Below are 115,343 nucleotides of genomic sequence, written 5' to 3' on the forward strand. Positions count from 1 at the left end.
GGATCTGGATGTAGCATTTCAGCATTTTGGAACACTTGCAGGTCCTGTGTCAGCCATCTTATTTGGTGTAGGTCTGCTTGTAGCGGGACTTTCCAGTTCTTCTGTCGGTACACTGTCAGGCGATATTATCATGCAGGGTTTTATTCAATACCGAATCCCGCTGTATGTACGCCGTCTGATTACCATCATTCCTCCTATTGCGATCATTGCATCCGGAGTAAACCCGACATCTGCGCTTGTGATGAGTCAAGTGGTCTTATCCTTTGGTATAGCCTTTGCTTTAATTCCGCTCATTTTGTTTACAAGTAAAAAACGAATTATGGGTGATTTAACGAATGCTCGCTGGGTAACAGGAATATCGTGGGTAATAGCGGCTCTTGTTGTCGCACTCAATCTGTTTTTAATTGTGGATACGTTTATGTAAAGGAAAGTCATGATCCTGTCTTTTTCTTTCTATTTATCTATGGTAGAATTTCCCTAGAGAGGACGTGAGCACATGTTTTTTTATCAGGATCAAGACATATCTATGAGGCTGCTTGAGCCAAGAGACGCCAGAAGTCTGTATGTACTCATCCATCGTTCCAGAGAGCACTTACGGGAATGGATGCTCTGGGTGGATTCAACGCAGACAGAGGAAGACAGCCTGGCGTTCATTCAAAGCGCCATGCAGCAAGCCTTGCAAAACAATGGCTTCCAAGCTGGTATATGGTTTCATGGGGAACTCGTCGGCATCATTGGCACCCATCAAATTCAATGGATCAACCGCACCGTTTCCATTGGTTATTGGCTCGGAGAAGGCTATCAAGGAAAGGGCATCATGACAAAAGCATGCCAAGCCGTCATTCACTATTTATTTGAAGAATGCCGCCTGCACCGCATTGAAATTAGAGCAGCTGTCGACAACATGAAAAGCAGACGCATCGCAGAGCGATTATCTTTTTCGCTTGAAGGCATTTTAAAGCAATGTGAATGGCTGGGCGACCGCTTTACGGATCATTGTGTCTATGCACTTTTGCAGCCTGAGTATATGCAGCAGAAAACACATTCGATGAACCAGCCCACGTAATTGTGTCGATTGCATGAACTATTTTACAAAGTGAAGCTTTGCAGTATCCGTTGTGACCGGCATCTGATAAAATAGAAGGAAAAATCGAGGTATGATGTATGTCTCTTATTATTTTATTTTACTTATGGATTGTCCCTTTATTATTTGGCATTTTCTTCTCATTCTTAACAAAGAAAGCCACATACAAACGCCGTTTTGTCCCATCTTACAGCATGATCGGACTCAGCATCGTTTTTCTAATTCTGGCACTTGTCTTTTCAGCCAGTCATTTTCTATTCATTTGCGGTATGTTCCTATTTGCCACAACACTTGTCGGCACAGGCATTCCATTATTCTTAGCCTTTACGAAAACACCATCATAAACAAAACCACCTTTTCTCGGATGGGGACTGACCCCATAAAGTGAGACAAATAAAAACACCTTTAAGTTGAAAATCGGGTATATCATATCTGAAAACAATTTGGAGGTGTTTTTTGTATGGGAACAAGAGTCAGTTACCCCGCAAGTGTAAAAGAAGAGGCGGTTCAGATGAAGTTGGCAGGAGTCTCAACAAAAGAAATCATGGACAAGCTAGGAATTAAGAATAAAACACAAGTGAAAACTTGGATGAAATGGTATCACAATGGTGAAACCCACCGGTTTCATCAACCTGTTGGAAAGCAGTATTCATACGGTAAAGGACCTGAATACCAAGATGAAAACGAGAGATTGAAAACAGAAAATCGCTATCTAAATCAACAAATAGACATATTAAAAAAGTACCGAGAATGGGAAAGGTGGTGGAAAAAGAAGCACTCGTGTCGATCTACGAAACGGTAAAAGATAAAGTGAGTGTCAGTGAATTCTGTCTGCTATTTGAAGTGGCTAAATCAACATTTTATCGTTGGAAAAAACAAGATCATCATCACTCAAAGCAACATGGGTTAATCAAGCTTATTTCAACACTTTGTAAGTTGCACAAGTATACGTATAGGTATCGTAAAATAACGGCTCTTCTACGCAAAGAAATGAAGATCAACCATAAGAGAGTACAACGAATGATGCAAACCTACGGTTTGCAGTGTCGTGTGAAAGTGAAAAAGCGTAAACAGACCGGTCAACCCTATTACATTGCAGAAAATCACTTAAAACGAGATTTTTCTGCGACAAAGCCACTTGAAAAACTGGTGACAGATATCACGTATTTGCCATTTGGGCAAAAAATGCTTTATCTATCCAGCATAAAAGATTTATATACAAGTGAGATTGTGGCTTATACGATTGGTGATAAACAGGATGTTTCTCTTGTTTTAGATACATTGAAGCAGTTAAAGACACTGCCTAAAGGCTGCGTACTTCATAGTGATCAAGGTTCGGTCTACACTTCTTATGCTTATCAAAAGGAGATAAAGGAAAAAGGCATTACCATGAGCATGTCCCGTAAGGGAATGCCCGCTGATAATGCCCCCATCGAATCCTTCCACTCAAGTTTAAAATCAGAAGGATTCTATCTCCACCACCTGACAAACACTACAACAGCCATTGTAGAAAAAACAGTCAGGGAGTATATTGATTATTATAACAATATCCGAATTCAATTGAAATTAAACAACCAGTCACCAAAAGAGTTTCGGCAACTGGCTGTTTCGTAAAGGTGTTTTGATCCCTGTCTCAAAAACGGGGGTCAGTCCCGATGGAAAGGTGGTTTCTTTTTACTGCTGAGGCATTCGATAGGTCATCGTGCCATTTTGATTTTCTTCAATCACCTTCACAATGTCTTGAAGGATTGCTGCTGCGCGTTCATTTGAGTCATACTTACCGAGAGTCTTTGCCCAAGATGTACTTCCCAAGATCATTCCTTCAATTTTTTTGCCGCTTACTGTGATTTCATGGACATGGATTAGACTTTGCTCGTTTTGTGTGAAAACCCATAGCATGGTTTATTCCCCTTTTTTGTTGTGATTAATTGGCTTTTAAGTGGTTATTGTAATAAGACTTTTAAGATACATTTATACCTAATAAAGTATCATAATCCTCTTATTTATTGAGATTAAGAACCAAATGTTCCTTAATCTTTATATCATTACCATAAACTTCAAAATAAGAAAAATCGAATGCTCGTATTTCAATATCAGCTAAAGAGTGTTGAATACCCTCATCTTCTTCTGTTTCTGGCATTGAATTCAAATCCCATTCAATCTGTAAACCTTTTTGAAATCCTATAAAGACACCTGATTCAAATTGAACCACTTGTCTTACACTATCTATTAATTTATCTGTTGACATTGCAATCAGATCTTTGTCTGGAAATAACTCAAAAAGAGAAGAATGAGTTGAGCCAAAGACATCAAATACATACCATTTATAATCCTGTTTCAATTCCTTTATACAAAATAGAATCTTAGCAAGCTGATCACCTAAGCAAGATAACTCATCATTAAAATATTCCATACCTCTTATTTTTAATAGAAATTCTGATTCTTTTACACCCATTCAAATCTCCTCCAAATTATTCTTTAAAACTCCATGACCCATCCTTAAATACCGCAGGATGAGAGTGAGGATTTGTGTGATCACCTCTACCATGATTCGTCCAATCTGTTCTTTGTATCGGCGTACCATCTTTTCCCCATTCGAGGGTTTGAATGTACCCCTCTTTACGCCCTTTCCTATAACCAATTTGAGTATGAGGAAACTGTGAATCTGGTTTATGGACTGTTCCATTGACTAGCTTCCCATTCTCGTATTTTGGCAGACTCGCATTTTTACCATTAACATCTTTTGGTATATACTGAGGCTTTTTAATGGAACCTAAACTACTTTTAACTCCTTTCGCCCCAAACGGCAAAAGCATCCCCAGCGCCGCATTCATACTCGCTTCCTGTTGTTCCTTCGAGATCTTATTTCCGAACATATCTCGACCCGTGATCGCTTCGCTGAAGCCGTTTGTGGCGGTGAGGCCATATAAGCCTTTTTGAGATGTTTTCAGGGCGTCAAAAGATTTTTGTGACATCTTGTAGATGTCGACTGCTCTGACTGCAGCTGATGTGGCTTGGGTGGCTTTATAGACAGCCTTTCCGCCTTTGAAAATGCGACCTGCCCAGCCGACGATTGGGATGTAGCCGGCTGCTGCCATGCCTCCTGCAGCGACTCGCTGGCCTGCGGTGAGTTCTTCACCTGTGATCGGGTCAACGCCTGTTGCGGCACGTTTTGCATCGTTTACGCCGGTCAGCTCGTTGACGATATTTCCGCCATAATCGAGTGCTTTTTCATACCAAGGACGGTTGGCAAGGGCTTCTTGTTCCTTTGCGATCTCACGAGCTTCTTGTTGTTCTTTTTTGATTTTGAGATATTCAGAAGTTTGCTTTTCAATATCGCTTTTTGCCTTGTAGATTTCACTATTTTGATACGCTTTCTTGTCAAAATTCATAGGCGAAATGGCTTTTCCGTCATTTGTGGCATTCATCATTTCAGCGTACAATGCCATTGTAGCCTGCTGCTCCGTCTCTGACAAAGCATATTCATCTTTTAGATTTTGATCAAGCTCTCTTAGGTCTTTCACTGTCTTTTTTCGCTCGTCTTCCGCATCTGCGATCTTTTCATCAAAGGTTTGGCTATCAAATACCTCCAAAGAAATGAGGTCATCAATGTCTTGAAAAATGGTTTTCAGTGCCTTTTTTTGATCTTTTACAATGCTTTTAGCGTTTTTGATACCCATATGTACAGCATTGTCTAAAAAGTGTTCTTCTACAAAAGTGTCGCCGCCAAAGCTCGTATCATCCAGTGTACCTGAAACCCCTTCATGAAAGGCTTTTTGCTTATCAATGAAGCTGATAAACATGTCCACATTTCCAGCCAGCTCTTTATAGAAACTTTTAATGTTATCGGCACCTTTCCCAGTGAAATCATCACCGAGGTTTGCCACGCCTTGTAGCGCCTTTTTTAAATCTACCATGTGTTCGCGGAGTGCCTGATAGTGTTTTGCCCTTGTATCCATGGCACTGGTTAGTGCTTTTGCATCAAGTATCTTGCCCAGAAGAAGCCACTCCCTCCATTATTGATCATAAAGTCTATTTTACCTTTCTCGACGAATTGGAAAAATAGGCTTTAAGTTACAAAAATATCTTTCGGATATTTTCATATGGAAGAAAACAAGTGACAATTGAAATGATTTTCTCTGTTCAATATAAAAAAGTCAGTCCCCCTTTTTAGAGGACCGACTACATTTGGTTTAGAAAAAGCGTTTTAGACTTTTCTTAAGTGGAGGAATATCCATCTCACCTTTTTCAAAGAATTTTTTCAACAAGTATTTACTAAATCCTGCTGCTTGTGTGTACGTAATTTTCCCAGGTAATGGCGGCTCATTGGTCACTGCAACATCAATGATCACAGGTTTATCTGCTTGAAGCGCTTGATCAAAGGCTGGTGCTAGTTCTTCATGTGATGATACTGAGATTCCTTGGCCGCCGCATGCTTCTGCAAATTTTGCAAAATCGATATCTTCTAGCTCTATACCGTAATTGATGTTTCCTTTTACCTGTTGTTCATATTCAATCATTCCAAGGTTGTTGTTGTTTAAGATGACGACAACGATCGGCAGTTTATATTTTACAGCTGTTACAAAGTCTTGCATGACCATTGTGAAGCCCCCGTCCCCACAGACAGCAATGGCTTGGCGGTTCGGTTCATTTAATTTAGCGGATATCGCCCCAGGTAAACCACAGCCCATTGTGGCCAGCCAGCTGGAGATAATGAAATCCTGTTTTTTCATTTCAAAATGACGCGCCATCCATACAGTCACATTACCGACATCAACTGAAAGAATGGCATCGTCTTCGACTGCTTCTTCTAGTCTAGCGATCACTTGCTGCGGTTTAAGTGGTGATGTGGCAACGGATTTTTCTTTATCCATTTCTTCTCGCCACTTCATCATATGCTCTGTACAAGCTTCAAGGAAACCTCGCTGTTCTTTATATTCAATATAGGAGGTTAGTTCGTGCAGACCGTTCTTACTGTCACTTACGATTCCCACTTCTACCGGATATCTTTTACCGATTTGATCCGGTTTGATATCCAATTGAATGGCAGGTGTGTCTTCCGGTAAGTAATCCCTATATGGAAAGGAGGTTCCTAGCATGATTAATAAATCACATTCTTCCATCGCTTCATATGCCGGCTTCGTACCAATCTGACCTAGATTCCCTAAAAAGTATGGATGCCTGTCTGGAACAACACCTTTTGCAGGAAGTGTAATGACGATTGGTGCAGCTGCCTTTTCTGCAAATGAAAGAAGCTCTTCTTTTGCTTTTCGTAATCCTTTCCCTGCTAAGATGACTGGCTTCTTCGCATTGTTAATGAGCTGAGCAGCCTTTAGCAATTGATCTTTCTTCGGCCGAACTTCTCCCTCTACATAAAGAGGAGATGTATAAATAGGTTTACGCTTAATTTTTTGAGAAAACAAATCATCTGATACAGTGAGAACGGCCACACCTTTATGGGTATAAGCTGCTTTGATGGCTTGATTCAATAAGTCAGGCAAAGCTTCTGCTGTTTGTACCTGCTGATTAAAGACAGCAACATCATCAAACATCCGCTCTAATTTGATTTCTTGAAAAGCATCTCTGCCTACTTCGGTTGATGCAACCTGCCCTGCAATCGCTAAAACAGGTGCACCGTCTGCTTTTGCATCGTATAGTCCATTTAATAAGTGGACAGCACCTGGACCAGCAATTGATAAACAAACACCGAGTTTACCAGTTAGTTTTGCATCAGCCGCTGCTGAAAGTGCTGCCACTTCTTCATGTCTTGTTTGGATAAATTGAATTCGGCTTGATTCATGCCTAAGTTCTTCGATCAATTCGTTTATGCTGTCGCCGGGCATTCCATAAATATGTTTCACGCCCCACTCTTCTAGCAGCGCTGTTACTTCTTTTCCTGCGGTTCTTTGCGGCATGTGAGAAAACTCCTTTTTTCTTTCTCCATACCACTGCCATGTGTTGATCAAACGTTTCAACTTGCTCTTGTTACTTTTTAAAATGATAAGGAAGGGTGGCGACCACAATATCCCGCTTCCATAATAAACGGAATCTTAATAAAAAAGCAGATTGATTGTGCAAAATGGCATGCCATCTTTTTTTCGGGATAAATTGAGGCACGAGCACCATCACTCTATATTGATGCGCATTTGCTTTCGCCTCAATCGTTTCAAGAAATTTATCAAGCGGGTGAATGAGACTTCGATAAGACGAATGCAAAATCACAAGACGCACATCACTATTCAGTTTTTCCCAATCTGCTTCAATCTTTTTGTCTCTCTCTTTATCAAAGGATACGTGAACTGCGATGACTTGCTCTGATAAGGATTTTGCATATTGAATAGATTGTTCAACGACACGTGTGACACCTGCTATTGGGACGATGACCACATTTCCTTTGATGTCGACAGGCTCGGTTTCATTCAATAAACGTAATTGTTCTCCAACAGACACATAATGTTTCTTAATAGAATGAAAAATAAATAGAACGATTGGCATGAAAACAAATACAGGCCATACAAGATGGAACTTGGTCAAAATGAGAATCATGAGAACTGTAAACGAAATCAGTGCTCCCACTATATTGATTGGCATTTTCGTTTTCCAGCCCTGTGGTTTTTCTCGAATCCACTTTACACACATACCTGTCTGAGACAAAGTAAATGGAATAAACACACCGACAGCATATAGCGGGATTAGGTGTTCCGTTTTCCCATCAAATAACCAAATGAGCAGCATGGAGGCTACACCTAAAAAGATAATGCCATTGGAATAACCAAGCCGATCTCCTCTTACGGTAAACATGCGCGGCATGTATTTATCTTTTGCTAAGTTGACAGCCAATAATGGAAAGGCTGAAAATCCTGTATTTGCCGCTAATATCAAAATTAACGCTGTAACAGCCTGAATGACATAATAAAAGAATGTCCGTCCAAATGTGTCTGATGCAATTTGTGACACAACCGTTTCTTCTGGTTTTGGTGAGATGCCAAAACCAAACGCAAGCAATGTCACACCGACAAATAGAACGGCCAGTAATCCCCCCATCATCAATAAAGTTCTTGCTGCATTTTGTGCAGCTGGTTTTTTAAAGGACGGAATCGTATTTGAAATAGCTTCAACTCCAGTCAAAGCAGAACAGCCAGATGAAAATGCTTTTAATAAAAGAAATAACGTAATGCCAGGTACGTGTGTACCAAATGCTGTATGCTCAGGTGCTGGCGGTACTTGCCCTGTTAATAGTTTAAAGCCGCCGACTCCAATTAAAATGAGCAGTGAAAATACAAATAGATAAACAGGATAAGCCAATATAGATGCCGATTCTGTCAATCCACGAAGGTTTAGCACCATAATCAATAAGACCAATACGATTGAAATCATGACATGATATGGATATAGTGCTGGAAAAGCCGATGTGATGGCATCGGTACCCGCTGAAATGCTCACTGCTACTGTTAAAATATAATCTACCAGCAATGATCCACCAGCGACCAGCCCTGGTTTTTCACCTAAGTTTCTGCTTGAGACGACATATGCCCCGCCGCCTTCTGAATAAGCATAAATAATCTGGCGGTAAGATAAAATTAACGCCATTAAAAGAATTAATACACAACCTGCAATCGGGAGAGAGTACCAAAACGCTGCCGCACTGACAACTGATAGAACAATCAAAATTTGTTCTGTACCGTATGCAACTGACGACAATGCGTCTGATGACAATAATGCCAAAGCTTTGATTTTTGATAGTTTTTGTTCTCCTGCTGCCTGTGATTTTAATGGTTTACCAATTAAAATACGCTTCAACAAACTGTACATGTGTTGCCCGCTCCTTTAGTGTCAAACGATTTCATTACAAAAGATGGATCGCCAAAAAGACACAGAGGCAATAGAATGCCCCTGTGCCTATTCTTTAGATCACAGGTTGGTCTTTGCTCTCTTTAACGCTTACGAGGTTAGCTGACGGATTCGGGCGCATGAGACTTTGCCCTACCTTAAAAGGATTCACCCCACGTGGTGTGTTATACCACAATTGGTTCCCCCGCTCATCGAAATGATTCAGCGATTGGTCTTTTATAAAAGAGATCATACTCCCGTTTGACACCAAAGTAAAGAGATTTTTTCAAGGTCTTTTGATCGTTTAAAACTCAGTCTTTTTACGGTTTTTTCGTACAAAATAGACCATCATCACAAGCACAAATAGGATGAGTGCAGCTATACATGCAAAGTAGATCCAAGACTCGCTGCTACTTTGTTTTTCACCAGTTTTCAGATCGCTCGATGTGCTGCTGACCGTTTGATGATTAGAGAACATGTCTTTGTTTTTACTCTCTATTGCAACTGTTGCGGTTTCCGTATTTGTTTGAAGGAAATGGATCACTTCATTTGACACATCAGCTTCAGCTGCATTCATTCCTGAAAAGACTGTCATGGTTTGTTCTTTATTCCAAACCGATGGCTGTGTCCATACAATTCGGGCAGTTGTTTCGTTGATCATGCCAAAGGTGGATACATCATATTGATCCTTATTTGTTGGAACGATCAGATCGTCTGCTTTTTCTTTTAAAAGGGTGAACGTTTGAATGCCTCCGAAGAAAATAAGAGAGTGATTTTCCAGTTGTTTATTTGTGACATTGGATGCTTTGATCAGGTGAGATTGAGCAGCTTCTGGCTGACTAAATGATTCCGTGAGCATGGCCATTTGATTGATTGTTTCACGCTTGATTTGATCTGGTATGATGATCAATGTTTTTCCCTGCTGTGCTTTTGAAGTGAAAGGAAGCGGCCATGCGGCTAAATCCGGCGTATCACTAGATGTTCCTTCTGGAATTTGAAGAGAACTGCTCTTGTCAATGAATATCCAGCCTTCTTCATCTGTGTGTCTGCATGATTCCATGTTTTTAAAACCACTTGTGACAAATTGCAAATCAATATATTCGTTTTTTTGGAGCACCTGTGAATCAACTGGAATAGAGACATGATAGAATCCATCCGCATCTTTGTTTCCTAGTTTTGTTAATGGTACATCATGTGGTTCGTCATTGATCATAACAGTTAACCGCTCTGCTTTGCTTGACGCAACAGATTTTTTAAATGATAGATTGAGCTTTGCGCCTGATTTTTGGTTGGCAATCAATGCCTTCGGATAATAGTAATGATCAGATGCTGGCTTTTTGGTTCCAACGGTGAGATCATTTCCACCAAAATCTTTTAAACGAATATGGTGAGATGGCTTAGACATTTTAGCTGTCACCTTTTGAAGAAGCAGGTCTGTGCCAGTGAGTTGACCTGTCAATTCTGGCTGAGTTAGAACATTGATTTTTTCAGCAATTGTCGCAGGCTTTTCAGCTGTTATAAATAAGATAGGCTGTTCTTTCTTCTTTGCTGTCAGGGTTCTCACCGCTAACGTGAGATGATTGCTTTCTGTTTTTATTCCCGCAGCTTGTTCAATTGATTTCATCCGTCCATCCCAGCTTCCTTTTGCTCCTACAGCAATCGTTGGGTGAGCCACTTGCTTGATGTCCTTTTCCTGGATGAGCTTGATGTCTCTTTGGCTATTTTTGTTTTTCAACGTACGGTATAGTTTGATGGCTGCTTCTAATTCGGCTGCACCCGGTGAATTGGGAAGCACAATATCAGTTTGCTCTTGCTGATCACCTGTTTGAATGAAAGGGAATGGGAAGCTGTCTAATGTGAGGTCTTTCGTTTGAATTCCTTTGAATGTAAGCTCACTTTCAGGATATACTTTTAGCCAATTGGCAGGTGTCTCTTGGTTGATACAAAGACCTTCTTTTAAGACACCATAAAAAGCGAGCTGAATTCGATGAGATCCTTTTTTCAATTGTGCGTTGTTCAATTTGATTTGAATCGACTTCTTTTGGTTTTCCCCTGATACAGGGATCGTTTTTTCAATCTCTCCATCAACCATGACAGTCAATGAGGATGGTGAGATGAGTAATGGTGAGGCCTCTATATTTAACGTCAATGTGCTTGATTCGACTTTTTCCTTATCTATTTGATAGGAAAATTCAGTGTGGCCTTCTTGTCCGTATAGCATCACTACATCTTCTGATAGGTGCTGCGTTTCTGTTTTATTTTCTGTTGAGGAGCGAATCCAATCATCTTTCACTTGTACTCGATTTGATTGCGCTACCGCTTGACCTGCCATGAAAAAAGGCTGGATCGCAAGGGATAATGCCCATATAAAAATCATCCATTTTACCGATTTCAATTTGTCACCCGCTTTTCTTTTGTTGTTGATTGTAACGCTCGGTTTTGTACCATTTCACTTCTTGTTTCAATAATCGGCTCTTTGCTTCTGCATATAAGGAGTACACGACAAGCGCAATCCACACTTGAGAATAGGTGAAGTACATGAGAACCACAATGAGAATGTTTTGTTTGGTCAGCTCTGTTTTCTCAATACTCAATGTCATCATTACTTCTGTTAGAAAGAGGAAGAAGGCCAATCCCCATAGAATCAGTGCCACAGTCCCAATAGATAGGTGAAGATCGACAAATATATTTACGATAAATATGCCATTGGAGAGCAATACGCCAAAGAAAAACAAGAAATACGTAAAGAAAAAGTAAAACAAATCGAAAATCATTCGTTTTCGTTTAAGCTTCATCCATTGCTTTAAAAATTTAAGCACTACATATTGATTGCCTCTAGCCCAGCGTGTTCGCTGCCGCCACCAGACCTTCCATGTCTCTGGCTCTTGTTCCCACGTGATCGCAGCAGGGAAGAATCGAATGACATATCCAAGGTTATATACACGGATCGTTAATTCGGTGTCCTCAGCCAGAGCATGCACATCCCAGCCGCCAAGCTCTTCTAAGATGTGCCGGCGGATCGCGAAGTTTGTGCCTGGTATTGTCGTAATGCCAAACCACTTCCACCTTCCGCCTTGCGCCATCCACTGGAAGCAGATGGTCTCTATATTAATGAATTTGGTGAGAAGGTTTTTGGCTGCATTGATCACCCTGAATTTCCCGACAACCGCGGCCACTTTTGGATCATTCAATAATCCAAGAACTAAATGATAGACGGCTTTTTTTTCTGGCATGTTATCTGCATCGTATACGCAAATCACCTCTCCAGTCGAAGCCTTCAATCCTTCATTTAGGGCAGTGGATTTCCCCTTTCCAGCAAATGGCGGCTTTGTTTCAATCATTTGGATATGCTCATATTGCTCACTGAATGTTTGCACAATCTCTCCTGTGCGATCAGAGGAATTGTCATTAATCACAATGATTTCAAGGAGATGTTTTGGATAGGATAGCTGGACCATAGCTTTTAGCGTTTGCCGAATGACCACCTCTTCATTATGAGCTGGAATGAGAATGCTGACGACCGGCAGCTCTTTCCCTTGTTTTATCCATGCAGGTAGCACTTTTTCGTAAGTGAGATAATGCTGAAAGCCTCCCTGCATTAGGAACATATGGTATAGGAGCATGACCCAAATCAGTATTAATGATAAATAAAATAAGATATCAGCCACCTGATTTTCTCTCCTTAAAAATACGTTTTTTCATTGTCAGCCTTAAATACAATGTGTAAAAAGCAAATGCCACAATAAAGAACAGCACCACCATTGTGAGTATTCGCAGCATATTTTCCATGCCGCTTCGTTTGACTGTTTTTGTTTCAGCTATATTGGATTGCTCTACTTGAATATGTCCATTCCCTGATGTGTTGATCTGTACATGGGCGGTTTGAACCGTCTGTTTTGTTTTCTTTAAATCCAGCCATTGACTAGAAGGGATTGCATCCATCTGTGTGACCAAATCCTGCAGTCCATCTATCCCCGCCTCCACCTCATAGGACAGCCCAATGGCGGCGGATTGGAGATGCTGCATGGATTGAATCGTCTGCTCAGTCATTACGCTTGAATCTTCTTGGTCAGTTGCTGTCTCTACAAGCTGTTCAGGATATAAGGTCATGCCATGGAGCATGGATGGTGTCGTCAAAAATGGCGGTGCACCTTTTGTTTTCCATGTATGGTCGGAAAGCTGCACCTGTCCAAATAGACTTGACACATGCCGGGAAATCACTTCATAGCCTTGTTGAGATATGGCATCATTCGGCACTTCAAATGCAAGCGGATATAGTCCTTGCTGCGTTAGAAGCTCAATACCCTTTGTGAGTTTCTCGGTTGTATAAATGATGTCTTGTTGCTGATTGGATTTGATATAAGTCTTGTAGTCTTTCTCATTCGGAAAATGGCTTTTACTCAGCTTCTTCTCGGCTTTCTGCGGCACATTTGAAGTAATAGGCTGATCGTACTTTGCATCCCAAAACTCAAAGCCCTGACCGGATTCCTCTGTTCGATACGTACGGCTAAACCCATGAAGAATCACGCTGGCTCCACTGCTTTGCAATTGTTTTAACACCTGCACAAGCTGAGGGCGATCATTCAGTGTCACTTCATCACCTGTAGCCGGATCAATCCATACAGGAGTCACCGAGATGAGAAAAGGAATATGCCGTTCGGACACGTATTGTCCAAGTTCCAGCAGCTTTTTCTCATCAGTGACTGGACTGATGCTCCCCAGCTGTAAGTACTTCGTCGTCATTTGATCAGAAGCCTGAAGGAGACTTTCAAGCACCTCTGCAAGAAGCTTGTTATGCTGAAGGATATCTAAGATGCCGATATATGCCGCACCTTCTTTTGTTTGAATTACAAATGGCAAATCTGCTTGATTTTTCTTCAAATAAAATTCACTTTGCAGAGCTGCTCCTTGAACCGTCAGAGCTGTGATTCCTCTGTCAAGGTGACGATATGTCTGATCATCAACACCTTTGATTTGACTGGTATGATCTTGTTTGTGAAAAGTAAGCTTGGAGAATGGGCGAAGCTGTTCCGCATTGTATCCAATTGCCATGAGATGTTTTGATTCGTTCATGATATGAATGGTTTGTTTTGGCAGGGTTCTCTTGACTTCCCCCATATAGATGACGTGTTGAAATTCATTCATCTTCTTTTGCGACAATTGTTCATCGGGTATGACCATCGTTCGTTCGGAAAAATGCCCCACAAGTACATCAAGCAACTGAACAGCTGGCGTTGCCTCACCTGATTGTGTTGAATAGATGATGAGGGTGCTAGGTTGTTTCTTAAGAGCATCGGCTGAGGCAATGTCTTTGACCGAAAGCAAAGAAAAAAGAGCGATTAACAAACAGCCTTTCATCAAACATTTAAAGTTCATTCATCATCATCTCGTTTTCTAGTTCTTCTAAAAATTGCTCTGGTGTACGATAGTCCGAGCTGCTTGTTAAATGACAGACATGAAATGTTAAGGTCACTTCACGCCCATTTAGTAAGACATGCGTTTGCAGTTTATCTTTTAGCTTTTCAAGGACGACAGAGACGTTTTCTTCAGGTGTGTGGGTGAGCAGCAGGCCTATTCGTTCTTCGGTTAATCGAAATTTCTTATCTGTTTCTCTCACACTCTCGCGAATCTTCATACTCAATTGTTGAAAAAGATGTTGCATTTCTTTTTCTCCATATAAGGATTTGAATTCCGCTGCGTAGTGCATATGAAGAAGGACAAAGACAAATGGCTGTTTGTATCGTTCTGCCCGTTTCATTTCCTCGGATAATTCCAGCCTCATCCGCTCGGCATTGTCAAATCCTGTTGTCGAATCAATCGCCACAAATTGTTTGATGGCCTGTTTTTGTTGTTCGATGGTGTGCCGCATCGTTTTGATACGCTCATTTAAGGTTCCTGCCGACATGGCGAAAAAGAGGAGTGCCACACCCCATATCACGACATCTTGCAATGTTTGATTAGAAAAGAGTGGGTTCGTGTGACCAAGCTCTGTAAAGAACATCCCGCTTCCTATAAAGAACAAAATAAGCAAGGTAAAAACCAATGCTGGTAAAATACCAAATAAAATGCCACTTCCTAACACGACGAATGTCAGTGCAATGATCATGAAGCTCTCCGCATCATGTACATTTAAGTAGCCCATAAATAAGATGAGTCCTGCAAACGTGAGGAGCAGAGTATAATACGTGCGATAGGTATCACTGAATAACCGATTCATTTAGAAGCTCCCTTTCTGCAATTAGAGGCAATAAATTATCAAATGAGTGTGTGTCTTTTTCGTTCATGTATCCTCCGTAATAAGGCTTGAGAGGATCTTGAATTTGTAATCCTTTCATTCGGTGATAGACATCTTTTGCAAAATCTTGCTCGTTCTGTTTGAGCGCATATAAGATGACCAGTGCATAGACTGAAGGCGATTCATACGTCACAGCTGGCTGCAATGTGCTCAGCTCATATCGTCCGTACAGTTTTCCTTCTTCTTGGAAATTCGTTTTCAACCATTTCATGATCGCAGAGGTATCAACCTGTGCGTATTCGGCATAGAACGCCGTATAAAGTTGGTCTATCAAATTGATTTCTTGATTAAATGAGTAGGCTTTTTTCTCTATGTCATAGGATGTCGGAAAGAATGCTTTTTGTCTCGGTGCGTTTTGAAGAATGGCCAATTGGCTGTTCAGCATTTGGTTCGTGAATATTTGGAGGGATACCAATTCTTTGATGGCTTTTGGGTCAATATATGAGAGTGTGATTGTGTGTGAAGTTTGCTTTGCCGATGCATCATAATAATCGGTCAATATGCCTTTCAACATGTTTTTGTCTTTTAACGCTTGTGCGATGTCTTTTGCTGTGGTTTGATACGCTGAATTCTGCCACAATTGATCTGCCTTTTGAAGTGCTGCCACTACACGTAAGTCATCGACTAAAGCATTGACTTTACTTGTTTGATTGGATTCGATTTTCCAGCTAAGGAGATCATGATCCAGTAAGAATTGAGTGTGCAGGACGTCTAGCTGCTGATCAAAAGAGGGTTGGTCTTTTTTTCGAACAAGATAATCCATCCAAAGTCCAAGTGATTCAGATAAATAGATGTGCTGCTTTGAAAAAGAGGTGCGAATCATGCCTTGATTTGTCATTAAATGGTGCGTGATAAAATATTCCCCTGGCAATACTGGTTGTGCAGATTCTGGATGAGCTGGCTCTCGCTGCAGCTTCCAGGTACATCCACCTAGTAGAATGACAATGAATATAATGATAGCCTTACGATGTATGGATATATCCATTCTTGCCCCCTTTCAACTCCCCATTCTCTAAGCATCTAATGATTTATTATAGAGCGTTTTTGTTTTAATTTAAATACATATTTTATAGCAAATTACGAGTCTTTTTGCATACATATTCCTATTTACAGAAAAATTTTATGCTAAACACTCAAAACCCCACGCGGTTTCGCATGGGGGATTTTACACAACTATTGATCTAATTTTAATTTCTTCAATTGTTCTGCTAGTGCGTTATTGATTGGTTCTTCCACTTTCTTTTGCTTCTTCATATATTTAGACACATCGTGCTTACTGGCTCGTTTTTGATTGGATTGTGATTTGCGTTTTTCGAAAACAGACAGTTTTTCTCTATGGCCGCACACACAAGCAAAGATTTTGCCATCGCCTTCTCCGCGCAGCTCAAGCTTTTTATGACAGTTCGGGCAGCGTGCATTTGTTTTCTTCGCCACATTTTTGCGGTGTCCGCATTCTCTATCCTGACAAACAAGCATGGTGCCGTTTTTCCCGTTCACTTTCAACATAAGTTTTCCGCAATCAGGACAATGAGTGCCTGTCATATTGTCATGCTTAAAGGTTTGGTTCGTCTGTTTGATTTCAGCTACGGCTTGTTTTGCATATGACTTCATTTCACTCATGAATTGAGAAGCTTTCAATTGGCCTTTCGCAATCTTAGAAAGCTTTTGTTCCCATTCCGCTGTTAATGCAGGTGACTTTAAGTCTTCAGGTACTAAAGAGAGCAACTGCTTCCCTTTCGATGTCATGAAGATGTCTTTGCCCTTTTTCTCGATTAAGAAGCTATTAAACAGTTTCTCAATGATATCGGCTCTTGTTGCCACTGTACCCAAGCCGCCCGTTTCACCAAGGGTTTTCACTAAGTCCTTTTCCTTATTCTGCATAAAGGCAGCCGGGTTCTCCATCGCAGATAACAGGGTCGCTTCATTAAAACGAGCAGGAGGTTTCGTTTCTCCTTTTGTTTCTTTCAGCGTTCTGACTTCAAAAGATTGACCTTCTGACAGTGCCGGCAGATGCTGATCTGCTTCGGCTGATTCCTCGTCTTCATAGGATTCATCATACACAGCTTTCCAGCCGGCTGATTGCACGGTTTTTCCTTTTGCCGTGAATGTTTCATCGCCTATCTTGGCAATCACCGTTGTTTCCTCGTATTCAAAAGGATTCATAAGTACAGCAAGGAATCGTTTGGCAATAAGATCATATAATTTACGCTCTTTATCACTTAATGCACCAGGATACAGCTCTTCCTCGGTTGGAATGATCGCATGGTGATCTGACACTTTTGCATCGTTGACGAAGCCTTTGTGCGCTTTCACACCTGATTGTAAAATACGGTTCACATGCTGTGCATACGGTCTGACATTCATCCCTTTTAGTCGATCTTTTAATGTAGGAACGATATCCGCTGAAATAAATCTTGAATCTGTACGCGGATATGTCACAAGCTTATGCTGCTCATACAGACGCTGAAGCGTAGACAGTGTTTCTTTCGCTGAAAAACCGTAGCGTTTATGCGCATCACGCTGCAATTCAGTCAGGTCGTACAGCCCTGGAGCAAAAGCTTTTTTCGCTGTTTTTTTCAATGCATCGATCACTGCTGGTTTTCCTTTACAGCCTGCCAAACGCTCTTTTATGACATTCTCTTGGAATGTGCGGTTTTGCTTTGTTTTGGCATCCTGCCACGTCAAGGTAAGTCCATCTACTTGTGCAGTCATTCCATAAAACGGCTTCGGCTGGAACTGCTGAATGTCTTCCTCTCGCCTTGCGATCATGGCAATCGTTGGTGTTTGCACACGTCCGCAGGATAACTGTGCATTAAACTTGGTTGTCAGCGCTCTTGTTGCGTTGATCCCTACAATCCAGTCTGCCTCTGCACGAGCCACCGCAGAGCGATACAGGTTGTCATATTCTCTGCCGTCTTTTAATCGTTTGAATCCTTCTTGGATGGCTTTGTCTGTGACAGATGAGATCCATAGTCGTTTCAGTGGCTTTTTCACATGCGCTTTTTCAAGAATCCACCTTGCGACAAGCTCCCCTTCACGTCCAGCATCTGTTGCGATGACAATGTCTTTGACATCTTTTCTCGCAAGCTGCGCTTTGACCGCTTGGAACTGTTTACCTGTCTTTTTCATCACGACAAGCTTGAGCGGCTCTGGAATAATTGGTAAATCCTCTAGACGCCAAGATTGAAATTCCTTTCCATAGCCTTCTGGATCAGCAAGTGTAACCAAATGACCAAGCGCCCACGTGACAATGTATTGATCTCCTTCTAAGAAACCATTTCCTTTTTTATGACACTTCAGTACACGTGCAAGGTCACGTCCTACTGAAGGTTTCTCTGCTAATACAACTGTTTTTGACACTAGATTTCACATCTCTTTCTTCTATCCATCCTTTTATTATAGCAGACGTGGAGATCCGGTTCTAATGGCTGAACATAAATGAGAAATGGAGCTGAAACACTAGTGTAAAGACAACACTTGAAATAGAAACATCTCTATACTGAAACGCATTCAGAAAGTCACACGAAATAAGAGCTTGTAGTGCCACTTAAGCATCGACCCGCCAAATTTTCAATCCATAATATGTTTTCCAACCATACAAAAAACACCTCTGTATTCAAAAAGGCGTTTTGGGGGCTGAAGTTTTTCGAGGCTTAAAGCTTAGCTCACAATCTTTGCAGTACAAGTAACTAACTATTCTTTCTCTGAACCCAGACAAGTAAATAAATATGATGACAAACAAAACAATTCCAAGTGTCTCTTTTATAAAAGGGATAAACACTATTCTTGTTATCAGATAAGAGATATAAAAAGAAATACCTAACATGAGAACTACCGAAACACAACCTGCACTTCTTACTCTCTTTCCCACACGATTACTATTACATCTAGGGCATCTTTTCCATTCCAAACAAACAACCTCCTTTCTGAATTTATGTAAATTTTATCATATAAACAATAATATTCCATTTTTATTTTTTAATGTTCAGAATATAGAAGGTGAAGAAAAAAGAACAAAAATATAGTATTTATGCCATAGCTCGTTTCATTGATATCAATTATTCTTTAAAATCCATCACAACAACAACTCTCCCATTTTTTAAGCATTCATTGAACATATTTTGAATTTTTCGTAGATTTCAGCATGTCCAGGCGGTCTTTCGTTTATATTAGAAGATGAGAAACTAGCTTTTATACAGGAGGATTTGTATATGCATACAAGTATTAGCCGTCTGAGACAGGCGGGTTTTATTGAGGGTATGTCTCTTTTAACCCTTCTTTTAATTGCCATGCCTCTAAAATATTTTGCGGATATTCCGATGGCAGTCACGATTGTAGGCTCTCTTCATGGCGCATTGTTTGTGATCTATATGCTTGTTTTGGCATATGTGACTTTTAAAGTTCGCTGGCATTTGAAATGGTCTATTGCTGGCTTTTTTGCGGCTTTTATTCCTTTCGGTAACTTCGCTTACGATAAGGTGCTTCGTCAATTTGATACAAAAGCTTAATCAAAAAGGGCTAAAACGATATTCGTTTTAGCCCTTAGTCTTCACGCTGAAGCGTCCTGATAAAGGAACGCTTTTTTATATTGATGCATATTTCACAATGGCTGCTTGACGCGTCATGTCGTGATATGCCACCCATAATTCATCACCAGGCAAGACGCTAGTGATTGGATCAATTGGCTGCTTCACCTCGTACAGCATGCCATTTCTCTCCACTTGAATGATTGCTAACGGCAGGTTGCCGATCACGCCAGCAAAGGAGACATTGGTTACTTTTGCACTTCCTTGTTTCTCTTGCAAGAGATCCATTTCTCTCTCTAACTCTTCTTTCTTTGTTTGGATCGTTATTTGAGTTCCTGATGTGATCTGCATATGATCAGGGATGAACTGGCTGACCGTTTTTGTGATGGACTCATCTCCGTTTGAAACCATCACATCAAGCTGAATAGGCTTTTGTTCATGGATGGCAATTGGATATTGCTTCACACGCTGGATCGTTCCTGTTAACGTCACATCTTTACCCGATCGATTCCGCACTTCATGACCATAGGCTGCCATTTTGAGCTGGCCGTTGATGTCGACGAGATCGGCTTTTTCTCCTGTTGTAAATTCAAAACCAGCGGCTTGAATCATTGGAATGATATACGTTTTCTGACCCAATTCAAATGTGAGTGATAAGACGGTGCCTCGTCCTACGGTTCCATAAGATTCTATTTTTCTTAAAACAGCGCCTTTGATGAACTTTGGCTGAATTGGCTGCGAGAAGTCAACTTCTTTTAAGAGCATTGCCCTTTTCTTCTTCGGATCATAGTGAACGACAATACGCTGGCCTGGCTGCGGTATCTGGGTGTAGGATACAACCGTTTTAACCGTCTTTTCTATGCGCTGCCCTTCATATTCAAATTGAAGCCGCATGCTGACAACAGGCTGTTCGTTGATGTAAGTGCCAGTTTCTTTAACAGACACAATATTGGCTTCTAATGTGACACTGTCCTTAATCTTGTTCTTTCTCACCCGTCTCAAAATTGGCGGCAGGAAGATCGCTAGCACAAATAATAATAGCGGGATCAAGATCCATATCGCCCAGTTAAGAATGAGCGGTCCGCCCTTCATTACATATTGCGTAAAGGTATCAACAGACGTTTGGTGGGCTGGACTGGCGTTTTCAATTGAGATGACCTTTTGCAAAGGAAATTCCTTTAGCTCTTTGCTTTTCGTCTCAAATGCACCCGTTAATTGCTTGTCAAATGAATAATAGAGCCAATCGCTCTTCACATTTTTATTGAAAGAGAGCCCTTCTCTTTGAAAAGATTCATATGAAAACGACTGCAAAAGCTTGCTGGCAGACGTCACCTTATTCGTACGATGGTTATACATATACCCCGTCAGTTTGCCTTTTGCCTCGTCCTTTGCTGTAGAGCCCGCAATGAGAACTTCTTCCTCATTGAGCTGGTACACGTACGTTTGATAAATCGGTTTTGGTGTTGGAACGACTTCTCCAATCCCTCCATCTGCTGTTACTTTCCTTGCTCTTTTTGGATATGCCGATTCTACGGCGACAGCAAAGTCCTCGGATGAGCCAATCGTTTTTTTCAGCTGCTGTTCCACTGTATCATCAATGAGACTAAACGGTTCATCCCCTTTGGATACATAGACCCCAAGCTGATGTTTTTGATTAGAAATCCCGCTGACATACGCCTTCTTGTCATTTTTCAAGGTGACTTCAAATATAGGAATAGGGGTTTGCCCTTTAAAGGAATTCATGACTGCATCAACGGAAACAGGTCTTGCTGGCAGCTTTAGCTGATTGAGCTTGTGTAAGTAAAACTGACCATTTTTCAGCTCACCGATAACCGCTTCTGCCCCTTCCGTTTCTCCTGTAAATACGAGCCTTCCATTCCATTGATATGTATTTGAACTTAAAAATGATGGCACCTGTACTCTCTTTTGAACGAGCTCTTTTCTCTCGCCATTTGGTGACAGCTTCTCGATCATCAGCTGCTCATCTTTATTTTTGAAGGCAAGTAAGAGGTTGTTTCCTTGAATGGATGGCCATATTTCGTTAAATGGGTCGCTTGATATGGTCCATCCCTTGATTCTTTTTGCTGAACGAGTGTCATACATTGCGTAATGAAGCTGCTGGTCTTTTGATACAGCACTCACCACTCGTTTTCCTTCATCAAATGTGAAGATTCGTTTGACGTCATTCTCTTTGATTTTCCCATCCGTCAAATCCTCTTGGTAATGATTCCACACCATGACACTGAGAATGATGGCTGGAAGAAAGAAGACCATATATCTCAAGAAAATTACTGGTATTCTTTTCACGTGACCGCTTCCTTTCATGAAGTTCCCTTATCTTATACGTCAGTTCAGCGAGAATGTTTCAAACGCTGGAAGAATCCCCTTTACATACCGCAAAATCCATATTTTACAGATTTGATGGTTTGCGATAAAATCCAATCAGATTCAAAAAAAGGAGTTCTCTGATTGGATAAGCTTTCGTCTTTCATTTTAGCTGCTTGGCTCCGTGTTCCACGATGGTTCAAACAATGGCTGCTCGTATCCATTACCATTTTCTTTTTTTATCTGTTTTTTGTAAAGGGGCTGACTCGTTGGCACACATTGCCGCCCGTCACCTTGGTCTCATGTATGATTGGTTCTTTCTTCATTTGGATGATGTGGTTAAAAGGTCAAAAAAACAAGTAAAAAGGAGAAAAACATGAAAGAATCCATCTTTTATTTTGCGGTCTCTTTTATTTTGCAATTTGTTTGGTTTGGGGTTGTGCATCCAGATAGAGGCGTGACACTGCTGGACATGTTCATCTTTTCTATTTTGTTTGCGGTGATGTTCTTTTTCATTCGGCGGATTTGGCGGTATCAGAAGAAAGGAAGCAGTGAGTGATCATGAAATATGCTCTATTCACTGCTGTTATCTGTGTGTTTATCATTCTATTTTTAATGTCGAATCCTTTTGAAGGGGACGCTATGCGGATTGTGTCCGCCTTGTCCCTACCTTTTTTCGGTATGATCGGTTTAGGTATTTTATTGTTTAAAACTTAAAAAGGCTGCCAAATAGATGGCAGCCTTTTCCTTACTCTTTTCATGCAAATAAATAATCAATGTTTAATCTCCGTCACGGAGTGTATGAATTAAGATTCGATCATATCAGTGTGTCATATGTGTTCCGAGTGAACCTACGTTTGAAAGTAAACGCCATGGAAGTTCTGGATAACAAGACAACGAAAGCCCTACCTCTCATTCGTCCTTACGGCTCCGAAGCCGTGCCAGTGTGAATTGTAAATCAAAACGTCTTTTTTCCATTCTTCCGCTTATATAGGGGGGCGGGAGCAGAAGGAAAAGAATAAGTTTGTTCGCTTTGACAGCGTCTCGTTCTTATCAAGTAGAAGCTCTATTGCTTCTCATTATGTCATAGAAAAAAGAAAGTTTACTTTCTTTATTTATTTGCTTATTTCAACACTTAATATCAAAATATAACACATTCCCCCTGCTTACGCAAGTGTTAAAGTGATAATTCTGCTGGTGTACGACTTCCCTCATTCATATAACGGATGGAGGTTGGGTCAATTTTCAGAATCACTAAGTTTGGATCATCTTTTCCTTTAAACCATTTCTCCATTTCCTCTGACCAAAGGCGGTCAATCAATTCTCGGTCATCTGTTAATGTAGCGGTGCCTGCAATTTCAGCATACGTATCACCAAATCCTTCGCCTGTATATCCAATGAGAATATGAACATTCGGGTTTTTTTTAATCTCATCTGCTTTATGTGTTTCTTTGCTCGTTGGTGTATATAGCGTCAGCCCGTCATGAAAAAAGGTCATGTAGCGTGTATGCGGCTGATCCTGTTCAACCGTCGCCAGCGTTCCGACCTTTTGCTCATCTAATAAGTTCAGTACCTTTTGCTCATCTAATAAGTTCAGTACCTTTTGCTTTAACTCTTCTTGTGACATGTATCTTCACTCCTTCAAATATCATCCGTACTGTTAGGTTTCCACGACAATCCATTCATTAAACAAAGAAATGTGTTTTTCATAAAAAGAGATCTTCTAGCTGATGATAAAGAAAACAGGATCAATGAAAGGGGAAGTTGAGCATGCATCATGAAACGATGTTTCATTTGGTTTCACTTGTCATTGCGGCAGCTGTTGTGGGGATTATCATCTGGTCTGTCACATCTGTGCAGAAAAATCGCAGGAAATACTAAAAACACCGCCCAACAAAAGCTGGGCGGCGGTGCTATTGATCATGTATTCATAAAGGAACCACCATTGACGTGAAGGGTCTGCCCTGTCATATAAGACGATTCATCAGAAGCAAGCAGCACATAGCAGCCGACATGCTCTACAGGCTGACCAGGTCTTCCCATTGGGGTTTCAGCCCCAAAGCTTTCCACACTGTCTTCATCAAATGTAGATGGAATGAGCGGTGTCCAAATTGGACCAGGTGCCACACCGTTCACCCGAATCCCATCTTTCACAAGCGACTGTGCCATAGAACGAGTAAAGCCGTTGATGGCCCCTTTCGTCGCTGTATAATCAATCAGCACTGCGTTGCCTCGATAAGGGTTGATAGATGTTGTATTAATGATCGAACTTCCCGGTTTTAAGTAATCAATCGCCTTTTTCGTCAAATAGAAATAAGAATAGAAGTTTGTTCTAAACGTTTGGTGAAGCTGTTCACTAGAAATATCTTGAATCCGTTCTTGCGGATGCTGTTCAGCCGCATTATTCACTAAAATATCTAATTGACCAAACGCTTCAACCGTTTTCTCTACCGCTTCCTCGCAAAAGGCTTCGTCCCCGACATCTCCTGCAATCGTTAAGCATTTGACACCTTCCTGCTCGATGCGCTTTTTCGTGTCCTCTGCATCCTCATGTTCATTTAAGTACACAATGGCGACATGTGCTCCTTCTTTGGCATATGCGACAGAAACGGCACGTCCAATTCCGCTGTCTCCACCTGTAATCAGTGCGACTTTTCCTTTTAGCTTGCCAGACCCTTGATACGACTCATCCTCAAAGATCGGCGCAGGATTCATTTCTCTTTCACTGCCTGGCTGCCGATCCTGTGTTTGGCGCGGAATGCCGTTTGTTAAGTATTCACGTAAATCCATGTGTAAGCTCCTCCTTGATTTGCGGATGTATCCTTTCATTACCACTTCACTTGTTCTTCAAACATCACGATGCCGTACAGATGCGTTTTTGAAAAACAGGTTGTCATGTTTCGAAATGGGAAAATTCGGTTACATGATCATCAAAAAGGAGCGTTTTCATATGCTGTCAACTCTCTCAAAAACCTTTAGCAGACCAAAAGGCTGGCTTGGAAGCATTGCAGGCTTCATTATGGCAACTGAAAATAAAGCATTGAATCAGTGGGCGATCCGTCACTTAGAGCTTGCTGATGGGGAACACCTGTTAGAAATTGGCTATGGCCCGGGTTACAGTATCAAACATATGCTAAGGCATTATGATGATCTTCACATTGATGGACTGGATGCCTCTTCCACCATGCAGGAGCAGGCGAAGACCCGCATTAAGAAACGATTAAAAGACGAACAGATCCGGCTGTATGTCGGGAAAATTGAAAACTCACGTTTGTCGGCAGAGCAGTACGACAAAGTGCTTTCTGTTAACAATTACACGATTTGGGATGACCCAAAGACTGGATTACTCAATCTTTATCATACCTTGAAACCTGACGGGAAAATCGTGATTGTGATGCAGCCAAGAGAAAAGGGAGCGGGCGCCAGCCGGACAACAGAAATGGGTGAAGAGATCCTGCATCATTTGGAGTTTGCTGGATTTGACCAATTTTCTATTGAGTACGAGGAAATTCGTCCTACCCTCGCTGTCTGTGTCACAGCAAAAAAGCCGAGAAGCGAATAAGCTCTCGGCCTTTTTCCTACCATTTTGCCTCTTTGACAAATTGGTAGAACAGCTGATTTAATTTCTGCTCAATGTCTTCCTTTGTTCCGTGTCCATAAAGCGCTGTGCTTTCTTCGCTTTCGATGATGGATGAACTGATCAGACTAAACATTTCAGACCCTTCTTTGCCAAGCTCTAGCGGCGCGAGCATCATGAGCATTCTTGACATGAACTGCTCTTTGCCATCCATGCTTTTGATCTCGTATGCCTCATCAAGATCATAGATATGAAAGATCGGCTTCTTGATGAACTCATGCTTTAAGTGAAAAAGAGCGAACTCGGTCCCCGGAATGCCTAGACCTCCTTGCTGTTCACGTTCAAGTAAGCCGGCCGCCACGTCGTCCGCACGGTCTACATATCCTTGGCTTTCAAGCTGACGCATCAGCTCTCGGATGGTTTCCTCATGCTGATTCATCGTGTTCTTTTTTTCAATTGTAAAATGGGACAAGATGCTGCGAATGACAGACATATAATTCGTTATCTGCTCTGCCAGCCCCATCATATCCACTGGTTCCTCCACCGATTCTTTCACAGATTCCTGCGCTCTTTTTTTCTCAATGATATACGGAATCTTGCGTTTAATATGAGACTTGACACGCATGGCGTCATCCTCGTTTAAGAGCGGACTGACCATAATGTAATCAATATGCTCATATGGGATCGGAACCGTTGATACAATCATGTCATAGCTCGCCGCGTCGATTTCCTTTAGTTCCATCAAGGAAGATAGATCGAATTTAGCGATCTCTGGCAATTCTTTTTTCAATCGTGATGCGAGCATTTTGGACGAACCGATTCCGCTTGAGCAAACGACCAATGCATGAATCTTCGTTTCTTCTTTTTTAATTTCAAGAACCGAGCCAAAGTGAAGCACGATAAAGGCAATTTCATCTTCTGGAAATTCAATCTCGGGAAAGAAGCGCTCAACCCCTTCTTCAATCGCCATGAACAGCAAAAAGTAGTCTTTTTTAATTTGTTGTTTGAGCGGATTATAAATCCGCATCTTCTCCTTTAATCGGTTCATGGCAGGTTCAAGATGAGACACGAGTCCCTCATACAATGAATCATTTTCATTTAAATGGTAGCCTGTTTTATGAGAAATAAAATCGATGAGTTTTTTCGTTCTCAGCGCAATATCCAGTTCAATCTCATCAATGCGATATTCTGCCTTAAAGCTTCGGTTTGCACTACGTAGATGGATGGTCATATATCCGACCTCTGCTTCAGGAATCTCGACATTAAACATGCGTTCTAGTGCTCTTGCGATTCGCAGTGAGGATTCAAATTCCTTCGTCCGCTTTAATTCAAGCAATTCTTCCTCTTCCATCCGAATGGTTTCGCCGATTTGAATGCGTTCGATGGCATAGGTTAAGTGAACGACGAGCGCAATATAAGCACTATCAGACAATGAGAGCGACAGTCGGTTTTTCAAATGAAAGAGTAGCCTTTCTACCTTGAGCAGCTGTCCCCTGCTGACCACTCCAAACACTTTTTCAGTCGCTTTCGTTCGATGTTTAATATTCATTTCAATCGTTTCTAAAAATAATTGAATGTCGAGCCGGTCGACAATGAGATTGCCGACAATTTTTCGTTTTGCTTCCTCCGGTCCTTTTAATTCAATGCCGTACCCGCGCTTTCGAATGAGCAGTAAACCATACGGAGCAATCCAGTCCGTCAGTTCATCTAAATCGTAGCTGATGGTCGCATTTGTGACCTGCAAGTCGGCTGCAAGTGTATATAATTTCACCGGTTCCTTTGCTTCAAGCAGTGCACACAGGATTAAGAGCTTCCGTTCATCAGAACTATATTCAATTTGATCTTCATTTGAAATGTGAGCCAGAAGCCGCTGCTTGTCTTCCTGTTCACCGACTGCCTTCAGGCCCTTCCCCGGCTGTTTATCAAGTGATAGGTTGTAACTTTTTAAAATCGGTTTAATGGATTTAAGTTCTCTATGAATGGTTCTTGTACTCACCTGAACAGAATCGGCGATCTCACGAATGGTGACATAACGATTTTGCTGAATCATATATTTGATGACTTTTTGTTCTCGTGCCGTTATGTACATGAAATGCCTCCTTCTGCTTACTAGGTCTATTGTCACAATTTAATATAAAACGCTTTCACTAAACGATGCAATCTGAAGTTGTTCTAAATTTGGCAAACGGTCTGTGACAAAATGAAAGACCTTCTCCACATCATACGTTTTTCCAAAATGACGGTCCATACTCCTTTTGATGAAATTGAACCTTTTGTTCTTGAAAAGGCAGTGAACCCCCGGCTTTTAAAGAATAAGTCGGATTGTATACGGAAGAGCCAAAGCAATAATCGATTGTGCCTTCTTCCGGACGGAACAGGACGGTTCGCATCGTCCCAAACAGCTCTTCATAATTGTGCACAGTCAGACCAGCGGGATATTCCGTCTGGAACAATTTAGCAAGAGACTCGCTTGATCGCTTTTCTTCCAAAGCCTGAATCAACAGATTGTATCTGACAACAGAGTGATGTTTGGTTAAACCTTTTGCCGTTTGATCAGCTACCGGATGATTCGTTGCTGCAATATATCCATGCTCCGGTTTTCTCACCATCTTTTGCCCATCAATCATTTCGATCACAGCCGCGTCTCCTTGCCGATCGGCGAGCATGAGGTGAACATTTGAGGCGACAGGCATTTCCTGTATCAAGCTGGCGGCTTCCTCAACCGTTTCACAGGAATCCAGAACAGCTCGAATCACGTGATATACTTGCAAGCCAGCAACGGCTGGTGGCTTTAAACCTGGTTCATTGCCAATAGGCGGTCCGCATGCAGAAAAGGTCACAGACAGACCATGCTCATTCATTCCATCAGATCTGCCAAATAAGATTAATGATGATCCTGTATGAACCGCCAAACCTTTCACATGTGTAGACACAAGGCGCATATCATCAAACAGCGGGGAAAAATCATAGTTGCGCAGCATCACTGTTTGTTGATTGTCCGTCTTGTTTCCCTGCCTCACACAATGCGAACATCCAGGCTGAAGATGTGATGAAAAGAAAAAGGTCAAATGACTTTCATTGATTTGCAGTTCCTCACAAAATCCAGCGAGCTCTTCCTCTAACTGAGGAAGATATGGGCGCAGCAGCTGCTTCGTTTCATTCACAGCCTCTTTTGCCACAGGTTCGGTTTGAAGGTAGTGTTTCTTGAGATAAGGATGCTCCTGAAGCCAGACAGCCTGCTGCTTTCCTACCTCATAAGCTGTTCCTTTCATTTCATGAAAATACGCGCTCATCTCCTGCATGCATCCACCTCTTTTATCTTCGTTTCTCTTATCATATCGAAACAGGCATTTATTTTAAAGGATGAAAAAAACTGCAATCCTATGGATCACAGCTGTTTAGCGGATTGTTGACACAAGGCTTCTGCCATGGCTTGATACCCTTTATGGTTCGGATGAAATTGATCCAACGATAAGTAATCTCTTTCATGGCCTTCAAACGCGCGGTAAACATCTACTACTTCTACATGCGGACTTGATGCGAGCAACCGAAGGTGTTGATTGTATTGCTGAAGCCACCGCTCCGCTATCGGAATGTCAGGAAAAGGATTATATAAATTCATGAGATACACGCAGTATGACTGATGCTGCCCTTTTTTGATCTGAGCGATTTCTTGAATCATCTTGCTAAAATTCGTCTGGCAATGCATAGACGCTTGCAGCAGTGTCTTTTCATCTCCACCTTCTTCATACTGCAAAACAGCTTGAACAAGATCATTCCCGCAGCCTGTAATCGTGATGATGTCAGCTTTTGCAATAGCACGTCTTACATCAGACTGCTTGAAAAGCTGCAGGATGTCTTCCGTTGTTAACCCTGATTTCGCAAAAACGGACAGCTTAACCGGCGTATGCAGCTTTTTTTCAAGCATCACCGCATACCGCTCAGCAAAACCTCCGCCAAATAAACGAGCCCCCACCCCAACCGTTAAGGAATCTCCAATCGCAACATAGGATCGTCCCACTCTTATCCCTCACTCTCTCCTGCCTTCTCTTATATATACGAAAAATCAGAACAGATGCTTGTAGCAGATGGCTTATGGGTATCCACCTTTTTTTCAAAGGCATAGGATGAGTGCATTTACAAACACTTTACTTGCGATATTGACCCATTTTTTGTTCAATGGGAGTAGGCTTTTTTGCTTAAACGACTGTTCCAACGCCTTTCAGAAAAATTTACAAACTTTTTATCTTGATTTCAAGACTTTATACCTTGACTTCAAACTATATTGTGATTACAATGAAAATATCAGTTTTTATGTAACTGTGCTTGTTACATCTTTTTCATAGCATTCCAATATGAATAAAGATGCCACATATTCAGCGTATTCTTGGGATACGCTAAAAAATACCCGAAACAGAAAGGATTGAATGAATCATGGCAAAAGTTTTATACATCACTGCACATCCGCATGATGAAACAGTTTCTTACAGTATGGCGACTGCTAAAGCATTTATCGAATCTTATAAGGAAGCAAATCCAAGTGACGAGGTTGTACATATTGATTTGTACAAAGAACATATCCCTCACATTGATGCAGATGTATTCTCTGGATGGGGCAAGCTTCAATCTGGTGCTGGCTTCGATACACTTTCAGCTGAAGAGCAAGCGAAAGTTGCTCGCCTAAACGAATTAAGCGATCAATTCGTTTCTGCTGACAAATATGTATTTGTTTCACCACTTTGGAACTTCTCATTCCCACCAGTTTTGAAAGCATACATCGACTCTGTTGCTGTAGCTGGTAAAACATTCAAATACACTGAGCAAGGTCCTGTTGGATTACTAACAGACAAAAAAGCACTACACATCCAAGCACGTGGCGGATACTACTCTGAAGGTCCTGCTGCTGAGCTTGAAGCAGGTCACCGTTACCTTGGTACAATTGCAAGCTTCTTCGGAATTCCTTCTTTCGAAGGTCTTATTGTTGAAGGTCACAATGCTGAGCCTGATAAAGCAGAGCAAATTAAAGCAGATGCAATCGAACGTGCAAAAGCTTTAGGAAAAACATTCTAATCCATCATATAAAAAAATCCAATGATCTTTACGGTCATTGGATTTTTATTGTTCAGTTGAAAAACCTAATTCTTTCGAAATGCCGCTGGCGGCTTTTTTGACCTGCTCAATTAAGTAAGGAAGCCGTTCCTTTTGATAACCCGCTTCAAATCCTGCAATGCTAATCCCTGCTGCCACTTCCCCGTGATGATTGAAAATCGGCGCTCCGATAGCTGCTGTATAGTTTTCAAGTTCTGAATAGCTTAACGTATAGCCTCGCTTATTCGATTCCTCTAGCATACTTCGCAGGACATCTTTATCCGTAATGGTCCCAATTCCGATTTTGCCAAGCTCAATGGAGTCAATATAAGCCAGTCTCTCTTTCTCTGGTAAAAAGGAAAGGATGCTTCTTGCACAGGCTCCCGCATATAATGGAGATCGCCTGCCGACTGCGGTATAAAGCCGGACAGGCTGCGTTCCTTCGATTTTTTCAACGTAAATGGCTTCATCTCCTTCACGAATAATGAGCTGTACGGCTTCCCCTACCTCATCACGCAAACTTTCCATAAAAGGCCTTGCAATTTTCCGAATATCAAGGCGATCGGCTACAAGCTGGCCGTATTCAAGAAACATCAATCCCAATCGGTAAACACCTGAAGCCTGCTTTTCTAATAGCCCCATATCGGCTAATGAGCTTGCCATGCGGTGTACAGATGTTTTCGGCATCTTGGACAGCTCAATCATGTCATTTAACGTTAATTGTTCGTGTGTGATAAAAAGCCGCAAAATCTCCATTGATTTCACAACGGTTTTATTTGTGTTTTGCATGTTCCTCACCTTTTCTAAAATGAAAATGTTTCCAGCTTTAATCGTGTGGTTAGTTCTTTCATGTCTGCCTCTTGACTAAATAAGGCCTGCTCTGCTTCCTGACGGTCGATTTGTTGAAAAGTCAGATTCGCCCCAGGCATCGCCTGTGCAATGAGCGGCAAATCGACTGTTGCCACCTCACCAATACGCGGATATCCGCCTGTTGTTTGTCGATCTGCCAGCAAAATAATCGGCTGGCCGTCAGGAGGGATTTGAATAGAGCCGAAGGCAACAGCTTCTGAAATTAATTCCAGCTTTTGTTTTAAGCGAATGGGTTCCCCCTTCAATCTGCATCCCATGCGGTCTGATTGGGGCGTGACCTGATAAGGCCGCTCAAAAAAAGCCTGCTGCGATTCTTTCTGAAAATCACATAGATGTCTGCCGGCAAGCACCCGAATCACTGGGGATTTCCGCAGCGGTAAAAAATGAGCATGGTTGACTGTCCAATCTGGCGCGCTGTATGCCCCGCGTGTCACTTTGCTTTTTAGCATTTGAAATAGGCTACTGGCTAGAGGTGATGGCTCTCCAACAGGCAAAACGTCGCCTTTTTCTAGCGGACGACCTTCTAGCCCGCCTATCCTCGCTCTCACATAGGTGCTTTTGCTCTGCATGACTGGCTCCACGTCAAATCCACCTGCTGCGGCGAGGTAGGAACGGCATCCCCTCTTACAAGGTCCAAAGGTGATCGTACTTCCTGCCCGAATGAAGAGCGGTTTCCATAGAGGGGCTTGTTCCCCATCAATATCAATCTCCACGTCAGCACCAGTCACTGCAACCAGCTGATCCTTCTGACTTGTAAACACAGGACCCGGTCCCATCAAAGTTATTTCCAGTACGGCTTCGTTTTCTTGATTCCCAGTGAGGATGTTGGCGATTCGCAGTGAGAGCGGGTCCATGCCGCCGCTCGTTAACACGCCATACTTCTGGTAGCCTTTTCTCCCTTTATCTTGAATGGTGGTGAACATTCCTGGCTTGACGACATGAATACTCAACGTTCTGCCTCCTTCATGCTGAAAAATTCCTTTTCAGACATTTGGACAAATCTAACCTCATCCCCTGCCTTCAATAGACTTGGACTCTCATCATCTGGCCGAAACAATGGCAGCGGGGTTTGTCCAATGAGCTGCCAGCCTCCTGGTGTGGAAATTGGGTAAACGCCTGTCTGCTTCCCCGCAATGCCCACAGACCCTTTTGGAATCGACATTCTTGGTGTTTCTCTGCGCGGGGCTGCAATTTTTTCAGAAAGCCCGCCTAAAAACGGAAACCCCGGGGCAAATCCAATCATATAGACAAGATACGTCCCGGCTGTGTGAATTCGCACGACTTCTTCAGGCGTTAAATCGTTGATACAGGCAACCTCTTCTAAATCAGGACCCAGCTCTCCTCCATAGCATACAGGAATATCGACGGTGCGGCGATTTGACTGAATCCCTTCCTGCCATTTGTCTTCAAGCAGTTTTTCAATATAGGCTTGGACCCATTCATACGGAGACATATCACGTTGTTGAAGCTGAGCAGATTGATACACCGTATACGGCTCATAAAATACGGTCACGTTTGTAAAGGCCTGAACAGCTTCAACATATCCGTCGAATGGATGCTGTTCAATACATGAGAACAGCTGCTTCACACGCTCATGTATGTCTTCACGTATGTCGGCCCCTGCTTGGATGACAATCGCTGCATCTCCTAGCGGGTGAAAAGTGATCGAATCTTTTATCGTTGAAAATGCCACTTTTATGACACCTCTCTTTCTACAGGACACCGAGCTTTTGATCTCTTACATCTGTGATAAACATATGACCGGGTGCATGGGTGATCGCAATGTCTGGCTTTGTGTGCATGACAATGGCTTGCGGCGTCACACCGCATGCCCAAAACACCGGGACTTCTCCTTCTTTGATCACAGATGGTTCTCCAAAGTCTGGTTGATCTACATGTTCAATGCCAATCACAGCTGGATCACCTATATGGATAGGACCGCCATGTACCGATGGGAATCTAGACGTCACCTGAACACTTCTTGTGACTTGATGCGCTGGGATCGGCCTCATACTGACAACCATCGGACCATGGAATACACCTGCCCTTTCACATGGAATGTTCGTTTGATACATTGGTACATTATGACCGTCTTCAATATGGCGGACAGGAATGTCATTCAGCATCAGTGCATGCTCAAACGTAAAGCTGCATCCGATGAGAAAGCCCACCATATCATCCTCCCAATAGGAAGAAATATCTGTTACCTCTTCTTGAAGAACCCCTTTTTTGTAAACACGATATTTAGGGAAATCCGTTCGAATATCCGCATCAGGTGCTGAACGCCTTGGCACTGGATCACCTGGGTCGAGCACATCAAGCAAAGGGCACGAAGCCGGATTCCGCTGACAAAATAAAAGAAAATCGAAGGCCAGCTCTTTTTTGACGATCATTAAGTTGGCTTGCGCAAATCCCTCAGCAAAGCCAGCCGTTGGTTCTGTGATCTTCTGCTTACGAATCAATTCCCTTATTTGTGACGGCTTATAGGTTTGATATGCTTTCATGTGATCAGCTCCATAGTTTCGGAATTTCATTCATGATGGTATATCCGCCCATAATCGCCATGATGATGACCACAAATGCACCAGCTGCTGTCAAAAAGAATGGATGACGATAATCACCGACAATCTCTTTTTTATAGGCTGCAATCAGCAATGTTCCTAGTGCAAGCGGCAAGATCAATGCATTGATCGCCCCAACCAAAATCAATATGTTCACAGGTCTTCCAATCGTGATAAAACAAATGGTCGAGAGCACAATGAATCCAACGATAATACCTCGTTGATTTTTCTCGATTTTTGGTGAGAAGGTTTTAAAGAAGGAAACGGAGGTGTATGCTGCTCCAATGACTGAGGTAATGGCAGCAGCCCACATAATAATCCCGAACATTTTATATCCGATATTCCCAGATGCTAATTGAAAAACAGAAGCAGGCGGGTTCGATGGATCAATTTGCAAGCCTTTTGCAACCACTCCTAATGTGGCCAAAAAGAGTGCTACACGCATAACCGACGTGATGAGGACACCGAATATGGAGCTTTTCGTCACTTGCGGCAAGGATTCCTTCCCCTTGATGCCAGCATCCAGCAGGCGATGACCGCCAGCAAAGACGATATAGCCGCCAACCGTTCCCCCTACAAGTGTCACAATGGATAAAATATCAATTTTCTCTGGGACGAACGTTCTCACTGCTGCTTCTCCAACAGGCGGCGCTGTTGAAATCGCCACATACAGCATGAGACCAATCATGACAAACCCGGCGATCTGCGTAAAACGATCCATCGCTTTTCCAGCTTCTTTGATGACAAAAATAAGAATGGCAATAACAGCACTGACCCCTGCGCCAATCCGTGGATCGACACCGAAAATCACCTGAAAACCTAGCCCAGCACCGGCGATATTTCCAATATTAAAGGCAAGCCCGCCGATGACGATCAAAAAGGCTAGCACATAACCGAGGCCGGGCAGCACCATATTCGCAATGTCCTGTCCTCGTTTTTCCGAGACGGCAATGATACGCCATACATTCGTTTGTGCAAAAATGTCTAACACAATGGAGATCAAAATGACAAATCCAAAGCTGGCTGCAAGCTGCTGTGTGAACACCGTTGTTTGTGTTAAAAATCCCGGTCCGATGGCGGACGTAGCCATTAAAAAGGCTGCGCCCATCAGCATAGAACGGTTCCCCTTTGATGACTGTATGTTTTTGACTTTTTCTCTTTTCATGTTGTTTCCCCCTTTGTTGACGAATTATTGAAAGGCTTTAAGTTGAATGTTGGCTTCTTTTAGCTTCGCTGTAATGGTTTTTGCAAATTGAAGTGCATGACTGCCGTCTCCGTGAATGCAAACCGTATCTGCTTTGAGCTGAATATCTTCCCCTTGAACTGTACGAACCTTTCCTTCTATGACCATACGAATAACCTGCTGCACCGCCATGTCATCTTCTTCAATCAGTGCATGAGGCTTTCGGCGCGATGTCAGTGTTCCATCTGGTTGATATGTTCGATCAGAAAAAACTTCATGTGCCACTTGAAGGCCGATTCTTTCCCCTGCTGACGCAAGTTCACTGCCTGACAGCGCAAATAACACAAGATTCGGATTTACATCATATACAGCCTTCGCAATATATTCAGATAATTCAGTATTTTCGGCCGCCATGTTGTAGAGGGCACCGTGTGGTTTGACGTGCTGCATCGTGCCGCCTTCTGCTTTTAGAAAGGCTGATAGCGCACCAATTTGATAGATGACGAGATCATAGGCTTCGTCTGGCGAGATGGCCATTGGACGTCTGCCAAAGCCGGCTAAATCCTGCAAGCCTGGATGCGCACCGATTTGAACCCCTTTATCCAGCGCCATTCTGACCGTCTTTCTCATGACCGTTGGATCTCCCGCATGAAAACCGCAAGCAATGTTGGCTGAGGTGACATATTCAAGAATTTGTTCATCTGAACCGATTGTGTATGGACCAAAGCTTTCTCCCAAATCACAATTGATATCCACTTGATACATAGGAACCCTCCTTATCGTTCCGAAAAACGGAATCAAAAGTCCGAATATTCGAATTTATATTGATTATATCAGCTTTGGACACACTTCACATTAAATTGTCAGAAAACATAACCATAGAACTAGGAGAAAACAAAAAGGCGAGAGGGAATGTCCTCTCGCTTTTTTCTAATGGTTATGAAGATGTTTGATGAAATGCATCCATTTCATCCTTCTCCTCTATTTAGACAGCACCCAATGTTGTATAGCTTTTGCTACACCGTGCTCGGTATGAGGAGCGGTAATCCAATCAGCGGCTTCTTTCACGACTTCTTGTGCATTCCCCATCGCAATGCCTAATCCGGCTTCTTGAATCATGGCCATATCATTTAGGCTGTCGCCAAGTGACATGACGTTATCCATTGTACAGCCAATTCGTTCTGCTACTTTCGCAAGAGCCGCAGCTTTGTTAATACCTGCCGCATTGACTTCGATATTGGTTGGACTTGAATTTGTAATCTCTAGATGCTCATTTGTTTTCAATGTATTGAGTACTTCCTCACGAACGTCATCGTCATGAATATCAAAGCCGAATTTCAACCATTCGTGGTCATGAATGCGTTCTGGAAATTCACCTCTCCACACCTTATCCACAGTGGAAGCCCAGTAATCGGTTTCGTACCTGTTTTTTAAATCCCACATCATTTGAACGTGATCGGGATGCAGCAGTTCTCGTTCAATCAGCTGGAAATTCGAATCCCAAATTTCACTTCCGTTGGCTGTCACAAGATAGGAAGAAAGCTGAAGCGGCTCGACCAGCTCTCGGCATGTCATCAGCGTACGCCCTGTGCTAATCACCACATGAACCCCTTTTGCTTCTGCTTCTTTAATGGCTTGTTTATTTTCCTCAGGAATGACGTGCTCACTGTTTAACAGCGTGCCATCCATATCAATGGCAATCAATCGGATGTCTTTCTTATCAGCTTGTGTTGACAAATTGAGTACCCCACTTTGTATCATTTTTTGAATCTACCTTTATTTTAATATAAAGACGAAGATGGCACAAAGGAACGAGTTTGATCCCATAGAAAAAAGACCCTGTCACAGGTCTTTTCATATCTTCTTAGCGTTCACACGCAATGCCGTCTTTATCGCGGTCAAGGTGTTTATTTTTTAGGTAAAGCGCTTTTGATGCATAAGGCTTGTACCTTGTTTTTCCACCTTTGTTTTTCGTATTTTTGCTGATCGCCACTCCGCCTTTATAAACCTTGTTGAGCGCTTTGCAGTTTTTGTACTTGACTGTCTTTGCATCCGCTGTGTGCGTGTCGACTTGTGTAAAGCTAAGTAAAAGACCTAAAGACAAGACAGCCACCATGATTTTTTTCAACATACAGATTTCCCCCTATTTTTTCTCATTTTACATTTTTATCATATGACACCACATTTTGTTTTTCAAGACGATTGATCTAAAAATATTGATTTTTTTGGAATAAAACAAACCTTATTTCCTATGTGGTAAAATTGGTGGGAAACCTTTCCGGTTTTGACACGTATATGAAGAAAGGAGCTTTTCACATGAAAATGAAATATACCATTCTATATGTACATGATGTTGAAGCGAGTATTCATTTCTACCATCATGTACTTGGTTTCCCTATTAAATTAAGAGTTGAATCCTATGTTGAATTCGATACAGGAGAAGTGACCTTATCCATTAATTCACGCCAAGATGTGAAAGATGCCCTTGGGTTGCCCGTTCCAGATGCGAATAGCTCGTCTCAAACGTTTGAGATTGGCTTTGTTGTGGATGACGTGGATCAAACGATTGCATTCATGAAAGAAAAAGGGGTACCTGTCGTGAAAGAACCGGCAAAGAAACCATGGGGGCAAACGGTCGCTTATGTGTCTGATCCTGATGGTCATTTCATTGAAATATGTGATGCGATCTCCTAATACTCGATCGAAGGAGTGAAGCGTAATGAGAAAAAAAGCTTTTTATGCTGGTGTTGGCTCAATGATTGTCATTTGCAGTATGTCCTTCCTTCTACAGCACCACGAATGGATTGGGTGGGTCAGTGGAGGAATCTCTATTATTGGAATCGTTGTATCTGGTTTCTTAATGGGGGCATGGACAAATGGTGAAGAAACGCGAGCAGCCTATCACACTGAAACAAAAGAGCACCGCATGCGGCGTCTTGATACGGCTTTTCTTTTTATCATCTTTGCCCTTCCGCATATGGCTGCGGCGGTCTTATATGTTTTGATGTAAATCATGAATGTCATGAAAAGGAGATATCCATATGGCTATTTTTGTATTATTCATTGTATTCGGCTTTCCCATTATCTCTGGGCTGATTGGTACTTTCGGCACGTTGCTTTTGAAAAACGTTTGGATTCCTACTTTGATTGTACTGTTAGCGAGTGTGACCCTGATGTTCACTTATATTGGTGGAAATGAATCCTTTTTCATTTGGGTCATCATCTACACAGTCTGTGCGTTTCTCGCTGGATTGGTGACAAAGCAATTGAGAACTATTTCATAAATACAACACCATTTTATCTATAACCATCATAGGCTTCACCTTTCAAGGCTGTTGAGAGAATCTCGACAGTCTTTTCTGTAATTTGTGGCCGCTTTCTTTCGATTCTACATCCAGGTGCACATTATCTAAAAAGTTCTTTTCTTGTTCATGGTTTGTTCAAACTTCTTCTATAAAGTAGACAATAATAGGAGGTAGAAAACATCATGGCAAAAATGAATAAGAAAATGATTAGTCTCTGCACCGCAGCCATCAGCAGCTTATACATCACTGGTTATGCAGCTACCCATCACGCCCAAGCCGTTCAGACAACACAATCAAATACACAAGAAGACGCTTCTTCAAACAATACATCTAGCACATCAGCTACTCTTACAACTCAAACAGAAGATACCAGCTCAGAATCTGAGCTCCAAGACGGGACTTATTCAGGAACTGGATCAAATGAAATTGGATCTATTAGCGTATCCGTTACGATCAAGCAAGGAGCCATCACTGCTGTAGAAATTACTAGTGATAACACAAGATATGGGCAAAGCTCCATTTCATCATTACCTAATCAAGTGGTCATCAGACAAAGCGCTGATGTAGATACAGTAAGTGGTGCAACATTAAGTACACAGGATTTTGAAACAGCAGTAGCTCAGGCATTAGAGCAGGCCAAGGCTTAGAGAGGAGACTTCATCATGAAACAGTTAAAACGACAAAAACTGACGACTATTCAAAAGTCCATGCTAGCGATGGGAACTGTCATCGATATTCAAGTGGTTGCGTATGAAAAAGATAGACAAGCCGTTTTAGCAGATATGGACCGTGCCTTTTCACTTTTTTATGAAATCGAGCGTAAATTTAGCCGTTTCAGATCCGATTCTGAAGTGATGAATTTGTCAAATCAGCCCCGCCAAGAGGTATTTGTCAGTGAAATGCTCTTTGATTTGACAGCCTATGCGCTAGAGTTAGCTGAGTTAACAAATGGCAGGTATGATCCCACCATCGGAAAAGTAATGGAAGAAAAAGGATTCAATCGCATGTACATGACAGGACAAACCTATACGTCACACGTGCCAGATGCCTCCGTTCATTATCGTGACATCAAGTTAAACGAAGAGAATCGAACAATCTACTTGGAAAAGCCGCTCATTCTCGACTTCGGTTCCATTGCAAAAGGATTTGCGTGTGACCTGGCAGCAAAAGAGCTTGAAGCATGGGAAGGCTTTATGATGAATGCTGGGGGGGATGTATTGGTATCTGGTTTTAATGAATACCAAGAGGAATGGTCTATTGGCATTCGTCATCCCATTCAGAAGCAGACCAATATGATGGTCATTCAAACAACAAATTGTGCGATTTGTACATCAGGAAGCTATGAACGAATCAGCCGTGATGACCCTCATACGCACCATTTAATTCACCCTCAAACCAAGCTGTCTGAAAAAAGTTTATTAAGCTGTACGGTCATTGCACCACTTGGAATGCTTGCTGATAGTCTTTCAACAGCCGCCTTTATATTAGGCGAGAAAGAAGGTTATGCTTTTTTAACTGAAAATGAGTTGCCTGCCGTCATGATAAATAAACATGTCGATATCACCACAACACCGGAGATGAAGGAGGTTCAATCATGGAATTAAACCCATCACAAATAGCAAAAGCACCACCTGTCACAGATCAAAAGATCATCAAACAGTCGGCATCACCTCCATCTCGTCCACTAAAGGCTTACATTCGAACACCGAAACGCTATGCCATTGTTATGCTTCTGTTTTCCCTGTTGATTGGAAGTCTTCATACAGGATTTCTAAGTGGCATCACCACCGTTGCCACAACCATTGGAACAGCTATGCTTCTCGATACTTTGATTTCAAGATTGATTTGGAAAAATAAAAAGCAAACATTCCCTGATGGCGCTCTGCTGACAGGGCTGATCATTGGGCTTGTCCTCAGTCCAGCCACTTCATTTGCTATATCGGTTTTCACAGCCGCAGCAGCCATTTTATCTAAGCATTTCATCACTTATCAAAAGAAACCGATTTTGAATCCAGCCGCATTCGGTCTATGGCTCTCGGTCATTTTATTTTCTTCGAATCAAAGCTGGTGGGGCGGCATGTCTCTACTCCCTTGGTGGACCATATTACTTGTGGTAGCCGGCGGCTATTTGGTCACAAACCGCGTACAAAAATTCCCGCAAGTTTTCGCCTTTTTAGCAACATACGGTCTCATTCACCTTATATTTGGATTTATCGGCTTAGCGGATGCTTCATCTGCCTTTATTACGCCCTATCTGAACGCTGTCTTGTTTCTTGCATTCTTCATGCTGACTGATCCACCCACATCCCCAGCAAAGAATCGAGATCAAATCATCTTTGGCATTCTCTGTGCGGTTGTATCGTGTGTGGACTTCTATTTATTTAACAGCTTATCCTACTTACTCACAGGGCTGCTATGTGCAAATGCTTGGAAAGCTTGGCGTGCATTTCAAACACAACAAAAACGACAGGCGAAACGTGCAAAGACCGTATAAATTCTTGCTCACATAGCTAAAAAACGAACCCCCAATCGAAGGTTCGTTTTTTTTTTTTGTGCTCCATTAAAGCCGATAACGCGCAATATCCTGATTTAATCGCATACTCAACTCATTGAGTCTTTCTGCTGCCTTCGCCACATTGGAGATCGCTGTGACTTGTTCGTCTGTAGATGCTGTTATTTCTTCAATAGCGGCGGCATTTTCTTGAGAAATATTGACGACACCGTGCATCGCTTTTGTGATCAGATCGTTTTGCTCCAGCAATGCATTCAGCTCTTTTGTCATTGCATTCGTTTCAACGATGGTTTGTGAAATCGATGTAGAGATGGTATTAAATTCTTGTTCTGTTGCGTGAACAGCCTCATCTAACTCGGCAAAACGCTCCATTGTGCTCGACATGATGCCGGCTGTTGCCGTCGTTTCCTCTTTAATGTCCTGAATCATCTGCTGTATTTGGACTGCTGACTGTTTGGTCTGCTCAGCTAAATTCCGCACTTCACTCGCCACAACTGAGAAGCCTTTGCCATGCTCTCCTGCGCCTGTTCAAGCGTCAATTCTTTTTTCTCCACACGATCATTCAATTGTTCAAGTGTGGCCATCGCTCCACTGACGATGTGTTTTAAATCTGCTTTTCCCGAATCAATTAATACATTCTTCGCTAATAAATACCCTGTTGTGCCAACAAGTCCGCCTGTTAAAATGGTGATGACGATAATGGCCGACGTTAATTGAAAAAAGACACCTCTCGAAGAAAACACTTTCTTTCCCATGTTCTATTCCCCCTTACTTTCATATATCGTCAAACGGGGAAAAGTATTGAAAAAGTCATAAAAAACCCCTTTCACATGATGGAAAGGGATTTTCTAATTATAGAACTGTTTCCTTGAGAATAGATTGATAAAGTTCGTCTTTAGGCTGTAGTCCACATACTTCTTGGAGCACACCTTCAACGCCTTTTTCTTTCCTTAATGCCTGCAGACGAACAGCTTCTTCGTCTTCTGCAAAATCGTATGCCAAAGCTGCGGCAATGCCTTTGATTAAGTAGACAGGCTGTTTGATTTTTTTCGCTGGACCGATCAAGCGGTCATCTGCACCTAGCTTTCTAAGCGGAGAGCGTGCGACACGAGTCACTTCGTCGGAAATAAAAGCATTCTCAAATCGTTTGATGATTTTTTGAATATACGCATCATGCTCTTCCTGTTGAAAGCCATATGTGTCAATTAAATAGCTGCCCGTTTCATGAAGGGCCCCTTCGACAACTTGGCGAATCTCTGGTGTGTCGACAGCTTCTTTGATCGTCTGAACGCCCTGCTGATAACCGACGTATGCAGCTAGGGCATGTCCTGTGTTGACAGTGAAGAGCTTCCGCTCAATATATGGCGTCAAATCTTGTACAAAGGTTGCTCCGTCAATTTTAGGAACTTCTCCCACAAAACCAGTCTCATCAATGACCCACTCGAAAAATGGCTCAACTGACACTTTGAGAATGTCCTCATGATGCTGAATCGGAACAATTCGATCAACAGCAGCGTTTGGAAAACCCACTGTTTGCGATATCGCTTCTTGTTCATCTGATGTCAAATAGGAAAAAACAGCTTCTTTTAAATGAGAGCTGCCCCCAATCATGTTCTCACAGGCCACAATGTTGATGAGATGGTCAGGCTTTTTTTGTTTTAGCCCTTCAGCAATAGATGAAGCAATGATCTTCAATACAGCTGGTCCAACGGCTGTCGTAATCAAATTAGCTGTGGCAACAGCCTCTGTTAATGCCGCTGGGTTTTGCGAGGAATGGATTGCTGACACAGGACCTACCACTTCTTGTTTCTGCCCTGGTGCTGCGAGTTCAACCGTGTATTCTCCTCTTTCATTCAACTCGTTGATGACCGCTTCATTTACATCCGTAAACACAAGCTCAAAGCCTGATGCTTTTAACAAAGACCCAATAAATCCTCTGCCGATATTCCCTGCTCCAAAATGAAGTGCCTTCATGTTAGTTCACCTCGTTAAAGATGGCGATCAGTTCATCCTGATCCTTTGCATGAATGATGCGTTCTACATTTTCTTCTTCTGAACAGACAATCGCAATTTGAGAAAGAATATCGAGATGCTCATTGTTTTTCCCAGCGATGCCAAATACGACTTTCGCTACATTTCCTTCTCCATATTCAACGCCATCTGGAATTTGGATGATGGAAATCCCTGAATGCAGGACAGCCGCTTTGGCCTCTTCTGTGCCATGAGGAATCGCAATCCCGTTGCCCATAAATGTAGAAGAGATCTTTTCTCTTTCAAACATTTTGTCCACATAATCGCTCGTGACATAGCCGTTTGCCACTAGGACTTCTCCTGCTTTTTTAATGGCTTCCTCTTTAGAGCCTGCTTGTTCGTTTAGAAAAATATTGTCTTTTGAAAGAACTTGTTTCATGAATGATCACACACCTTTTTTAGAATAAAAAATCAGGAAAACAACCAAAACGGGGAGTTCAATTAGGAAAAATTGGACTCAACCCGTTTCGTCATGTTATTTTTTCAATTTCTCAATCAGCTCATCATATTTTGGGCTGTTTAAGAAATTATCAACTGAGATATGAACAGCTCCCGGCAGTTTTGCCTTGGCTCTGTCTGTTAAATCTTTATGGGTAAAGACCACATCGGCATCATCTGGGATGTTGCTGATGGATGTGTTTGTCACATCAATATCAAGCTCTGCCTTTTTTACTTTGTTCTTTAAAATGGAAGCGCCCATCGCACTTGAGCCCATTCCTGCATCACAGGCAAAGATGATTTTGTTCACGTCATCTGGATGGATATCATGCGGAGATGCTGCTTGCTCGTTCGCTTCCGCACCTTCCTTTTGCGCTGTGAGAGCTGCTGCTGCTGCACTTTTCTTTCCTTTCATGTCTTGCATCTTTTCGGTTGCTGCTGTTAAGTCTTCGTCAACTGCTTTTGATGTTTTCAAAATGACAGAAGCGACAAGGAAGGATACGATGGCTGCCACCACAACACCTGCTAAAACGGCAAGATGACCGCCTTTTGGTGACATAATCATAAGCGCAATAATACTGCCTGGTGATGGGACAGCCTTTAAACCTGCATTTAATAATGTGAAAGTCAGAACACCACTTGCCCCACCTGCAATGACAGCCAAAATGAGTTTTGGCTTCATTAGGATGTACGGGAAGTAAATTTCATGAATTCCCCCTAAGAATTGAATGATAATCGCACCTGGTGCAGACTGCTTCGCATTCCCTCGTCCAAAGAACATATACGCAAGAAGAACACCTAAACCCGGTCCAGGGTTTGTTTCAAGCAAGAACAGGATAGATTGACCCGTCTTCGCTGCTTGCTCCACCCCTAAAGGACCTAAAATACCTTGGTTAATCGCATTGTTTAAGAACAATACTTTCGCTGGTTCAATGAAGATACTTGCCAGCGGAAGTAAATGTGCATTGACAATGATATCTACACCTGCGGCAAGGGCTTTGTTAAGGCCTAATACCACTGGGCCAATTGCGTAGAATGCAATGGCAACAAGAATGGCACCAAGGATACCAGCCGTAAAGTTATTGATAAGCATTTCAAAGCCTGATTTGATTCGGTCTTTGAACAGCTGGTCGATTTTCTTAATCAGATAACCGCCAAGTGGTCCCATGATCATGGCACCTAAAAACATTGGAATATCCGAACCAACAATGACCCCAATCGTAGCGGTTGCACCAAGTACCCCGCCTCGATGGTCATAGACGAGTTTACCGCCTGTGTAACCGATTAATAGCGGCAGTAAGTAGTTAATCATTGGTCCAACGAGTGTCGCTAACTGTTCATTTGGAAGATAACCACTCGGAATGAACAGAGCTGTAATCAGTCCCCAAGCAATAAATGCACCAATATTCGGCATAATCATGCCGCTTAAATAGCTTCCAAAGCGCTGTACTTTTACGCGGAATCCGCTTTTTTCCTGCATCTGTGAAAACCCCTTTCTTCTTTCCCTTAGTTCAGGGATTTATAGGTCAAAAGATATAAGAACAAGTGTCAGTGAAGCCCTTATACCTATCGTAAAACGCTTTCACTTTCCCTTCAATTGAAACTAAATGTCACTTTGTCACATAGTGTGTGACAAAATTGAAAAATGATGTGAAATCATTGGAAGATCATAAATGATCATGAGTGAAAAGGGGAATCTGCCGTTGTTTTGGCACAAAATTCATTGGAATTTCACAAATTTCAAATGGTCTCTTCTTGTTTCCTCTTCTTAAATCGAATAGGCTTATATTGATCAAACCTATTCATTCAAGAAACGTCTGCGCAGACAGGACACAGAAAAAGTGAACCATCTTGCTATTTGTTTCGTTTACCTTTTAGAGTAGGCGGTACACTAGAAAGAGCGGTTTTTTCTGTGACTCACAGTTTACTGCCGCTTTCTTTCTGATACATGAGATATTTTCATAGGTAGAAAGGCGGTTATTCACATTGTTGACATATAGTAAGTGGCTTCTGGTACTGATCGTCATGCTCTCTTTTTTCATACCAAAGGAGGCATCGGCTCATGCATATGTGGTGAGCTCGAATCCTGCGGCGAATGAAGAGCTTGATCAGCAGCCTCCTTCCGTCTCTATCACCTTCAGTGAAGGAATCGAAAGCGGATTTCATGCCATTAAGGTGTTAAATGCAAAAGGGGATCGTGTGGATCAAGGAGATACGGTCATCAAAGATCAAAAGATCATGGAAGCGGCTTTAAAAAAGAATTTACCAAAAGGGATTTACACCATTCAGTGGAATGCGGTATCAGCCGATGGGCACTCTGTTTCTGGCATGATCCCGTTTAGTATTGGAAAAGCAGATGGCGGATTCGATCAATTGGATCAGGCGCAAGCGAATGAATCAATTGATTTGGCTTCGACCATCGACAAAGCCTTTCTGTATACATCGTTCAGCTTATTCCTCGGGACCATTTTGTTTGGACTCCTTTGGTTTAAAGCGGCGATAACAGACATATTAGCCAAACGAATGAAGCGGCTTCTGACCATTTCACTGATCATGATGGGCGGAGCACTTTTGTTCCAGCTGCCAATTCAAACAAGATCAGCAGCAGACGTGTCCTTTTTAGGGGCATTTCAACCATCGCTTTTAAAAGAAACCATTGCGTCGACTTCTGGTGGAAGTCTGTGGATGATGCTCATGGCGTCATTTGTTCTTCTGACGATCTGGACGATGGTGGCGATGAAAAAAGGAAACTTCACTTCCTTCCGGGTCTGGCTGTTTCCACTGCTCATTTTCACTGTGCTCCTTTGGCTGAAAGCGCAAATCGGTCATCCAGCCGCAACAGATAATAAAATACTGACAACGTCACTTGATTTCATCCATCTCGTTTCTGCATCCATTTGGGTCGGCGGTTTAACAGCGATTGTCCTTCTTTTGATGAAGAAGCTGCCAAATGAAGACCAGCCGCTCATACGTAGCACCCTGACAGCCTTTCATCCGTGGGCACTGCTCTCAGTTGGACTCATTGTGTTTTCAGGGTTCGTGAATGCGATCTTTATTTTGCAATCGTTTGATGCTCTCTTCCAATCAGCGTATGGACGTACTTTCTTAATCAAGCTTGGTTTATTTATCATCATGGGCCTTCTTGGACTTGTCCATTACCTAATGCTGAGATGGGAAAAGAAGCAGAAACGAAACATATCTTTACGAGCAGAATGGATGATTGGGGTCGCTATTTTGTTATTAACAGCCGTATTCACGAATATTCCAAGTCCTCCTCCGCCTGCGCCAGAGCCATTCTTTGGAGCCAATCAGGTCGAGCATCGTGACATTGTGTCCTTGAGCATTACCCCGAATGCCCCTGGAAAAAACACATTTGAGGTGGCATTTACGAAGAAGGATGGACAAACGATCACAGACATTCAATCAGTGACAGCCAAGATTCATAAAGTGGCCCTATTCGGTGATGAAACGCCGAATGAATTTCAGCTGAAACGATTAAAGAATGGCCATTTCTCTGCTGAAAATCTTTTATTAAATGAAAAGGGCACTTGGAAAATAGACATACATGCGTTAACTGGTTCTTTTGAGAACATCAATACCACATTTATTAGAAGAAACTAAAAAAGGAGTTCATCTTAAATGAAAAAATATGTGAAAGCTTTATTACCAATGCTTCTTGCTTCATTTTTACTGGCGATTCCTGTGAGTGCACACGTGACCGTCAAACCTGATACATCTGCGACAAACGCTTGGGAAACTTATACGTTAAAAGTGCCTTCTGAAAGCGACAGTCCGACAACAAAGGTTGTCATCACAATGCCTAAAGGCGTAGAATTCCAACAGTACGAGCCAGTACCCGGCTGGAAAACAACGACTGAAGAGAAAGATGGCAAGGTCACAAGAGTCACTTGGGAAGCAACAGGCGATGGTGTGCTTGCGGGGCAGTTCCAGCAATTCGTGTTTGTGGCAAAAAACCCTGAAAAAGCAGGCGAAGCCAAATGGGATGCGTATCAATATTATAAGGATGGAACGGTTGTGGAATGGACTGGCGATAAAGATGCTGATAAACCTCACTCCATCACAAACATTGTCGCATCTAATACCGTAACAGATGCACATGGTCAAGAAAAACCAAAAGAAGAACAGGCATCCGAGACTGCCTCTACTTCTTCCTCACCACTTGTTCTTGGTCTGTCCATTGCCGCTCTAGTCGTTGCCCTTATTGCACTTGGACTTGCTTTTAGAAAAAAATAAACGTTTTACATGAGCGATTGCTTTTTGAAGCCGTCGCTTTTTATTTTCCCAACCTATTATTTCCAATATAGGATTGAATAGGATTCAGGTGCATGCCATAATGAGACAGATGACCACTTAGGAGGCTATGAGATGAACCATCTAATCATATTTGCACATCCGCAGCAAAGTTTAAATCAAACTTTATTAGATCTTGTCGTGAGCACTCTTTTAAACAATGGTCATGATGTGACAGTTCGTGATGTGTATGCCATTGGTTTTCCGCCAGAGCTGACACTAGCAGAAAAGGCTGCCATGAAAAGCGGTGATGTGCCAATCGCCATTCAAACAGAGCAGAAGCTGATTCAGCAGGCGGATGTCCTGACGTTTATTTTCCCGATATGGTGGACGGGCTTTCCGGCTATGCTAAAGGGCTATGTGGAACGCGTTTTTTCAGAGGGCTTCGCTTATCAAATCAATGAACATGGAGCCATTGACAATCTTCTTCAGGACAAAAAAGCTGTCATTATCAATACGCACGATGCCCCAAGGACCTTTCTTGATTCAAATATGATCGCTGCCCCATCCCATCATATGACGACAGATACAGAGGTCTTCAATTTTATCGGAATTGAGCCAGTGGAACGGCTCTTATTCAGCAGCATGGAACAAGCATCTGCAGATGACATCCATGAAATTCTCAAGGAAACAAAAGAAACAGTGGATCAACTTTTCCCCCCTGCTGTTTGACATAAAAAAAGACTGCCGAGGTTTTCTCGGTCAGTCTTTTTCACGTGTTATTCGTCTAAACCAATGGATACGTATTTTGTTTCTAAATATGGCTCGATTCCTTCGATGCCGCCTTCCCGGCCAATTCCGCTCTCTTTCATACCGCCGAACGGTGCTTGAACAGCCGATGGCCCCCCATCATTCCAGCCAATAATCCCGTAATCAAGATTCTCTGAGATATAGAGCCCATTCCGGTAATTCTCTGTAAAGAAATAAGCCGCCAGTCCAAAAGGTGTATCGTTGGCTAATTGAATCGCCTCATCTAATGTTTGAAACGTCGTTATCGGCGCCACTGGACCAAACGTCTCTTCATGCATAATGTTCATGGAAGGATCGACATGCGTGAGAACCGTCGGCTGAACAAAATAATACGACTTCTCATCGTCAAAATGCGTTTTGCCGCCAACAAGGACTTTCGCCCCTTTATCCACCGCATCTTGAATTTGGTTGACAATTTTATCAAAGCCGCGCTTATTGATAATTGGACCGATTGATGTACCTTCTTCAAAGCCATTTCCGACTTTCAGCTTTTCTACTTCTTTGCTGAAGCCTTGCGCAAATGCTTCATGAATTTCTTCGTGTACGATTAAACGGTTGGCACAGACACAGGTCTGTCCTGCATTACGAAACTTAGATGCAACTGCCTGTTTCACAGCCAATTCAAGATTCGCATCCTTGTCCACGATGAGCGGGGCATGACCGCCAAGCTCCATCGATACGTGTTTGACTGTGCTGGCACTGTTTTTAATAAGATGCTTTCCGACTGGTGTTGAGCCTGTAAAGGTGATCTTGCGAATCAATGGACTATCTGTAAAGATTTCACCCACTTCTTTTCCATCTCCGACGACCCATTGAAGAGCATCCTCTGGAATTCCAGCTTCATGGCCTAATTTCACAAGCTCAATGGCCGTAAGCGGCGTGTCTTCAGCAGGTTTCACAATAAACGTACAGCCTGCCGCAAGCGCTGGAGCTGCCTTTCTCGTAATCATGGCCGCAGGGAAATTCCACGGTGTAATCGCAGCGACAGGACCAACTGGCTGCTTTGTAACGAAAAGACGTTTGTTTGTCGTATGAGACGGGATGGTTCTGCCGTAGATACGCTTTGCTTCCTCTGCGTACCATTCTATATATCCAGCTGCATAGACGATTTCTCCTAATGCTTCTTGATACGGCTTCCCGTTTTCTTCTGTGATGATTTTGGCAAGCCTTTCTTTATGTTCGATCATCAAATCAAACCACTTGCGAATGATGTTTGCACGTTCATGGGCTGACGTTTTTGCCCATGTTTTGAATGCTTTGTGTGAGCGAGAGATCGCGTCTTCGATCTGTTCTTTTGTATGCTGAGCAACTGAGGCAATTTCTTCTCCTGTTGCAGGATTATACACTTTGAGTTCGTTTGTCATGCGCTACCTTCTCCTTCGTTCTTGGATTCATTACATATAGTATATACCCAATAAGTGCCCAACCTAAAAGCAAAATCCATTCAGCTGGCCATGATAAGGAAGCCGGCATCCCCGGAAAATAAAATGAAAGAAAAAGAAAACTCAGTCCAATGGCTAAGACGCCAGTCGTCCGCCAATATCTAATGCGGTATGGACGCTCTAGTTCAGGTTCTTTTTTGCGGAGTTTCATAAAGGCGATGGACACAATTAAGTACCCGACAATAATGCCCACGCCGCCTGCATTCACAATCCAGACAAGGGCAGGACGGCCTAGTAGCGGAGCAAAAAAGGCCAATGCCCCTAAAAATAAAATGGCATTTGTCGGTGTTTTATACTTTGGGTGAATATACGCAAACCATTTGGAAATCATGCCTCTTTCCGCCATTGCGTATAAAATACGGCTTGCACCAATGATAAAAGCATTCCAGCTTGTCACAATCCCTGCTACCCCGCCAATCACAAGCACTGTCCCAAACGCCTGATGACCGAGAAGCTGTACCATGGCATCTGCTGTCGCCAATGAAGAAGCTTCAAGCTGACCTTTGGACATCCCAGCAGCTACACCAAAGACAATGAGCAGATAAAAAACAACCGCACTCACGATGGAGATAATTAAGATTCTCCCGATGATTTTCTTCGGTGCATTGATCTCTGCCGCCACTTGCGGAATGACATCAAATCCAACGAATAAAAAGGGAATCATCACTAAAACGGCCATAAGACCGCCAACCCCGCCTTGAAACATCGGCTCAAGGTTTGCAAAATCTCCATTGAATGTCGCGCCGCCTAAAAGGAGAAACCCTGTTAGGATAATCGCCACTGTGAACACCGACTGAAAAATGGCAGCTGGCTTTGCACCAATATAGTTTAGTGCTGTTAAAAATAACGCACCGAGAGATCCAATCAATACCCAAGTGAAATAGACGTCCCATCCGCCTATATTCCATAGAAAGCCAACATGCTGTGTTGGAATGACATAGTCAATGACTGTCGGAAGTGCGACAGCTTCAAACGTAATCACGGACACATAACCGAACAATACACCCCATGCGGAGACAAAAGCAGATTTCATCCCAAATGCCCGCTGGACAAAGACGAGCCCTCCGCCTGTCTCTGGAATTGCAGACGATAGCTCGGCATACGTGAGTCCAATAAAAATGACGAGAATGCCCCCTATGACGAAAGCGATCACGCTTCCTAAAAATCCAGCTGTTAAAATCCAATCTCCCGAAAGTACAACCCAGCCCCAGCCAAGCATTGCACCAATGGACAAAAACAGTACGTCTGACTGAGACATCGTTTTGGCCATTTCTTGTTTTTGCATACAACCATCCCCCTTTGTTGTTTAGCGTGCGTTGAAGGCGTCCTCGATAATCCCTAGTCCTTCATGCAGCAGTTCATCTGTGATGACAAGCGGCGTTAAAAAGCGAATAATATTCCCATTAATCCCTGCCGTTAATAAGAGTAGTCCGTGCTTGTTTGCATAGGCTGCAATCGCGGCGGCTCTTTTCTTATCTGGTGTACGCGTTGTTTGATCTTCCACCATTTCAATCGCTGCCATTGCCCCTAACCGGCGGACTTCCCCAATGAATGAGTACTTTGTTCTCCACTCATTCGCTTTGTCCTCAATGACTTGTCCAATGTGTTCAGATCGTTGATTCAATTGTTCTGTTTCAATAATATCAAGAACGGCTAATGCTGCCACACAGCCTAACGGACTTCCAGCATACGTTCCCCCTAGCTCCCCTGGGTCCGCTGCATCAAGCAATTCTTTTCTGCCAACGACACCGCTCAGTGGTAAGCCGGCTGCAAGTGATTTTGACACAGTGATTAAGTCTGGCACAACATCAAAGTGCTCAATTGCAAAGTATTTTCCTGTTCTCGCAAATCCTGTTTGAATCTCATCTGCGACAAATACGATCCCGTGCTGCTGACAGAATGAAGCGACGTGCTGTACAAAACGCTTCGATGGTACAATGAATCCGCCCTCCCCTTGGACTGGCTCCATCACCACACAAGCGACTGTTTCTGGTGCAACCGTTGCGATAAAGAATTGATTGAATTGATCAATGATGAAGTCGTCATAGGCTGCATCACTTAACCCTTCAGGTTTTTGATAGTAATAAGGATACGGTGCTTGATACACCTCTGATGCAAATGGTCCGAAACCAAATTTATAAGGCTTGACCTTGCTTGTCATGCTCATCGTCATATTCGTTCTGCCGTGGAAGCCTCTTGTAAACGAGACAACAGCCTGTCTTTTCGTATATTTACGTGCAATTTTCACCGCGTTTTCAACCGCTTCTGCACCTGAATTTAAGAAAATGGCTTTTTTGTCGTGGTCGCCTGGTGTGAGGTGGCATAGTTTTTCTGCCAATTCGATATAGGATTCGTACATCATGACGTTAAATCCTGGGTGAATCAGGCTGTCTGCCTGTGCCTTGACGGCTTCCACAACCTTTGGATGTGAGTGTCCTACATTTAACGTACCGATAGCGCCTGCAAAATCAATAAAACGATTGCCGTCGATATCGAAAAGCTCGGCGCCTTTCCCTTTTGCTGCAAGATGACGGTTGCCGTTACTTACGCCCCTTGCGACGTATTGATCTCTTTTTCCCTGCCATTCCTCTGTTGAAAAGCGATTTGTTGTCGTTTGACTCATTGTCATCCATCCCCTTTATGTCTTTTTTATTATTCTGAATATTTTTTGGTATGATAGAAAGTACCAATATCATTTTTTTGATGGTACCAGAGAGGATGAAATGACGACATGCTGACAATTCAACTAGATCAAACAGGAGAAAACGGATATATTTATCATCAAATCTATACAAAAATTAAAGATGAAATTTTAAATAGAAATCTTCAGCCTCACGATCAATTACCCTCTAAACGAGAGTTAGCCGATACATTAAAAGTCAGCGTTAATTCGGTGAATGGCGCATATCAGCAGCTGCTTGCCGAAGGATATTTATATTCGGTTGAGCGGAAAGGTTTTTTTGTGGAATCACTAGAAACGTTTCATGAATCAGGTCAGTTGAAACCCTCTTCCCTTCCAGCGGATTTAAAGGAAGAACCTATTGCGCGAGACGACTGGTATTCTTTTTCACATATTTCTGTTGATACAGCCAATTTTCCATTTAAAAGCTGGCTGAAAAGTGAACAAAAGGCGATTCATCTCCACCATGAAGCGTTTGGTGAGCTTCCGCATCCACAAGGCGTTTATGAGCTGCGGGAAACGATTGCCCGGCTGATTGGACTTGCGCGAGGGGTCAAATGCTATCCTGAACAGCTCATTTTAAGTGCAGGTACACAATCACTGATTCATTCGTTATCAAGCATTCTTCCGGCCGATCAAATATATGGATTAGAAAACCCCGGCTACCGCAGACTGTATCAAATGCTCAAAAACAATCACCACCGAATTGAAACGATTGGCATTGATCAAAAAGGTGTGCGGATGAGCGATATTCACCAAAAACAGCCGAATGTCTTAATCATTACCCCTTCACATCAGTTCCCAACAGGGGTGATCATGCCGATTTCCAGGCGGATTCAGCTGTTAAACTGGGCGGCTGATCAGCAAGACCGTTATATCATTGAGGATGATTATGATAGTGAATTTAAGTATGGCACAGACAGCATACCCGCGCTACAAAGTCTTGATCGATATGACAAAGTCATTTATATGGGGACTTTTTCGAAATCATTGCTGCCCGGCTTGCGGCTAAGCTACATGGTGCTGCCGCAGCATTTATTGAGACGCTATAAGGAAGAGCAGCACTTTTTCATTCAAACGGCCAACCTTTTTACACAATACACCCTTCTTCATTTTATAAAAGATGGGGCGTATCAGCGTCATATTAAGAGAATGAATGGATTATATGAAGAAAAAAGAAAGCAGCTCATCGGAGAGCTCGACACTGTCTTTGGTGACAACGTACAAATTATTGGGGAAAATGCAGGGCTACATTTTATCGCAGAGTTCCGCTCAGATCGAACGCAGCATGAGATTTTACAGCGTGCCAAAGAAAGAAAGCTGCAAATGTACGGGATGGACCGTTTTACTCTCGATGAGCATGTACCCGGTCATCAAGAAGGCTTTGTCCCGCTTGTCCTCGGCTTCTCTCATATGCGGCCAGAGGATATTGAGCCAGCGGTGAAACGCCTGTATGAGTCGATTTATGGGACATAAAACAGCCTATGTAGATGAATCCTGACACTCCTTTGATGGGGTATACCGATAAAGGAGTGTTACGATCACATTCTTTCATAAACGTAATAGTTAATGTGAATATTTTTCTCCAGCAATTTCACGAGCGTTTGAAGGCTTTTTAAGTTGGTTGGCAGTAACGCAATACCATCTCCCTGTTCAACGATTTTGATCATTCCTTCAAACGAATCTAACTCAAACAGGGTTCGATCACCTAGCATACGCGTGGCCACATGTCTTAATGGACAAAGCTGATCACGATTTACGACCAATGAAATATGATCATCGTATATATCTTTTGATTTTCCATATAAGTTCAATGCTATGCTCTTGACCTCTTTTAATTGATATTCCGCTTTTTCAATTTGATTAAAAGAAATGATTTGATCATAAATATCCTCTGTTAGCTTTTTGTTGATCGTACTCGATGAGGCAATGATAAAATCAGTGAATTGAATATCCTCTAGAACATGTTGCTCGTATAAGACGTTAAATAGAATTTCAGAGCATAAAATGTTCTTTTTCTTTGAAGTCAATTTTTGTTGAATGGCCTTCGTTTCTTTTATGACTTTTTGAGCGTATTGATAAAATAAATCCCCCTGTCCTGTTGAACTGATTCCATCATGATGCCTGATAAAAAATGTTGAGTCATATAAAGTTTCAAGCGATTTGATTCTTTGAGATATATTGGATTGAGCATACCCTAAAGCTTTAGCCGCTTGATTAATCGATTCTTTTTGATACACCTCTATGAAAATAATCAAATCATTTATATTCATCATGATCACCTATCACTTTTAGTGATAACAATAACACAAATAGGTATTATTCAGAAGATTTGAAGTCGCTTATGATGGCTATTGAAAGGGAGTGTTTCGATGCATGCCATGCAATATCATATTGATCTGCCTGCAGATTATGATATGAATATCATTAGAAGAAGAGTGATGGACAATGGATGGAAAACAGATGGATATAAGGATTTATTATTTAAGGCTTATTTGATCACTGAAAAAGACAAACATAGGAGTTTACACAATGGCTATTGCCCATTGTATATTTGGAAACAAGCTGAGGGCATGACTGATTTTGTGTTTAAGGGGTCTTTTGATCATATTTTACGTTCTTTTGGCTGGAAACAAATCCATATTGGTATCACGTATTCCGTCCATTTCACGCATGATTTTAATTGTAGCAAATACGTTCTTGAAGAATATGTGACGATTCATCCTACCGATTGCCTTGAAACCCTAGATATCTCTCATCTCTTTTCTCATTTTAACGACACTAAGGGAGAAGTCATCGTATATAACCCTGATAAATGGAAGCTCGTAAAATATTCTTTTTTGGACTCATTACCAGAGAATATAGACAAGAAGGTCCACACATATGAAATTGTCCATTTGTCTATCGATCATTCATTGGCATAACTCGTTTTGAACGAGGCGGATCAAAAATCCCCAAGGCGTTGTTACCTTGGGATTTTTCATTTGCTGATGCAAGACTCTCTTACCACCGCTCTTGGCCTACAGCTAAAACGGATGACAAGAGGCCTGGAAAAGCGGTATCAATGTTGTCCTTTCTGAGAGAATAGTAACGGTGCTTCCCGTCAATTCTCACTTTCACGATGCCTGCCTCTCTTAGCACTTTGAAGTGATGGGAAAGCGTGGATTTTGCAATGTTCATTTTATACGCACCGCAAGTCCTTTCACCCGCTTCTGCTAAGCAGCGGACAATTTCCAGCCGAACAGGGTCAGCCAATGCTTGCAGCACAGAAATGAGTCTCATGTTTTCTTGGGTTGGATGATTTGGATTATTCATACGATAAATGTATCGTATTTTGTTCTAACATACAATCTCGTTACTCGCCTATGACAAAGAAGACAAAGGGCTAAAATAAAGTTCATTTTAGCCCTTTGTCAACAATCGGATACATGTCATTGAGACATGTATTTTTTTAAGTTCATTTTCTTGTCATGTGCCATTGGTTTTGTTATCATAGCAAAAGTGACCACTCGGTTTCCATTGTGACCATATGGTTTTGCCGATTCGGAAAGGACTTATGAAGATGAACGAAAAGCAAGAAGAGATTTTGCGGGTATCGAAGAAATTATTTTCTCAAAAAGGCTATATGAGTGTCTCCATGCAGTCAATTGCTGATGCCTGTAAAATATCAAAAGCGTCTATTTATAAACTGTTTGATTCAAAGGAAGCTCTTCTATTGGAACTGATTAAATACAATCAGCGCAAAATGAGAGAGATTTCTCAGATCATTCATTCCGAAACGACGCTGTCCAAAAAGGAAAAATTCACAAAAAAGATTAAGCTTGAGCTTGAAGAGTTTAAAGAGAATCATAAATTTTTGAATATGCTGTCCTTTGAGGCATTTTCTCAGCATTCGCCCATCGTCATTAAGCATTTACGTGAAACACGTTCCATTATCATGCAGCGCCACAGAGACATTATTTTAAGCACATATGGTGAATCTGTTGCTCCTTATGTGTGGGATCTTGTGATTGTCCTCAACGGATTAATGAGAGAATTCATCTTGATGTTGGCGATTGAGCACAAGAACATCCAATTAGAAAATGCCGCCGAAATGATCATCGGTGTAATGGACCGTGTATCAATAAAGCCTTGCTCCATTGAGCCTGTATTAACAGATCAGCTGATGGACTCTTATTTGCTTTCCACACAGGAAGAATATGATGAAGAAAAGCTTATCATCTCGTACTTAACAAAGATGAAACAAGAGCTTCATACACTATCAAACGGAGAAGAAAAGGACGATCTCCTCTCTGCGTTTGAGCTGCTAAGTCAAGAGCTGTCAAAGGACCAACCGAGAAACTTTTTAATCCGCTCATTGCTTGATTATTTAGGCAAAAACAGCGTTTTATCACATAGCGTGTCACAGCTGAAAAGCATTATTTTATAGATAAAGAAGGGATAACATGAACCAATCAACAACATCGTATAATCGACCTGTGATTGTTGGGATTTTCCTCGTTGGGGCATTCGTCGCCATACTTAACCAAACACTGCTCATTCCAGCGATCCCGCATATCATGCAGGAATTCAATATTGATGTCAGCAAAGGTCAATGGCTCACAACAGCCTTTATGCTGACAAACGGGATTCTCATCCCCATTACGGCTTTCTTAATTGAGAAATTTTCAAGCCGTTCTTTAGTTTTAACGGCGCTTAGCATTTTTACAGCAGGTACAATCCTTGCTTCGTTCGCCACGAACTTCCCGGTGCTTCTTGCAGCACGTATTGTGCAGGCAGCCGGTGCAGGGATTTTATTGCCGCTCATGCAAACGATCTTTTTAACCATTTTCCCAAAAGAAAAACGCGGGCAGGCCATGGGTATGGTCGGACTTGTGATTTCATTCGCACCGGCGCTTGGACCAACACTGGGCGGCTGGATTATCGATTCCTTTAGCTGGAAGTTCTTATTCTATATTGTTCTTCCAATCGGTATCCTTGATCTCATTCTTGCTTTCTTCTTAATGAAAAATGTCACACAGCAAAGAGACACTCGTATCGATGTCTTATCGGTCATCCTGTCTTCCTTCGGATTTGGCGGGCTGCTGTACGGATTTTCTAGTGTCGGAACGTATGGCTGGACGAGTGCGACCGTTCTGATTTCACTCATTGTCGGCGCTGTGAGCTTGTTCTTCTTTATCCTGCGTCAGTCGAATTTGAAAAGACCGATGCTTGAGTTTGGCGTCTTTAAGTTTGCGATCTTCAGCTTAACGACTTTCCTCGGTATGCTTGTCTTTGCTTTACTGATTGGAACAGAGACGATTCTGCCGCTCTATACGCAGAATGTCAGAGGGTTATCTGCCCTTGATACAGGGCTGATCTTATTGCCAGGGGCTCTCTTTATGGGATTCCTATCACCGATTATCGGACGAATTTTTGATAAAGTCGGCGGTAAAGGGCTGGCTCTAGGTGGGTTTACGATATTAGCTGTCACTTCCCTGCCATTTATGATGCTGAGCCTTGATTCATCAATTGCCCTCATTACCGTGGCCTACACGCTTCGCTTAATTGGGGTTGGCATGATCATGATGCCGCTGACAACAGCCGGGATTAACTCTTTACCACCGCACCTGATTCCGCACGGGACAGCGATGAATAATACGATGAGACAAATGGGCGGCTCTATCGGGACGGCTGTGCTTGTCTCCATTATGAGCAGCTCTGCTGCAAATGCAGCATTATCCGATCCAATGAAGTCAGCCGTGCATGGCATGAATACATCATTTATCGTGTCTGGTGCTATTGCGGTCATTGGACTTGTCCTCTCGTTCTTCTTAAAAGAAAAACGTGAAAACAAAATGATGAAGCAGGAGCTATCTTCTTCCTCCTCTTCTTCATAAAGACAAAGAGCTCGGCATATCGCCGGCTTTTTTTTTCATATATACACTTAAATCGTCCTCTCCAAAAATACATTTGTTTTTACAGAGAAGAAAAACCTTGATAATTTAAAGAAAAGAGTTGATAATAGAAACTATTCAATTTGTGAGAAAATTTTTACTATAGGAGATGTATGCATTGAAGGTCGTTAAATTTGGTGGCAGTTCTCTTGCTTCTGGCAAGCAGCTGCAAAAGGTATTTGACATTGTCACAGCAGATCCAGCTCGAAAAGCAGTCGTTGTTTCCGCACCAGGAAAACGGCATTCAACGGATACGAAGGTCACCGATCTATTAATTAGCTGTGGTGAACAATATTTACGTTTGGGTGAAGCACATGATTTACAGGAAGCCGTCATCGAGCGGTATGCGTCGATTGCGGATGAGCTGGGGTTAGGTCATGATATTATTGATACCATCCGCCGCGATGTAGACGCCTTATTACAGGCTGATTCGGCTCATCCTGAACGTTATCTTGATGCGATTAAAGCAAGCGGTGAAGATAATAACGCAAAGCTGATTGCAGCGTATTTTCAGCATCAAGGTGTCGAAGCACACTATGTGAATCCGAAAGAAGCCGGTCTATTTGTAAGCGATGAACCTGGTCAAGCGCAAGTCCTTCCAGAATCGTATGATCATTTGTACAAATTAAGAGAACGCTCTGGCATCATTGTGTTTCCTGGATTTTTCGGTTTTAGTCTAGCGGGTGATATCGTCACTTTTTCCCGCAGTGGATCAGACATTACTGGTTCCATCTTGGCAAACGGACTGAAGGCAGATGTGTATGAAAACTTTACGGATGTGGATGCCGTCTACGCTGTCAATCCAACGATCGTTCATGAGCCAAAGGAAATTACAGAGCTGACGTATCGTGAAATGCGTGAACTGTCCTATGCGGGTTTTTCTGTATTTCATGATGAAGCACTCATTCCAGCCTTTCGGGCAGGCATTCCTGTTCAGATTAAAAACACCAATAACCCATCTGCAAAAGGCACGAAAATTGTGAATCAACGGGATCATACGAATGGCCCTGTTGTGGGAATCGCCTCAGACAAGGGATTTTGCAGCATTTATATCAGCAAGTATTTAATGAACCGAGAAGTCGGTTTTGGACGTAAGGTGCTGCAAACGTTAGAGGAATATGGACTTACTTATGAACACGTTCCTTCAGGCATTGATGATATGACCATTATCTTAAGACAGGATCAGCTTGAGGAGCAGCATATTGAACAAGAGCTTTTAGACCGCTTGAAGCTCGTGCTTGAAGCCGATGAAGTCGTTTTAGAACGCAATCTCTCCCTGATTATGGTCGTAGGAGAAGCGATGCGTCATAATGTTGGTACAACAGCAAGAGCGGCTCAAGCACTGTCAAAAGCGAAAGTGAATATTGAAATGATCAATCAAGGCTCTTCAGAGGTGAGCATGATGTTTGGCGTCAAAGCGGCTCAAGAAAAAGAAGCCGTTCAAGCCTTGTATGAGGAATTTTTCTCTATGTCGACTGTGCCTGTCTCCATTTAATTAGCAGACTGTCAGATCTCCGGATCGGCAGTCTTTTTGTTCTCGCGCGATTCGAACTGATTTGCGCATTAAAGTATATCTATTTCTCGTTTGATTTTGTATGATAGAAACAAATCAACTATTGTTCCGGCCTTTGATCGGAGCTACAAGGAGTCCTAATCCATGCCTCGTCAACAACTATTAAAACAGTTTCGCAATTTTCATGATGCTTCTACAAGTATTTTAAACATGATGAGCCAATTCATTGATGTGAATACACTGTTTATTGCTAAAAATGATCAAACCACCAATCAAATGGTGAAGGTGCTGAATCATGACGAGCAGCTTCTTGAAGAGGGAGAAACACTGCCTTACGAGAAGACATTTTGCAAGCTGGCGGTCGATCATCAGGATACACTCGTCATCCCTGATATTCGATTGGATAAGCGCTCTAAATACTTAGAGGTAACCAATCGGCTCCAAAGCGGCTCATTTATTGGGGTACCGATTGATTTTACAGATGGGACGAACTATGGAACAATCTGTGGACTTGATTTAAGACCGAAGCAGTTTACAGAGGAGCATGTTCATATGTTTGAAACGATGGCCTCTCTATTGAGTTATGTCCTGGAACTTGATCGAGCCAATCGGCAGATTCAGCAATTGTCTGTACCGATTGTTCCAGTTGTTGACGGTGTCGCCGTGCTTCCTCTTCTTGGAGATATCGAGGAAACACGTGCTCAGCATATTTTAGAGACCATTTTACAGGAAAGCTACAGGCTGTCGCTCTCTCATTTGGTCATTGATGTATCGGGAACAAAACGGCTAAATGAACAAAGCATTCAATATTTGGTCAGCTACGCACAAACGTTAAGACTTTTAGGCATTTCAGCTGTTTTAACCGGCATTAAGCAAGACCTTGCGCTTAGTGCGATTCAGTCGAATATTTCATTTAAAGACATCACCATTCGCAAAGATTTACCGCAGGCGCTTGCCCACATCGGCTTGACGTTTTCAAAAACAGAATGAATGATGATACACCAAAAAGGGCTAAACTCGGATTAGCCCTTTTTCTTCTTTTCAGCGTGATAGAAAACCCTTGAAACGAGCACTGGAGCGGAGCGAATTTGACATTCGTCAGCACCGAATACGAGGGTTTGTCTGGTTAAACCCGAGATTAGCCCTTTTCCTGTGGAAGCGGCAAACGGATGATAAATGTCGTTCCCTTATGTTTCTCACTTTTTAAATCAATATGTCCGTCATGCAAGTCCACAAGCTGCTTCACGATGGACAGGCCAAGTCCGTATTCTCCATAAGGCGTATTCGTTCTCGAAATATCCGCTTTATAAAAACGTTCCCATATGTGTTTGACTTCTTCTGGCGCAATGCCAATGCCCGTGTCTTCCACTTCAATGATCGTTTCCCCATCGCCTTGCTTCCCTCTTAAGAAAATAAGGCCGCCCTCTGTAAATTGAATGGCGTTCTTTGTGATATTCACTAAAATTTGAATGAGCCGGTCATAATCTGCATATACCTTTTGCTCAGGATCAACGTTTACAATCAGCTGATTGTTTTTCTCTTCTGCGATTCGGTTGAGCTGCTCTTTGATCACTTCAAACGTATCAATGAGTGGATAGTGAAATTTTTGAAGGGTAATTTGATTCGATCTAATTTTCTCATAATCCATATTTTCATTGACGAGGCGCAGCATTCGTTTTGTCTCGTCTGTAATTAATGCATAGCATTTCTCTTTCTCTTCTGCGGGCACACCATCCGCTGTGTTCAGCCATTCGACCAATCCTCGAATGGTGGTCAGCGGTGTTTTTAATTCGTGCGACACATCCGCGATAAATTGTCGTCTCCGTTTTTCGAGCCGGTCAATTTCCTCTCTTGATTGTTGAAGGCGTTTGGCCATCATATTGAAATCCTCACTAAGTGTACCGATTTCATCGAAGTGTTTGTTTTCAAGGTTGATGTTGTAATCGCCTTGCGCAATCTTCTCCGTTGCCTCTCTCAATTTTTTGATCCGGTTCACGTGAAATTTAGACAGAAACAGACTGAGAATAAAGGTAATCGTCAGTGCCACAAACACGATGATATACAGATAACGATTCATCTGAGCAATCAGTTCTTCCGCTCCTTGGATTGGGGCAATGAGAACGACCCCGCCCTTCAGCTTTCCGTCCTCCATGACAGGAAGTGCCACAAGGGAAGCTTCTTGATCAAGACGGCGTGAATCACTCCGCTTTACAATGATTTGCTCTCCTTTGGAAAGCTTGGCCCATAAATCTTTTGTCAGCAAAGCTTCATGCGGCGGCATCCCTTGCTGCTGAGACAAAACATCCCCATTCTCATCAAACACGAAAAAGCGAATTTGTCTTGTCGAGAGAATATCTTCAAATGGACGAAGACGGAAGTTCATCTCGGTTTTAGGAAGCTGTTTATAATTCTCCAAGATTTCATTCCCATACGAGCTCATTTCATCTACCCTGTTTTGATAGGCAATATCCTTCACAAAATGAGACAAAAGGGTGCTGATAATAATGATGGCAATGAGCAATAACCCAAGGTGACTAATCAGCAGCTGGTAAAAATATTTAATCTTCATCGAACTTATACCCTACACCCCATACTGTATACAAAAAGGGCTTAGGCCCGTCCCCAATTTTTTGGCGAAGCCGTTTAATATGAACGTCAACTGTTCGTTCATCTCCATAAAATTGATATCCCCAAATTTGTTCCAGCAATTGTTCCCGTGAAAACACTTGCCGAGGATGCTGAATAAAAAAGCACAGCAGATCGTATTCTTTTGGTGTCAAATTCTCAATCCGCTTCCCTTCGAGAAAAACTTCTCTCGTTTTCTTATCCAACTGAAAATGTGCGGTCACCAGTCGTTCATCCTCTTTTGCTTCTTCTTGAACGGATGTATGAGCAAAGCGCCTTTTCACCGCTTTGATTCTTGCCATTAAGGTCAGAGGACTAAAAGGTTTCGTCACATAATCATCTGCTCCAAGATCAAAGCCAAGTACCTGATCAGATTCGGTTTCCTTTGCTGTCAGCATGATAATGGGAACATCACTGATCTTGCGCACCTTTTGACAAATGGTAAGACCATCCATAGAAGGGAGCATGACATCTAGGATGAGCAGATCCCAATCCTCCTCTTGCTTAAACCGATTCAATCCTTCTAGTCCATCGTGGACGAATTCCACTTGAAATCCTTCTCGTTGAAAAAACATATCTGTCATTGTACAAACACTCTGGTTATCTTCAATCATTAATATTTTCATCATCAGCCTCCGCTGTTGCTTTTGTTTTTCTTTATGTAACCTTATTTTACATGTTCCTTCTTAAATCTCAATCGGATTGATACGATTTCATGAACTTATCATGCTTTGGTCATATTTTTTTCATACTTTTTGAAGGAGTTGAAATTTTGGGGAATCACATTGTTCTTTTTTAATATAGTAGAATGGAAAAATGAAGGAATTGTAGAGGATAGTCTAAGATGAGGACAGTGTCATTTACGTTCTTTGAGATGAAGAAGTCTCCCATGTAGTAAAAGAATGAAATGACACGCTTCCTGATCGTTATAAATGGTATATATAAAACAGTTTGGAACTGGACATGCATATCGAGGGCGGTGTGCCCTAAAGAAGCTATTTGTGATTTTCTATAAGGCACCCCATTTCGATGCGAATTTCCTTTTTCTTTATATCTTCATTTGAATAAGAGTTGACATTGAATCCAATCAGTTGAAAGCCATTTTTCAAATAAAACTGGATAGCTGGAAAATTGGATGATTGGGTTTCTAATACAATCATTCTAACTCTCAATTCACGAGCTCGTTTTTGTGCCATTTTAATGAGAGTGCTGCCAATACCTTTTCTTTTAAATTGTTTATCCACATATAAATCATGAATGAGTAATGTATTATTCCATTTCATGTATTGAATGACTATAATTCCAGTTTCTTCACCGTTCATCTCTGACACGTAAACCTCTGAACCCTCTTTATATGGATCAAAAATCTCCTCTTTTAGATTTTTTTTAACTGGAGCTTCAAATACTTCTTCTGTAAGGGAAATGTTCCAACCATTGTGACTGGTTTCCATATGAATTTCATAGTATTTTTCAGATGTATATTGATAATATACTTGTTTTCCTTTAGGATAATTTTTTTGATAGATACGACGAATAGTTAACATTTCATTCTCCCTTCATTTCAATGATTTAATTCTTTTAAACGTACTACTAAATTCGTCGATTTCCGATTTGATACCTTTAAAAATACACCTAAAAGATAAAATAGAATAGGGTCGTTTTTATATGTGATTGTTGTAGATCAAGATCAATTGTTCACCTGACGAAGAGAAGATCTTCTTTGACGTCATAGAGTGTATTCACTCTTATGAAGAATAAAGACATTTAAAAAGCTCATCTCCAAAGATGAGCTCAGGCTGTCGAGAAAATCTCGACAGCTTTAATTTTTTCCTTAAAGTTTCCATCCCCTCATTTTATAATAGAGAAAAGCATACTAAAGGAAGGTGTTTTTCTCATGTTCCACACTAGAAATTCTTCTCAGCACGAAGCCGAATTTGTATTGCTAGATCAACTGGTCGAAGAGGATCACCTGCTTCGTAAAATTGATCAGTACATTGATTTTTCATTTATCGCAGATAAAGTAAAACCGTATTATAGTGAGAATAAAGGTCGTCCTTCTCTTGACCCACTTATTTTGTTCAAAATGATGTTTATCGGATACCTGTATGGTATCCGCTCTGAAAGACAACTTGAAAAAGAAATTTCCTATAACATGGCGTATAGATGGTCTTTAGGTTTAAACCTCAATGCCCTCGTTCCCCATCACTCGACCATTAGCTGGAATCGTCGTACCCGTTTTAAAGATACAACGATTTTTCAATATCCAAGTCCACAATTCTCTTCAGCTGTTCGCCTCAGTTGCCCTTTAATCACACTTCTAACTTATCAATAAATAGATAGTGATTTTTTTATTTTCTCATAATCCATTTTTCACTTCTTAGCCAATAAATCCTTCGTCAGTAAAACTTCATGCGGTCGTCAGGCCTCCACTGTCTCTTTACGCAACTTAATTTTACATTTTAACCCTTGAATTTTAATTAAAACCAATTGATTTCATGAATTTTTATAAATTTATTTATCATTATAAAAATGGTATAAGAAACTGCCATTCTTAAAATAACCTTAAATTTATATTTTTTGGTGTTTTTAACCATTTTTTATATTAATATAAGTCTACAACTTATTAAGGAGTGTTTTATTTGAAAAGAAATAAAAATTTGTTAAGAACTTTAGTACCTATTTTACTAATACTAGTATTATCATTCTCTACTTTATTTGAACCTTATCAAAATAAAGCAAACGCATCATCAGATACAGAATTAGTTATTAAGATAGCAAAACTATATAAAGTAGATTCTAAAGATATTAAGAAACTTGAAGATAGTATGGAAATAATTGAAAACCCACTTTTTAAAAAATGGTTTAAAAAAGCTTATGAAGAACAAGAAAAAAATTCAAAGAAAAAAATCGCACAAATAAAAAAAGAAGGGGAAGTTGCTTATAAAAAATTATTATCTATATACAAAGATATTATTAAGTTAATTAAAGGTACTGTGAAAACAGTTGAAGGGTATAATAGATTAATTGATAACTTTGGAAAACGTATGGCTGAAATTAAGAAAGAAACTGATCAAAATTATATAGAAGTTATGAAAAGTGTAAATTCAGCAAATCGCATGACTAAACAATTGAATAAAGATATGACAGCGAATAACAGACTTATAGCTCAAGCTAACAAACAAATTATAAGTTCTATGACAAGCATTCATAATGGTCTCGATTCGGCTACAAATCAATTGAATATTGCTAATAAAGCTGCTGAAAAAGATATTAAGCAAATGCAGAAACATATCAATAGATTAAAGAATCCAAAACTCGATATTAACCCTAAATTAATTCAACTCCAAAATGTCAAAGCTAATATTTACACTTCTGAAATTCATTTATCCGCTTCTACAAGTGGGGTAGCTAATGCAGGTAAAATGTATAGTGGTTTAATGGAAAACTTTATCACAAATGTAGCCTACGTCGCTCCGGGAACTGGTGATATATTGGCCCTAAGTGAGATCTTATCTGGTAAAACACTAAACGGAACTTCCCTAACTAATACAGACATAGCTCTTAATTCTGCTGCAATTATCATGGGGCCGATGGGTCGTACAGGTAAAGTAGTAAATTCTGCACAGAGAAAATTGCTACAAAGTTCCAAAAAACCAAAATTCACATCAAAAAAAGAAAATTTAACTTGGTTAGAAAAAACAGGAAATAGATATACAGCTTATGAAGTTAAAGGGACTGTAACAGTCGCTAAAAAAGTGAAAAAAATTGATAGAAGAGTCTATAGAATGAATAATATTGACTGGAATTATAAGCCTAAAAAAGGACGCGGAAAAACAAACCTTGAACTTGCAAAAGGTGGCTACTCACCTTATGATAAAGATGGAAGTATGATTGAATTACATCACTCTATTCAAAAAGAACCTGGGGCAATGATTGAACTTTCTCAAAATAAACATACTAAATTTAAAAAGGAACTCCATGGCATCATTAAGACTGGCCAAAGTTTTCGAAATAACCCCATTTTAGAAAAACAATACAATAATTTCAAAAAGAATTATTGGAAATCTAGAGCCCAAGAGATTTTAAATAAATTATAGAAAGAGGAAACACAATGTTGGTTGAAGATATGATTCTAAATTACTTTAAAAAATATCAAGATGAAGATAGTGTAATTTATGGCAGTTTGACTGATGAGGAAGTCTCTTATATAGAAAGAGAATTAAATGTAAAGCTCCCTGAGAGTTACAAATGGTATATCAAACAATTTGGAACTGGCGGTATTTTAGGTATATGGATTGAAGGTGGATCGCCGGGCGAAATTGAAGAATCAACTGTTATTGAAACCACTCGCACTTTTCAAGAGCAAGGACTTCCTAATGGCTATGTGGTTATAGTCAATCACGGTCCTTATATGATGGTGCTTGACACAAACCAAATGAAAGATGGCGAGTGCCCAGTTCTTAATTGGTCCCCCTATGAAAAAAATACGATTTATGCCAAAGACCACTTCTTTGAATATCTTCTTTGCGAAATCATAGAAGGCATTGACTCATTTGCTGAATAATCATTAAATCTGGTCTTACCCCTGTCAAGTAGACAAATATAAAAAGCCTAAGCTGCCAGTGTGTGACGGTATTCTACCGGAGCACACTGGTTTAATTTTTTCTTGAATCAATCGTGATTATAGAATTGAATGTAATCTTCTATGCTTTTATGAAGCTCTTCTTCCGTTTGAGACGAAGAAAAGTAAGTGTCTCTGTTTTGAGATGGGAGAAAAATGATTCAATACAGGCATTATCCAGGCAGTTTCCCCTTTGGGAATGACTGCCCTTCAAACCTTACATTCTTTGGAATCGTGTTGAAATTGTTGTCCTTTTCTCGCCATAAAAAATCCCCTCCAAGTATAGTGATACAGCCAAGATATGTTCTTGGATTTTTCACACTGTCTACTTAGAGGGGACCATATCAAACGGGACTGACCCCATAAAGTGAGACAAATAAAAACACCTTTAAGTTGAAAATCGGGTATATCATACCTGAAAACAATTTGGAGGTGTTTTTTGTATGGGAACAAGAGTCAGTTACCCCGCAAGTGTAAAAGAAGAGGCGGTTCAGATGAAGTTGGCAGGAGTCTCAACAAAAGAAATCATGGACAAGCTAGGAATTAAGAATAAAACACAAGTGAAAACTTGGATGAAATGGTATCACAATGGTGAAACCCACCGGTTTCATCAACCTGTTGGAAAGCAGTATTCATACGGTAAAGGACCTGAATACCAAGATGAAAACGAGAGATTGAAAACAGAAAATCGCTATCTAAATCAACAAATAGACATATTAAAAAAGTACCGAGAATGGGAAAGGTGGTGGAAAAAGAAGCACTCGTGTCGATCTACGAAACGGTAAAAGATAAAGTGAGTGTCAGTGAATTCTGTCTGCTATTTGAAGTGGCTAAATCAACATTTTATCGTTGGAAAAAACAAGATCATCATCACTCAAAGCAACATGGGTTAATCAAGCTTATTTCAACACTTTGTAAGTTGCACAAGTATACGTATAGGTATCGTAAAATAACGGCTCTTCTACGCAAAGAAATGAAGATCAACCATAAGAGAGTACAACGAATGATGCAAACCTACGGTTTGCAGTGTCGTGTGAAAGTGAAAAAGCGTAAACAGACCGGTCAACCCTATTACATTGCAGAAAATCACTTAAAACGAGATTTTTCTGCGACCAAGCCACTTGAAAAACTGGTGACAGATATCACGTATTTGCCATTTGGGCAAAAAATGCTTTATCTATCCAGCATAAAAGATTTATATACAAGTGAGATTGTGGCTTATACGATTGGTGATAAACAGGATGTTTCTCTTGTTTTAGATACATTGAAGCAGTTAAAGACACTGCCTAAAGGCTGCGTACTTCATAGTGATCAAGGTTCGGTCTACACTTCTTATGCTTATCAAAAGGAGATAAAGGAAAAAGGCATTACCAGGAGCATGTCCCGTAAAGGGACGCCCGCTGATAATGCCTCCATCGAATCGTTTCATTCCTCACTAAAGTCTGAAACGTTCTATCTTAACAGGATTGATCGAACTACGAACACCATTGTAGAACGCACTGTCAAAGAATACATTTATTATTATAACAACATTCGTATTCAAACGAAACTAAACAACCAATCACCGATAAACTATCGGCAACTGGCTGTTTCGTAAAGGTGTTTTGATCCCTGTCTCAAAAACGGGGGTCAGTCCCCTTTTTTCTTTCTTACAACGACAAAAGATGCAAATAGAAGATTTCATTATCCTCTTCAATGACATGTAAAATCTGCCGTGCATAAGATGCGTCCGTGACACTGTTTAATTTTTGTATAATGTCTTCTGTCGATAGCGCATGTCCTGGTGCTCCCCGCGGGATATCGACCCGTTTGCTGATGGTCGTGCCATCAAATAAGGTGAGCTTCACAATCGTAAAGCGTCCTTTTGGCACTGCGTCTGGATGGGGTTCTGTCGTTTGATCATACACTCTATTTACCCGCTTCATCCATGCCCGCATCTCTGGTGAAATGGCTTTTTTCGTAAAGGCATCCAGTGATAAAGGTTGTCCAAACACCGCTAGTGCGATGACGTATTCGACACTAAATCGTCCTTCTTCACCCGTCAAAGGTGTCCTCTCAATTAGCGCTGCATCTCCGCCTGGCGGGAATATGACATCTACTTGTTTCACCTGCTCCAGTGAGAAAGTATGCTCTTTTAATAAGGATAGGATTGCATCGGCAGCATGATGCGCCGCTGAACAGAACGGATACACTTTGAACCATAGACCTGGCGAAACAATACGCCACGCCGCACCATAGCCCTCTAGCAAACGTCTTTCCGCTAGTTTCTGATCTCCATAGAGAGAAAAGAAGCCAAGCTCTCCATCCAGAACCGATTCACTCCCGCCAAAACCTGAACAAGCTAAATCCATGGACCATACGGCTGTTTTAGCGGCTAGGCCGGCTTGTAATGGCTTCATGTCAGTGCCAAATTGCTTGCGCATTCCTGCTGATTGCGCACCAGCAAAGCCGATCGCTTTCGCAAGCTCTTTCTGTGAAACTTGTTTCAAATGACCAATGGCACAGACTGCTGCAATGGCTCCGAGAGTCCCCGTATTGTGCCAGCCCCGCTCATAATGCGCCTTACCAATGGATTCCCCAAGCCTTGCCATCACTTCAACACCTGTGATGTAGGCACTTAAAAATCGGTCACCATATGCCTCCCCGTCTGTTAGCTGGGAAAGCAAGGCAGGGATGATGACCGCACTTGGATGTCCTCTCACATCTGAATGCACATCATCATAATCAAGGGCGTGAATCAGGTAGCCGTTTAGCATGGCTGCTGCTTGGCGGCTGACCTTCTTCCCTTGTCCAATGACGGGAATTTGAGCTGCTCCGCCTTCTTGTTCCACAAGTGCCATGAGCTTTTGAATTCCTTCATCCTCTTTCGCGGCAAGCGCTGCCGCCGCAGCATCTAATAGACCATTTCGAGCCATTTCTACCGCCCGCTGATCTTGAAGTGGATGAGCAGACAGTACAGACTCTGCCAATTGTTTGGTTAGTTCCATGATCGTGACTCCAATGCCCGAACTGCAAGCTCCGCAAAGAAAGCGGCGGCGACTGGAAGTGCGTCTTCATTTAACGTAAAGGCAGGGTGGTGCCACTCCTCTGTACCGCTTGTCCCCATCCATACAAAAAAGCCTGGAATGCGCTCCTGGTAAAGGGCAAAGTCTTCCCCGCCTGGTGACTGCTCTGCCTGAACGACTGTCAGATCAAGCGCACCAGCCGTTTCTTCTACAACCTTTGTCAGGCGTTCATCATTCATGACAGAAGGCAAATACGGATGCCATCTCACTTCTGCCTTTGCTCCAAACCCTTCGGCAATTCCACTGACGATTTGTTTCATGAGGTCTGGAATCATTGCTCTTACTTCCGGCTCAAACGTTCGCACGGTTCCTTCCATCTCGACACGATCAGGTATTACATTCCATGATGTGCCGCCTTGAATACGTGTGATACTGACAACCGCATGATGCAAAGAACTAATGCGGCGGCTGACAATTTGCTGAAGGGCGCTTGTGATCTGTCCGCTGATGGCAATCGGGTCGACCGTGTGATTTGGAATCCCCGCATGACCACCCGTTCCTTGAATATCAATTTCAAACCGATCGACACTCGCCATTAACGCCTTTTCTCTGATGCCAATGGTGCCGACTGGCAGATCGGGTTTATTGTGCATACCGAATATCGCATCCACCCCATCTAAAACGCCTGCCTCTATGACGTGTTTGGCCCCTTGAGCGACTTCCTCAGCCGGCTGGAACAAAATGCGGACCGTTCCCTTTATTTCGTGCTTACGTTCGTTTAATAAGACCGCCGCACCAAAAATCGAAGCCGTATGAAAATCGTGACCGCATGCATGCATTTTTCCGGGTATCTTTGAAGAAAATGGTTCGCCAGATGCTTCGTTAATCGGAAGTGCATCAATATCCGCTCTAAGGACAATCGTTGGCCCCTCTTGTTCTCCTTTGATGTCGCAGACAACCCCTGTTTGAAGGGCAGGGATATCGAGAACCGTCATTCCTTCTTCTTCTAACCAGCGGCGCAGTTTTTTGGTCGTTTCATATTCTTCAAATGACAATTCTGGATGTTCATGAAGCGATCGGCGAATGTTCATCAAACGTTTGTTTAAGTCTTTCTTTTCGATTGATTTCACTGCATTTTCACCCCTTTTAAGAATAAAAAGCAGCTTATGCTTCTTCAGCCGCTGCTTCTTTTTGGATAAATCGTTTTGTTCGTTCATTCTTCGTTTCATCAAATAGCTCTGTTGGTGTCCCCTGCTCGATAATATGACCATCAGCCATAAAAATCACATGGTCCGCCACTTCTCTTGCAAACGCCATTTCGTGTGTCACGATGATCATGGTCGTTTCTTGAATGGCAATGGATTTAATGACTTGAAGCACGCCTGAGACGAGCTCTGGATCTAGGGCTGACGTCGGTTCATCCAGCAAAATGGCATGTGGATCGACCGCTAACGCACGGGCAATCCCAATCCGCTGCTGCTGGCCGCCAGATAACGTGACTGGGTAGCTGTCAGCTTTTTGTTCTAGACCTACCTGCTTTAATAGCTCCATACCGATCTCATTTGCCTGCTGTTTCGTCATTTTCTTCGTCACAAGCAGTGACTCTGTAATGTTTTGAAGAGCTGTTTTATTTTTGAATAAATTATAGTTTTGGAACACCATAGCTGTTTGTTGACGCAGGTGATGCGCTTCTTTGCGTGTATATTTGGCCGCATTCAGCTTTGCATCGCCAATTTCAATCATACCTTCATCTGGCGTCTCTAATAAATTTAAGCAGCGCAGCAATGTTGATTTACCGGAGCCAGAAGGTCCGATAATGGCCACAACCTGCCCTTTTTGTACATCGAGATTGATTCCGTCTAACACAACAAGATCGCCGAATGATTTTTTCAAATTGGTGAGCTTGATCATGTCCACACCTCCTTAATTCCGGTAAGGTTTGCTGATTTTTCGTTCAAATAGGTCTTGCAGGGAGCTATAAATAATGGTCAGCACCCAATACACAATCCCAACCGCTAAATACGTTTCAAAGTATTTATAGTTGGCTGATGCAATCATCTTCCCTTGTGCAAACATTTCTGCCACCCCAATGGTAAAGGCAAGAGATGTTTCTTTTAAAAGACCGATAAAGGTATTCCCCGTCGCTGGAATCGCATTTCTGACTGCCTGCGGGAAAATAATTCGCACGTAAGACTGCCATCTTGTCATGCCGACAGATAAGCAGGCTTCAAGCTGCCCTTCATCCACAGAGTTAAGTGCCGCTCTGAAAATTTCTGCTAAGTACGCTGAGTTTTTAATACTTAATCCGATAATGACCGCTGTTAAGGCATCCATTGAGGTCATCGCAGGGAATAGCTGCGGAAGACCAAAATAAATGAGAAAGAGCTGAACCAAAGTTGGAACCGCTCTGAAGAAAGAAATATACAGCTTGGCAAATTGGTATAGGACAGGTATCCGGTTCTTTGTAATGAGCGCGAATACCACACCAATGATAATGGCAAATACCATGGAGACAATCGCCATGAAGATCGTTATCGGCAAGTATTGAATCAAGGTCGGAAAAACCGTCACCATATACTGCCAATCAATGTGATTCATGTCTGCTGTTCACCGCCGCTGTCTTTATTTTTTAATTGGCACTGTCACATCGTCTTTGAAATATTTCTCAGACAATTTCTTAAGTGTCCCGTCTTCTCTTAATTCTTTGATCACTTTATTGAATTCTTCTCTTAGCTTGTCATGCTTTTTATCTTTGGCAAATGGGTAGCCCACTTCTTCATAAACAATTGGATTGCCTACGATTTTCAGTGGAAGACCTGTTTTTTCAATTTGAGCCAATAATACACTGCGTCCGTTGACGTACGCATCTACACGGCCATTTGCCACTTCATTTAATACGCCGTCTTGTGTTTCATATGTTTTGATCTTGATTTTCTTGTCTGGGTCTTTGCTCTCTAGATTTTTGGCATGGTTTGAGCCAAGAACAGCCGCAACTGTTTTTCCTTTTAAGTCGTCAAGCCCTTTAATGTCATTGTTGTCTTTTTTCACGATGATTTGAGTTCCTGCGTACGCATACGTATCTGTAAAGTTGAACGTTTGTTTACGCTCATCTGTGATCGCTACTTGGTTTGATACTGTATCCAGCTTACCAGATGTCAGCTGTCCCATCAGTCCGCTGAATTCACTCAGCTGCCAGTCTAGTTTGTAGCCTAGCTTTTTCGCAATAGCTTCTGTGACTTCGACATCAAACCCTACTAGTTTGCCGTTTTCTTTATAAGCGAATGGATAGCTTTGGCCTGTAGCGCCTACTTTCAGTACTTTATCGTCTTTGCCTTCACTCTGCTTGCCCCCGCCGCAAGCTGCTAACACCGCCAGCATTGCCGCAAATAAAACAACGAGCCACTTTTTGTTTTTCATGTTCGTAAACCCTTCTTTCCTTTTATGGTTGTGTAATATCTGATCTTAATTGTTTTTTGAAATAAATGGTGATATGACCTTTGCCTAAATCCTTTTCACCTGCTTTGACGTAGCCTTTGCGCTGATACATATCCATAAGCCACGGATGCTTATCAGCTGTACCGAGAGACACATACGGTACCTTCAGTGTATCCCTCAGCACTTCGGTTTCAACCCACTCAAGTAAAGCAGAGCCTGTCCCTTTTTTCGCCGATGGTTCTGAGGCAAACCACCAAATGTGTGGAACGCCGAACGGTCCTGGCTGTTCACCCCAAGGCATACGGAGTGTTAATGTGGATAGAAGCTCTCCGTTTTCTTCTAACACATAGCAAAGGTTCTTTTGTACATTTTTCTGAACGAGAGCGAAATCTGCATGTGCTGCTTGGAACTGGATGCCGAGCTCACGAATCGGCTCGTAGGCTCTTATTGTCAGTTCAAGCAGCGCCTCTATATCTTCCTCAGTTGCCAGACGAAACGTGTATCCCAACGTTAGTCACCTCACCCTTATGTCGTGTAACGATTTTTTGGCTGTTTTAATCCGAGATTTTCTCGTAAGGTTTGTCCTGTGTATTCTGTTTTGAACAAGCCTCTTTCCTGAAGGATCGGAACGACGCGATCTACGAATACATCGAGTCCTTCTGGCAATAATGGCCGCATGACGTTAAAGCCATCTGCTGCTTCCTCAGTGAGCCATGTTTCCATTACATCTGCCAGCTGTTCAGGTGTTCCAATGAAAATATGATGACCGCGAGAGCCGGCAACAGATTGGTAGAGCTGGCGAATGGTCAGGTTGTCCTTTCTCGCCATATTCATGACAAGATCAAAACGGCTTTTCACCGCATTGGACATGCTTGGATCAATCTCTGGAAGCGGCCCGTCTAATGGGTACTGCGTCAGATCAATTCCACCTAAATAGTTTTGTAAAATACTAAGGCCAATCTCTGGAACAATCAGCTCTTGTAATTCTTCATACTTTGCTTTTGCTTCTTCCTCTGTATCGGCAATGATTGGGAAGATGCCCGGCATGATGCTGACATCCTCTCTAGCACGTCCAGCTGCCTCTACTTTCCCCTTCAAGCTTTGATAAAATTCCTTCGCTTTGGCAAGATCGTTTTGTGCCGTAAAAATGAGCTCAGCCGTTTTAGCTGCGAGCTTTTGACCATCTTCGGAAGATCCTGCTTGAATGATCACCGGCTGCCCTTGCGGCGTACGTGATACGTTGAGCGGCCCTCGAACAGAGAAGAACTCACCTTTGTGATGCAACTCATGGAGCTTACTAGGATCAAAGAATTCTCCCGTTTCTTGGTTTCTCACAAGTGCGCCTTCTTCCCAAGAATCCCAAAGACCTTTAACGACATCTACGAATTCCTCTGCCCGCTCATATCGTTTGTGATGCGCTAAATGCTCTTCTCCGCTAAAATTTTTCGCTGTTTCTTCAATAGAAGATGTGACCACATTCCATGCCGCTCTGCCGCTCGATAAATGATCGAGTGAAGCAAACTGTCTCGCAATATGGAATGGCTCACTGTATGTAGTCGATGCTGTTGCTGCTAAGCCGATTGTAGAGGTAGACTCTGCAATGGAAGAAAGCAGTGTGAGCGGTTCAAATCTTGTCAATACATTCGGATGAGAGGTATGATTAATGGATAAGCTGTCGGCTAAAAAGAGCAAATCCAGCTTTCCTTCCTCTGCCTTTTTCGCTAATTGTTTAAAGTAATCAAGGTTCATGGCTGCATCTGGTACTGCATTCGGATGTCTCCAAGAGGCGACATGATGCCCAGTTCCTGCGATGAATACGCCTAGCTTGAGCTTCCGTTTTGGCTGTGACACTTGTTCTTCATCCTTTCTATATCCTACTGTATCAAACTGAAACCATCAGAAGATACATTTTTCTGATTGAATTAATCGGTTTTATCCATAAAAAAAGGGCAAATGTTGTGAAAAATGAAAAATAATTATTACTATATGCCCTTTTCACATGATTGTCAACCGCCTTCTAAACCTCCAAAAAAAGGGATTTCACAGGGCGTTTACGGTGGGTCGATTTCAATATTTCCGATGAGCCGGTCTGTGTTGTGTGTCATCCATTGACTGCGCTCCAGCACGTTATGGGCAATCACCGAATGAGTGGAAGACATGGTGCGGAAGGCAATCGCTTTTTGAGGCGAGAAATTGATGATATTATTCCTCAGCACTCGTGCTGAGACGGTCTGGTCCAGAAAAATCGCTGTCGGCTGTCCGATGGAACGATTTAAATAAAAGCGGTTATCTCCGATTTGGGGTGAACCGTTTTTAATATACATCACCACATATAAGGATGTTTCTTCAAAGGAATTATCTTTAATTTCTAAAGGTCCTGTGGTGTTGCTGTATACGGCGTAGTTTTGATACTGTTTAAAGCGATTCCGCCAAATGAGAGCCTTTGCATTTCCTGTGACACTGATCGTATAAGAAGACGTAAGCTCTGATACTCCTTCTTGAATAAAGTGATTGCCGTTAATCCCCGCTTCTCCACCCTGCACCCATATCCCTCTGCTGAATTCCTTGAATTGATTATGTCGAATCAGGATATTTGTTCCTCTGACAATTGCTGCATCGATGACAGAGTAGATGGTATTGTTTGAAAAGACAATGCTATCTGATTGATAAATACGAAGCGATGCACTTCTGAGCCGTGTGTTTGTCCCTGACTCAATATGATTTCCTTCTATTAAAATACGATTCGCCATATATACGGACACAGCCGCATCTTCGAAAAGACTGATTTTATTCCCTGTGATGTGCACGCTGTCTCCCCTTACGTCAATGCCCTTTTCAAACCCTTCAATCATATTGCCAATAATAATGACATTGTTTTCCGTTTGATCAAGCGAGACACCTAAGCTCGTAATCCCTGCTTTTGTCACGCCCCCTCCCACTGCACGAATCAAATTATTTGCGATGATCGTTTCAGTGGCGAAGCCATAGGAGATACTGCTGTCCGTTTGATTGCCTTCAATGATCACACCATAGCCGTTGAAGTTATAAATGGCGCTTGCTGCCCCGCCTCTCACAATGTTGTTTCGGATTTGAATATTCAGCGGTTCCTCCAGATTGGTCGCATTTTCTCCATATCCTTCAATATCAATCCCCATTTTTGGCTCGACCCCGTTGACCCCTGCTCTTTCAATTAAACAATCCTCAACAATGACCCCGTCACAGCCTGTAATGGAAATATTGTTCCGCCTTGAATCCGTAATGGTGCAGCCAGAAATATGAATAGACGAAGCAGGCGAGTACGATTCAATATGGGTCAATAAACCGTGCGGACTGACAATGATGCCGTCTCCCGTACAATTTTGAATCTGTACATGATGCACATTCACATGGGAAGCACCTTCGATACACACACCAAAACCCCATTCATGGGTTTTTCTTTCAGAAGGGAGTGACTTGTACACATGCGTATCCCGGTCTCCTTCAATCCGTCCGCCTCGAATGGTCACATGCTGAACTTTTCCTATATAAAATGCCGCATATCCCCATGAATCATTTGGTTTTACTTTGATCACGGCATCTGATGCCATATCAATACAAATATGGCTAGGCACCCGTATGCCGGCATTCCGAAAAGGAAAAAATGGATCACCTCTGTACACCGCATCTATTACATACGTACCACTCGGCAGCCAGACGTGGGAGTAGCCTTGTGCTTTTGTCCATTCTAGGCATTCGTTCAGCTTCACCGTACAGTCCGTTTTCCCGTCTGCAATCACGCCAAAGTCTAATACATTGACAATGGGCTTCTTCAGATCAGATTCATTCAATTCCCCCAACCAAACCCCTCCTTTTCCCACATGTTCTCTCGTCATCCTATGCATGTGAAAAAGGTTTGCTTGTACATTACTTAAAATTTTAGATAAATTCTTTCGGAATAATTTTTCGATGATTTTTATTTGATTGAATTTTTTAAATTTTTTTGAGTCTTTTCGCCTATTGAACTAACATTTTCCTGTTTTAGAATAGTTTTATATTGACACAAGAACTATACAAGAATATCATTTTTCTCATATCTCTTTTTTTAAGAAAGGATCTATGCCATGTCTACAATTGACCACGATAAAATTGTTAAAAGTGTTCCACAAAAAGGTTTTTTTGGACACCCTAAAGGACTTTACACACTGTTTTTCACTGAATTTTGGGAGCGTTTTTCTTATTATGGCATGCGTGCACTTCTCATCTATTATATGTACACAGAGGTGACAAAAGGCGGTCTTGGCTTTGACCAGACGACAGCCAATTCGATCATGTCTGTTTACGGTGCCCTTGTCTACATGTCAGGAATTATTGGCGGATGGCTCGCCGACCGGGTATTCGGTTCATCTAGTACGGTCTTTTATGGCGGGGTTTTCATTATGCTTGGTCATGTGATTTTGGCACTGCCAAGCGGAGTCACAGCACTCTTTATTAGTATGGGGCTGATTATTATTGGGACAGGTCTTCTAAAGCCGAACGTTTCAAACATTGTCGGTGACCTGTATACAAAAACGGACCCTCGCAGAGATTCTGGTTTTAGTATTTTCTACATGGGGATCAACATGGGTGGTTTTATTGCCCCATTAATTGTCGGAACACTCGGTCAAAAAGTGAATTTCCATCTTGGTTTCTCACTTGCTGCCGTTGGTATGCTTATTGGACTCATTACGTTTGTGATCACGAAAAAGCCGAATCTTGGGCTTGCCGGCACTTATGTGACAAATCCACTAACAGCTGCTGAACGCAAGAACTTCAAAATTTTCGGAACATTGATTGTGATTGTTCTCGTTGTTTTTGCTGTCATTGGCATCCAAACAGGAGCACTCACCATTAATCTATTCACTTGGTTTGTCAGTGTCCTTGGTGTCCTCATTCCGATTGTTTATTTTATTGTGATGTATTTTAGTAAAAAAACGAGCGCAGTGGAGCAATCCAGGGTACTCGCTTATATTCCATTATTCTTAGCTGCGGTCATGTTCTGGGCGATTCAAGAACAAGGCTCAAACATTTTAGCCACATATGCAGACCAACGAACCAATCTGAATTTCCTTGGAATGACACTAGCCTCTTCGTGGTTCCAATCCTTGAACCCGATCTTTATTGTGCTGCTGTCACCAGTATTTGCTTGGTTATGGGTCAGACTCGGTAAGAAACAGCCGTCTACCCCGGTTAAGTTCTCACTTGGTCTACTGTTTGCAGGGTTATCCTTCATCATCATGATCATTCCTGCATACATGTCTGGTCCAAATACACTTGTAAGCCCAATATGGCTTGTTCTAAGCTTCTTCCTTGTCGTGATCGGAGAGCTTTGCCTATCACCGGTTGGACTTTCAGCTACAACAAAACTGGCACCTGCTGCTTTCTCAGCGCAAACCATGAGCCTTTGGTTCCTTTCAAATGCGATGGCACAGGCGATCAATGCACAGGTGGTCAAACTGTTTGATAAAGTGCCAGAAACCGTCTATTTCGGGATTATTGGCCTCATCGCCATCATTTTATGTGTTGTCATGCTTCTGTTTACACCGGTGATTAAGAAAGCGATGAAAGGTGTTCATTAATAAAAAACTGGACATGAAGTACTCATGTTCAGTTTTTTATTTTATTTATTCATAATAATCCTTCATTTTTTCAGCATCTTCATTATGGAATATAATATTATGGATCCATCAGCAGTAAAAGGGAACAAATTCACAAGGTTTAATATACAAATAAATGCAAATGCATTCCAGTATATACTGATATCATAGTATAATAAGAGCCCACCACTAATCGGTAAAATAATATTAGGTGCTACTGAAATGACAAAAATATGAAGATATTTTTTATCATTTAGGTATGAAACACTAGCTCCAAATATATTAAGCTTCAGCCCTAATATCTTCTTTTGAAATTTTTTTATCAACAACAAATGAATAGCTTCATGGATTATAAGCACACTCATCAATATAAGATAAAAAAGGATAAACCCTTTTATAAATAAAATCATGTTTTCCATACTTTATTTCGTTGTTTTTTTAGACTTTATAATAGCAAATAGCGCAATAATAAAAAGAATATATCATATATATAATTAAAATTTGAGATGTAAATGAAAAATTCGTATACAATTCTTCTTTATTAATTGTCATATCAATTTTCAGCCCTAATTTTGACATATATACGCCAGTCTCATCAATAGAAAAAAGAGTCGTTATATAATCAATTAAAAAGCAACTAAATATAAAATTGTACCTAAAAATATCCACCTAGGCAGTCTCATCTAAATAACTCCTTTCCAACAAATAATATTTAACTGAGAATAGCAACAAATATACAGAGACAAAAATAAGCACACTATTTGAAATTAGGTAAAGTCCTACAGCCATTACAATACATAGTACAGAAGCAGAGAACTCATTTAAAGAACTCTTATTTTTCGGAAATATAATACTCATTATCAGCCCTGCTTCAAATAAAATGACACCATAATAGAGACTTTTTACGAAATCACCTGATAACATCAATGATGTGATTACAAGTGGGAAATTGATTATTAAATTCATAAATGTTGTAATAAAAGATTCTTTTAAAGAAGTTATCCCAAAAAAAGAATTCATTTTGCGATATGATACAGTTGTATTAAAATATCTAATAGATGAAAATGAAATAATAGGATATATGTATGCAAGTGTAGTCAATGAAATGAGGATATTTTTAGTATCAAAAAGGGATAATACAAAGACTAAAAATACTACACCTAAAAGCCTTATAGTTAATTTACTCCTAATAGTTCCGAGTATAATTAAATTTAATTTATTCATTTTCATATTAAAAGGCAATTTTAAAATATAAAATCATTAGTAGTATATATATCATTATCAATCTTGTGTGTAGATAATGGATACATAGCACAAAGAGCAATTAAAATACTTAAAATAAGCATGAACTTAACCACTAAGACATGATCAATAATCATATTAAATGTCTGAAATTTCATGTCAATTCTAAAACGAAAGAGAAATAATAAAGGAAAAGAAACAACACTAATAACCCATTATTTATATTAAAAAAATTTAACCTAACAAGTCGACTTAAAGAATAAAAAATTAAATAATAAAAACAGATACTTGCAACGAATAAAAGCTGGCAATATATCAAAATTAAAAAATTTAATCCTATACTATAGTGGAATAACCTCAACATAGGGATCATTATTGCAAAAACAATTAAAAAAGACCAATAACTTAATAATAGTTTGAAAATAACGCTACCAAACCATATACTCCCTTTTTCAAAAGGAAGGATCTTTAGCAGAAATTGCATTTTTTTTGTAAGAGAGAAGGATAGGGTTACAATTAAATAAATAACACCAGTGATAATAATGATCATATTAGTTAGACTAGAGAACAACGAGTTTCTCAGTTCATTAGAAACTTCATTCCTGTTTATAAAAATTTTATTTAATTCAGTCATATTTAAATAGAAATACATGATATAAACAGCTAAGATAAGACCTAATAACAGATATCTATTATGCCTTTTTTTGAAAATATTATTTGATAACAAATTATGACAAATCTCATTAAGCAAGACTTTTGTTACGAGAAATGAATCCATCAATTTTTTCATAGTATTTTTGTAATTCTCCATTATTTATTACGATCCCTTCAATTTCTCCAACATTCTTAATAGTGCTCAAGGTGCCTTTGCTCAGTAAATAAACATTGGCCTGTTCGTTACGCATAATAAAATCCATGTTATGTGAAATTAAGATGAATTTTCTGAGTGCAGAGTATTTTTTTATTAAATACTCTGTCAATAAATAGCTTTCATAATCGAGTCCATTAAATACTTCATCCGCCAATACATATTCAACTTCTAAAGCCAAAGCAATCCCTATTTGTAATTTCTTTTTCATACCATAAGAATAATTGCTAATTTTTTCGTCTAAAAATGATGTCAGATGATACATTTCAGTAATAAACTCAAATAATTTCTTATTTACATCCCTATATCTCCTAAAAATAAAATCAGCATATTCATTACCAGACAGATATTCAGGCAAATAAAAGTCAGATGGTATATAGAACATTTTAAGTTTTGCTTCTTTTTCCTTTCTGCTAACTGAATTAATTTTTATATCTCCTTTTTGAAAGGACGTTATATCGCATATACAATTTAGAAGTGTAGTTTTTCCTGATCCATTTACTCCAACAATGATATCGATTCCTTTAGAATCAAACGTTATACTTAAGTTATTCAGAACAGGGCTACCATTATAGTTTTTTTCTAATTCATTTATAGTAATCATTTTTATCATTCCTATTTTTGATTAATAGCGATTTTGAAGAACAGCATATATACTAATTTATTTTGCGTTACAGCCTATCCCGATATCCCAAACCTTTGGCCAATTCCACTTAACTTTACCAGAGAAACTGTAGCCTTTACTTGTACAATAAAATGCATAAGCAATACCCGAAAGTAATGCTATTAAAATAATAACCCATACTATCCATTTATTTTCAATAACGTTCTTATGTTTCTCATTTAAATAAGATCCCATTTTATATAGGCCAGACATTAATTTATTCTCAATTTTACTAATGACAAACACTTTATTCTCTCCTAACTGCTGTTCTCCAAAATACAAGATAATATTAATTTTATTATATGGAAAATTCAAGGTTGTTTTACAATTTTAAGGTTATTTTAATCTATTATTCTTAAAGATCACCCTTTCCTCGATCCATTATTTCAATAATTATTAAGTCCAATAGACTGATTGAATATGAAATTTTCCCAATTGATCACAAGAAAAAAACACCTTCAGATTGGGACTGACCCCCGTTTTTGAGACAGGGATCAAAACACCTTTACGAAACAGCCAGTTGCCGATAGTTTATCGGTGATTGGTTGTTTAGTTTCGTTTGAATACGAATGTTGTTATAATAATAAATGTATTCTTTGACAGTGCGTTCTACAATGGTGTTCGTAGTTCGATCAATCCTGTTAAGATAGAACGTTTCAGACTTTAGTGAGGAATGAAACGATTCGATGGAGGCATTATCAGCGGGCGTCCCTTTACGGGACATGCTCATGGTAATGCCTTTCTTATGAACAGCTTTCTGATACTCGTAAGATGTATACACAGAACCTTGGTCGCTATGTAACACGCAGTTCTCAGGCAGTGATGGGAGCTGATTAAGTGTGTTTAAGATAAAGTCTGTGTCCTGCTTATCACCAATATTAAAAGCAATCACTTCTCCATTATATAAATCCAATATACTGGAAAGGTACAATTGTTTCTGTCCATAAGGCAAATACGTGATGTCCGTTACTAGTTTTTCAAGAGGGCGATCAGACTGAAAGTTCCGATCCAGTATATTACCAGCCACGGCATAGGGCTGCCCATTCTTCTTACGCTTTTTCATTTTAACTCGGCACTGCCACTGGTTTTTCTGCATGATACGTTGAACAGTTTTATGGTTAATACGCATGCTCATTTTTAGTATGGCGGTGATTTTTCGATAACCATATCGATACTTGTGCTCTCGGCACAACGTGCCGACCTGTTTCTCTAGTTGTCTTTTAGAGTGATTCTGAGTCAGATCCTTTTTCCATCTATAGTACGAAGTGCGTGAGATACCTAAATGGAAACAGGTGTCCTGTATCGTCATCGTTTCGCACAATTCTTCTACCAGTTTGATTGACGTTTCCTTATCAACTTCCTTTCCAATTCGTTGTACTTTTTTAAAACTTCATTCTGTTGACTCAAATAGCGATTTTCTGCCTGAAGTCTCTCTAATTCGGAAGAGTACTCAGGACCCTTTCCATAGGTATATTGTTTTCCAACAGGCTGTTCAAACCGGTGTGTATCCCCAGCCTTATGCCACCTCACCCATGTCTGAACCTGCGTCTTATTCTTGATATTCAATTTTTGCATAATCTCTTTCATAGGTACGCCTGCCAATCTCATTTCTACAGCCTTCTGTTTGACTTCAACCGGATAACTCACTCTTGTCCCCATAGAAAAAACACCTCCATGTTTTATTTCGGATCACAACGATCCATTTTCAAACTTGAAGGTGTTTTTTATTTGTCTCATCTGATGGGGTCAGTACCATTTATATCAGAGGTGTTTTAAAATATCTCATACTCACATATTTAGTATTTCTTTTTTGATCTTAAAACCGAATCTCATCTTCTCCGTGGATTTGCAGCTTGAGCGGTTCACTTTTCGCCTGATGCTTTTTCACATAGCGGTGATAGACGACATACCCAATGATCATAAGCGGTACGCCGACATATAGCCCAATCCGCTGCTCCGCATCAAAGGCAAGGCTGATTAACACAATCGAGTTTAGCGTGATGGCAATGATCGGCAGTACCGGATAAAGAGGGGTTTTAAATTTTAAGTTTTCCAGCTTTCCGCCTGCTTTCACATATCTTCTGCGGAAAAGCAGCTGTGATAATGTAATTGTAATCCAGCCGGTCTGGGCACTCATGCCGGCGATAGACACAATCCAGGCAAAGACGGTTTTCTCTGCAAAAAAACCAGATAATAGCGAAATACCTGTAAATAGAAAGGTAAGCAGCAGCGCATTCATTGGGATGCCCCGCTGATTGACTCGTCTGAACGCCTTCCCTGCCATTCCTTCCTTCGATAAGGAGTACAGCATTCTTGTCGAAGCATACAGACCAGAGTTAGCCACAGATAATAAAGCAATGATAATGACAAAGTTCATGATATCTGCCGCATAAGGAATGCCCGTTCTCTCAAATACGGTCACAAATGGACTTTGCAGCACACTGGCTTCCTTCCAAGGCACCATACCCGCTAAGACGAAAATAGATAAAACGAAAAAGACAAGTGTACGCCAAACCGTCTGATGAATTGAGCGAGGAACAGTTTTTTCAGGATTTTCACTTTCTCCTGCGGCAATCCCGATCAGTTCTGTCCCTTGAAACGAAAAATTCACCGTAATCATCGTGACCACAACAGCGAGCAATCCATTTGGAAACAGCCCATCACTCACAAAATGACTGAAATAAGGGGCCGGTTCTCCGCTTGTCGTCTGAATGAAACCAAACATCGCTGCGCCGCCTACGCCAATAAAGAGTAAAATGGCGACAATTTTAATAGTAGAAAAGAAAAACTCCGACTCCCCAAATGCTTTCGCTGACCTCGCATTTAATAAGAAAAGACACAGCCCAAAGATGAAACACCAAATCGACACATCCACTTGTGGAAGCCAGCGTCTCATCAGCTGCCCTGCTGATAAAAATTCCAGCGCCACAGTGGCTGCCCAGCCAAGCCAATAAATCCAGCCAACAGCAAAGCCTGCGGCAGGACTGACAAATTTGGTCGCATACGTATGAAACGACCCCGACACAGGAAGTGCGACAGACAGCTCCCCAAGACACAGCATGGTTAAATACATAATCAATCCGCCCACAATATAGGAAAGAACAGCTCCAACCGGACCCGCTTGTCCAATTGTATAGCCTGTTCCAAGGAAAAAGCCTGTCCCAATGACACCGCCAAGTGAAATCATAAATAAATGACGGGAGGTCATCGCCCTTTTCAATTGTTCGGGCTGATTTTGTCCAACATCCACAATGATGCCCTCCTTCTTCTAAGATGTTCTGTTATCAAAACATGTCTCCATGTGATTATTCCATTTTCAAAACAACCTACTAATTATACATCTTTTATAATAAATATGCTTCCTTCTAACGTCACTGTCACAAAGTCTTTATTTTAGTAATGTTCGCACAACTCAAAGAAGATCCTCACCTTGAAAGTGATATTTCTGCTCCATGAATACCTAAATATAAAAACCAGTGTGCGTCTGTTGAAGACTTTCACACTGGTCTGTAGTTTATTTTTCTATTCATCTGTTTTGCAGAAGCCCTCTGACAAGAAGGAAATGGAGAATATCATAGAAGTGTCTTTTTCTTTCGTGTACCTGTCATAGCAATGATAAACAAAGCCATTTTGATTTTTTTCAACTTTCATCCCTGACCCTCGATCATGATAACCAGGCATTCTTTCCTCTTCCCAGATATTGAATAAATTCATAGTACCTCCAACACAAGTAACCATGTGTTCATCATTTTCTGTATTCTCCCAAAATATCAAAGTAGAGACTTTGTCGCCCCCTACAATAAAACCATTTTCTGATAAAAGAACAATTCCCTGTCTACGTGAAGACGCTGTATGATGGATTTTAACTTGTATCGACTGCTCATTTGAAAAATGAACCACATCCGTTTTCATCACTTGATCTAATTGGCCATCTACCTCTTGGAACTCCTTCTCTTTTTTAATTCGCATGCATTTGTCGCTCCTCATTACTTTTTTTATGATCATTGTGATTTTTCAAAGTTACTTTCAACAAATAAATCAAAAGAAAACATGGCAGACAAATAATAGCCATTCCTAAGAATGCATAGGAAGGAGATATAGAAAATAAGTACCCGCTCACTATGGTTAACAGACCGTTACCAAGACTTAATCCTAAAGCTGCGTACAGCCCGTGAGCATATGGGAAAAATTGATTTTTTATATGCCTATCTAGGTATTTCATAAAGGCCACTTGAGTAAGGCCAAACGTAAAGGCATGAAGTAGTTGAGACAGGATGAAAATGAAAACATTCCCGAAAAGGAAGAGCGACATCCATCTTACAATTGATGCCGTTACACTAAACATCAATAAAGTGGTCACTGAACCTTTTTTAAACAACGAATCCGAAATAAAAAAGAAGACAATTTCTGCAATGACCGCTATTAACAAAAGAAATCCTATATATTCTGGCCGTACCCCTAAATTGCCTAAAAAAAGCACAGCGTAACTGTAATATGCAGCATGCGCAGACTGTAAGATGACACAAAGAAGCAGAACAAACACAAAGGACTTTGACTGAAATAGTTTTTTTATGCTCATTCCCGCTGGGTCATTTTTTTCTCGCAAGGTACTAGGAGCTCGTAAAGAAGCCAATAAGGCAAATAACAGCAGCCCCCCAATCATCACATAAATAATGACTCTTTCTCCCAATATGGAGATCATAATCCCCATAAGTAGCAATGCCACAATGTATCCAAAAGAGCCAAAGGATCTGCTGCGCCCATAAGCAATCTCTCCTTTCTTCATCAGTCTAGAGGCCATCGCTTCATGCATAGCTAAAGGCATTGGATAGAGAAGACTAATGAAGAACGTGGTCACAATGACCGCTAAAAAGCTATTTGCCGGTATAAGAAGAACAAAGAGGAGCACCGATAAAAAAACCACCCATTGATTTAAACGAGCCAAGCCCATATACTGACTTGCCAAAGGAAATAGAAAAAAGGTGGTCATCGCTCGGGTCAGTAATCCAATCGCAATAATTATGCCGGCTTGATCAGGTGAAAAGTTCTTATCTGCAACAAGCCAAATCGACCAATAGGGAACAAATATACCAAATGTGAAAAAGAATCCAAAAAACTGCATAGACATCCATTTGTTAGCATTCATACTCTCTCTGCCGATCTGACTTTATTCAATTGTACTTTTATGAACTCACTCATGTGTTGAAAACAGCGATCTTTAGAGGGAGCTTTAAAAGCCTCTGAATATGGGTTGGCGAATCCATGTCTTCCCTCTACCATCATCACATGAACTCCTTTCTTTTTCTCCAAAACACTTACAATTTCCCTAGGTTTAAAAGCATTTTCAATGGTCGGAAAAAACAACAACGTTTCACATTTAGGCGAAATCGTCATATAATCTCTTATCCTGGAACCATAGAACCCGATGACTCCAGTAAATAAACCATCATATCGACTACATAGCCAAGCGACTGTTGCTCCCACACTGAAACCTAATGCAAAAAGACTGACACTCTTATCTTTCGCTTTTAATTCTCTTGCTAAATGAAGGACTTTGTCGACTGATCGGTCAAAACCTACTTCTTTCATAAAATAGCGATACGCATCGCCTTCACTATCACGACCAAATGGTTTGATTTGACCTAATAGCTCAGGACAATAGACTTCAAAACCAGCCCTTTCAAAATGTTTGATCGTAGTCTCCATGTGATCATTTATGCCATAAATCTCATGTATCAAGATGATGACGGGTTTTTGATGTAATGTTTGCAAATGTCCATCATTCCCTTCTTAAGAGTGCAAAACAAGAAGACTTTCCCCACTCTTAATTCCTCTTCACCTTTACTTCCATGTGTAAAATACCTGTAAATGTAGGGTTAGAAGTCCATTCTGGATTTTCAAGATCATATAAAGGCTGTATATCAGGACAACGTGAAATGACTTCTTTTAATATTTCCATAATTTCCGCACGAGCAAATGCTGCTGCGATACATGTGTGATACCCCCCGCCAAAGGCCATATGACGAAACCCCTTTCTTGTGATATCCATTTTGTCAGGATGTTCGAAAACTCTTTCATCTCTTCCAGCAGATGCCAAGAAAAAGTAAACAGAATCGTTCTTCCTAATTTGCTTACCATGCAACTCAATATCTGAGGATGCATGTCTGACAATATATTGGATGGGGCCTTCTAACCTCATTGTTTCATCTAAAACTTTAGGTAATAATGACATATCCTTTTTCAACATTTTGAGGATCTCTGGATTCTTAAATAACAAATGCAGCGAGTTACTGAGAACAAACTGCGGAATTTTATGCCCACCAAAAATGAGATGCATCGTCTGGGCAATTAATTGATCATCTGTTAACTCACCATTAACACCCGGTGTCTCAGAAATAAGCCGACTTAACAAATCATTCTTCTTCTCTTTTCTTCTCTCAGCTATAGCATTTGATAAATACGCATAAATCTCTTTCACACTTCCTCTGACTTGTTCGCTTATTTCTTTACTAGGTACATGAGATACAACAAAGTTTTGCATAAAAAGAGCAATATCATCAGACCATTTGATAAACTTATCTACTTCTGTTCCTGGAATACCAAGCATTTTACAAAGAACCATCGCTGGGATAGGATGTGCGATTTCTTCTACGAAATCAAATGATTCTGTGTGGCTCTCAAGAACACGGTCAATAATTGTAGCAACAATTTTTTTAATTTCAGGAGTGATCAGTTCAATTTCATTTACTAAAAACGCACGATTCATATACCCCCTTAGCTCTGTATGGTCAGGACGGTCATGATAAACCATCCATGTTTTAATGATGTCAATGATATCTTTAAAGTGCTGATCTTCACCTTTTTCTAGGTTATTCATCTTTAAAGGAATAACTTGACTAGAAATAAACCGATCACCTGGAAGGTTTGTGGTCATGTCAGCATGCCTTGTGATGAACCAAGACTTCATCTCTTCATTCCAACACACAGGGGCTTCATTTCTTAATTGCTTATAAATGTCATATCGCCGTTCAAAATATTCATTACTATACAAACTCAACTGTTCCACACTCTGTTCTGTCTTCAATTTCAACATCATCCCTTCTGTTTTCACATACAAAATTTTCGATTCATTTTTGAGATTGGTGGAAATATGACAACTTTCTCTTCACATCAGTCTGGGGCATATAAAAAAACCAAGATAAAAAGAACCTGCCACCATCGCTGAATAGCGTGAGAAGTTCTACCTGATCTTGGTCTTAAAGAATGTATGATTGAAACGATTCACAGAGGCTTTTAGTTAGAGGAATCTAACAATATAAAATGTTATAGTTCCTGTCATTTTTCCTATAAGTAAGATTAAGTAGCAATCTTCTCGTAGTCTAATTCTTTACGGGAATTAGGTAGAGACTCTCAGACCATATTTCTGAAGGTATACGAGTATTGCTGCCTACATCAAATTCGAATCGAATGTAAAAAAATACAATAAAATACTTTATTTTTACATTTTTATCATAGCATATTTGACTCTAAAATGGTTCAAAAAATGATTACATTTTTCAAATATCTTGACGATCATTTCGCTATTTGCTCGATTTTAGTTTGATCTCTCTTTTAATTCGGGTATATGGATAGCGGCATTAGTTGGCCTATTTCTTACTAGAAGGCTGTAACAGCAGGCATAAAGTTGGTGAGATTCGCTCAAGCTAGTTTCAAATGCTTTACTTTTAGGTTGCTTCTCTGTAAGATCATATGTTGTAAATACCAACAAGAAAAGTGGGGAATAAAATGAAAAAGATGTTGTTTGCCATTATTTTAGGCGCTTGTGTTGCATTGATCACAGCATGTGGATCAGCTGCAAATGACAACGCTAATAAACAATCTGAGTCTAAGGAATCAGGTGACCTTTGGAAATCTATAAAGGATAAAGGCGTCTTAACAATAGGGACAGAAGGTACTTATGCTCCTTTCACATTCCATGACAAAAAGACAGATAAATTAACTGGCTATGATGTTGAGGTTATCACAGAAGTAGCTAAACGCCTTGATTTAAAACCAGAATTCAAAGAAACTCAATGGGACAGCATGTTTGCTGGTCTGAATTCTAAACGTTTTGACGTGATAGCAAACCAAGTTGGTAAAACTGGACGTGAAAATCAATATGATTTCTCTGATAAATACACAACGTCTCAAGCCATTGTTGTGACAAAATCGGATAACAACGACATCAAGAAACTTTCTGATGTGAAAGGCAAAAAAGCAGCACAATCATTAACAAGTAACTACAATAAACTTGCAACAGATGCTGGTGCGAAGATTGAAGGCGTCGAAGGTCTTGCACAATCCATTCAATTGATTCAGCAAGGACGTGCTGATCTGACATTCAATGACAAGCTGGCTGTCTTGAATTACTTGAAAACAAGCGGGAACAAAAACCTAAAAGTTGCATTTGAAACAGGAGATCCTCAAGAAACTTATTTTGCCTTCAGAAAGGGCAGCGGCAAAGTCGTTGACAAAGTGAATGGCGCACTTAAAGAAATGAAGAAAGACGGTACACTTGCGAAGATTTCTAAGAAATGGTTTGGTGAAGATGTTACAAAGTAATACCCTAGGAGTCGTCATTCCTTGGGATCTTCTTCAGCAATCTTTTTGGCCAATGGTGATGCAGGGAATTTATTATACAATTCCCTTAGCCATCATTGCCTTTATCATTGGTCTTTTTATCGCACTTGTGACAGCACTTGCTAGAATGTCTAAAATCAAAGCGCTCAGATGGATTTTTTCCATTTATGTGTCGGCTGTTCGTGGAACGCCGCTTTTTGTGCAATTGTTTATTATTTTCTATTTCTTTCCGACCTTTAATATCACACTTGATCCATATCCAAGTGCCATTATCGCTTTTTCATTAAACGTAGGTGCGTATGCGTCGGAAATCATCCGGGCATCCGTCCTTTCTGTTCCAAAAGGGCAATGGGAAGCGGGTTATTCGATCGGGATGACCCATCGCAAAACGCTCGTCCGTGTGATTTTACCGCAGGCAGTGCGTGTATCCATTCCGCCGCTGTCTAATTCATTTATTAGCTTAGTGAAGGACACATCCCTTGCCTCCCAAATCCTCGTGGCAGAGATGTTCCGTAAATCACAGGAAATAGCTGCGGCAAACTTGGATCAAATCTTATTTATTTATATGGAAGCCGCCCTGATCTATTGGGTATTCTGCTTCATTCTATCGCTCGTGCAGCACCGCATTGAAAAACGACTCGATCGATATGTCGCAAGGTAAGGAGGGAACGACATGCTAACAGTCAAAGGCTTAAACAAATCCTTTGGTGAAAATGAGATTTTAAAGTCAATAGATTTTACGATCAACAAAGGGCAGGTTGTGGCCATCCTTGGTCCATCAGGTTCAGGAAAAACAACGATGCTTCGCTGTTTAAATGCACTTGAAATACCAAATGGCGGCTCCTTTACCTTCGATGATTTCTCGATTGATTTTTCTAAAAAAAATAAACAAGCTGATTTGCTCAAGCTTCGCCGGAAGTCAGGCATGGTGTTTCAAGATTATCATCTGTTCCCGCATCGCACTGTTCTTGAGAATGTGATGGAAGGTCCAGTCCAAGTCCAGCGCCGTCCGAAAGAAGCGGTGCGAAAAGAAGCGATTCAGCTCCTGCAAAAGGTAGGACTTGAGGATAAAAAAGATTTGTATCCCTTCCAGCTGTCAGGCGGTCAAAAGCAGCGTGTCGGCATTGCCCGTGCACTTGCCATTCAGCCAGAGCTTATGCTTTTTGATGAACCAACCTCTGCACTTGATCCTGAGCTTGTCGGTGAGGTCTTAAAGGTCATGAAGGATCTGGCCAAAGAAGGCTGGACGATGGCGGTGGTCACACATGAAATCAAGTTTGCCCAAGAAGTGGCGGACGAAGTGATTTTTATTGATGGAGGCGTGATCGTCGAACAAGGTCCTCCTGAAGAAATCTTCAAACGGCCAAAGGAAGAACGAACAAAGCAATTTTTAAACCGGATTTTGAATCCAGTATGATGAAAAAGGCTGTTCTCAATTGATGAGAACAGCCTTTTTTTATATCTCTTTTTGCAGGCGAAGCGCCAATAAGTCTTGAAGGAGCAGTCTCGCTCCCTCTGGGCTGACAACTACTCCGCCTGACAGCGCCTTATTGGAACAGGTGACTTGCCCTGTGACGATACAAGGCTTATCCTGCCAATAAGGTTTTATCACAATGCGACCTTCTTCTTGATAGATTTCTATAAAGTCTTGCGGTCGAATTTTTAATCGTTTTCTAACATCTGTCGGAAGGACAACTCTCCCGAATTTATCTATATGCCTTACATAGTCTTCATTTATCAAATTGACCCCCTCCTGCATCTATAGATACTATATGGACGATCACCTCCTTATCGGGCGATCTGCTCGATGGCATGAAAATGAAGGAGCCGCCGCAGGCTGGATCAGTGACTACACACGCTTTCCATATATAATATATCTGTTTGGTGCAGGCCCAATAAAAGAAAAAGGATAACATGTCGTGAGGACAAGTTCTTCTTTTTCATGCTGCAGTGTCACAATACTTGTATCGTCTTTTTTAACAACTTTTGTTTTCTCTATTTCATAAACAAATCGACCGTATGAAAGCTCAATGACAAGCTGATCCCCCTTCACAAGCTCTCCTGTTCGTCTAAATACGGTATCACGATGTCCAGATAACACAATTTGTCCTTGCTCATTAGGGAAATAGCTCTTCTGATAATGTCCAACACCTTTTGCCAAATCATCTGCTGCTGTTCCTTCAACGATCGGCAGCTCAGCCTTTAGTTTTGGAATGTGCAAAAGCCCAATGGTTTCACCAGCCTGCGGCGCAAAAGATGAATCCTTTTGCACCTGATGCTGAACGACTGCTTGAGCAGACTGAAACGATGTCTCTATTTCCCTCTGTCCACCTATCATACCTATATACCCGCCAATCAACAAACAAAAGCCCGCTGTGATCAATACAGTAGAAATGATTTTTTGAAACATGGCGGATTATCCGTTTCTTTTTCTTCTATTCCACACCATTAGAGATGCACCAATGAGAACTAGAGCAAATCCTGCAAGCAGAAGATTGTACATGACGGTTGCAGTATTCGGCAGTGGATGACCGGGTGTTTCAGTGTGAGGCTCAGATGGCTGATCTGGTACAGTCGGCACCTCTGGTTCATGAGGAGGTTCAACTGTTGTCGTGTTTTCTGGTTGATCTGGTTCGTCTACATTCTCGCCCTTCACATCTGCGATATTCGTGATTGTCTGACCTTCAGCACCTTTGACAACCTTTGCCTCGAACGTCACAGTATGCCAATCGGTATCTTTAATATCGCCAAATTGTCCCGTCACCTTACCTTTTGTATAGTCTCCTTTGTCATCATCTTTAGCATCGCTCACTGTTTGTCCATCTACTTTGAGTGAACCTGTGACATATGCAAGACCTTCTGGCAGCTGATCTGAGATCACTAGATCTTTGATGACACTATCCTCTACACTGTTTTTTGTTTTAATGGTGTAAAGAAGGGTGTCGCCTACTTGCACTTGTTTTTTATCTGTGTTGCCTTCTGCTTTTTGATAAATCTCGGATGTTTTTTCTGATTCAAGTTTTGGATCTCTTGGATCAATTTTTGTTTCCGTTGTCGGCTCATCTGGTGGCGTGTTTTCGCCTATTACTTTCGCTGTGTTTTGAATGCTTTTACCTGATTGGCCTTTAGCAACCTTCGCTTCAAAAGTAACCGTATGCCAGTCTGTGTCTTTGATATCACCAAATTGACCGGTCACCGTACCTTTTGTGTAGTCTCCGTTGTCGTCATCCTTTGCATCTGTCACTGCTTGTCCATCTACTTTTAATGAACCTTTGACATATGCAAGTCCTTCTGGAAGTTCATCTGAAATGACTAAATCTTTGATGACACTGTCTTCTACACTGTTTTTTGTTTTGATCGTGTAAAGAAGGGTGTCGCCTACTTGTACTTGTTTTTCATCTTTATTGCCTTCTGCTTTTTGAGAGATCTCAGATGTTTTTTCTGATTCAAGCTTTGGATCTCTTGGATCAATTTTCGTTTCTGTTGTCGGTTCGTCTGGCGGGGTATTATCGCCTGTGACTTTGGCAGTGTTTTGAATGGTTTTACCTGCTTGGCCTTTGGTAATTTTCGCTTCAAACGTTACTGTATGCCAATCAGTATCTTTGATCTGACCAAATTGTCCTGTCACCGTACCTTTTGTGTAGTCTCCGTTGTCGTCATCCTTTGCATCTGTCACCGCTTGTCCGTCTACTTTGAGAGAGCCTGAAACATACGCAAGTCCTTCTGGAAGTTCATCTGAAATCACTAGATTTTCAATGAAGCTATCTTCTTCAAGATTCTTTGTTTTAATCGTATAAAGAAGGGTATCTCCTACCTGTGGTTGCTTTTCATCTGTGTTGCCTTCTGCTTTTTTCTGAATAACGGACGTTTTTTCAGACTCTAGTTTTGGATCACGAGGATAAATTTCTGTCTTCGTGGTTGGTTCATCTGGCGGCGTGTTTTCACCAGTTACTTCGGCAGTATTTTGAATGTTTTGACCAGCTTGTCCCTTTTCAACTGTCACTTCAAACGTCACGGTATGCCAGTCTGTATCCTTGATATCACCGAAATAACCTGTGACCGTTCCATCTGTATAGTCACCGTTATCATTGTCTTTCTCATCTGTGACTGCATTCCCGTCGATTTGAAGTGATCCAGTGACGTACTTTAGCCCTTTTGGTAATTGATCTGAGATTACTAGATTTTCAATGAGACTGTCTTCTATCGTGTTCTTTGTTTGAATTGTATAGAGAAGGGTATCTCCTACTTCTGGATGCTTCTCATCTGTATTGCCCTCTGCTTTTTTCTGCAAGACCGCTGACTTTTCAGATTCAAGCTTTGGGTCACGAGGATAGATTTCTGTATTCGTTGTCGGCTCATCTGGTGGTGTGTTGCCGCCTGTGACGCTGGCTGTATTTTGAATGTCTTTGCCCGATTGACCTTTTTCAACTGTCACTTCAAACGTCACGGTATGCCAATCTGTATCTTTTATGTCACCAAATTGAGCTGAAATGGTTCCGTCTGTGAAGTCTCCATTGTCGTCATCTTTTGCGTCTGTGACTGCCTCTCCATCCACTTGAAGTGAATCCGGCACATACGATAATCCTTCTGGCAGTTCATCTGAGATCACTAAGTTTTCAACGAGACTGTCTTCTATCGTATTCTTTGTTTGAATTGTATAGAGAAGGGTATCTCCTACTTCTGGGTGTTTCTCATCTGTATTGCCCTCTGCTTTTTTTTGCAAGACCGCTGTTTTTTCTGAAGCTAGTTTTGGGTCACGAGGATAGATTTCTATATTCGTTGTCGGTTTGTCTGGTGGTGTGTTACCGCTTGTAACGTTGGCCGTATTTTGAATGTCTTTGCCTGCTTGGCCTTTTTCAACCGTTACTTCAAACGTCACACGATGCCATTTCGCATCTTTCACCTCACCGAACTTTCCAGTAATGACTCCATCTGTCATATCGCCATTATCGTCATCTACTGCATCGGTTACTGGGTTCCCATCTAGCTGAAGTGAATTTGGAACATATGCTAATCCTTGAGGCAACTTGTCAGAAATCACGAGGTCTTCAATCACACTGTCTTCAACAGTGTTACGTGCTTGAATGGTATACAGTAACGTATCCCCTACCTCTGGGTGCTTCTCATCTGTATTACCTTCTGCTTTTTTCTGTAAGACTGCTGATTTTTCTGATTCAAGCTTGGGATCACGAGGATAAATTTCTATGTTTGTTGTTGGTTTATCTGGCGGTGTATTTTCCCCTTTGACATTGGCCGTATTTTGAATGTCTTTACCCGCTTGACCTGTTCCTACTTTCGCTTCAAATGTTAATGTGTGCCAAGCGGTATTTTTCACATCGCCTATTTGACCTGTCACGGTGCCGTTTGTATAGTCACCTTTGTCTTGGTCTTTTGCATCTGTCACGCTTACGTCATCTACCTTAAGGCTACCTGGAACATAGATTAAGCTGCTCGGAAGGTTATCTGAAATGACTAAGTTTTTAACAATACCATATTGAACCGTACTTCTTGCTTTAATTGTATAGAGTAATGTATCTCCCACTTCCGGGTGCTTCTCATCTGTGTTACCCTCTGCTTTTTTCTGTAAGACAACAGATTTTTCTGATTCAAGCTCTGGAGGATACGGATCAAATTCTGGCTTCACCCGTGAAGCTAAATCGTATGATAATGAATCACCAGCCGTGCCCATATAAGTCGTGCTTAATGTTTTTGCATCAAGTGTATACAGAGTAGAATGGCCAATAGATGCATTTAATCCTGACTGCAACAGCATTTGCCCATTTGGCAAAAAGCTGATTCCTCGAACGCCTCCATCAATGCTTTTACCATCCGCACTTTTAATTGGGATCACACGAATGACTTCAGCCGTATCTGGATTCATTTGTGCAATGGCTCCACTACCATTGGATGCGAACCAAAGATAGCCGTCCTTATCAACTACAAGGTCCCCGCCAACACCAGAGCCGATTTCATAGCCAACAATTTTTTTAGACGTTTTTTGCCCAGTTGTTAGATCATATGTTCCAAGGAAGTACTCTCCACCTGAAGAATAAGAGTGTATATATTTTCCATTGTGCACAACTGCATTAGACGCTGCTCCAGCTAAAGCACCTACTTCTTGTGCTTGTCCAGAAGTTGCATTTATTTTATAAAGAACAGGAGTTCCGCTTACTGATGTCGTTGCATACACAACGTTCTCTTGATCATTGACGGCAACACCGTTCACTAAAGTCGAATTGATTCCTTTCACTTGAACACTAGCCTTTACGTTAGTTGGGTTATTCCCATCGAGCTGATAAAGAATTAATGGGCTACTTCCAATCATATAGGAATCTGTGTTGTTCACTACAACCGTTCCTGCAGCCTTTGAGATAGGTGGTGAGACCGTTAATAGATTTCCAACAATCAGCACCAATATAAGAAATAATTGACTCGTTCTTTTTAATATATTCATTCTTTGACCTCCCTTTTTTCTTGGTTCATCGAGTAAAGGTATGTACCAGCTCACCTCCTATACTTTGGTAAAGAATATCAGTAACATTTCAGAAGCCTCAACATGACCAAAAGACTATTTTCGACAAAAATAGCCCTTTAGACATATACAACTTTCGACATTTGATCCATCTGTGTTTTTTCCAATAAAACAAGTTTTTTATCGTCTTTCAAATATTTTATCTATCAATCCGAACAGGCCTAATGTCGCAATTTACATACAATCTATTCTCTTTTTCTTGATCATTCTTTTATTGGATAATGGTTGTTTTTTTGTCAATTTGTAATGCATTTTTTTCTTATTCTTATAAAAAAAGTTAATAATTGGTTCACTTTGCTAAAAAAAACAATCCAAAAGTCTTGCTCCAAAATTTGATGTTTTCTGCTCTTTTTATGGAAAAAATTCTTTTTATCGAGTAAGCGATTACAATTGGGCAAAGCCATTTAAAGGGATGTGTGAGTATGTTACGATGGAAATCGAGTGTTTAAGAAAGAAGGGAATGCTTTGAAGCGGGAACATCTTTTACGTTGGTTTTTTTATTTTGTTGGATTGATCGTACTTGCTTTTGGACTATCGCTGACAGTGAAAGGAAAGATTCTTGGGATTGGTCCTTGGGACGCTTTCCATTATGGGCTGTTTCAGCACTTTGGTTTAACCATTGGACAATGGTCCATTCTGATTGGTGCACTGATTGTGACACTGACCTCTGTTTTTACGAAATCATGGCCAAAGGTCGGCGCTTTACTGAACATGGTGCTGATTGGTGTGTTTATTGATTTCTTTAACGCGGTATTACCTGCACCACATGGGTATTTACCTGCTTTATATGTGTTTATGACGGGTGTTGTTGTGTCTGGATATGGTGTTGGTATTTATGTCTCAGCCAATCTTGGCGCCGGGCCAAGAGATTCATTAATGCTGCTCATCTCCGCAAAAACAGGGTTGAACGTACAGTGGGTTCGAAATGGAATTGAGTTAACCGTGCTTGTATTTGCATGGATGCTCGGCGGACCGATCGGTATTGGAACGATTCTGACCGCCATCTTTACAGGACTCGTCCTCCGTTTCTCCTTGCCGCAATCGACACGGCTCTTGCAGCTGCTCATTACAAAAACGGCAGAGAAACCCGTTCAAACCCTTATCCGATAAGAACAAGTCATTCTTCTAAAAGAATGGCTTTTCTTGTGCTAAACTAAATAAACAAATAATTCTTACAATTGGAGTTGATCCTAGGATGCAGCTTTTTCACTATCATTACTGGACACCCTTTGTTGAAGAGACGGAGAAGGCATACACTTCATTAGGCTTTGACGTAAAAAGTCGTTTCACAAAGGAAGGTTCCTTTCATCCTCCGCTGACATGGGATGATTTTAGAGAAAAGAACCCAGTTTTTCGTATCGTTGAAATGAGAAAGGGACAGATCAATGTCACATTTGGGTATAGCAAAAAAGTGATTTTTGATCACATTGGCTTTCTTGTAACTGACGATGAATATCACCAGCTACTAATACAGGCGAAAGAGCAGCATTGGGGAATTCAAACAGGGGAACGAAGAACGTTTCTTTCAACACCGATTCGGTTAAGAATTGAATTGCAGCGACGGACAGATGTAATTGAAACGGGAGAGGAAGCACTTAGCGGGATGACAATCGCAGTGCCTGATTTGACTCATACACCTAACGTCGATCAGCTGCTGGACGGTTTGATACAGCCCATCCACTGGGAAAAGGGAGAACGCCTCTCCTTACTGAAAGTGATGATAAAGGATGCAAATTGTAAGAATACCATCGATCCGAACGGTGTTCACGTCCTTAAACAAACATAAAAAAAGCAGCGGAATATGCTGCTTTGCCGATTGGGATCCAAATCAACGTCACATGATCTTGAGAAAGTATATCTCTACCAACGAGATACGTTTCCATTCCCCCAGCATGTTCATATCCTGAGGCGGGAAACCATTCAGTGAACATGCGTGTTCATGTTGAATGAACTGTGTGTTCGACAGGTCCATTTGCTTGAAAAACATTTCTTCAGCTGTAAGCTTTAACCGTCTTTTTCGAATGTATTCTGTACGGGAATTCCCGTTAGCAAATGAAACAGCCGCTGATCATGGCATGTCGACATACAGACGGCCTCCGCCACTTCTTCAATCAGTACAGGCTGATCGAGCCTCTCTTCCATATACTGAATACTGTCCATGATTGTTTGTGCTTTCATTGAACAGGATGCCTGTTTCTCTTTTGCAGAGGTTCCTCCAATGGTACAATAAATGTAAAAAATTGAGGTCCGTTATGGAGATTTTCGCTATCCAATTACAACATTTAGATGAAATCAACGCACGAAAACAAATAGATCAGCTCAAACCCTTTGTGTCATCTGAAAAACGCGCGGCCGCTGAGCGCTTTCGTTTTTTGATAGATGCAAGAAGAACGCTGTTAGGTGAGGTACTGATTCGTCAAATCATTCATGAAATGTACGATCTGCCTATGAAACAGATCACTTTTGAAACGGAAGAAAACGGCAAGCCAGTTGTCCGGCACATTCCTTCTTTTCATTTTAATCTTTCTCACTCTGGCGATTGGGTGGTTTGTGCAGTAGATGATGCGCCTGTTGGTATAGATATTGAAGAGATCAAGCCCATTGATTTAGCCATTGCCAAACGGTTTTTTTCAGCTGATGAATATCAGGATTTACTCTCGCAGCCGGCAGAGCGCCAGGAAGCTTATTTCTTTCATCTTTGGTCAATGAAGGAAGCCTTTATTAAGCTGACTGGAAAGGGATTATCCTATGGTCTTTCGTCCTTTACAGCCCGTCTGTCAGAGGATGGACAGGCTTCTTTGACCTTGCCTGATCATGAAGCTCCTTGTGTGGTTCAAACGTACTCGCTCGACCCTGCCTACCAAATGGCTGTATGTACAAGAAAGCCCGCTGCAGCTGAGAGCGTCGAGATACTCACTTGCAAGGAAATACTGGCCCGCCTTCATAACGTGTGATTTGCTCTTCTTTCTCATGCTAAAGTGGCAAAGGTCAGGATCTTTAACAATCTTTCTGCTTTTATTACAATCGCCGCTGGGGTGCTCATCGATTGATAGGATTCATTGGTACTGTGTTGGTCATAGGCTTGAATATGGTGAGAAATTTATAAAAGAAAACGGCCCCGTCAAACGAGGGCCGCTTTCTTTTATTGTCTGATGAATTGATGCTTTGTTGTATGCTCAATGACATGCTTCATATGCTCTGCGAAGCACTCGAGGTGTGTGTTGATATACATGTGGCCTCCATCAAAATCAGTGCGTTCGATGGTGTTGGCCCATTTTAACCAGCCGTTTGCATCTTCCATGCATGTCTTATCTTGCTTACCGTTGAATAAATAAACGGGTGATTCGATGATGGATTTGTCCGTATGCTGAAAGGTTTCTAGTGCTTGATAGTCTGCACGTAAGGACGGTGTAAAGTAATCCATCATTGGTTTGTTATCCAACAATTCCTTTGGAATCCCGCCCATTTCAGCAATATGCTGAACAAATGCTTCATTGGACAGATGGGTCAGGATCTGTCTTTTTGTTTGCGGCGGCTGAATGGCAGAAATGACAACTGCTTCAGGATAGATGCCTTCCTTTTCTAGCAGCTGGGTGAGTCTATACACCACTAGTCCGCCCATTGAATGTCCGAACAAGATAAATGGACGGTTCAATTGGTCGGTCAGTCCTTCTTTGTACAATTCAGCGAGCCGGTCAATGCTGGTTTCTAGCGGCATGAGGTTGGTTCCATGACCCGGAGGCTCTGCTGCTGTCACTTCGGCCGTACCCTTTAGCTGTTCAAAGAGCGGACGGTAAGAGGCGGAATATCCGCCTGCAAAAGGAAAACAAATAAGCTGAATGAGATCTGATTTTTTTTCAAAGGTTTTAAATAATGGATTCATACGTCCTTACCCCTTTACAATCGTTTCAAGAATCTGTGCAAGATGATCTGCCTGAGGTCTTTTCATCATGGTGACATGGTCGCCTTTGATGTGATAATACGTGCACGTCCCTTTCGTATAAGCCTCCCAGTCGGCAAACTTCTTCTGAAAATCTGTGGCGTGGTCACTGCTCTGTACAATATAAAACGGCACAGGGAATGGTTCTTTTTCTAATTCAATGGCTTGTGACATAATGGTATTATGCGTTTGCATTTGCAAGTATTTATCTAAATAGTGATCATTCATAAATTGATGAACGACTTCATCCTTTTCTGCTTCTTTGAGGATTTTCTGCTTCACTTCTTGGAAACTGAGCCCTTGTAATGCTTCTGGTTTGATGCCGACGAGGTTCCCCATACCTAGGACGAGGGCGAGCATTTTCACTTCTTCTTCGTTCATATCGGCATGAAGCGCCTCATCTGCCTCATCTCTTAATACCGGAACCGTATCTAAAATGATCAATCCTTTTGGCGCTTTTCCTGCATGACAGAGTCTCTGATTCATTCCGTAAGCAAGATGTCCGCCCATGGAATGCCCTGCCAGATAATCAATGCCTGGTCGATAGAATGTCTCAATGGCTTCAATAAAAATGGTGACAAGCTCTGTATAATGAAGGAATTGTGGTTCTTCATCCTCATACAAGCCCGGAGACTGCAAGGCATAAACAGATCCTTCATGTGTCATGAGCTTGGCCACATCGATATACCCCATCACCGTTCCACCAGCAGGCGGTGCAAAGAAAATTCTCGGTTCAGCCGGATCCCCTTTTTTCAACTCGATCACATAGTCTTTCGGCGCTCTTTCGACAGGCTCGCCTGTTTCTGGCACTGTGTCCAAATATGCCGCTAACTGTGCTGGCGCTGGGTGCATGAAAATCCATTTCGGATCAACACGGACACCTTTTTCTTTTAATTTGGCAACGGCTTGAATACTCATAATGGAATCTCCACCTAAATCAAAGAATGAATCATGAATTCCTACTCGTTTGACACCAAGCACTTCACTGAAAGCTGTCACAATCAGCTGCTGTGTTTCTGTTGCCGGTTGATCGTCTTCATGTGAGGATGAGACTGCGTCTGTCGGCTCCGGCAAAGCTTTTTGATCGACCTTCCCATTCATTGTGACGGGAATTGCGTCAAGTACGATAAAGTAACTTGGAATCATATAGCCTGGCAGGCTTTCCTGTAAAAATGCTTTCCATCCGGGAACAGGCTCTCCCCCATCTGTGACAAGGTAGGCTGCCAGCCGTTTTGAGCTGCCGTACGTTTTAGCAATGACGGTACATTCTTTTACTTGTGGGTGTTTGAGCAGGGCTGTCTCAATTTCTCCACATTCAATTCGGTAGCCTCTAATTTTGACCAAGTTGTCTTTTCGGCCGAGATATTCAATACTGCCATCTGACCGCCATTTGCCTAGGTCACCTGAGCGATAGAGCTTGTCCCCTTTTAATTGCGGGAATGGATTGTCAATAAACCTTTCTTGCGTCCGCTCTGGGTCATGGAGATACCCTTTCGCCAGTCCAGTTCCACCAATATAGATTTCTCCTTTAACGCCTATTGGTACTGGATTGAGGTATTCATCTAGTATGACGACTGTTGAGTTTGCGACTGGTACACCAATTGGTACTGATCTTGCATCCTCCGGTACGTGTGTGACTTGATGAGTGGTCGCTAACGTCGTGTTTTCTGTTGGGCCGTAAGCATTGATCAGCACACCTTTCATATGCGGCAATGCCTTTCGTGCATGCTCACTAGACATGGCTTCTCCGCCAACGAGCAGTGTGCGGTAGCCAGCGACACTTTTAGGGTCATGCTCAATCAATCGATTGAATAACGCGGTTGGCAGACAGTTGGATGTGACTTGATGTGTTTTGATTAACCGAGTTAATTCGTCCATATTTAGTGCGGCATATTTTGGAATCAGAATCAGTTGACCGCCATTTAGCAGCATTCCCCATAATTCAAATGTAAAGGCATCAAATGCATAGTTAGACAGCTGAAGCATTTTATCGTCTGAACCTATTTCAATATAATTTGTTTCTTTCACCAAGCGGACAACTCCTGCATGAGGAAGCATCACGCCTTTAGGTGTGCCTGTTGACCCTGAAGTGTAGTTGACATAGGCAAGCTGGTCTTCTCCGACAATCGATTGATCCCTTTGATACACTGCGTCTGTTTCTGGTAACGGCTTGTCCATTTCAATCTTTGTAGCGGTCAGACCCTCTAAACGATTGATCAGATGAGACTGGGTTAAGATGAGATCGCTTTGTGTATCTCGGACGATCAGACCGATACGGGCATCTGGATACTCGGGTGACATCGGAACATAAGCTGCACCCGACTTGACGATCCCTAACACCGAGACCATCATGTCAAAGGAACGATCAAAGAGCATCGGGACAAGGGAACCGGGTCCAATGCCTTTTGACTGCAAGTAGGCAGCAAGCTGTGTCGCCTTCTCGTCTAAAACTTGATACGTCATGTGTTCTTCCATATAGGATAAAGCAATGCGATGCGGATCACGCTGCACTTGTTCTTCAAACAATTCTTGAAGCGTACGCTTTGGATAAGATGTATCGGTTTGATTTTTTCCAATGATCATGGCATCCTGTTCTGCTTTGTCCATTAGGCAAAAATCAGCAAATGTCCGTTCAGGCTGAGCCGTCATGCCATCTAACAGATTTAGATAATACTTCATAAAACGATGGATGGTTTCTTGATCAAATAAATCCGTATTATATTCTACGTGAATAGACAGCTTGTCTTCCTGCTCAAATACATGCAGGGTGAGATCAAATTTAGATACTGTATGATGGACCATCACTTGTTCAGATGTCAGCCCTTTTAGGTTGATCTCTAACGAGTCGGTTACATATCCCATCGCGACTTGGAAGATCGGTGAGCGACTTAAATCTCTATCAATCGAAAGGTCATCCACAAGCTTGTCGAATGGATAATGCTGATGTTCAAAGGCTTTTAACGTCATCTCTTTCACCTTTGCCAGCAAATCAGCAAATGTACCCGCTTTTGAGACGTCCTGTCTCAGCGCAAGTGTATTGACAAACATTCCAACGAGCTGCTCTGATTGTTCGACATCACGGCCAGCGATCGGCGATCCAACAATGACATCTGTTTGTCCAGACAGCTTGTGAAGCAGGACATAATAGGCTGACAACATCGTCATGAACAGCGTTGTGCCCTGCTGCTTAGACAAGGCCTGTAAGCGCCGGACAAGCGGTTCATCTATCACGATTTGTTCTGTAGCCCCGCTGAATGTTTGAACCGGCGGACGAGGGCGGTCAAATGGGAGCTCTAACACCGGAAGCTCTCCTTGTAAGGTATCAAGCCAATAGTTCTGGTCGTCCTGATGGTTCTTTAATTGCTCATTTTCCCAATGGACATAATCTGTCCATTCAATCTCAAGCGACGGAAGCTGAGGTTTTTTTTCTAAAAGCAAAGCGTCATACACCACTTCTAATTCTTGAATGAGCAGGTTGAGCGACCATGCATCTGAAATGATATGATGCTGTGCGCAAAGCAGATAATATTCTTCTTTGCCTATATCCACAATCGTCCAATGTGCAAGCGGACCTCTTTCTAGATCATAGATACGATTTGCTTCTTGCTGAATGAGCTGGTCTAATCTTCTCACTCTTGTTTTTTCATTAAATAATGAAAAATTCGCCACTGTTACTGATGGCGGCAGGTCTTCTCGAATGAGTTGAACCGGCTTACCGCCAAGCGTTTGAAATGTTGCACGCAATGCCTCATGTCGTTTGGTCAAAAGTCCAATGGCTTTCGTTAAAGCTTGAATGTGTAATCGGCCTGTCAGCTTCCAAGCACCTAAAATATTGTAATGATGGCTCTTTTCTAATGTGGATAAGAACCAAATCCGCTGCTGGGCATGTGACAACTCATAGCTTGTTTGCTTTTCTAGCTTAGGAATGCCAGCTTCCTGAATGGCTAGTGCTCCTTGAATGTCATCCACCATTTGCGCCAAGTGTGCCAGATTCTTGCTTTCGAATAAAATTTTTAGCGGTGCCTTGATTGAACACTCATGATTGATGCGGGAAATCGTTTGAGTCGCCTTTAATGAATGTCCGCCAAGGTCAAAAAATTGATCCTCTTTGTACACACGATCTACTTCTAAAATATCCTCCCATATTGCCGCAAGCACCTGCTCTGTCTTCGTTTCTGGCAATTGCTTTTCAAGCGGCTGTGCGTTTTTGTGATGGAGCTGTTTGAGGGCTTGATGATCAATAGAGCCATCTTGTTTTTTCGGTATATCCGGCACTTGCTTGATGTCCCATTTCCCCTCTGTGATGCCTGCGATCTTGCCCACATGCACTTCTTTGCCTGGTTGAACCGTATAGTAAAGCTTCTTTTCAAAACGCGGGATCGGAGCCGGCTTAAGATGTCCAGCGATTTCTTGGTTTGCCCCGTCCAGGCCGATAAATAGATGCGCTTCTTTTAGACGAGTACCTAGACATAATGAATGGAGACCTTGTTTCTTTCCAATCAATTGAAAGCCCTTGCGAACGGTTAGCGCTGCTCCAGTATGCCCTTTTGACAAACCAAGGTTATCCCACATGCTGAAGTTCAAAGAGATCGCTCTTCTTCCTTCATGATGGGTAAGGACATGCGCGAGTCCATCTAAAAAGCTGTTCGCCGCAGAATATGCCCCAAATGTAGTGCCGCCAAAAAAGCCATTCACTGATCCAAAAAAGACAAGCGGTACTGCCGGGTCATGCTTGAAGGCTTCCTGCAGCACCCAAGCACCGTCTGCTTTACCTGAAAGTTCTTTTGTGAAATCTTCTTCCGTTGTATGAGCCAGTGTATACTTGTCCACATGCTGAAAATGCTCAGACACATTGCCGGCCCCGGCTAAATGAAGGACTCCCCGGATTGATTGTCCGAAATGCTTTTCTGCTTCATAAATTACCTGCTCGACGTCAGATAAATCGGTCACATCCGCTTGTACATAGATGACGTCTCCCATTCTTTCAAGCTGTGAGAACGCCTCCTCTTTTTCCTTATCCACTTCAAGTGATGTCCGTCCAATTAACACGAGCTTTAAGCCAAATTGGAGCATTTGCTTAGACAGTTCAAACCCAATGCCACCAAGTCCGCCAGTCAGCAAGTACAGGCCTTCATATTCTAAAAATCCTTCTGTTTGAGGTGCCTCCAACATATTGACTTTTTCCAGTTTTGGTACGAGGCGCTGCCCCTGTCGATAGGACACTTCTGCTTTCATATGAACCGCACTGAGTTCGTCCACAATGTGCTTGGCATCCTGTTCCACATTCTCCGCTTCAATATCAATATGCGATACTTCTGCTCCTTCCCATTCTTGCGGGATGGTTTTTAATAAACCGACAAGAGATGTTTTCTCCACATGAAGCTCATCTTGCGCCTTCACAAATTGACCACCGTTTGTCACAACAGCGAGACGCATCGGCTCTTTATTTTCTTGTCTCAGCGATTGATACAAATACAAAATGGATTGACTGGTGCTCGCATTCAGTTCTTTGAACTGCGCAGGGCTGGCAATCATCTGCTTGTCTGACACATTCCACAAATGAAGAATTCGGTCGACCTTTAATTCATCTGCTTCAAGCGCTGCCACGAGTCTGACGTAATCCCCCTTGATTCTAGGGTTCATCTGATACATCCCTTTTGACAGGCGTAAAAATTCATAACCCTTTTTCACAGAAACATAAGGCAGGTTCATTTGTTCAAATTGTGCATAAAGCGATTGATAAAGCCCTTTTTCATCCTCAAATACGAGTACATAATCAGTTGACACCGGCTGAGATGGACCGATATTCTCTTTTACCCAAATACGCTTAAAGAACCAATCTGGGAGGGTTTGTTCATTTTCCGAAGCCAGATCAAGTGCACGTTCAATATCATGAAACATTCCATCTTTTAGTGCCGCACCTAACTGGGCACGTTGAATTTTTCCGCTTTCTGTTTTCGGAAACTGGTCTTTTTTCACCGGAATGATGTGGTCAGGTTCGATCCCTATTTTCCGAATGACCGCCTCTCTAATCTGCTGAATCATTGTCAGTTGTTCCTCTATTGATTCCTTTTGCGAGACAAAAAAGACGGCGAGTGTATCATTGCTTGATTCTGGGTTGTAAATGCCATACGCAGCGGCAAAGGTGACTTCCACCCCTTCGACTTCTTCCACAACGGCTTCAATTTCATAATTCAAATAGTTCGCTCCGTTGATGACGATGATGTCTTTTTCACGGCCTGTGAGAACAAGGCGCCCTTCATGAATAAACCCTAGATCTCCTGTGTGAAACCAACCGTTTTCTGCAAATACTTCTTGATTGGCTTCCTCATTTTGATAGTAGCCCATCATAATCGTTGGGCTTTTCACCTGCAATCGTCCCACCTGATCTTCTGGCAGCACGTGGTGATGCTCATCTACAATTCGAATCCATACAGACGGAATCGGTACGCCTACCTCTGTAAAGGTCATCTTGTGCGGATGATCATGCGCCACATATTGAATCTCACTTGTTAATGAGGTCTGATCAATGGTCAGCTGTCCATCCTGATCATCTTGACGCATGAATTCTTTTGACTGAACAATGGCTGAGGATGTTTCTGACATGCCGTAAGCAGGCACCATCGCATGACGGCTTAATCCGTGCTGACCCATGATGTGCATGAATCGCTGTGTTACTTTTGGAACAACCGCTTCAGCTGCATTCATGATATAAGTCAAGGTGGAAAGATCCCATCTACCCTTGCGAATGTCGTCTTCATATTCATTCATCATGGCAAAGGCAAAGTTTGGCGCCCACGTCCTGGTGACACCGTATCTTTCTATCCAATCCAGCCACACCATCGGCCGTTCGATAAATTGATCAATGGATGGACTTATTTGCTGACAGCCGAGGTAGACATCATGTACATGAAACATGACAATGCCCCCAACGTGATCAAGCGGCATCCAGTTCAATGATACATCCTCATGCGTGAAGCCGTTTGCCTGCTCAAAGGAGATGATTCTAGATAAAATGCTTTGATGGTTGTGCCGGATACACTTTGGTACACCCGTACTTCCTGAGGACAGCAACTGAAGCACAGGCTCATCCGGCTCTGGCTCATAATGCTGTTCATCTGGATCACAGGCGAGTAATGTTTCGATTGTTAAAATCGGAATCGCTTTTGATTCAAATGTTTCATGCAGTCCTGCAATGTCCTCAGCACTCGCTTCGTTTGTAATAATGAATGGCTCATTTTGCAGCTGAAACACGCCCTTCAGCTTGTTCACCCCTTGATTCATTTCATCATACACAGGCGGTACAGAGACTGGGGTTGGAATAATTCCTCCGAGAATACAGCCCCAGAACACCGTGATAAAATCATGATGATCTTTCAATTGAAGCAACACTTGATCGCCGTTTGAAAGTCCGGCTGCCCTTAATCCAGACAGGACACGTTCCGCTCCTGTGAGCAATTCCGGGTAAGTCTGGGTCACCGTCTGACCGCCTTCTTTGAGATACGTGACTCCGCGATTTGGTGACATAAAGGCGGCTCGAATCAGTACCTCTGTCAATGTGACTGGTGTACCAGGTTTTCTAATCACATCACCTCCATAAACAAGAGCTGGTGGTTTTTCTTGTGCGGAGGATTTTATTGTTTGGCTGACTTCATTTTTTGAAAACGATTCATTTCCATTCGTACGCTGTCTATCTGGAAATAAGTCATCTAAATGATAGGGTGTTTGTTTTTCTGTCTGACTCTCAATGAAAGCGGCCGCTTCCTCTACTCCATCTATGGCTTTGGTGCGCTCTTCTATCTTTCTTACTTCCTCTTCATCTAGTACATCAATTGAAAGGAGCGCTTCTGTATCGACCGCTCCGCTTTCTGCCCTTGGCAAGGAAGGTAATAAGACGAGCGCGGCTGGCACTTCATAAGGATGAAGCGGGCCTTTCATCAGATCCTCTCTTGTCAGCGAAGGGTCCTTCGCCTGTGCAAATAGCACAAGCGATAGGCCTCCCTCTTGATTTTTCTTCGGGATGAGAGCACATTCCTCTAGTGGAAAATGAAGCATCATGACTCTCTCTAGTGCTTTAAGATCGATTCGTTTTCCGTTGATCCTGACAATATGATTTGCTGCATTTCCTTTTCGTCTACTTACTAGCATTCTTTTTTCTCCTCCTACATCCAATCCAAAATCTGAATCTTGCTTTTTTCAGTCCAAACGCCGACATCCCCTGTCGGATAGAGGAATTCGCCTGTTTGATGTTTGAATGGATGCGGAATTTTATGCGTCTCCATCCAATCGGCAAGCTCCCCACAAAGTGCTTTAATCTCCTTTGCACCGATAAAAATATCCCCAGGAAATCCTACCGGCATGAGCTGATGCTCTTCATTCAGGATAAATATTTCTGTTTCATAGGCAGGATCATTTACTCCTGCATAGACCTCTGCTTGGTCTGGATACAGCACGCTGACTTGTGCGTTTTGCGCCCAGTCACTGATCATCCGTTCTTTTTCTTCATTTGTCACAATCGTGAAGGAAGAGAGCGGTGTATTCACTTGTTCTGTCATGGCCTCAAGTGTGTGAATCAGCTGCTGCATCAGCGTTTGTATTTGCTTTTCTGTATATTGATTTAAGTGATATGTGACCCGAAGCTCAAGCGTATCTCCAGGCACTGCAACAAGGGTTAAGTCATAGTTCGTTTCTTCATGACTTGCAATGTCTAAAATGCGTACACCATACGGTTCAATGGATTCAATCGGATAGTTTTCAAACACGACAATGCTGTGAAACAAAGCTTCTCCATTCGGAATCTTGGTCATCTGCTGAATATCTGGCAGTACGGTATACTCGAATTCTCTTATGTGAAAAACAGTTTCCTGCGTATAGGCCAGCAATTGCGCAATGGTCTTGTCTGAAGTGATCGGCAAACGGAGCGGCAATGTGTTAATAAAGAGACCTGTCATGCTTTCCACTTCTGGTAAGTCCGCTGGCCGGCCTGATACTGTCACGCCGAATATGACTTCCTCTGATCCTGAATGAAGATGCAGGAGCAGCCCCCACGCTGACTGAATCAGTGTGCTCAACGTGACCTTCTGCGTGCCAGTCATTTCTTCCAGCTTCTGCTGCATCTGCGGCGTTAGTTTCACGCTCACCTGCGTAGTGCCTGCTCTTTGATCCGAAGCATGCTCACCGTCTCCAGGCAGCGGTGTTGCTTCCTCTACGCCTGACATATAACGCTGCCAGAACTCTTGCGCCTTCTCTTGATCCTGCTTGTGCAGCCATTCAATAAAATCTTTATATGGGCGGACAGTAGGAAGGCGAATCTCTCGTTCGTCCACAAGAGAGCGATACAATGCAAAGGATTCTTCTATAAAGCTGAACAAGCTCCAGCCATCTATTAAAATGTGATGAAAGCTAAAGACAAACGTGCTTTTTTTCTCATCACAATGGAATAAAGCAATACGAATGAGTGGTTCATCAATATGTTCTAAATTGAAATCCTTTGAACGATCAGATTCTAGAAATTGTTCGATTGTCTCTTGCTGCTCCAAATCACTCAGGTGGCGCACATCGTACTGAGTGAGGTGAATGCTTCCTTCTGATTGAATGAACTGGACAGGCTCCTTTAGCCCTTCCCAAGCGAATTTTGTTCTCAAAATGGAATGACGCTCTACAAGCAGATTCCAAGCTTGTTCATAGGCATCGCCGTTAGTTAAGCCTTCGAGCGTCATATGCACCTGACCAAAATAAGCTTGTGATGCTTGATCCAGCAGTGCATGAAACAGCATCCCTTGCTGCATTGGAGACAGCGGATACACATCTACCACATTGTCTGGAAGCTCATCTACTTGTTTTTGCGTGAGCTGAGCCATAGGAAAATCAGATGGCGTAAAACCGCCTTTCGTTTCTACACAATGCGTCAGAATATCCTCCATTCTCTCTTTGAATCGTTCAGGTAACAGGCGCACCTTTTCTTGTTGGAGCAATTCACGATTGATCATAAAATTCATCTGAAGCTGACCATGTATCACGTACCCATACACATCAATTAAATGCTGTCTTTCTGCCTTCGGATCGTGTACATGCCCATTTCGCTCGTCTGCTATATATAGCTTTGCATCGCCATCTGTCTGATCTAACTGACCGAGGTAATTAAAGCTTATCTGCGGCGCTGCCGTTTTCAGCAGACGAGGCTCTGTCATGTATTGAAGCAAGCCATAGCCAATTCCCTTTTGCGGCACAGCTCTCAAGGTTTCTTTGACGTCTTTGATTTGTCTTTCAACATCGGTTTGAATAAAAGGAATAAAAATAGGATAAGAGCTCGTAAACCAGCCGACTGTCCGTGACAAATCCATCTGTTCAAATAAATCCTCGCGTCCATGCCCTTCTAACGTAATAAGCACCGGCTGTCCAATGGCTTGTACAAGTCCTGATAACAGCAAATCATTTATCTCTGTCCGGTACGCTTGTGATGCCTGTCTTAGTAAAATATCTGTTTGTTCCTTTGTGAGCTGAACAGACAGAATCTCTGCATGTTCTTCTATGTTAGAAAGCGCAGGCGGTTGAAAAGGAGAGCCCTCTTCCTCTTGATCTGTGATCTTTTGCCAAAAAGAGGCCTGCTCTTGTAATTGCGCTGTTTGTGCATATTCATATAGCGCATCTGCCCACTGCTTATAGGAGGCGGTTTTCTTTGCAAGGACCACGTCCTGCCCCGCAGCAAGCTGCTTCAGTCCATTTAATATATCTTCTTGTATGATGCGCCATGAAATTCCATCCATGACGAGATGGTGTGCAGCAACGAAAAGCTCTGACGTGTCATGACTTGTGTGAAAAAGAATGGCTTTGATCACTTCTCCACGCTCTAAGGACAATGTGCCTTGACAAGCCTCTGTCTCTAAACGAATTTGTTCAACCGCTTCCTCCTGAGAGACATTCGTCAAATCAAAGCATGTGATGTACGGGAGGATGCCCGGCTCACGAATCGTTTGTATCCACGTTCCATCTGCCTCTTTTGTATACACCGCCCTCAGCATATCGTGATGATCGACAACCTTTGAGAGAACCTGCGTCAACTGCTTTAGCGGTACAGACTGCTTGAATTCAATATGTGCCGATAGATTCCAATAATCTTGGTTGGTCATGGATTGCTCAAAGAACCAAGATTGGATCGGGAGCAGACGAACCTCTCCTGTCACAGGTGACTGATCATAGGACACGGAGACATCTGCCTGTTTCATCACCTTGGCAAGCTGCGAAATGGTCTGTTTTTCAAAAACATCTCTCGGCTGGATGACGTAGCCTTCCTGTGCTAAACGCGCCACCATTTGTATGACAATAATAGAATCTCCGCCAAGCTCAAAGTAGTTATCATGGACGCCGATAGAAGGAGCACCGAGCAGTTGAGACCACACTTTTTCTAGCACTCGTTCTTCTTCAGTGGCTGCTCTGTCAGTTGTTGTTTCTACTTCTTCCTGTCTCCACTCCGGCGGCGGGAGACGCTTTTGATCTACCTTCCCGTTTGGCGTAAGCGGCAGTTCGCAAAGCTCCATCAATAGGCTTGGCACCATATAATCTGGCAGTATATCTTTTAGGTTTTGGCGAATGTCCTGCGGGGTCATGTCACCTTTTTGGACAAAATAACCGATCAACCGCTTATGACCACTCTCGTGCTGATGCGGGATAACGGCACATTCTGTGATGTCATCAAATGTCAGCATAGCGGCTTCAATTTCTCCACATTCGACGCGGTGTCCACGAATTTTCACTTGATGATCCATTCTTCCAAGGCAGTCAATGAGGCCATTTGACAGCCAGCGGCCCATATCGCCTGTTTTATATAAACGCGCTCCTTCTTGGAAAGGATGCGGGATAAATGATTGCGCTGTTTTTTCTTCATCTCCAAGGTAACCGAGTGCAAGCCCTGTTCCGCCAACGTAGATCTCACCGATGACGCCTTGCGGGACTGGTTGCAGCTGGTCGTCTAATATATAAGCCTGTGAATAAGCTATTGGCCGTCCAATGGGGACCGTCGCCTGCCCTTCATCCAATGCTCGAATATGATGCACACAGGAGAACGTCGTATTCTCCGTCGGTCCATAACCGTTTAAAAGCCCTTCAGGCAAATACGGCAGTGCTTTTCGGATATGTGCGGCTGATAATGCATCTCCGCCGACCAATAATGCATGAAATCCAGATAAGGCTTCTGGATGCTCTTCTGTTAAACGGTTGAACAGCGGCACAGTCAGGAAACCTGTTGTAATCTGATAAGCTTTCAGCGTATCTGCCAGTGCGTCCATTGATAAAATCGTATTTCGATCTGTGAGTATGAGCCTACCCCCGTTTAAAAGCGCTCCCCATATTTCATACGTAAAGGCATCAAAAGAGAAGCTGGCGATTTGTAAAATTCGTGTATGTTCATCAAGGGTGACATAGTCCGTTTCACATACAAGCCGGATGACCGCTTGATGCGGAATGAGGACCCCTTTTGGCTGTCCAGTCGACCCCGATGTGTAATTGATATAAGCAAGTCCATCAGGGCTTAGTGCAGCAGGCATGACCTCTGCTTCTGGTAAAAATTCTTCATACCCCTGATCTAGACAAATGAGTTCAGTTTGATTGATGGACACCTTTTTCAGCCATTCATTTTTTGTCAGCAAAAGTTTAATGCCTGTATCCCTCAGCATATAGTCAATGCGTGTATCTGGATATTCAGGATCAATCGGCACGTAAGCCCCGCCTGCTTTCACAATGGCAAGCACCCCAACAATCATTTCGGGCGATCTGTCGATGAGCAGTCCGACTGGTTCATGCGGCGTGACGCCTCGCTGCTGCAAATAAACGGCAAGTCGGTTGACTTTCTTTTGTAATTCACGATACGTCCACTGCTCTCGCTGGAATTCAAGAGCCACTGCATGAGGTGTCTTTTTCACTTGCGCTTCAAATCGTTCCGTCATGAGAAGCGGGCCTTTTGGTTGATCTGTTTTTCCACTCCATTCATAGAGCAATTGATGCTTTTCTTTCTCTGGGAGGAAATTCAGTTGTTTGATCGGCTGCGCTGGATTCTCACAAATCCTTTCGAGCAGGTGCTCGTAGTATGTGAGGAATCGCTCCATCGTGTCATCAGAGAATAAGTCAGCATGATACTCAAGCTTTAACTGGAGACCTTCAGCGCCTTCAAAAACAAACAAGGATAGATCAAATTTGGCTGTATCATGATCTTCAATGGCTAAAACCGATGTTGCCTCTCCCATTGGAGAAGCTTCCAGCGGTAAGTTTTGCAGAACGAACATGACCTGAAACAGCGGCTGCTTACTGGCATCACGTGCAATATTCAGTTCATCGACCACCATATCAAACGGCACATCCTGATGCGCATAAGCGCCGACTGTCGTCTCCTTCACTCGCTCTAATAGTTCTGTAAAAGCTGGATTCCCGCTATGGTCGATCCGAAGTGCCAATGTATTCACAAAAAAACCTATTAAATGCTCGATTTCCGCTCGATTTCTCCCAGCAATCACCGAGCCAATGACAAACTCATCCTGTGAAGACAACCGATGTAAAAGCGTAGAGAAGGCTGACAGCAAAGTCATATAGAGTGTGCTGTCTGTTTTCTTGGATAGGGCTACAATCTGTTCAGACAGCGGCGTCGACAACTGATACGTTTTCGTTTTTCCTTTATAGGATTGAACGGCCGGTCGCGGATGATCATACGGTAAGACCAACTCTTCAACAGGTGTAGCAAATTGCTCCTTCCAATAGGAAAGCTGCTTATCGAGCGGCTCTCCTGTCAAATACTCTTTCTGCCATAATGCGTAATCTGCATATTGAATCGGCAGCGGCGGCAGGTGAGGCTCTCTTCCTTCGATGGCCGCTGTGTACCACTCGGATAATTCTCTTGCGACAATACCAATCGACCAGCCATCTGACACGATGTGG

The 115,343-nt window shown here is 41.8% G+C and carries 95 protein-coding genes, 2 pseudogenes and 2 riboswitches (2 of these 99 only partly in view); of the genes and pseudogenes, 35 read left to right on the plus strand and 62 right to left on the minus strand.

Going from position 1 to position 115,343, the window contains the following annotated elements; translation table 11 throughout:
- The 4 genes from GPA07_RS17115 to GPA07_RS17130 form a co-directional block, all read left to right on the plus strand.
- Positions 1 to 424, plus strand: partial view of an Nramp family divalent metal transporter gene (locus GPA07_RS17115; protein WP_157293031.1) — the final stretch only. Its footprint begins 854 nt before the window's first position; 424 of the gene's 1,278 nt are visible here — the last part of the coding sequence; its start codon lies beyond the left edge, outside the window; the stop codon is at positions 422 to 424.
- A gap of 72 nt (positions 425 to 496) precedes the next feature.
- Positions 497 to 1,066, plus strand: a complete 570-nt coding sequence (locus tag GPA07_RS17120) for a GNAT family N-acetyltransferase (RefSeq protein WP_071168052.1) — start codon at positions 497 to 499, stop codon at positions 1,064 to 1,066.
- Positions 1,067 to 1,164: 98 nt separating this feature from the next.
- Complete coding sequence (locus GPA07_RS17125; RefSeq protein WP_008362189.1) at positions 1,165 to 1,428, plus strand: hypothetical protein; 264 nt, start codon at positions 1,165 to 1,167, stop codon at positions 1,426 to 1,428.
- Between the two features lie 116 nt (positions 1,429 to 1,544).
- Positions 1,545 to 2,698, plus strand: a protein-coding gene (locus GPA07_RS17130; protein WP_157293032.1) for an IS3 family transposase whose coding sequence is annotated in 2 segments (ribosomal slippage) — positions 1,545 to 1,818 and positions 1,818 to 2,698 — 1,155 coding nt in all. Because the reading frame shifts where the segments join, the coding sequence is not laid out codon by codon here.
- Positions 2,699 to 2,758: 60 nt separating this feature from the next.
- Here GPA07_RS17130 and GPA07_RS17135 read toward each other — a convergent pair.
- The 11 genes from GPA07_RS17135 to topB all read right to left on the minus strand — a co-directional run bounded on the left by GPA07_RS17135 (position 2,759) and on the right by topB (position 18,569).
- The gene (locus GPA07_RS17135) at positions 2,759 to 2,983 is read right to left on the minus strand and encodes a hypothetical protein (protein ID WP_157293033.1); all 225 of its coding nucleotides are present in this window, start codon (positions 2,981 to 2,983) and stop codon (positions 2,759 to 2,761) included.
- Positions 2,984 to 3,083: 100 nt separating this feature from the next.
- On the minus strand, positions 3,084 to 3,539 hold the full coding sequence (locus GPA07_RS17140) for a hypothetical protein (protein WP_008362193.1): 456 nt from the start codon (positions 3,537 to 3,539) through the stop codon (positions 3,084 to 3,086).
- Positions 3,540 to 3,555: 16 nt separating this feature from the next.
- Positions 3,556 to 5,043, minus strand: coding sequence for a ribonuclease YeeF family protein (locus tag GPA07_RS17145; RefSeq protein ID WP_232532071.1), 1,488 nt, complete (start codon positions 5,041 to 5,043; stop codon positions 3,556 to 3,558).
- 234 nt (positions 5,044 to 5,277) lie between these two features.
- Positions 5,278 to 6,999 (minus strand): pyruvate oxidase, encoded by a 1,722-nt coding sequence (locus GPA07_RS17150; RefSeq protein WP_157293034.1) that lies wholly within the window; start codon positions 6,997 to 6,999, stop codon positions 5,278 to 5,280.
- Between the two features lie 70 nt (positions 7,000 to 7,069).
- Positions 7,070 to 8,896, minus strand: a complete 1,827-nt coding sequence (locus GPA07_RS17155; RefSeq protein ID WP_157293035.1) for an APC family permease — start codon at positions 8,894 to 8,896, stop codon at positions 7,070 to 7,072.
- Between the two features lie 111 nt (positions 8,897 to 9,007).
- Positions 9,008 to 9,152, minus strand: a riboswitch (cyclic di-AMP (ydaO/yuaA leader).
- Between the two features lie 66 nt (positions 9,153 to 9,218).
- On the minus strand, positions 9,219 to 11,309 hold the full coding sequence (locus GPA07_RS17160) for a cellulose biosynthesis cyclic di-GMP-binding regulatory protein BcsB (protein ID WP_157293036.1): 2,091 nt from the start codon (positions 11,307 to 11,309) through the stop codon (positions 9,219 to 9,221).
- A gap of 4 nt (positions 11,310 to 11,313) precedes the next feature.
- On the minus strand, positions 11,314 to 12,537 hold the full coding sequence (locus tag GPA07_RS17165; RefSeq protein WP_442859337.1) for a glycosyltransferase family 2 protein: 1,224 nt from the start codon (positions 12,535 to 12,537) through the stop codon (positions 11,314 to 11,316).
- Between the two features lie 37 nt (positions 12,538 to 12,574).
- Positions 12,575 to 14,290, minus strand: a complete 1,716-nt coding sequence (locus GPA07_RS17170; RefSeq protein WP_157293038.1) for a DUF2334 domain-containing protein — start codon at positions 14,288 to 14,290, stop codon at positions 12,575 to 12,577.
- A complete protein-coding gene (locus GPA07_RS17175; RefSeq protein WP_157293039.1) occupies positions 14,280 to 15,131 on the minus strand; it encodes a GGDEF domain-containing protein in 852 nt (283 codons plus the stop codon). The genes GPA07_RS17170 and GPA07_RS17175 overlap by 11 nt, the downstream gene beginning before the upstream one ends.
- Entirely contained in the window at positions 15,112 to 16,194 is a 1,083-nt protein-coding gene (locus tag GPA07_RS17180) for a glycosyl hydrolase family 8 (RefSeq protein WP_157293040.1), read from the minus strand. The genes GPA07_RS17175 and GPA07_RS17180 overlap by 20 nt, the downstream gene beginning before the upstream one ends.
- 188 nt (positions 16,195 to 16,382) lie before the next feature.
- The gene (gene topB, locus GPA07_RS17185; RefSeq protein ID WP_157293041.1) at positions 16,383 to 18,569 is read right to left on the minus strand and encodes a DNA topoisomerase III; all 2,187 of its coding nucleotides are present in this window, start codon (positions 18,567 to 18,569) and stop codon (positions 16,383 to 16,385) included.
- A gap of 851 nt (positions 18,570 to 19,420) precedes the next feature.
- Here topB and GPA07_RS17190 point away from each other — a divergent pair.
- A complete protein-coding gene (locus GPA07_RS17190) occupies positions 19,421 to 19,717 on the plus strand; it encodes a DUF3817 domain-containing protein (RefSeq protein WP_008357116.1) in 297 nt (98 codons plus the stop codon).
- 75 nt (positions 19,718 to 19,792) lie between these two features.
- On the opposite strand, the gene GPA07_RS17195 is transcribed toward GPA07_RS17190, so the two are convergent.
- Positions 19,793 to 22,042, minus strand: a complete 2,250-nt coding sequence (locus GPA07_RS17195; RefSeq protein WP_232532072.1) for a hypothetical protein — start codon at positions 22,040 to 22,042, stop codon at positions 19,793 to 19,795.
- A 162-nt stretch (positions 22,043 to 22,204) separates the two neighbouring features.
- On the opposite strand from GPA07_RS17195, the gene GPA07_RS17200 reads away from it, so the two are divergent.
- Both GPA07_RS17200 and GPA07_RS17205 read left to right on the plus strand, forming a co-directional pair.
- Positions 22,205 to 22,423 (plus strand): hypothetical protein, encoded by a 219-nt coding sequence (locus GPA07_RS17200; RefSeq protein WP_008357112.1) that lies wholly within the window; start codon positions 22,205 to 22,207, stop codon positions 22,421 to 22,423.
- 13 nt (positions 22,424 to 22,436) lie between these two features.
- On the plus strand, positions 22,437 to 22,619 hold the full coding sequence (locus GPA07_RS17205) for a FeoB-associated Cys-rich membrane protein (protein WP_008357110.1): 183 nt from the start codon (positions 22,437 to 22,439) through the stop codon (positions 22,617 to 22,619).
- A 618-nt stretch (positions 22,620 to 23,237) separates the two neighbouring features.
- On the opposite strand, the gene GPA07_RS17210 is transcribed toward GPA07_RS17205, so the two are convergent.
- Both GPA07_RS17210 and GPA07_RS17215 read right to left on the minus strand, forming a co-directional pair.
- On the minus strand, positions 23,238 to 23,687 hold the full coding sequence (locus GPA07_RS17210; RefSeq protein ID WP_157293043.1) for a pyridoxamine 5'-phosphate oxidase family protein: 450 nt from the start codon (positions 23,685 to 23,687) through the stop codon (positions 23,238 to 23,240).
- A 293-nt stretch (positions 23,688 to 23,980) separates the two neighbouring features.
- Entirely contained in the window at positions 23,981 to 24,850 is an 870-nt protein-coding gene (locus GPA07_RS17215) for an SDR family oxidoreductase (RefSeq protein WP_157293044.1), read from the minus strand.
- Positions 24,851 to 25,010: 160 nt separating this feature from the next.
- On the opposite strand from GPA07_RS17215, the gene GPA07_RS17220 reads away from it, so the two are divergent.
- On the plus strand, positions 25,011 to 25,622 hold the full coding sequence (locus GPA07_RS17220) for a class I SAM-dependent methyltransferase (RefSeq protein WP_157293045.1): 612 nt from the start codon (positions 25,011 to 25,013) through the stop codon (positions 25,620 to 25,622).
- A 16-nt stretch (positions 25,623 to 25,638) separates the two neighbouring features.
- Here the strand turns inward: GPA07_RS17220 and GPA07_RS17225 are convergent, their stop codons facing one another.
- From GPA07_RS17225 to GPA07_RS17235, 3 genes are all read right to left on the minus strand, one after another.
- A complete protein-coding gene (locus GPA07_RS17225; protein WP_157293046.1) occupies positions 25,639 to 27,726 on the minus strand; it encodes a BglG family transcription antiterminator in 2,088 nt (695 codons plus the stop codon).
- A 130-nt stretch (positions 27,727 to 27,856) separates the two neighbouring features.
- Complete coding sequence (locus tag GPA07_RS17230) at positions 27,857 to 28,939, minus strand: C45 family autoproteolytic acyltransferase/hydrolase (protein WP_071168068.1); 1,083 nt, start codon at positions 28,937 to 28,939, stop codon at positions 27,857 to 27,859.
- Between the two features lie 86 nt (positions 28,940 to 29,025).
- On the minus strand, positions 29,026 to 29,658 hold the full coding sequence (locus GPA07_RS17235; RefSeq protein WP_157293047.1) for a GDSL-type esterase/lipase family protein: 633 nt from the start codon (positions 29,656 to 29,658) through the stop codon (positions 29,026 to 29,028).
- 413 nt (positions 29,659 to 30,071) lie between these two features.
- On the opposite strand from GPA07_RS17235, the gene GPA07_RS17240 reads away from it, so the two are divergent.
- Positions 30,072 to 30,707 carry an FMN-dependent NADH-azoreductase gene (locus GPA07_RS17240; RefSeq protein ID WP_008357093.1) on the plus strand — a complete coding sequence of 212 codons (636 nt, stop codon included), beginning with the start codon at positions 30,072 to 30,074 and terminating at the stop codon, positions 30,705 to 30,707.
- 45 nt (positions 30,708 to 30,752) lie between these two features.
- Here the strand turns inward: GPA07_RS17240 and GPA07_RS17245 are convergent, their stop codons facing one another.
- From GPA07_RS17245 to GPA07_RS17280, 8 genes are all read right to left on the minus strand, one after another.
- Positions 30,753 to 31,514, minus strand: coding sequence for an IclR family transcriptional regulator (locus tag GPA07_RS17245; protein WP_008357091.1), 762 nt, complete (start codon positions 31,512 to 31,514; stop codon positions 30,753 to 30,755).
- 14 nt (positions 31,515 to 31,528) lie between these two features.
- Positions 31,529 to 32,545, minus strand: coding sequence for a 5-oxoprolinase subunit C family protein (locus tag GPA07_RS17250; RefSeq protein WP_157293048.1), 1,017 nt, complete (start codon positions 32,543 to 32,545; stop codon positions 31,529 to 31,531).
- Positions 32,542 to 33,288 (minus strand): 5-oxoprolinase subunit PxpB, encoded by a 747-nt coding sequence (pxpB, locus tag GPA07_RS17255; RefSeq protein ID WP_008357087.1) that lies wholly within the window; start codon positions 33,286 to 33,288, stop codon positions 32,542 to 32,544. Before pxpB ends, GPA07_RS17250 begins: the two co-directional genes overlap by 4 nt.
- A 19-nt stretch (positions 33,289 to 33,307) precedes the next feature.
- Positions 33,308 to 34,099 carry a putative hydro-lyase gene (locus GPA07_RS17260; protein ID WP_046527410.1) on the minus strand — a complete coding sequence of 264 codons (792 nt, stop codon included), beginning with the start codon at positions 34,097 to 34,099 and terminating at the stop codon, positions 33,308 to 33,310.
- Between the two features lie 4 nt (positions 34,100 to 34,103).
- A complete protein-coding gene (locus GPA07_RS17265; protein ID WP_157293049.1) occupies positions 34,104 to 35,321 on the minus strand; it encodes an NRAMP family divalent metal transporter in 1,218 nt (405 codons plus the stop codon).
- A gap of 24 nt (positions 35,322 to 35,345) precedes the next feature.
- Complete coding sequence (locus tag GPA07_RS17270) at positions 35,346 to 36,104, minus strand: LamB/YcsF family protein (RefSeq protein ID WP_008357081.1); 759 nt, start codon at positions 36,102 to 36,104, stop codon at positions 35,346 to 35,348.
- 216 nt (positions 36,105 to 36,320) lie between these two features.
- Positions 36,321 to 37,100: a Cof-type HAD-IIB family hydrolase gene (locus tag GPA07_RS17275; protein WP_406566825.1), complete on the minus strand. Its 780-nt coding sequence runs from the start codon at positions 37,098 to 37,100 to the stop codon at positions 36,321 to 36,323.
- Between the two features lie 103 nt (positions 37,101 to 37,203).
- Complete coding sequence (locus tag GPA07_RS17280; protein ID WP_008357077.1) at positions 37,204 to 37,470, minus strand: excalibur calcium-binding domain-containing protein; 267 nt, start codon at positions 37,468 to 37,470, stop codon at positions 37,204 to 37,206.
- A gap of 185 nt (positions 37,471 to 37,655) precedes the next feature.
- Between GPA07_RS17280 and GPA07_RS17285 the strand changes: the two genes are divergently transcribed.
- The 6 genes from GPA07_RS17285 to GPA07_RS17310 all read left to right on the plus strand — a co-directional run bounded on the left by GPA07_RS17285 (position 37,656) and on the right by GPA07_RS17310 (position 41,138).
- Entirely contained in the window at positions 37,656 to 38,033 is a 378-nt protein-coding gene (locus GPA07_RS17285; protein ID WP_034738615.1) for a VOC family protein, read from the plus strand.
- A 25-nt stretch (positions 38,034 to 38,058) separates the two neighbouring features.
- On the plus strand, positions 38,059 to 38,349 hold the full coding sequence (locus GPA07_RS17290; RefSeq protein ID WP_008357074.1) for a DUF5316 domain-containing protein: 291 nt from the start codon (positions 38,059 to 38,061) through the stop codon (positions 38,347 to 38,349).
- 31 nt (positions 38,350 to 38,380) lie between these two features.
- Positions 38,381 to 38,623 carry a DUF2651 family protein gene (locus tag GPA07_RS17295; protein ID WP_157293050.1) on the plus strand — a complete coding sequence of 81 codons (243 nt, stop codon included), beginning with the start codon at positions 38,381 to 38,383 and terminating at the stop codon, positions 38,621 to 38,623.
- A gap of 203 nt (positions 38,624 to 38,826) precedes the next feature.
- Positions 38,827 to 39,291: an FMN-binding protein gene (locus tag GPA07_RS17300; protein ID WP_157293051.1), complete on the plus strand. Its 465-nt coding sequence runs from the start codon at positions 38,827 to 38,829 to the stop codon at positions 39,289 to 39,291.
- Between the two features lie 15 nt (positions 39,292 to 39,306).
- Positions 39,307 to 40,248, plus strand: coding sequence for an FAD:protein FMN transferase (locus tag GPA07_RS17305; RefSeq protein WP_071168072.1), 942 nt, complete (start codon positions 39,307 to 39,309; stop codon positions 40,246 to 40,248).
- Entirely contained in the window at positions 40,239 to 41,138 is a 900-nt protein-coding gene (locus tag GPA07_RS17310) for an RnfABCDGE type electron transport complex subunit D (RefSeq protein WP_157293052.1), read from the plus strand. The genes GPA07_RS17305 and GPA07_RS17310 overlap by 10 nt, the downstream gene beginning before the upstream one ends.
- Positions 41,139 to 41,204: 66 nt before the next feature.
- Here GPA07_RS17310 and GPA07_RS18925 read toward each other — a convergent pair whose 3' ends face one another.
- The 5 genes from GPA07_RS18925 to GPA07_RS17330 form a co-directional block, all read right to left on the minus strand.
- Entirely contained in the window at positions 41,205 to 41,648 is a 444-nt protein-coding gene (locus GPA07_RS18925) for a methyl-accepting chemotaxis protein (RefSeq protein WP_232532073.1), read from the minus strand.
- Positions 41,624 to 41,911, minus strand: coding sequence for a cache domain-containing protein (locus GPA07_RS18930; RefSeq protein ID WP_071168075.1), 288 nt, complete (start codon positions 41,909 to 41,911; stop codon positions 41,624 to 41,626). The genes GPA07_RS18925 and GPA07_RS18930 overlap by 25 nt, the downstream gene beginning before the upstream one ends.
- Before the next feature lie 97 nt (positions 41,912 to 42,008).
- Positions 42,009 to 43,130: a mannitol-1-phosphate 5-dehydrogenase gene (locus tag GPA07_RS17320; protein ID WP_008357062.1), complete on the minus strand. Its 1,122-nt coding sequence runs from the start codon at positions 43,128 to 43,130 to the stop codon at positions 42,009 to 42,011.
- A 1-nt stretch (position 43,131) separates the two neighbouring features.
- Positions 43,132 to 43,566 carry a PTS mannitol transporter subunit IIA gene (locus GPA07_RS17325; protein ID WP_008357059.1) on the minus strand — a complete coding sequence of 145 codons (435 nt, stop codon included), beginning with the start codon at positions 43,564 to 43,566 and terminating at the stop codon, positions 43,132 to 43,134.
- Between the two features lie 96 nt (positions 43,567 to 43,662).
- Positions 43,663 to 45,105 carry a PTS mannitol transporter subunit IIBC gene (locus GPA07_RS17330; protein ID WP_008357057.1) on the minus strand — a complete coding sequence of 481 codons (1,443 nt, stop codon included), beginning with the start codon at positions 45,103 to 45,105 and terminating at the stop codon, positions 43,663 to 43,665.
- Between the two features lie 506 nt (positions 45,106 to 45,611).
- On the opposite strand from GPA07_RS17330, the gene GPA07_RS17335 reads away from it, so the two are divergent.
- From GPA07_RS17335 to GPA07_RS17345, 3 genes are all read left to right on the plus strand, one after another.
- A complete protein-coding gene (locus GPA07_RS17335) occupies positions 45,612 to 47,246 on the plus strand; it encodes a copper resistance CopC/CopD family protein (protein WP_157293053.1) in 1,635 nt (544 codons plus the stop codon).
- Between the two features lie 18 nt (positions 47,247 to 47,264).
- Positions 47,265 to 47,879 (plus strand): YcnI family copper-binding membrane protein, encoded by a 615-nt coding sequence (locus GPA07_RS17340; protein ID WP_008357054.1) that lies wholly within the window; start codon positions 47,265 to 47,267, stop codon positions 47,877 to 47,879.
- Between the two features lie 132 nt (positions 47,880 to 48,011).
- Complete coding sequence (locus GPA07_RS17345) at positions 48,012 to 48,608, plus strand: NAD(P)H-dependent oxidoreductase (protein WP_157293054.1); 597 nt, start codon at positions 48,012 to 48,014, stop codon at positions 48,606 to 48,608.
- Between the two features lie 47 nt (positions 48,609 to 48,655).
- On the opposite strand, the gene GPA07_RS17350 is transcribed toward GPA07_RS17345, so the two are convergent.
- The 3 genes from GPA07_RS17350 to gabT are packed head-to-tail and all read right to left on the minus strand — an operon-like array spanning position 48,656 to position 52,751.
- The gene (locus tag GPA07_RS17350) at positions 48,656 to 50,050 is read right to left on the minus strand and encodes an NAD-dependent succinate-semialdehyde dehydrogenase (RefSeq protein WP_157293055.1); all 1,395 of its coding nucleotides are present in this window, start codon (positions 50,048 to 50,050) and stop codon (positions 48,656 to 48,658) included.
- Positions 50,025 to 51,413 (minus strand): APC family permease, encoded by a 1,389-nt coding sequence (locus GPA07_RS17355; protein ID WP_157293056.1) that lies wholly within the window; start codon positions 51,411 to 51,413, stop codon positions 50,025 to 50,027. Before GPA07_RS17355 ends, GPA07_RS17350 begins: the two co-directional genes overlap by 26 nt.
- A gap of 21 nt (positions 51,414 to 51,434) precedes the next feature.
- Positions 51,435 to 52,751, minus strand: a complete 1,317-nt coding sequence (gene gabT / locus GPA07_RS17360; RefSeq protein WP_008357047.1) for a 4-aminobutyrate--2-oxoglutarate transaminase — start codon at positions 52,749 to 52,751, stop codon at positions 51,435 to 51,437.
- A 108-nt stretch (positions 52,752 to 52,859) separates the two neighbouring features.
- Between gabT and gabR the strand changes: the two genes are divergently transcribed.
- Entirely contained in the window at positions 52,860 to 54,284 is a 1,425-nt protein-coding gene (gene gabR, locus GPA07_RS17365) for a MocR-like transcriptional regulator GabR (protein WP_008357046.1), read from the plus strand.
- A gap of 65 nt (positions 54,285 to 54,349) precedes the next feature.
- Here the strand turns inward: gabR and GPA07_RS17370 are convergent, their stop codons facing one another.
- Positions 54,350 to 55,081, minus strand: coding sequence for a LysR family transcriptional regulator (locus tag GPA07_RS17370; RefSeq protein WP_157293057.1), 732 nt, complete (start codon positions 55,079 to 55,081; stop codon positions 54,350 to 54,352).
- Between the two features lie 99 nt (positions 55,082 to 55,180).
- On the opposite strand from GPA07_RS17370, the gene GPA07_RS17375 reads away from it, so the two are divergent.
- Complete coding sequence (locus GPA07_RS17375; protein WP_008357042.1) at positions 55,181 to 55,732, plus strand: DUF4865 family protein; 552 nt, start codon at positions 55,181 to 55,183, stop codon at positions 55,730 to 55,732.
- 79 nt (positions 55,733 to 55,811) lie between these two features.
- Here GPA07_RS17375 and GPA07_RS17380 read toward each other — a convergent pair whose 3' ends face one another.
- Positions 55,812 to 56,123 (minus strand): ArsR/SmtB family transcription factor, encoded by a 312-nt coding sequence (locus tag GPA07_RS17380; protein WP_008357033.1) that lies wholly within the window; start codon positions 56,121 to 56,123, stop codon positions 55,812 to 55,814.
- Positions 56,124 to 56,370: 247 nt separating this feature from the next.
- Here GPA07_RS17380 and GPA07_RS17385 point away from each other — a divergent pair, with 247 nt between their 5' ends.
- From GPA07_RS17385 to GPA07_RS17400, 4 genes are all read left to right on the plus strand, one after another.
- Entirely contained in the window at positions 56,371 to 57,237 is an 867-nt protein-coding gene (locus GPA07_RS17385; protein WP_008357032.1) for a TetR/AcrR family transcriptional regulator, read from the plus strand.
- A 16-nt stretch (positions 57,238 to 57,253) separates the two neighbouring features.
- Positions 57,254 to 58,687, plus strand: coding sequence for an MDR family MFS transporter (locus tag GPA07_RS17390; RefSeq protein ID WP_008357031.1), 1,434 nt, complete (start codon positions 57,254 to 57,256; stop codon positions 58,685 to 58,687).
- A gap of 175 nt (positions 58,688 to 58,862) precedes the next feature.
- A complete protein-coding gene (locus GPA07_RS17395; protein WP_008357030.1) occupies positions 58,863 to 60,239 on the plus strand; it encodes an aspartate kinase in 1,377 nt (458 codons plus the stop codon).
- A gap of 162 nt (positions 60,240 to 60,401) precedes the next feature.
- Complete coding sequence (locus tag GPA07_RS17400) at positions 60,402 to 61,247, plus strand: GAF domain-containing protein (protein ID WP_008357029.1); 846 nt, start codon at positions 60,402 to 60,404, stop codon at positions 61,245 to 61,247.
- Positions 61,248 to 61,395: 148 nt separating this feature from the next.
- Here GPA07_RS17400 and GPA07_RS17405 read toward each other — a convergent pair whose 3' ends face one another.
- The 3 genes from GPA07_RS17405 to GPA07_RS17415 all read right to left on the minus strand — a co-directional run bounded on the left by GPA07_RS17405 (position 61,396) and on the right by GPA07_RS17415 (position 64,426).
- Entirely contained in the window at positions 61,396 to 62,826 is a 1,431-nt protein-coding gene (locus GPA07_RS17405; protein WP_008357028.1) for a sensor histidine kinase, read from the minus strand.
- Positions 62,816 to 63,508: a response regulator transcription factor gene (locus tag GPA07_RS17410; RefSeq protein WP_008357026.1), complete on the minus strand. Its 693-nt coding sequence runs from the start codon at positions 63,506 to 63,508 to the stop codon at positions 62,816 to 62,818. Before GPA07_RS17410 ends, GPA07_RS17405 begins: the two co-directional genes overlap by 11 nt.
- A 369-nt stretch (positions 63,509 to 63,877) precedes the next feature.
- Positions 63,878 to 64,426 (minus strand): GNAT family N-acetyltransferase, encoded by a 549-nt coding sequence (locus GPA07_RS17415; protein ID WP_071168082.1) that lies wholly within the window; start codon positions 64,424 to 64,426, stop codon positions 63,878 to 63,880.
- A 350-nt stretch (positions 64,427 to 64,776) separates the two neighbouring features.
- Here GPA07_RS17415 and GPA07_RS17420 point away from each other — a divergent pair.
- The 3 genes and pseudogenes from GPA07_RS17420 to GPA07_RS17430 all read left to right on the plus strand — a co-directional run.
- Positions 64,777 to 65,142: pseudogene (locus GPA07_RS17420) on the plus strand (transposase); the annotation flags it as partial.
- A gap of 379 nt (positions 65,143 to 65,521) precedes the next feature.
- The gene (locus GPA07_RS17425; protein WP_157293058.1) at positions 65,522 to 66,979 is read left to right on the plus strand and encodes an HNH/ENDO VII family nuclease; all 1,458 of its coding nucleotides are present in this window, start codon (positions 65,522 to 65,524) and stop codon (positions 66,977 to 66,979) included.
- 14 nt (positions 66,980 to 66,993) lie between these two features.
- The gene (locus tag GPA07_RS17430; RefSeq protein ID WP_008357011.1) at positions 66,994 to 67,446 is read left to right on the plus strand and encodes an SMI1/KNR4 family protein; all 453 of its coding nucleotides are present in this window, start codon (positions 66,994 to 66,996) and stop codon (positions 67,444 to 67,446) included.
- 107 nt (positions 67,447 to 67,553) lie between these two features.
- Here GPA07_RS17430 and GPA07_RS19175 read toward each other — a convergent pair.
- Positions 67,554 to 67,717 (minus strand): annotated as a pseudogene (locus tag GPA07_RS19175) (IS3 family transposase); the annotation flags it as partial.
- 229 nt (positions 67,718 to 67,946) lie between these two features.
- On the opposite strand from GPA07_RS19175, the gene GPA07_RS17435 reads away from it, so the two are divergent.
- Positions 67,947 to 69,100, plus strand: a protein-coding gene (locus tag GPA07_RS17435) for an IS3 family transposase (RefSeq protein WP_157293059.1) whose coding sequence is annotated in 2 segments (ribosomal slippage) — positions 67,947 to 68,220 and positions 68,220 to 69,100 — 1,155 coding nt in all. Because the reading frame shifts where the segments join, the coding sequence is not laid out codon by codon here.
- A 52-nt stretch (positions 69,101 to 69,152) separates the two neighbouring features.
- Here GPA07_RS17435 and GPA07_RS17440 read toward each other — a convergent pair.
- The 8 genes from GPA07_RS17440 to GPA07_RS17475 form a co-directional block, all read right to left on the minus strand.
- A complete protein-coding gene (locus GPA07_RS17440) occupies positions 69,153 to 70,490 on the minus strand; it encodes an MmgE/PrpD family protein (RefSeq protein ID WP_008357596.1) in 1,338 nt (445 codons plus the stop codon).
- On the minus strand, positions 70,481 to 71,599 hold the full coding sequence (locus GPA07_RS17445) for an amidohydrolase (RefSeq protein WP_193352004.1): 1,119 nt from the start codon (positions 71,597 to 71,599) through the stop codon (positions 70,481 to 70,483). The genes GPA07_RS17440 and GPA07_RS17445 overlap by 10 nt, the downstream gene beginning before the upstream one ends.
- Positions 71,600 to 71,672: 73 nt before the next feature.
- A complete protein-coding gene (locus GPA07_RS17450; protein WP_008357600.1) occupies positions 71,673 to 72,419 on the minus strand; it encodes an amino acid ABC transporter ATP-binding protein in 747 nt (248 codons plus the stop codon).
- A 12-nt stretch (positions 72,420 to 72,431) separates the two neighbouring features.
- Entirely contained in the window at positions 72,432 to 73,106 is a 675-nt protein-coding gene (locus tag GPA07_RS17455; RefSeq protein ID WP_008357602.1) for an amino acid ABC transporter permease, read from the minus strand.
- A gap of 24 nt (positions 73,107 to 73,130) precedes the next feature.
- On the minus strand, positions 73,131 to 73,925 hold the full coding sequence (locus GPA07_RS17460) for an amino acid ABC transporter substrate-binding protein (protein WP_008357604.1): 795 nt from the start codon (positions 73,923 to 73,925) through the stop codon (positions 73,131 to 73,133).
- 22 nt (positions 73,926 to 73,947) lie between these two features.
- Entirely contained in the window at positions 73,948 to 74,451 is a 504-nt protein-coding gene (locus GPA07_RS17465; protein WP_157293060.1) for a GNAT family N-acetyltransferase, read from the minus strand.
- A 17-nt stretch (positions 74,452 to 74,468) separates the two neighbouring features.
- Positions 74,469 to 75,794, minus strand: a complete 1,326-nt coding sequence (locus GPA07_RS17470) for an LLM class flavin-dependent oxidoreductase (protein ID WP_157293061.1) — start codon at positions 75,792 to 75,794, stop codon at positions 74,469 to 74,471.
- A gap of 200 nt (positions 75,795 to 75,994) precedes the next feature.
- Positions 75,995 to 77,779 (minus strand): right-handed parallel beta-helix repeat-containing protein, encoded by a 1,785-nt coding sequence (locus tag GPA07_RS17475; protein WP_008357609.1) that lies wholly within the window; start codon positions 77,777 to 77,779, stop codon positions 75,995 to 75,997.
- 264 nt (positions 77,780 to 78,043) lie between these two features.
- Here GPA07_RS17475 and GPA07_RS17480 point away from each other — a divergent pair, with 264 nt between their 5' ends.
- Positions 78,044 to 79,537, plus strand: coding sequence for a peptide MFS transporter (locus tag GPA07_RS17480; protein ID WP_157293062.1), 1,494 nt, complete (start codon positions 78,044 to 78,046; stop codon positions 79,535 to 79,537).
- A 2,003-nt stretch (positions 79,538 to 81,540) separates the two neighbouring features.
- On the opposite strand, the gene GPA07_RS17490 is transcribed toward GPA07_RS17480, so the two are convergent.
- The 8 genes from GPA07_RS17490 to GPA07_RS17525 all read right to left on the minus strand — a co-directional run bounded on the left by GPA07_RS17490 (position 81,541) and on the right by GPA07_RS17525 (position 89,422).
- A complete protein-coding gene (locus GPA07_RS17490) occupies positions 81,541 to 82,269 on the minus strand; it encodes an ATP-binding cassette domain-containing protein (RefSeq protein ID WP_008357620.1) in 729 nt (242 codons plus the stop codon).
- A gap of 57 nt (positions 82,270 to 82,326) precedes the next feature.
- A complete protein-coding gene (locus GPA07_RS17495) occupies positions 82,327 to 82,575 on the minus strand; it encodes a hypothetical protein (RefSeq protein WP_008357622.1) in 249 nt (82 codons plus the stop codon).
- A gap of 259 nt (positions 82,576 to 82,834) precedes the next feature.
- Positions 82,835 to 83,988 (minus strand): IS3 family transposase gene (locus tag GPA07_RS17500; protein WP_145939419.1). Its coding sequence is split into 2 segments (ribosomal slippage): positions 82,835 to 83,715 and positions 83,715 to 83,988, totalling 1,155 coding nucleotides; the frame shifts between segments, so codons are not numbered across the junction.
- A 157-nt stretch (positions 83,989 to 84,145) separates the two neighbouring features.
- On the minus strand, positions 84,146 to 85,579 hold the full coding sequence (locus GPA07_RS17505) for an amino acid permease (protein WP_157293063.1): 1,434 nt from the start codon (positions 85,577 to 85,579) through the stop codon (positions 84,146 to 84,148).
- A gap of 272 nt (positions 85,580 to 85,851) precedes the next feature.
- The gene (locus GPA07_RS17510) at positions 85,852 to 86,298 is read right to left on the minus strand and encodes a hypothetical protein (protein WP_157293064.1); all 447 of its coding nucleotides are present in this window, start codon (positions 86,296 to 86,298) and stop codon (positions 85,852 to 85,854) included.
- Positions 86,288 to 87,475, minus strand: coding sequence for an MFS transporter (locus tag GPA07_RS17515; RefSeq protein WP_008357628.1), 1,188 nt, complete (start codon positions 87,473 to 87,475; stop codon positions 86,288 to 86,290). Before GPA07_RS17515 ends, GPA07_RS17510 begins: the two co-directional genes overlap by 11 nt.
- On the minus strand, positions 87,472 to 88,101 hold the full coding sequence (locus GPA07_RS17520) for a dienelactone hydrolase family protein (protein ID WP_157293065.1): 630 nt from the start codon (positions 88,099 to 88,101) through the stop codon (positions 87,472 to 87,474). The genes GPA07_RS17515 and GPA07_RS17520 overlap by 4 nt, the downstream gene beginning before the upstream one ends.
- Positions 88,102 to 88,153: 52 nt before the next feature.
- Positions 88,154 to 89,422 carry a cytochrome P450 gene (locus GPA07_RS17525; RefSeq protein WP_034738804.1) on the minus strand — a complete coding sequence of 423 codons (1,269 nt, stop codon included), beginning with the start codon at positions 89,420 to 89,422 and terminating at the stop codon, positions 88,154 to 88,156.
- A gap of 262 nt (positions 89,423 to 89,684) precedes the next feature.
- Positions 89,685 to 89,786: riboswitch (purine riboswitch) on the minus strand.
- Positions 89,787 to 90,114: 328 nt separating this feature from the next.
- Here GPA07_RS17525 and tcyA point away from each other — a divergent pair.
- The 3 genes from tcyA to GPA07_RS17540 are packed head-to-tail and all read left to right on the plus strand — an operon-like array spanning position 90,115 to position 92,365.
- Entirely contained in the window at positions 90,115 to 90,930 is an 816-nt protein-coding gene (gene tcyA, locus GPA07_RS17530; RefSeq protein ID WP_157293066.1) for a cystine ABC transporter substrate-binding lipoprotein TcyA, read from the plus strand.
- Positions 90,917 to 91,609 carry an amino acid ABC transporter permease gene (locus GPA07_RS17535; RefSeq protein ID WP_008357636.1) on the plus strand — a complete coding sequence of 231 codons (693 nt, stop codon included), beginning with the start codon at positions 90,917 to 90,919 and terminating at the stop codon, positions 91,607 to 91,609. Before tcyA ends, GPA07_RS17535 begins: the two co-directional genes overlap by 14 nt.
- A 12-nt stretch (positions 91,610 to 91,621) precedes the next feature.
- A complete protein-coding gene (locus GPA07_RS17540) occupies positions 91,622 to 92,365 on the plus strand; it encodes an amino acid ABC transporter ATP-binding protein (RefSeq protein ID WP_071168094.1) in 744 nt (247 codons plus the stop codon).
- A gap of 39 nt (positions 92,366 to 92,404) precedes the next feature.
- Here the strand turns inward: GPA07_RS17540 and GPA07_RS17545 are convergent, their stop codons facing one another.
- From GPA07_RS17545 to GPA07_RS17555, 3 genes are all read right to left on the minus strand, one after another.
- Positions 92,405 to 92,689, minus strand: a complete 285-nt coding sequence (locus GPA07_RS17545; protein ID WP_008357640.1) for an AbrB/MazE/SpoVT family DNA-binding domain-containing protein — start codon at positions 92,687 to 92,689, stop codon at positions 92,405 to 92,407.
- A 108-nt stretch (positions 92,690 to 92,797) separates the two neighbouring features.
- Complete coding sequence (locus GPA07_RS17550) at positions 92,798 to 93,358, minus strand: class D sortase (RefSeq protein WP_008357642.1); 561 nt, start codon at positions 93,356 to 93,358, stop codon at positions 92,798 to 92,800.
- Positions 93,359 to 93,364: 6 nt separating this feature from the next.
- Positions 93,365 to 97,402 (minus strand): isopeptide-forming domain-containing fimbrial protein, encoded by a 4,038-nt coding sequence (locus tag GPA07_RS17555; RefSeq protein ID WP_157293067.1) that lies wholly within the window; start codon positions 97,400 to 97,402, stop codon positions 93,365 to 93,367.
- Positions 97,403 to 97,945: 543 nt separating this feature from the next.
- Between GPA07_RS17555 and GPA07_RS17560 the strand changes: the two genes are divergently transcribed.
- Together GPA07_RS17560 and GPA07_RS17565 are read left to right on the plus strand one after the other, a co-directional pair.
- Positions 97,946 to 98,590 (plus strand): YczE/YyaS/YitT family protein, encoded by a 645-nt coding sequence (locus tag GPA07_RS17560; RefSeq protein WP_008357646.1) that lies wholly within the window; start codon positions 97,946 to 97,948, stop codon positions 98,588 to 98,590.
- 85 nt (positions 98,591 to 98,675) lie between these two features.
- The gene (locus GPA07_RS17565; RefSeq protein WP_157293068.1) at positions 98,676 to 99,266 is read left to right on the plus strand and encodes a hypothetical protein; all 591 of its coding nucleotides are present in this window, start codon (positions 98,676 to 98,678) and stop codon (positions 99,264 to 99,266) included.
- A gap of 218 nt (positions 99,267 to 99,484) precedes the next feature.
- On the opposite strand, the gene GPA07_RS18935 is transcribed toward GPA07_RS17565, so the two are convergent.
- Complete coding sequence (locus tag GPA07_RS18935) at positions 99,485 to 99,658, minus strand: hypothetical protein (protein ID WP_232532074.1); 174 nt, start codon at positions 99,656 to 99,658, stop codon at positions 99,485 to 99,487.
- 74 nt (positions 99,659 to 99,732) lie between these two features.
- Between GPA07_RS18935 and GPA07_RS17575 the strand changes: the two genes are divergently transcribed.
- Complete coding sequence (locus tag GPA07_RS17575) at positions 99,733 to 100,434, plus strand: 4'-phosphopantetheinyl transferase family protein (protein WP_071168098.1); 702 nt, start codon at positions 99,733 to 99,735, stop codon at positions 100,432 to 100,434.
- Positions 100,435 to 100,622: 188 nt separating this feature from the next.
- Here the strand turns inward: GPA07_RS17575 and GPA07_RS17580 are convergent, their stop codons facing one another.
- The 3 genes in view from GPA07_RS17580 to GPA07_RS17590 are tightly spaced (at most 14 nt apart) and all read right to left on the minus strand, a layout consistent with a single transcriptional unit that may run on beyond the window.
- Positions 100,623 to 101,363: a thioesterase II family protein gene (locus tag GPA07_RS17580; RefSeq protein ID WP_157293069.1), complete on the minus strand. Its 741-nt coding sequence runs from the start codon at positions 101,361 to 101,363 to the stop codon at positions 100,623 to 100,625.
- A 6-nt stretch (positions 101,364 to 101,369) separates the two neighbouring features.
- Positions 101,370 to 109,568: a non-ribosomal peptide synthetase gene (locus GPA07_RS17585; RefSeq protein ID WP_157293070.1), complete on the minus strand. Its 8,199-nt coding sequence runs from the start codon at positions 109,566 to 109,568 to the stop codon at positions 101,370 to 101,372.
- Between the two features lie 14 nt (positions 109,569 to 109,582).
- Positions 109,583 to 115,343, minus strand: partial view of a non-ribosomal peptide synthetase gene (locus GPA07_RS17590; RefSeq protein WP_157293071.1) — the 3' portion only. The gene runs 4,376 nt beyond the window's last position; the window shows 5,761 of its 10,137 coding nt (coding positions 4,377-10,137); its start codon lies beyond the right edge, outside the window — the gene reads right to left on this strand; it ends in the stop codon at positions 109,583 to 109,585.

It is taken from the genome of Bacillus sp. ms-22, from assembly GCF_009759805.1.
In the GTDB taxonomy this organism is placed as follows: Bacteria; Bacillota; Bacilli; order Bacillales; family Bacillaceae; genus Bacillus; species Bacillus xiamenensis.

Coding starts and splice junctions, on each gene's coding strand:
- GPA07_RS17135 (WP_157293033.1), bottom strand. CDS start 2,983: ATGCTATGGGTTTTCACACAAAACGAGCAAAGTCTAATCCATGTCCAT.
- GPA07_RS17340 (WP_008357054.1), top strand. CDS start 47,265: ATGAAAAAATATGTGAAAGCTTTATTACCAATGCTTCTTGCTTCATTT.
- gabT (WP_008357047.1), bottom strand. CDS start 52,751: ATGAGTCAAACGACAACAAATCGCTTTTCAACAGAGGAATGGCAGGGA.
- GPA07_RS17370 (WP_157293057.1), bottom strand. CDS start 55,081: ATGAATATAAATGATTTGATTATTTTCATAGAGGTGTATCAAAAAGAA.
- GPA07_RS17320 (WP_008357062.1), bottom strand. CDS start 43,130: ATGAAGGCACTTCATTTTGGAGCAGGGAATATCGGCAGAGGATTTATT.
- GPA07_RS17585 (WP_157293070.1), bottom strand. CDS start 109,568: ATGCTAGTAAGTAGACGAAAAGGAAATGCAGCAAATCATATTGTCAGG.
- GPA07_RS17180 (WP_157293040.1), bottom strand. CDS start 16,194: ATGGATATATCCATACATCGTAAGGCTATCATTATATTCATTGTCATT.
- GPA07_RS17280 (WP_008357077.1), bottom strand. CDS start 37,470: ATGTTGAAAAAAATCATGGTGGCTGTCTTGTCTTTAGGTCTTTTACTT.
- GPA07_RS17405 (WP_008357028.1), bottom strand. CDS start 62,826: ATGAAGATTAAATATTTTTACCAGCTGCTGATTAGTCACCTTGGGTTA.
- GPA07_RS17580 (WP_157293069.1), bottom strand. CDS start 101,363: ATGAATCCATTATTTAAAACCTTTGAAAAAAAATCAGATCTCATTCAG.
- GPA07_RS17350 (WP_157293055.1), bottom strand. CDS start 50,050: ATGACAAACGAACTCAAAGTGTATAATCCTGCAACAGGAGAAGAAATT.
- GPA07_RS17385 (WP_008357032.1), top strand. CDS start 56,371: ATGAACGAAAAGCAAGAAGAGATTTTGCGGGTATCGAAGAAATTATTT.
- GPA07_RS17225 (WP_157293046.1), bottom strand. CDS start 27,726: ATGTACATAACGGCACGAGAACAAAAAGTCATCAAATATATGATTCAG.
- GPA07_RS17450 (WP_008357600.1), bottom strand. CDS start 72,419: ATGATCAAGCTCACCAATTTGAAAAAATCATTCGGCGATCTTGTTGTG.
- GPA07_RS17125 (WP_008362189.1), top strand. CDS start 1,165: ATGTCTCTTATTATTTTATTTTACTTATGGATTGTCCCTTTATTATTT.
- GPA07_RS17245 (WP_008357091.1), bottom strand. CDS start 31,514: ATGCAAAACACAAATAAAACCGTTGTGAAATCAATGGAGATTTTGCGG.
- GPA07_RS17565 (WP_157293068.1), top strand. CDS start 98,676: ATGCAGCTTTTTCACTATCATTACTGGACACCCTTTGTTGAAGAGACG.
- GPA07_RS17515 (WP_008357628.1), bottom strand. CDS start 87,475: ATGAATGCTAACAAATGGATGTCTATGCAGTTTTTTGGATTCTTTTTC.
- GPA07_RS17430 (WP_008357011.1), top strand. CDS start 66,994: ATGTTGGTTGAAGATATGATTCTAAATTACTTTAAAAAATATCAAGAT.
- GPA07_RS17455 (WP_008357602.1), bottom strand. CDS start 73,106: ATGAATCACATTGATTGGCAGTATATGGTGACGGTTTTTCCGACCTTG.
- GPA07_RS17175 (WP_157293039.1), bottom strand. CDS start 15,131: ATGAATCGGTTATTCAGTGATACCTATCGCACGTATTATACTCTGCTC.
- GPA07_RS17480 (WP_157293062.1), top strand. CDS start 78,044: ATGTCTACAATTGACCACGATAAAATTGTTAAAAGTGTTCCACAAAAA.
- GPA07_RS17390 (WP_008357031.1), top strand. CDS start 57,254: ATGAACCAATCAACAACATCGTATAATCGACCTGTGATTGTTGGGATT.
- GPA07_RS17285 (WP_034738615.1), top strand. CDS start 37,656: ATGAAAATGAAATATACCATTCTATATGTACATGATGTTGAAGCGAGT.
- tcyA (WP_157293066.1), top strand. CDS start 90,115: ATGAAAAAGATGTTGTTTGCCATTATTTTAGGCGCTTGTGTTGCATTG.
- GPA07_RS17445 (WP_193352004.1), bottom strand. CDS start 71,599: ATGAACATTCGCCGATCGCTTCATGAACATCCAGAATTGTCATTTGAA.
- gabR (WP_008357046.1), top strand. CDS start 52,860: ATGCTGACAATTCAACTAGATCAAACAGGAGAAAACGGATATATTTAT.
- GPA07_RS17265 (WP_157293049.1), bottom strand. CDS start 35,321: ATGAAAAGAGAAAAAGTCAAAAACATACAGTCATCAAAGGGGAACCGT.
- GPA07_RS17215 (WP_157293044.1), bottom strand. CDS start 24,850: ATGGATTTACGTGAATACTTAACAAACGGCATTCCGCGCCAAACACAG.
- GPA07_RS17400 (WP_008357029.1), top strand. CDS start 60,402: ATGCCTCGTCAACAACTATTAAAACAGTTTCGCAATTTTCATGATGCT.
- GPA07_RS17150 (WP_157293034.1), bottom strand. CDS start 6,999: ATGCCGCAAAGAACCGCAGGAAAAGAAGTAACAGCGCTGCTAGAAGAG.
- GPA07_RS17325 (WP_008357059.1), bottom strand. CDS start 43,566: ATGAAACAAGTTCTTTCAAAAGACAATATTTTTCTAAACGAACAAGCA.
- GPA07_RS17330 (WP_008357057.1), bottom strand. CDS start 45,105: ATGCAGGAAAAAAGCGGATTCCGCGTAAAAGTACAGCGCTTTGGAAGC.
- GPA07_RS17165 (WP_442859337.1), bottom strand. CDS start 12,537: ATGCTCCTATACCATATGTTCCTAATGCAGGGAGGCTTTCAGCATTAT.
- GPA07_RS17355 (WP_157293056.1), bottom strand. CDS start 51,413: ATGCAAAAACAAGAAATGGCCAAAACGATGTCTCAGTCAGACGTACTG.
- GPA07_RS17305 (WP_071168072.1), top strand. CDS start 39,307: ATGAAACAGTTAAAACGACAAAAACTGACGACTATTCAAAAGTCCATG.
- GPA07_RS17410 (WP_008357026.1), bottom strand. CDS start 63,508: ATGAAAATATTAATGATTGAAGATAACCAGAGTGTTTGTACAATGACA.
- GPA07_RS17190 (WP_008357116.1), top strand. CDS start 19,421: ATGCATACAAGTATTAGCCGTCTGAGACAGGCGGGTTTTATTGAGGGT.
- GPA07_RS17310 (WP_157293052.1), top strand. CDS start 40,239: ATGGAATTAAACCCATCACAAATAGCAAAAGCACCACCTGTCACAGAT.
- GPA07_RS17380 (WP_008357033.1), bottom strand. CDS start 56,123: ATGAATAATCCAAATCATCCAACCCAAGAAAACATGAGACTCATTTCT.
- GPA07_RS17140 (WP_008362193.1), bottom strand. CDS start 3,539: ATGGGTGTAAAAGAATCAGAATTTCTATTAAAAATAAGAGGTATGGAA.
- GPA07_RS17490 (WP_008357620.1), bottom strand. CDS start 82,269: ATGATTACTATAAATGAATTAGAAAAAAACTATAATGGTAGCCCTGTT.
- GPA07_RS17510 (WP_157293064.1), bottom strand. CDS start 86,298: ATGCGAATTAAAAAAGAGAAGGAGTTCCAAGAGGTAGATGGCCAATTA.
- GPA07_RS17295 (WP_157293050.1), top strand. CDS start 38,381: ATGGCTATTTTTGTATTATTCATTGTATTCGGCTTTCCCATTATCTCT.
- GPA07_RS17555 (WP_157293067.1), bottom strand. CDS start 97,402: ATGAATATATTAAAAAGAACGAGTCAATTATTTCTTATATTGGTGCTG.
- GPA07_RS18935 (WP_232532074.1), bottom strand. CDS start 99,658: ATGAAAGCACAAACAATCATGGACAGTATTCAGTATATGGAAGAGAGG.
- GPA07_RS17460 (WP_008357604.1), bottom strand. CDS start 73,925: ATGAAAAACAAAAAGTGGCTCGTTGTTTTATTTGCGGCAATGCTGGCG.
- GPA07_RS17240 (WP_008357093.1), top strand. CDS start 30,072: ATGGCAAAAGTTTTATACATCACTGCACATCCGCATGATGAAACAGTT.
- GPA07_RS17290 (WP_008357074.1), top strand. CDS start 38,059: ATGAGAAAAAAAGCTTTTTATGCTGGTGTTGGCTCAATGATTGTCATT.
- GPA07_RS17145 (WP_232532071.1), bottom strand. CDS start 5,043: ATGGATACAAGGGCAAAACACTATCAGGCACTCCGCGAACACATGGTA.
- GPA07_RS17300 (WP_157293051.1), top strand. CDS start 38,827: ATGGCAAAAATGAATAAGAAAATGATTAGTCTCTGCACCGCAGCCATC.
- GPA07_RS17275 (WP_406566825.1), bottom strand. CDS start 37,100: ATGATACAAAGTGGGGTACTCAATTTGTCAACACAAGCTGATAAGAAA.
- GPA07_RS17270 (WP_008357081.1), bottom strand. CDS start 36,104: ATGTATCAAGTGGATATCAATTGTGATTTGGGAGAAAGCTTTGGTCCA.
- GPA07_RS17375 (WP_008357042.1), top strand. CDS start 55,181: ATGCATGCCATGCAATATCATATTGATCTGCCTGCAGATTATGATATG.
- GPA07_RS17170 (WP_157293038.1), bottom strand. CDS start 14,290: ATGAACTTTAAATGTTTGATGAAAGGCTGTTTGTTAATCGCTCTTTTT.
- GPA07_RS17230 (WP_071168068.1), bottom strand. CDS start 28,939: ATGCAGGAGATGAGCGCGTATTTTCATGAAATGAAAGGAACAGCTTAT.
- GPA07_RS17220 (WP_157293045.1), top strand. CDS start 25,011: ATGCTGTCAACTCTCTCAAAAACCTTTAGCAGACCAAAAGGCTGGCTT.
- GPA07_RS17550 (WP_008357642.1), bottom strand. CDS start 93,358: ATGTTTCAAAAAATCATTTCTACTGTATTGATCACAGCGGGCTTTTGT.
- GPA07_RS17535 (WP_008357636.1), top strand. CDS start 90,917: ATGTTACAAAGTAATACCCTAGGAGTCGTCATTCCTTGGGATCTTCTT.
- GPA07_RS17210 (WP_157293043.1), bottom strand. CDS start 23,687: ATGTCACAAGAAGAGTTAAAGCAAAAGGTACTGAACTTATTAGATGAG.
- GPA07_RS17155 (WP_157293035.1), bottom strand. CDS start 8,896: ATGTACAGTTTGTTGAAGCGTATTTTAATTGGTAAACCATTAAAATCA.
- GPA07_RS18930 (WP_071168075.1), bottom strand. CDS start 41,911: ATGGGAAAGAAAGTGTTTTCTTCGAGAGGTGTCTTTTTTCAATTAACG.
- GPA07_RS17440 (WP_008357596.1), bottom strand. CDS start 70,490: ATGGAACTAACCAAACAATTGGCAGAGTCTGTACTGTCTGCTCATCCA.
- GPA07_RS17345 (WP_157293054.1), top strand. CDS start 48,012: ATGAACCATCTAATCATATTTGCACATCCGCAGCAAAGTTTAAATCAA.
- GPA07_RS17415 (WP_071168082.1), bottom strand. CDS start 64,426: ATGTTAACTATTCGTCGTATCTATCAAAAAAATTATCCTAAAGGAAAA.
- GPA07_RS17120 (WP_071168052.1), top strand. CDS start 497: ATGTTTTTTTATCAGGATCAAGACATATCTATGAGGCTGCTTGAGCCA.
- GPA07_RS17525 (WP_034738804.1), bottom strand. CDS start 89,422: ATGTTGAAATTGAAGACAGAACAGAGTGTGGAACAGTTGAGTTTGTAT.
- GPA07_RS17575 (WP_071168098.1), top strand. CDS start 99,733: ATGGAGATTTTCGCTATCCAATTACAACATTTAGATGAAATCAACGCA.
- GPA07_RS17260 (WP_046527410.1), bottom strand. CDS start 34,099: ATGAAAGCATATCAAACCTATAAGCCGTCACAAATAAGGGAATTGATT.
- GPA07_RS17205 (WP_008357110.1), top strand. CDS start 22,437: ATGAAAGAATCCATCTTTTATTTTGCGGTCTCTTTTATTTTGCAATTT.
- GPA07_RS17540 (WP_071168094.1), top strand. CDS start 91,622: ATGCTAACAGTCAAAGGCTTAAACAAATCCTTTGGTGAAAATGAGATT.